Raw genomic sequence first — 106352 nt, 5'->3', positions numbered from 1 at the left:
TTTTCCATATCGATTTTTAAGTAATTGGCCAAAAAATGAAGGGGGTCAGAAAATAGATGCGTTATTCCATTTTATGGATATTAACTTTTTGTTCTATTTTGCCTCTTCACTCAGCTTCATTTTCTTCTTGGCTTGATCATTCCAACCGATGTGTTCATAATAGGCGGTTCCTTGTACATTTTTGTACTCCTTTGACGCCCTTTGTTGTTCTGGCTTTTACTCCTTCGATGAAGCTCGGATTCAAGTAGCAAATTAGGTTTCTCCCATAAAAGACGAAGTGATTGAAGCACTTCCCACAAACTCATTCGGGTTCCACTGATCACATGAATGAGCATGGCCATAGCATAAGCGATCAAAGCGATAAAGATCTGGTTCCATATCCCTTGAGGATCATAGCTATACAGCTTCACTAATCGCAAATGCTGCTTCATCCACTTGAAAAATAGCTCGATCAGCCAACGCTGCCGATAGATGTCCGCGATTTCCTCAGCACTTAGGTCAAAGCACGAAGTAGCCAGACGATACTTGCGCCCCTTTTCATCCAAAAACTCTACAAGGCGTAAAGAATTCTCTGTCTTGCGAAAGGCACTCCCTAATTGAACGATAGCATCTCGGATGATGTTTGAATCCGGATGAACCGGCAGCTCTTGCTCCACCTGCCAAACCCTATGTTTTTCGTTGATTCGAGTTACGAATTGAACTTTTTGCTCTAGCCAAGTATCGAACTGTTTATACTTCACATAACCGCGATCCATCACGTATATTGTGCCGTCATCTTCGACCAGAAAGTTCATGGTTTCGTAGTCACTCACATTCCCCGTAGTAGGGATGGCCTTCTCAGGAATGACCTCTTTCTCTTCATTTTTAGTCAAAACCAAGACTCGAACATGAATTTTGATTTGAGTGTGGTCACGGGTTACGTACGCCCAGTTGGCCAGTGTCGCCGGAAGTCTTAGACAAGTCGAGTCGATAATCCGAATCTGTGTGCCCTTGATTTCCGATGGAGCTTTCTGCTTGACCTTGCCGATGAGTTCAAGGAATAGACCTTCGAGTATCTCGGTAGGAATCATCTTTAGACGCCTGGAGATTTGAGAACTACTGATGCTGGATAGTTCCAGACTTTCCTGCAGCGTTGTGCTTGTTCGAAGTGGCTTGAGAAATGTGTTCATAAGAATCCCACTTAGCGAGTTGGGAGGCTAAAATTAACTTGATACTTTTTAAGGTAGTAAGCTTGCGAACACGATGATCGGAAATTGGAAAGCTAAAATTTTCTTCAGAAATATAAGAAAAGCATTGACGAATCACAGATAAATTGTGTATGTTACCCATGGTTGGCTCCTTTTGTTGAGATGAGTTATGGGTAACGCATCTAACTCAACAATAGGAGCTTTTTTTATTTTATTCCATGAAAATAACATATAAATTAACATATTTAGTAAATACTGTTCCGTTAATTTCTTGTGTCAGGTTTAATGCAATGCTAGTGCCTAAAAATCCGCTATATCACACCGCCCAGCCAAATTCGACAAAATAGCGCCGCATCGAGCCCTTATCTACCTACCGGCTTCAGTCAGGTATTCAAAAAAATCATACGTAGGCCTAGTTATGCAAATGAATTAAACTTGTTTGCGATCCAATAGCTTCAAGCGGCACTAGTGGGAATAACAACAACCGTTGCATCAAATCTGGAAAAACGAAAATTACGCTAACGGCTGCCACAGCCGTTAATTGCCCTGAAAACACCGATTTCCAATTCTAATGGTCGCTACAGCGCTTATTTCGCATAAACGGGGCTGTTAGGGCAGTAATCCTGGAAAATAACGGCGCTCAAGACCGTTAGAATTTCGAATGGGCTACTTTTCGCAAAATAGCGGCTGCTACAGCCGTTAGACTTCCCCCGGCGTTAGTACCAGCCACGAAAGCCTGACTTTCTTTCGCAGGAATTCATTCTCGATAGCAGCAACAATGCAACAGGGTCTGTCGCAGGTCGTGTGCGGGTTAATGCAGCACCAGTGCTAATTACGGGAGGTTTTCCCGATCATGGCGGGGCAACAACAAGGCCGCCAAGCCAGGAAGATGGCGCGAACAGCTTATTCCGCCGGATAGACCGCGGCTCCGCTGCTTTTGTGGGCGATCCGGGCGGATGCGGCCGCGGCGAGACCCGCGACCAAATCATCCAGAAACACGTGGATGCGGCCCTCATCATTGTTGAGCCCGCCGATAATTTCCGGCTTCATCTTGTCCAAATACCCGAAGCTCGTCAACCCGATCATGCCGAAGACGCTCGTGATGCCGAGGGCCATCGTCTCGTCCACCCCGTACAGCGGCTCATCCGCTTCGAGAATCGCCTGCAGCGGCTCCGGCAACAGCTTGCGCTCCGCCAGTTCATCGAGGGCAATCCCGGTGAACAACGTATACTGCACCTCGCGCTTGTTCAGCACCGCCCTCACGCTGTCCAAGCATTCCTCCGCTTTCAGGTCCGCATGATACGGAGCCTGAAGAGCGTACACGATCCCGGCGATTTCCTCCAGCGCCACTCCCCGGCGCTTAAGCCACGCCTCCGCTACCTCATAGGACAAATCCGATCCCTCCCGAATCTAATGGACACTTCCCTCTCGTGTTCCTATGTGTATGCGGGGCAAACTTGAAATGTTCATGAAAAAAAGAAGCTGAGGGTACCCGATCATACGCCCCCAGCTTTACAGCTTATTTGACTTTCACGGTATCCGGGCCCAGCAGCCGCTCCATCTGCCGGAGCAGTTCCGGGGACGGCTTGACGCCGTACCGTTCGTTCAAGGCGAGCAGCTTGCCGGTGCTCTCGTAGAACAGCACGGTCCCCACGGGACCGGCATGCTCCACGAGCAGCGCCTTCAGCTGCTCCAGCAGGCCGGCGTTCTCCGCCGCCGCCGTGATCTTGATGAAGACGCGCTGCTGCGCCGGCGTCTTCCGCTCCTGCGCCGCGGCCTGCGCCCCCGCAGGCGCGGCGGGGGCGCGGCCGCCCCGGGCGAGGCCGCGCTTTAGCTGCGCGAGGCTCTGCGCGCTGAGCGGCGCCACCTCGTCGGCCAGCAGCTTGAAGCCTTCGTCCTGCTGCTGGACGGTGGCGCGAAGCGCCAGCAGAGCCCCTTTGGCGACGTGCCCGGAGCACCGCCGCCACACCTCGGGGAACAGCACGACCTCGCAGCGTTCGATCTGATCCTCCAGCTCCATAAAGGCCATCGCCTTCCCCTGTTTCGTGGTGATCGACTTCACCGAAACGACCATCCCGGCGGCGACAATTTTGCTGCCGTCGGCCGCATCGGCCAGCTCCATCAGGCGTTCCGCGGCCTCCTGCTCCAGCACGTCCTCGTAATCGTCCAGCGGATGCCCGGACAGGTAAAGACCGAGCAGTTCGCGCTCCAGCTCCAACTGCTGGGTCGCCGTAAACCGCGGAATCTCCGGATACTCGATATCCCAATTCGGTGTCAATTCGAAGTCGAACAGCTGGATCTGCAGATCCTCCCGCTCCTTGCGCCATTTCAGCGCCGCCTCCACCGTCTCGTCCAGCATGGCGAGCAGTTGGGCCCGGTGGCCCGGTAGCGCGTCAAATGCGCCGCCCTGGATCAAGGACTCGATCACCCGCTTGTTGCAGACCCGGAGATCGACCCGCCGGCAAAAATCGAGCAAACTGTCGAACGGGCGCTCTTTACGCTCCTGCAATATGCTCTCCATCGCCTGCGTACCGACGTTCTTGATGGCGGCCAGCCCAAAGCGGATAATGCCGAGAGAAGGCGCGGAGTTCTCGTCTCCGCTTTGCTTCTCACGGTCCGCTCCCTCACGTTGCGCCCCTGCTTGGGGCGTGAAAAGAATCCCGCTCTCGTTCACATCGGGCGGCAGCACGGTAATGCCCATCCGCCGGCATTCGACAATATATTCCGCCACCTTGCGGTGGCTTCCCATGACGGCCGTCAGCATGGCGGCCATAAAATGCACGGGATAATGGGCCTTCAAATAGGCCGTTTGAAAGGCCAGCACGCCGTAAGCGGCGGCATGGGCGCGGGGGAAGCCGTAATCCGCAAAGCGGACGATCATATCGTATACCGCGTTCGCTTCCTCCTCGCGATATCCCTGCGCCTTGCTTCCGGCGACGAAGTGGCCCCGCTGCTCGTCCAGCACCTCGCGCTTTTTCTTCGATACAGCCCGACGCAGCAAATCCGCTTCTCCGAGCGAAAAACCGGCCATCCGGGAAGCGATCTGCATAATCTGCTCCTGATACACGATGATGCCGTACGTATCCTTGAGGATCGGCTCCAGATCCCCGTGCGGGTAATCCACCGCCGTCTGCCCGTGCTTGCCCGAAATAAACTTCGGGATAAATTCCATCGGACCCGGCCGGTACAAGGCCAAAACCGAGATGATATCTTCGAAGTCCGTGGGTTTCAGCTCACGGAGCACCCGCCGCATCCCCGCCGATTCCAGCTGGAACACGCCGGTCGTTTCCCCGTTTCCGAGCATTTCATAAGTGAGCCGGTCGTCGTCGGGAACCAGCCGGAAATCCGGCGCATTTCCCGTTTGCTCTCCGATCCAGCGCATGGAGCGCTCGATGATGGAAAGCGTGCGCAGGCCAAGGAAGTCCATCTTCAGCAGTCCGACAGACTCCAGATTCTCCATGGAATACTGGGTCAAAGCGGTTCCTTCGCTGCCGGCCTGCAGCGGTACCGCATCCGTCAGCGGGTCGCGCGAAATGACCACGCCGGCGGCATGGGTGGAGGCGTGCCGGGGCATGCCCTCCACTTTCCGGGCCGTATCCAGCAATTTGCGGATCCGGGGCTGCGCGTCGTACAGCTGCTTCAGATCCGGGCTCTCCTTCATGGCCCGTTCAATCGTCATCCCCAAGTTCCCGGGAATCAATTTGGCGACCTTATCGACCTCCCCGAACGGCACGTTCAGCGCCCGGCCCACATCGCGGACGGCAGCCCGGGCGGCCATGGTTCCGAACGTGATGATCTGCGCGACATGCTCGGCGCCGTATTTGTCCGCCACATAGGCGATCACTTCGTCGCGCCGCTCATCGCTGAAATCGATATCGATATCCGGCATCGTCACGCGCTCGGGATTCAGAAAGCGTTCAAACAGGAGCTGGTATTTGATCGGATCGACGTTGGTAATATGCAGCACATAGGCAACCAGGCTTCCGGCCGACGAGCCCCGTCCGGGGCCCGTGGCGATGCCGTGGCGGTGCGCATAAGCGATAAAATCCCAAACGATGAGAAAATAATCGGAGAAGCCCATGCTGCCAATGACCCCGAGCTCATAATGTAGCCGCTCCTTCAGCTTAGCCCGCTCCGCTTCATCCCGCCACAGTTCCTGGTGTCCATACCGCTCTTCAAGTCCCCGCTCGCATAACGAGGCCAGGTAAGACGCCGACGTCAACCCTTCCGGAACAGGCCGATATTCGGGCAAAATATGGCGCCCGAACGTAAGCTCCAGCTCGCATTTGTCCGCGATCTTCGCCGTATTGTCCAGCGCTTCGGAAATATGGGGGAACAAGGCGGCCATTTGCGGACCGCTCTTCATATATAGCTGGCTGGTCCCGATCTTGAACCGCTCCTCATCGTCCACCGTCTTGCCCGTTCCGATGCAGATCAGCACGTCCTGGACCTCGGCATCGCCTTCCCCGAGATAATGGACATCATTGGTGGCCACCAGGCTGATCCCGGTTTCGCGCGCCAGGTCGACGAGCAGCGGGTTGACCTTCTTCTGCTCGGGCATCCCGTGATCCTGGAGCTCGAGGTAGAAGTCCTCCCCGAACGCGGCCTGGTAACGAAGCGCGGCCCGTTTTGCCTCCTCCAGCCGGCCGTGCAGCAGATGGTGCGGCACCTCGCCGCCAAGGCAGGCGCTTAGGCAGATCAGCCCCTCCTTATGGCGCTCCAGCACCTCCCAATCGATCCGCGGTTTGTAATGAAAGCCTTCCAGATGGCCGATCGAGCAAAGCTTCATTAAATTCCGGTACCCGGTCTCATTCTTGGCCAGCAAAATCAGATGGTGGATCGGCTGGTCCTTCCGGCTCCCCCGCTCCTTCCGGGATCCCGCCGTAAAATACATCTCGCAGCCGATGATCGGCTTGATGCCGTGCGAGCGGCACAATTTATAAAAAGGAACCGCGCCGTACATCACGCCGTGATCGGTCAGCGCCAACGCTTTCATGCCGAAAGCGGCCGCTTGGGCAACCAGCTCTTCCAGCCGGGCCGCACCGTCGAGAAGGCTGTATTCACTATGTACGTGGAGATGAACGAAGCTGTCCATGCGTTTCCTTCCTTTCCAAGTTGAACCGAAAATTTAGTTGGGTTAGGACTTAAATCAAAACGTTTGTTCCCTTTTTAAATATTTTATCATAGATTGCCTGCTTGCGCCCATAGAATGGTATAGAACCGGAATGGACAAGCGAAAACGGACGGAACGCAAAAAAGGGAGGCCAGCGGATGAGTACGTTTCTGACCAAGGCGGTCATGGATTTTTTCGTAGCGTTCGGCATCGTTGTAGGGGGAGCCATGGTAGGCGGGCTGGGTGCCATCGTGTCCATGCAGCCGCCGACGCAGACGATGCTGGATATCGCGGGAAGGATTAAGATATGGGCGCTCGCCGCCGCGGTCGGCGGTACGATTGACCCGATGCGGGTCATCGAAAGCAATTTCTTCGACGGAAATTTGTCCCCGGCGATCAAGCAAATTTTATATTTACTATTCGCATTTCTTGGAGCGCATATGGGTTCGGAGCTCGTGAGGTGGATGTGCGGAGGCAGCCGGGGATGAACGAACGGAGGGTCACAACGCGGGAGGCCCTAAGGGGATTTAAGCGGTTCATGCAAATTGCCGCCGTTTTTATTCTCGGCATGGTCGCCGGCAGCATAGGGTTCAACGTCGTCTATCAGGCCAGCTTCAACAAACTCTGGCTCGAAAATAAAGATTTGCAGATTCAACTCTATCAGGCCGAGGAAGACAACAAGACACTGAAAAAGTATCACAAACGCTCCACCGTCATCAAGGAAATCCAGGTCCGGGTCGAAGAGCGGGACCCTCCCCTGGACGCGCTGGCCGTCAAAGAGGTCGTACAGCAATTGCACGAGGAACTGGAGGTGCTGCGCGGCCGCAGCATCTTCGAAATCGACTCCGACGGCAAAATGGCCCGGACGCTGCTGAACCGGAAAATTTACGCGGTGCGGGACAAAGAGTACGCAATTCAGGTGAAAACGATGCTGGTAAGCGAGGGCGTGCTTCAGATCTGGGTCGATATCCGGCCCTATGTGCGAAGCTGAGGAATCATGCTACAATGAGAAATATCACAATCTATTATTCCAAAAGGAGCCGTGACCTTTTCCCATGATTGAAGTTTTAACTTATATCCTGTACGCCGGCCTGATTGTTTCCAGCGTCTGCTCCATCTTCTTCAGCATCAAATCCCGGCGTTCGCTGGATGCGCGCACCCGGGGGATCGCCCAGGCCAAATCGAATATCAGTATGGGCACCATGCTGATCGTGCTGGCCCTGATCCAAATGCTAATTTTTAGCGGCTCGACGGTCCGCGTCGTCGTCGGCGCTCTGTTCATGGTGCTCGGGGCTTTCAATATATTCGCCGGCATCCGCAACCATGGCTTCTTCTCCCGCCAGAACCCGGAATAAACCGGCCGCCTGATCGCCGCATTAGGCGTGGTCGATGGACTGCAGCGTCATGACGGCCTTGGACACCAGGAAATCCTGGTAGGTCATGACGATTTCCAGCTTGCACGCCCGTCGGCTCATCTCCAGGACGACCGGGGTAATCACGACCGGATTCTCGATCTGCACCGGACGCACGAAGTAAGTCGTCAGGTTGTCCACCACGTAGTCCGCCCCGCTCGCATCCTTCGCCGCGTTCAAGCCGGCCTGGGTCATCAGCGAAGTCAGCACCCCATGGGAAATCGTCCCGAGGTCGGTAGCCATTTGCGGCGTAATCATGCCGTGAAAAAACAACCGGCCGTTCTCGTCCCGCTCCTCCGCGAATCCGTTCCACATGAGATGCTCAAACGTTTCACCGAGCTGCGGCTGATTCCGGGCGTCCCGCATCGCCTGCAGCACTTCCCGCCGCGTCACCGAAGAAATCAGCTTCCGGTTGCGGTCGACGACGGGCAGAAAGTCGATCCCTTCCCACACCATGATCTGGGCCGCCGAAGCGAGCGACGTTTGCAGCCCGACCGTAATCGGATGCCGTGTCAGACACTTTTCAATGCTCTGATCCCCGCTGAGATCTTCCACATCCTTGCGGCTGACGATGCCGATCACCCGGTTCCATTCGTCCACCACCGGAAAATGCTGCGCCCCGGTCTCGATCGACAGCTGATCGAAATCGGAGATGTTGCTGGTCACCTTCAACATGTTGACTCTCGGCTTGCGCACGACGATATCTTCCACAAGCATAATCTTCTTCTTGATCAAGCGGTCGAAGATCGCCCGGTTGATCATCGAGGCTACCGTAAACGTATCGTGCCGCGAGGAAATGATCGGCAGCGATAAGCGGTCGGCCAGACTTTTGACTTCCCGGCTCGTTCCGAAGCCGCCGGTAATCAGCACGCCCGCCCCTTGCTCCAAAGCGAGCGAATGGGCATCCTCCCGGTTCCCCACGATCAAAAGGCTTCCCGCATCGATATAGCGGGCCATGGCATCGATCTTCATCGCGCCGATCACGTATTTATGCAGGTTTTTATCCAGACCGTCGGCTCCGCCAAGCACATGTCCCTCGACGATATCGACGACGTCCCCGAACGTCAGTTGATCGGTAATATTCCGCGGCTTCTTCTCCACGCGAACGGTCCCGATCCGCTCCTTCGTAATAACGATTCCGAGATTTTCCGCTTCCTTTACCGCACGGTAGGCGGTTCCTTCGCTGACTCCCATTCCTTTCGCCAGCTTGCGCACCGATATTTTGGTTCCGATTTTGAGACTCTCGATATGCTGTAGCAGCTGCTCGTGCTTCGTTACACTTTCTTCATGCCCCTGCAACTGTTACACCCCCAATCTCAATCTGTACTATTCTGTATCTATTATACACCATATCAACGCAAAAAAAAGCGGACATTCCGTGAGCAAATTTCGCCGGAAGATCCGCTAAACACTCGATCGCTTCATTTCGCCATTTCCTGAAATTTTGCCCTGTTCCGGAATGAACGTGAGGCGAATCACTCGGACTTTGACGGAATACCGAAGCCTTATGCAGAAACATTTTGCGTTGCGCCAATATGTGATTTGTATCACAATGCCATGATGACCGGTTGATATAATGATCGCAAATGCTTCAATATTTAAATAAACAGGAGGACCAAACTTATGAGCCAAACCTTTAAAACCACCGTCAACGCTACGGAGTACCCGCCGCAATTAAAGCATAAAACGATTTTTGCCGCCTTCAACAGCCTGGAGCCTGGAGAAGCGATGCTGCTTATCAATGATCACGATCCCGTGCCGCTGCGCTTTCAATTCGAAGCGATGCATCCCGGACGCTTTACCTGGGACTATCTGGAGCAAGGCCCGGACACTTTTCGTGTAAAAATCGGGAAAACGGAATAACCGAGGAGGAGATCCCATTGGCCACGATTGAGGTCCTCGATGAGAAGACCCTAAAAATCAAGGTAGGCCTTGAAGACGCACTCGCCATGATTGCCGAGGCCGAAAACGATCCGGAGCGTTATGCCGCTGAAATCTTGATGATTGCCGAGAAAATGCCGGAGTTTGAATACACCTACTTCTGTTTCTACGCCTACGACACGGCGGCTTTATTCGAAAAAATGCTCGGCATCGATCCGAAGCAGTATCTCTCCTTCTCGCTGGATGCCCCCGATTCATTCTTCTATACCCTCTATGGAGGTATGAAGGGGCTCAGCGGAATGGCACGCCTGTCCAGCGCTTTGGCTGCCGAGGCGTAAGCAAGCCCGAATTCCAAATCGGCCGGACCCTTCAACGCACCTTCAAGGTGAGCGAGGGTCCGGCCGATTTTTAGTTATCAGCGACCGAGAATGCGGAACCGCTTATTGTCACATCGACTTGCGCCTTTCCATTACCGCTCGTGTACGTGTAACTTGAAGCCCCATGCTTATATCCGGGCAATGAATCCGGGATGGTTAACGCGCTTTCTTTGATCCCCATAGAGAGCTTGTAATTGCTTGCGCCTTGATCGATGTGGAGACTTCCGGCACCGTTTTTCAACTCAAATTTGATTGTTTTGTTAAATCCTTTCGGCAGGATGGCCGACATACTCCCCTCATTGCTCGTAAGATTCAGATCCGCGTTCACGGCCGGCAAAGAGATGCCGGCTTTGTTGCCATTGACCGTAATCGTCCGGAATTTTTGGCTGGGTATGTTCAAAGTCACCATATCAATATCCTCCGTCGAAACACCTTGCTTCGGTCGGATTGAGATTTGCGTCGCCGAGTTCTTGGCGTTTTGTACCACGTTCATTACTTTGGCATTGTAGTCAACGGAGAGCTGTTCGCCCCGACTGATCTGCACTAGAACATTGCAATTCTCCGCGGCGAGTTCAAGTGTTTCGGCCCTGGCGGGAGAAGCCTGCCGATTGGCGGCTCCAGCTTCCGGAGAGTTCCAAACGGCTGTCATCAGCAGCAATCCCGTCAATAAAGAGGCGAGGATGACAATGCCGTTCTTTTTGGGCCGTATATCCATAATAAAATTGATGCGACTACGCAAGTTACGTTTCCCCCCATACAGATTGGTGAATACAGCGGTCCGGGCTTTTGACCCGTTTCGAACGACTTTAATCAAGGTTTCACCGTAGTTTTTTCGCTGCTGAAAACTCATACCTCGGAGAACCCGTTCATCGCACGAGAGCTCGCATTGCAAGGAAACCGCCCGGTCCATAAAATAAACCAAGGGATTGAACCAGTGGACCGCCTTCACCCCCAAAATAATCACCTTGTGCCATAGATCGAACCGTTTAAAATGAATCAGTTCATGCTTAAGAATGTGCGGATAGTCCTCTTCCTTCAAAATATCCCGGGGAAGCAAAATCACCGGATGAATCAGACCTGTTAACATCGGCGATGAAATGCTGTGGCAAAATTTTATCCTGACACCGGTTTTAATATTTAACTCCGAGGCCATGTTCTCAAAAGCTCCCAAAATCTCCGGATCCGTCACCGGCTCGCTCCAGCGTCTAGTCAGGTTCATAAACCGGATATGCCGATACACTTGGCAGAATAACGCAATTAAGGCGCCGGTCAACCAAACCACCGCCAAGATCCGCCAAACCGGATAAGGGGCGAAGGCCGCTTGATTGGCTTCATGAACTGTGGAGATCGGAAATCCGGCAAGCCCTTTCCCTTGCCCGGACATAGCGGGGAGCGGATCGGTAGTCGGCGCGTAACGGACCGGAGCAAAAGGCAACACAATATGAGGATGTACGGGGACCAGCCAGCCGATCGTGATCACCCACCAAATGATATACAACCATTTTGCGGCATATTTTTTGGCCAAGAAGGGGACCATCGCCATATACACCAATGTTACCAGCGACATGGAAAGCGAGCATCGAATAAACACAGATAAAGTTTCCTCCAACTCACTCCCTCTTTTCCTTCAGCCACTTCTCAAGCTCGTCCAGATCGTCTTCCTTAAAACGCTGGCTGCCGTGCAACGCTGCGATCAGACTGGAGAAGGAATTCCCGTGAAATCGCTGGATAAAGTCGCCGGTTTCAAATTTCAAATACTCCTCTTTACTGATCAGCGAAAAATACCCTCGTTCTTTGCTCTTTTTCTCACTCCGTAAAAAACCGCGTTCCACCAGCCTCTTCATCAAAGTAATAATCGTCTGCGCCTTCCATGCCCGTTCCTTTCCTAGCTGCTCCATCACCATCCCCGTTGTAATCGGCGGTTCATTCGCCCAAACCACCTTCATGATCTCAAATTCGGCATCCGGGAGCTTCTTCATCAAATTCATCGCGAACCTCCTTTTTCTACAGCTGTCTATAATGTATATTCTACACCTGTCTACAATAATGTCAACCAGTTTTTTCCTGAAAAATAGCCCGCCCTCTTCATTAAATGTGATGTGCGGTTCACGGGCGAGTTAGTTGGTTAGTTGGTTGGTTGGTTGGAGTAAGTTTACAGAAATATGGGGATTTGGAGGTTTAATGCGGAGGTTGGGTTGTTGTGGCATGGCTGCCTACATAAGGCCCCAAAAGCACTGGCGTTGCATGAAGCAATTTGAATGCCGTGGAGAAATAAGGGCCTGATGCGCACTGAAGTTGCATCAAACCTGACTTGGTGCTGCCTATTTTGAAACTTGTCGCCTCGGTGTGGCGAGTTGGATCCGGCGCGCCCCATCTCCCTAACCGCCGTCGCATGAGCAGCCTTGCAAGAAAGACGAAAATTAACGCTAACGGTTGCCACAGCCGTTATTTGCCCTGAAAACGCCGACTTCCCATTCTAACGGTCGCCACGGCGCTTATTTTGCAAAAACAGGCTGTTAGGGCGAGAATCCAGGTGAAATAACGGCGCTCACGACCGCTAGAATTTCGAAAGGGTTACTTTTCGTTAAATAGCGACTGCCACAACCGTTAGACTTCCCAAGTCTCACCATAGTCGCACGATGTCAGGCTGGATGCAACGCCAGGGCCTGATGCGGCGCTATTTTGTCTAATTCAGCTCATGGGTAGGGAATAGCGGACTTTTGAGGCCTTATTATTTGAAAAAGCAGGCCAACCCCCTATTTCGGGGCCCATAACAGGGCAATAAGGCCTTTTTTGACCGCTATCATTCCCCCGAAGCCGAATCGGGACGAAATAGCGCCCAAACGGCCGCTAGTGCGAGGGGCGGCTAGGGAAATGGGGGCCCCTGCCGAATTCAACTCGCCGCACCAAGGCGAAAAGTTTCAAAAAAGCGTTAATTTGAACAAAAGCATGGTCCCCCCATTATGGGAGGACCACTTATTCCTTAATCCTTAGGCGGACGGGCTCTACCTCGCCGAATAGTTCCGCGGCACGTAAGCGCAATAAGGATCGCTCTCCAGGTAGTCGCCGGTTACCGCATAGGCCCGCGCCCGGGAGCCGCCGCAAACCGTTTTGAATTCGCAGGCTCCGCATTTTCCTTTGAGCAGCGATTTATCCCGCAGCTGCCGGAATACGGGAGAGTTCCGGTAGATGTCCGCCAGGGATTGCTCCCTGACACTGCCGCAGTTTATCGGCAAAAAGCCGCTCGGGTACACCTCGCCGACATGGCTGATAAACACAAAGCCATCCCCGTCATTCACTCCTTTCGGGGAACGGCCCAACACATCCTTTCGTTTCGACGGCGACGCCCCGCCAGATCCCTGGCCAAAACCGCCGTCTTTTGAGTCCACGTTTCGTGCGGCGCTTAATGAGGCATTCACCACGCCGCCACCCGTGCCGTTCAAAGCTTCATCCCTACCAACGCCCGCTTCGGAATGCTTCTTCTGCAAAATGACCCGGCGGAAGTGAGGCGCCTCCGTCGCTTTCACACCGTATGGCATCTCCCGCTGCAGCCGAACAAGCCATTCCATGACGCGCTCGTGCTCCTCCGGCGTAATCATGTCGCGGACCATTCCTCTTCCCGTAGGGACGAGAAAAAAGACGCTCCATAATACGGCGCCGAATTCCCGTACTTTCTCCGCGATCTTGGGCAGGTCTTCCAAATTGTAGCGGGAAACGGTCGTATTGATCTGGATCGGAATGTCCAGCTCCCGCAAATATTCGATGCCTTTCATCGTCATTTGGTAGGAGCCCGGGGTGCCGCGAAAATGATCATGGATGGCCGCATCCGAGCCGTCGAGGCTAAACGCCCATCGGGATAACCCTACCTGCTTCGCCCGTTCCACGGCGGAGAACGTTACCCGCGGCGTCGCGCTCGGGGTCATCGAGACAGGCAAGCCTTTTTCATGAATCGCGTATCTGGCCAAGTCGTAAAGATCGGGCCGCATCAAGGGATCGCCTCCGGTGAACACAAAGAGCGGACGGTCCATTTCGGCGATATCGTCGATCAGCTTCTTCCCTTCTTCGAACGTGAGCTGGCGGGGATCGGGACGGTATTGGGCCTCGGCCCGGCAGTGCAAACACTTTAAGGCACAGGCTCGTGTAACCTCCCAGATCACAATGAACGGATTGACGCGGTAATCCCTTTCCTGAACGATATTAGGTGTAAACTCCACTTGCTTCATCTCCCGAATAATTGATGTAACACCTTTTCAGCGGACTGCTTTCCCTGACGGATACAATCCGGCACGCCTACTCCTTCGTATGCGGCGCCGCAAAGCTCCACGCCCGGCAGATTGGTCCCAAGCTTGGCGCGCAATGCCGCCAGGCGTTCGACATGGCCAACCGGATACTGGGGCATGGATTGCGGGAGCCGGATGATTTCGCAAAACAACGGTTTTGCGGTAATGCCCATCAACGCGCGAAGCTCGCCGGTCAGTTCTTCCTTTATCGCTTCGTCCGGCTTATCGGTCCACTGTTCATCCCCCAGCCGACCCAAAAAGGTACGGAGCAGGACGACTCCCCGCGGGGCGGTATGCAGCCATTTCGACGAACTCCAGGTACATGCCGTCATTTTCCTGCCTTCCCCCCGCGGGACGAGAAAACCCGACCCGCCCAGTTCGGCTGGTATATCTTCCGCGCGAAACGCAAAGGTGGCGTTCGCTACGGATACGTAATGAATTTGCTCCAGGTAAGCCACGTCCGAAAACTCACCCAGCAGTCGAGCTGCCTCAAAGGCGGGCGCCGCAATGATCACGGCGTCCGCCGTCAACCGCTCCCCGCTCTCCAGGCTTAACTCGTAGCATGGTGTTCCGGGCGGATTCCCCGGCGCGGCGCCAAACCCGGGCCCGTGTCCCTTCCCGACCAAAGCCAGCGACGAGACGCCGTTCCCGTGGATCAGCCTCTCGCTCTCCAGGGAAGCCACAAGCGCCTCCACCAGCCCGTTCAGCCCAGTCTTGAGCGTTAAGAACATGCTTCCGGCCTCCGGGGCCGGGGTGCTTCCCGCCGTCTTCAATGGCTTGGGGGGTTGTTTTTTTCTCGCCAGCAGTCCAAGAATAAGGCTCCGATGCTTACGCTCCATTTCCATAAACTGGGGAAAAGTCGCCCGAAGGCTCAGCTGCTCCGTGTCCCCCGCATAAATTCCCGCAAGCAGCGGCTCGGTCAAATGCTCTAGGACTTCCCTGCCCAAACGCCGGCGGATGAAGCCTCCCAGCGACTCGTCCTCCCGGTCCCGCCTGGCGGGCAGGAGCAGATCCAGTGCGGCCCTGGCCTTGCCTGCAGGAGACAGCAGCCCGGTCTTCACCATCGGCCATATCCGGGTGGGAATGCCCAGCATCAATCCGGGCGGCATCGGATGAAACCGGCCGCGGTGCAGAATAAAGTTCCGTTTGGCCGCCGGATTCGTCCCTGTCAGCAGATCTTGGAGGCCCAGGTCCTTCGCCAGCTCCAGTGCGGCCACTTTGCGGGCGAGAAAGGAATCCGGCCCTTGTTCGACAATGCATCCATCTTTATGCAGCGACCTGATTTTCCCTCCGAATCTCGCGCTATGTTCTATCAGAGTAACATTCACGCGCATTCCGTTCTCCCGGGCATACTTCCGAACATAATAAGCCGCGCTTAATCCGGAAATACCGCCGCCGATAACCGCTACCGATTTGACCACTAAGGCCAGCCTCCTCTTCCTCTTCTGGTATCGCTGTTCTATTTCGTTATCATATCCCGAAAAATATGCCCGCTTTATGACTGGAGTCACTCCGGTCCATCTTCCTTTCCGCTAGAATGGGTCAAAAAAACACGGGAGGGAAATAGATGACAAATCATACTGCAAATCACACTGAGCGATCCGCCAAAACGGTCACCGGAGCCGAGCTGCTAATCCGCTGCCTGCGGGAGGAAGGGGTCGACACCCTCTTCGGCTATCCCGGCGGGGCCGTGATCCCGATTTATGACGCTTTGTACGATTGTCCGGATATCCGCCACATTCTCACCCGTCACGAACAAGCCGCCGTTCATGCGGCTGACGGTTACGCGCGAATTACCGGCCGCCCCGGCGTGGCGCTGGTCACCAGCGGCCCGGGAGCGACGAACGCCGTGACCGGCATCGCCAATGCCTTCATGGACTCCGTCCCGCTCGTCGTGCTGACCGGACAGGTTTCGACCGATCTGATCGGACGGGACAGCTTCCAGGAAGTGAATATCTTCGGCATGACGATGGATGTGACCAAGCATAATTATGTCGTCATGGAGGTGGACCAGCTTCCCCGCATCCTCAAAGAGGCGTTTCACATCGCGACTTCCGGCAGACCCGGTCCCGTGCTGGTGGACCTGCCGAAGAACATCATGAACGCCAAAACGGAGCAAGGCCCTTTACGTCACGTTTCCCTGCGCGGGTACGCCCCCGTGCCGTCCATTCCGCAGGAAACGATCAACCTGATCGCGAATCGCGTCTCCGCCGCCGAGCGCCCCGTCCTGCTTGCCGGCGGCGGTGTGGTCTCTTCGGGAGCTTCCGAAGCGCTCCGCAAGCTGGCCGAAAACGCCGATATCCCGGTCGTGAGCACGCTGATGGGCATCGGCGCTTTTCCATCCGGCCATCCGCTCTATCTCGGCATGGTGGGGATGCACGGCACTTATGCGGCGAACCGGGCCGTCCATCAGGCGGACCTCCTGCTCGCGCTCGGGGTGCGCTTCAACGACCGGTTATCGGGAAAGATCCAGGCCTTTTCGCCGAACTCCTGGAAGGTCCAGGTCGACATCGATGACGCCGAGCTGGGCAAAAATATCCCCGTTCACCTGGGAGTGCACGGCAACTTGTCCGAACTGATGGACGGGCTTGCGGCCCTGACCTCCCCCGCTCCGCGCGGCGGCCGGCCCTGGACGGCGGAAGCGGCCGGCTGGCGCCGGAGCGTGCCCCATTTCACCGCCAAGCCGGGGACATTGAATCCCCAGGAGGTGATCTCGCTGCTCCATAAGTTAACGGACGGCGAAGCGATCGTGGCCACCGATGTCGGCCAGCATCAAATCTGGACGGCCCATCATTATAAGTTCAAGCGGGCCCGGTCGTTCCTGACCTCCGGAGGCCTCGGCACGATGGGGTTCGGGCTGCCTGCCGCGATCGGCGCCGCCATCGGCGCGGAAGCCGCCGGACGCCGTGAGCCCGTCATCTGCGTCACTGGAGACGGAAGCTTCCAGATGAATCTGCAGGAGCTGATGACCGCGGTGGACTACGGGCTGCCGGTCAAAATCGCCATTTTGAACAACGGTTATCTCGGCATGGTGCGGCAATGGCAGCAGTTGTTCCACCAGCGCCGCTACTCTTCCGTCCAAATTTCTTCACCGGATTATGTCGCATTTGCGGCGGCCTATGGCGTTACCGGCCTGCGCGCTTCCACCTTGTCCGAAGCCGAAGCGGTCATCCGCCAGGGCCTTGAATTGCCCGGCCCTGTCCTGATGGAATTCCGCGTAGAGGAAGAGCAGAACGTGTACCCGATCGTCCCTCCGGGGGAGAGCCACGACCGCATGATTCTCGAATGAAGAGAAGGGAGTGTCCCTGCCCGGAACGAAAAAACTGTCGAAAAAGCCGTCATCCCGGCTTTTCCGACAGTTTTTTTACATCTCTACATGCTCTGGCCATGTTTGCCTTCCTCCGACCACTTGCTCTGCCATTCCCGCAGCTTCGCCCGGCGGACCGCGTCGAGCGCCCGCTGCTTCTCCTCGTTTACGCCGAGAATGAAATGCAGATGGGCACCGATCACGAGAAACGCAAAGGCGGCCCAAACCGCTCCAAATATGGATACCCAGCCCGCGCCAGGCTTAAAGGATATCATGGGCAGGGCGTAAACGAGCATCGCCAACGCAAGGATCAAATACACGACATGCTTGATTTTACTTTTCTTTTTTACCGTCTTCATTTAAGGCCGCAGCTCCTTCGTCTTCAAATCTATATTTCTATTCTATGAAGACGCCGGAGAAATATGAGACAAGATTTACATCTGCGGTCCGTATAAATGCTGAAGACTGTCCGTAATGATTTTATTCACATCCTGGATAATCACGCTGAGCCGCCGCTCGGCATCGAACAGCCGGCGGATATTCAGGTTCATGCTGAGCACCTCGAACAGCTTCTCCATCTTTTCCATCTCCTCGGGAGAGGGCATTTCACCGGTCATCATTTGCTGCTGCAGCTCATTTTGCCGGTTGCGGAAATCGTCCAGCATCCGCTTGCTCTCGGGATCGGCATCGACCAGCTTCATGGCGGAGGTAATCTCCGCCACCTCCGGGCTCTCCTTAAGCGCTTTGGCCAATTCATTCGCCTTATCGTAAATATTCACAGTTCCATCCTCCAATTTGTTTTTTGTTCTACCCCATCCACAGCATCAAAAGCGACTGAAACAAGCCGATGATGCCCCCAAGCAGCACCCCGAGCCAGGTAATGGCCCTGAACTCCTTGCCTGACACGCTCAAGATGACTTCTTCCAGCCGTTCCACCGGAAATTTCTGTACCTGCTCCTGAACCAACTTCGGCAGCTGAATCGTCCTCATCGCGGCGGGGATTCCTTTGACGATCCAGGAAATCAGCCGCTCCGTCACGGACGGCAGCGCCGCTTCGGCCCGGGAAAGCCAGGGGGCGACCAGGGAAGCGACTTGTACCTGCTCGGCGGAAGCGATCCACTGCTCAAAAGGGAGGTTTTGGAGCCGATCGGCCAGCCATTCCCCCGCATCCCGGCCGGACAGCATTTCCAGCAGTTCCGCGGCGGTTTTCTCGCCAAGGAGCTCCATTCTGCCCTGGATCGCCAAGGCGACTCTGCGCCCAGCCTCCTCTCCTTGAAGCGCCTGAACCAGCGTCGGCGTCAGCTTGCGGACCAGCTTATCCTCGTCCACAAAGATCGCCGCCATCGTTCCGAGGAAGCCGCCCGCCCGGTCGACCATGTTCGCCGCCATTTTGGTCAGCATCCGCTGGCCTTCGGCCGAGAGAAGCTCCTCTTCAACGGCGCGAAGCACCGCGTCCGCCGCGGCCGCGCTCCACCGCTCCCGGTTCTCCCCCGTCCAACCCGGAACAAGCTCGCTCAGTTTCCGTTCGCTTAGGCCGAGGCGCTCCCAAAGATACCGGCCTCCCTGCTCGGCCAGCGTCCCTCCCGCTTCGGCCAGGCGTGCCTTGACCGCTTCCCACTGCTCGGGCTCCCAAATGCTAAGCGCCGCTTCCTTCAACGTGTCCGGACTTGCCGCCAGACGGTGAAGCGCCGTAAGCAAGTACTTCTCCGCCTGATGTCGGAACGCCGGCCGAAGCATCAATTCCTGCAAGCCTTCCGCCGTGACGAGATATTCCGCGACCACGTTGCCCAGCGACTCCGCAATGTCGTCCCTCCGCTTGGGGATCAGACCGGGCGTGAACGGAACGTGATATTTTCCGATATAGAGCGGATTTCGGGGATGAAACAACATTTTAATCGCAAAATGGTTCGTGACCCCGCCGACAAAGGCGGCGACTGCCACGCTGACGACCACATAAAGCCAATCGTCCACCGCAAAAACCTCCTTCAACCGCTTGCCTGGGTTAATCACCAAGGATTCTATGTCCTCATATGATGCATTACATGCGCTTATGCAGATGACCATTCAACATCCAAGATATCAAGCCTAAGCTTGGAAGGAGATCCGCTTCATGCCCTCCAAAAAACTGAAAATCCAGATTATGAGTCCGAATTTGCTGGAGAACGATTACCTTGTTCTAGGGGAACAGCTGGTCAGACAATGGAAGATCCCCGTTCATCATCAGATGCAAATCGTCTTCGGTTCCTTCCGGCAGACCGTTCGGGTCGTCCCGCTGGCCAGATATGACGGAATGCGCATCAGTCAAGAGCTGGCCGACAGGATGGGCCTGATGCCGCGGTCCTCGCTGCGGCTGACCTACCGGTCCCACTCGACAACCCTGCAACTGGGGCCGCTGGTCGGCGTACTGATCAGCAAAGACTACCCGGAGTCCGTCGAACGACCGTTCGGACCGATCACCCTGTTCTGTAAAGAGCTCGTTAACGCCTGTCAGCGTCAAGGGGTGTATGTTTATTTTTTCACACCGAATCATATCGGTTCCAGTTCCAGCCGACTATCGGCCTGGGTGTACGGCGACGGATGGAAAAAAGCCCAGGTTCCTGCGGCGGATGTGTTCTACAATCGGCTAACTTCACGAAAGCTTGAGAACAAACCTAGCGTACAGCATTTCTTGAAAGAAGTAAAATCCCGCTACAGCAGTCATTTTTTCAATGAGAAGTTTTTAGACAAAACCGAAGTTTTCGACGCGCTGCAGCGTGACGCCTCGCTCTCGAGGTACTTGCCGGAATCCCATCTCTTTCGTAACTTTCTTACACTGAAAAACATGTGCGCCAAACATCCCGTCGTCTTTCTCAAGCCGATCAGGGGAAGTCTCGGGAAAGGCATCATCCGGATTTCCAAGCTGGACGGCGGCTCATATCAAACGCTCACCGCCCAGGTCGGAGGAACGCGGCGGCAGGTGTATCCCAGCCTCGCCAAGCTGTTCTCCTCCCTCGCCGGCAAGATGAAAGCGACGCGCTATCAAATTCAGCAGGGGCTGACCTTGATCGAGGCGGATCGCAGGCCGATCGATTTTCGCGCCTTGGTGCAGAAGAACCAGACGGGAAAATGGAGCGTTACCTCCATCGTGGCCCGGACCGCCGGAAGCCAGCACTTCGTATCCAATCTGGCCCGGGGAGGATCGCTCAGCACAGTCAAGGAAGCCGTCGCCCGGAGCACGCTGCCGGCCGGCATCAAAAACAAGGTCCCGATCCGGCTGCGCAAAGCCGCTTTGGACATCGCTGAGGGCGTCGATCATCAGATTCCCGCCCATTTCGGGGAACTCGGCATCGATCTCGCCCTGGATACCTCGGGTCGGATCTGGTTAATCGAAGTGAATTCCAAGCCTTCCAAAAACGACAACACTCCGCTCGGAGGCGGCAAGATCCGTCCCTCCGTCAAGCAGGTGGTTGAATACGCACGCTATTTGTCCGGCTTCTGAGGAGGAAAAAGATAGATGTTCAGCAAACGATCCAAAGGCGTCATCGGCATTTTGGTCGCCGAAGGCCGGAATCCCGTTCCTTTCGCGGAACCGGGATACTGCCGCAAGCTGTGTCAAATCGGCTCCAGTCGGGGCATGGTCGTATATGTATTTTGTCCGTCGTTCCTCCGTACGGGAGGCGAGTCCATCCCCGGCTACAGCTATGAGAACGGAGGATGGCACCACAAGCTTTTCCCCCCTCCGGACGTTTTGTACGACCGGTGCTTCACTCATGACCGGAGGCAGCAGCAACGCAAAAGACAGGCGCTGGCCCGGCTATCGGAGCAGCATCCCTTCGTTTATCTGACGCGGGGATTAACCGGGAAATGGCAGGTATATCAGGCTCTCCGGAAATTTTCGGAGATCGAACCTTATCTGCCGGAAACCGCCCGCTATGAAGGCCCGGAGCATTTGGCCGGCTGGCTCCAGCAGCATGGCGGCGAAGTTTTCTTAAAGCCCGAGCACGGGACCCACGGCAAACGAACACTCCATGTGAAGAATTCGGAGCTGCACGGCGGGCTTAAAATTACCGGAAGAGACCCGCGGAACGGCATACTCCAGAAGCAATTTTCCTCCCGGGAAGAGGGGCTCGATTGGGTTCACCGCTTCACGGCGGGCCGGTCTTTTCTGATCCAGCCCTACCTGGAGCTAAACACCGCCAGAAGAGAGCCGTTCGATATCCGGGTTCTGGTGCAGAAAAACGACACCGGGTCCTGGGAAATCACCGGGATGGCGGGGCGGGTCGGCGTAAGAAACGCGCTCACCTCGAACCTGCACGGAGGTGGAACCGCCCACCGGGCGCTTCCGCTGCTAATCCGGCAATTGGGAATGACGGAGGCCAAAGCCGCGATCTCCTTGATCCGTGAGCTGGCGTTAAAGATTCCAGCGGCGCTTGAATCGCATTTCGGCCGCCTGGCGGAGCTCGGGATCGACTTCGGCATCGATCGAAAGCATGGCCGCGTATGGGTGCTGGAGGTGAACTCCAAGCCCGGCCGCTCCTCCTTCTTCCGGATTGGAGACCGCAGGAGTGCCAGAAAGTCGGTGGAGAATCCGATTCTGTACGCCCGTTATTTGCTGATGAGCAAACCTTGAATGAGGCACGGAAGACTTTGTTAGGAGGAAAAATTCATGAGTTTGACTTTTTGCAACGTACATTTTACGCAGCAACCCCAGAGGGTCGTCTACGTGTCCGGCTCTTTGATGAAGAACCTGAAGCTATCGGGAAAAAAGTCGGTTCACCTCAGATTCGGCGGCGAGCGGATCCCCGCGGCCGTCAAACCGATCAAAAAACCGGGGAAGCATCTTTATATCGCTTCCGGCATCCGTAAAGGCATTAAAATTCCCAAAGCGGGCGGCGTGTTTTTACGCAGTTTGCAAGAGGGGGAAGTCCAGATCGGGCCGCTGATCGGCGTGCTTTCGGACGGTCCGGCTTCTTCCGCCACCAACCCTTTCGGTTCCCGGACCGGATTCATCAAGCAGTTGCTGAGACAAGGAAGCAAATTATCCTATATCTTTGCCTTTACGCCGCGGGATATTCAGTGGGACAGCGAGACGATCAACGGCTATTTCCTTAACGAAGCCGGCCATTTCATCAGGAAGAAGGTTCCCCTGCCGGATGTCGTCTACAATCGTCTCCCGAGCAGGCGGGCCGAAACCACCACCGCCATCACCCAGCTTCGCGAGCGTTTTATCCGGCGCAGAATTCCATTCTTTAACTGGAGTTTTTTTAACAAGTCCGATATTTACCGCATGCTTGAGAAAGATTCCCTGGTCGGCCGTTATGTGCCCGAATCGATCATGAGCCCGAGCCCGGAACAGGTTAAGGAACTGCTGGACCGCCATTCCTTGGTTTATTACAAGCCAAACAGCGGGAGTCTAGGCAACGGCATTTATCGGCTGTCCAAAATCCAGAAGAGCGGTTATTACGCCAGATACCGGAATAACGGGAGAAACGCGCTGCTCCGCTTCGGCTCCTTCGCCAGTTTGATGCGCACCCTTCAGGCCCGGCACGGCCGCTCCTTGCGCGGTTATGTCGCGCAGCAGGGCATTCGGCTGATCGAAATCGACGGCTGCCCGATCGACTTTCGCTTTCACATGCATAAGAATGGGAGAAACCAGTGGGCGGTTGTCGGCATCGGAGCCAAAAAAGCCGGGAAAGGCAGCGTAACCACCCACCTCAAAAACGGCGGCTCCCTGCTGACCCCCGATCAGGCGCTGGCCCGCACCTTCGGTCCCCGCTCGGATGAGGTGCTGAGAAACGCCAAGAGCGTAGCCATTACGCTCGCGGAAGCGATCGAGAGCCACCACCAGCACCTGATCGGTGAAATCGGCTTTGACATCGGGATCGACCGCGACGAGAAGATCTGGATGTTCGAAGCGAACGCCAAGCCGGGACGCTCGATCTTTAAGCATCCGTCACTGCGGGCGGAGGGCCGCGCTTCAGTGGATCACATTCTGGAGCATTGTCTGTACTTGAGCAAGTTCCGGAGGAGGGAAAACGGATGAGTCAGCTTGCAGGCGAAGCCAAGCCCGTTGTGGCCATACTCACGGTTGAGGACGACCTGACGCAATTCCGCGGCAACCGGGCGAATTTTCGGGATCTCGTCAAAACCGGCAAAGAACTGGATTTCCCGGTCTATGTCGTGACAACCCGGGATCTGAAGTTGACCGCGAAAAAAGTCCAGGGTTATTTGTACCATACGGAAGAAAAGCAGTGGAAAAGGCAGTGGCTTCCGCTGCCTCAAGTCATCTACAACCGGATTCCGCGGCGTGAGGATGAGCGCAGACCTTCCGTCCGGCGGAAAGTCGAAGACTGCCTCCGGCATGGCAGCATCCAGCTGTTCAACCCGTTCTTTTTCAATAAATGGACGCTGTTTGATTGGCTGAAAAAGAACCGGGCCACCCGGGCGCTCGTCCCCAACACGAAGCGGCTGCGCTCTTCGGCCAGCCTTCTGCCGATGCTGGAGGAGTATGGAAGCCTGTACTTGAAACCGGAGAGCGGGAAGGCCGGGAAAGGCATCATGCTGCTCCAGTACGACGCAGAGGAAAATAAGCCTTATCGGCTCACGATTCAGGGGGTAAGGCACAAAAATGTTGTGTATAAAACCGGAAAGCCCCAGCTGTTATGGAGACGCATAAAAGCCGAAACCGGGAACACCCGTTATATCATTCAGGAGGGAATTGAACTGGCCTCCTACAGAGGCAGGCATTTCGATTTGCGGGTGCTCGTGCAAAAGTCAGGGAAAGGCATCTGGACCGTTACCGGAGTTGGGGCCCGGCTTGCCGGCTTACGGCGGATCACGACGCATGTTCCGCAAGGCGGCAGCGTAGAGGACCCCGAAAAAATGCTCCTGTCGGTTTTCGGCCAGGAAATGACGAATTACCTGATGAGCCGCCTGAAATCAAACGCTCTCTTAATCGCCAAACAAATCGAAAAAGGCGCCGGATATACGCTCGGGGAAATGTCGATGGATCTCGGGATCGACAGTGAAGGGAAAATCTGGTTTTTCGAGGCCAACGCCAAGCCGATGAAGTTTGACGAGCCCCATATCCGCAAAAAATCGTTGGAGCGTATTTTCCAGTTCAGCCATTATTTATACCGGCAGGGCAAGGAATAAGAGCGCATAAAGAGGTGAGCAATCCGATGTTGGTGAAGGCCTGGCAGCTCAATGACAGAATCCCTTGGGAACTCCAGCAGGCCGAATTGATCGCATTTACGCAAAAATACGGACGAAAAGCCTTGCCCGCAAATACGATCCTGAAACTGATGAAGCTGTCTTCGCGCGATTTGCTTCAGCCTGGCGCCCTTCTTCTGCTCGCCGAAATCGAGGCGGAGGACGGCCCGAGGCTGGCCGGCTTTTCCTGTGTGACCCATTATGGACGCGGGCTGAGCCTGGTCGTCGTTCATCCGCTTTATCGCGGAAGAGGGCTTGGATCCAGACTGCTGAGCCGGCAAATTTCCGCGCTGGGGCGGCTCAGTTGCCGCGTCCCCTTAAGCAGCGTCTCCGGCCTGCAGATGTGTTTTCGCGCCGGGCTGTACGCCGGCGGCATGGTCAAAACCCCGGGCGGGCCGGCCGAGCTTATCCTAGAAAGAAGGTGATGTTCCGTGGCGCAACCCGTCCTCGGTATTTTGACTTTATATATGAACGATAAGAAGCAATTGGAGGAACGGCATATTTACCAAAGAATGATTACAGAGGGCCAGAAACTCGGTCTTGATATTTTTGTATTCACCCCCATGGATGTGTATGACAAAAAGAACTTGATACATGCCATGGTCTACGATCCGAAATCGAAAAAATGGTCGCGAAAATGGCGGAGCTTTCCCCATCTGATTTTCGACCGCTGCCGGATTCAGCGGAGCAAGCGTTTCGAGCAGCTGCTGAAATTCAGGGCCAGATACGGGAATTTGAAGTATTTAAATCGGCCGCTGCGCAACAAATGGACGATTTACCAGTTGCTGTCGCGCAAATCCTCCTTCCGCAAACACTTGCCCGAGACGGCCCTGTTTCAAAACAGCGGCGATGTCTTCCGGCTGCTCCGCACCTATCCGTCCGTTTACGTCAAGCCGATTAACGGCACCGGCGGCCGGGGGATCGTGCGGGTGGATCGGCTGGGCGGCGACCTGTTCCTCATCCAGGGCCGGCGGCAAAACCGCAAGATTATCCCCGCGCAAAAGATGCATAAATCCCGGCTCGGCGCTTTCTTGCTGAACTGGAAAAGCGGGGGCAGGTTCCTTGCCCAGCAGGGCATCCAGATCAAACTGCCGGACGGCCGGGTACACGATTACCGGATGCTGGTGCAGAAGAACGGGCATGGCCAATGGGAGGTAACCGGCTGCGCCGGCCGGATCGGACCGCCCCGCAGCGTGACCTCCAACCTGCACGGCGGCGGGAAAGCCGCATCGATGAACACCCTGCTCCGGCAAATTTCGAACAGCGAAGAAAAGCGTGCCGAAATCCGCAAGACGGCCGAAAAGCTGAGCCTGGAGATCGCCGCCTACCTGGAATCGACCATCGGCGCCTTATGCGAACTGGCGCTGGATCTGGCGATCGACCGCAGCGGCCGGGTCTACCTGCTTGAGGTCAACCCCAAGCCGGCGCGCGAGGTGTTCATCCAAACGGGAGATACCGAGGCCTATCGCCGCGCCATCATCAAACCTTTGGAGTACGCGCTTTGGATGTACAAACGCGAAGCCGCCCCTTCCTCATCGTGAGGAGGAGCGGCTTCATCGTTTCGCAGGCTACTGTTCTTCGCCTTTCAAGTAAAGCGGCGCCGATTTGTTCCCGGCGTAGTCTTCCATGATGATGTACACGTTTTTCGCCGCAGAGGTAAAGCGGAGGCTGGCCTTCGTCGTCCGCCCGCGAATGATCCGGTCCTTGTCCCCGACATTATAAGTCGTCGGGAAAGAGCGGAGCTTGCCGTCTTCATATACATACATGTAGCGCCAGTCCCGGGTATTCGGCATCGGGAGGTTTAAGGTATTGCCTTCCCAGGACCATGCTTCGGCATAAGGCTCGGATACCGTGTCGATGAACCGGCCGCCAACGGCAACCGCATTCTTGTCGCCCAGGGCGACCGTTACGAGATAATCGTCACCGTTCACCGGCATATTCTTGAACGCCGCGGTTGTCGAGCCGGCCGGAACGGTCGTCTGCTCGGACACCGGCTTCCCCGTCGTAATCCAGTTCAGGGACTTCACGCTGACCGTGACGTCGCCGCCGGCCTTGGCCGGCAGATCCCAGTTGACCGTGAAGGTGCCGTCGGGCCGGGAGTCGACCCGCAAATTCGATGGAGACGCGGTCAAGTCGAATTTCAGCTCCGCGGCCTTTCCTTCCAGCCCATCCGCTCCCACGGCGGCCACTTTAATCTTGCCGGAGCGGGCAGGGAGTTTTTTGATGTAGAATACTTCATCGTATTTCCCGCCTACAAATACGTCATTCACGTAGACATTATACTGCTTGACCTTGGTGTAATCCGGGTCGCGGTTCCACTTCAGTTCCAGCTCCCCGCTGTCGGTATAGGCCGCCTGAATGGCCAGTCCGGTAGGTGCGGACGGCTCTACGGCGGAGCCGTCAAAAATGCGGATCTCCCCGATGTTCATCTGGTAATCCGCCACGGCTTTTTTGCCCGGCTCAAATACCAGGCCGAACGCGGCGATCGATTTGCCGGCGTAGGCGCCTAAATCCAGCTCGGCGGTCTCCCATCCCTTCGTTCGCTTTCCGCTCTTCGGAACCTCCACCTTGACGACCTTATCCGGTGCATCCGCGAAGATCAGGCCGACACCCATGGTGGAATTGTCGTTCTTGGAGCTTTTGTTAAACGTAAGGGAGAGCTTGGAGTTCGCATTCACGGCGAGGTCGGTTTTATACAGCCGCAGGAAGTTTTCCGCGTTCAAATCCCCGCTGACAACCAGCGAGCTGCCGCCCTGATAAGCGCCGACTCGCTCATAGTCGAAGCGCTTCGCGCTGCCGATGTTATATTTCGGACCATAGTCGAAATCCACGGTGAGCCGGTTCCCTTTGGTATCCTGCCACCACTGCCAGGTGACGGGGATATCCTGGAGGCTCATGTTCGACCATTCGTCCGGATTGGATACTTGGCCGCCCACATAATAGGACAGGCCGTGTCCCGTATTGAACCGGGTATAGAAATGATTATCCCCGATTACCGAACGCTCGGCGATCACCGAGGCGATGCCCGGCCAATACCGGTTGTCCGCATAAACGTCGGAAACCGTGTTTTCCGCGGAGACTCCGGTACTCTTCGGATCCGCGTTCGGTCCGGACCACCAGAGCCGTTCACGCAGATGGGTCATCCATTGGTAATCGTTCTCGGCGCGATGGCGGACGGGCCAAGATTGATTCATGTCCTCATCCAGCCTGGCATGGACAAAGTCCGCGCCCAAGGTAGAAATGCTGAGACGGGGAATGCCGCCTTCCAGCTTATCCTTCAGGGCCTTGCCGTTGATATCCTTGAACCGGTCCCGGCCCGCTTCCAGTCCGGCGAAACCGGCTTCATACAAATCCAAATCCGTTCCGTGCGCATGATTTAGCTGCTTCAGATAGTTTTCGGCTGCATCGATCTGGCTGTCCCCCATGCCGTAGTCAAAGAAAAAGGATTGGGGAAACCCGCTCGCCGGCATGCTTATCGTAGAGGAACGAAATGTTGTTGTCGTTAAAGGTGCGGGCAAATTTATTCGCCCCGTCCCTCGTATCCAGGGAATCATACCATTGGACGTAAAGGCCGTCCTCCTGAAGCGCTTTCATAAATGCGATATAGTCGGGAATATCCCGGGTCGCCACATTGGGACTCTGTTCCTCCTGGTTGACGAAATAACCGTCATAGCCGAAATAGCGCGCCATTTCGATCAGCTTTTTGGCCACCGGGAATTCTCCGTTCTCATCCTTCACAAGCATTTGCTTATAGGTCTGCTGTCCGCGGTCATTGTTCGAGAAGAAGATTCCCGCCAGGGAAAGCACGCCATTTTTATGCGCGGCATCGGTATAGGTCGGGTTCGGGATGTTCAGGATGCCGAATTCGAACCATTTTTGCTGCCAGTCTTTCTGCGCCAGTTCGTCGTAATATTCCGGCGGGGTATAGGCGGTCGCGGTACCGTGCCAGTAGGAGTAGTAATCGACATATTGCCAGAAGTTAAAATGATACTGGGCGAATTTGTTCGTGTAAGGCGCATTCTCGATAAACGCGTTGCCGTAATCTCCCGCTACGTTCATCATCCGAACCTCGGGATTCAATGCGGGGTTGGCCTGTGTGGCGGCCAACGGCTCAATTCTTTTTTGCAGCGGTACATGAGATCTCAACCATTCGGCATCGGGATCCCGCTCGGGGCTCCAGTCGAGAATATGTCCGCTGGTGTATCCATGGACGCTCGGCTGATTTTTTCCGTGCGCGCTATCGCCTTGAAACGGCCAGGTATCCCCCGCCTGCGCGGAAAACGGGAATGCCGTGAGCAGCAGCGCAGCCGTCAATACTATCGACGTTACTTTGGGAAACGCCCTTTTCCTGGATCGTACTTTCATACAATATCCTCCTCTTCGTTTGTCGTGATGATTCCAATTTATCTTATGAAAGCCCTTGCAAAAAGGGTTGAAATTAAAGATACACTGGACAAATTAAAGAAATAGGGCAGAGGCGTAGTACCGTTGTAAGCACTAACGTTGCATTAAGTTAGTTTGATCCTATAGAGATTGGATAGCGGCCAGCCTCGTCTAACGCCGTGCAGGTGAATAAGTACCTTTTGCGGCGCTATTTGTCGAATTTGGCTCATTGATATGAAATAGCGGATTTTTTGGCCCCTTTATAGGTTGAACTAAATAATTGGTGCTGAGCAAGGATGTGATAGGATTTTGGAGATACGTTGCCAACATCCACAATTGTAGATATAAAGTCCCACCGTCGGAATCTACATCATTAACGGGAAAATTTCCCGTTAATGTACCGCTCTTGGCTCCTTGATCGGATTTAGCTGGAAAAGCTCCATCTATTTCGCGGCCCTATGGCCAATATACACAATTTCAGGCGAATTAGCGGGAGGTTTTCCAGCTAATTCGCCTCTGCAGTCGCATATGTACCAAATTAACGGGAAGAATTCCCTTTAATTCGAATCAAACCATATAGTTGCAGGTCAAGAGTGTGAAGAGAACTATTTACACCGCTGTCTAATATGCAAATCAATAGTTCAACAAATATATTTTGGGATAAAGCGGAGCAATTCTCCTTTTTTGGGCCCACAACAGAGAATAAGGTCCCTTTTGACACTAGCGATGCACTAACCCTAACATGAAAGAAGAGTATGGTTAAAAATGGGGGTCCTATCTTACGCATGGCGTAGTCTTCCTTTTTTTTCGGGGAATTTTCTTTTGCCTGCCAAGACTTACCTGCATTGATGTAATCGAGTATGAATACCTGCAAAAGGTCAGGCTTTCCGGCTGGTACTAACGCCTGAGAGGACTCTAACGGCTGTAGCAGCCACTATTTAGCGAAAAGTAGCCCTTTCGAAATTCTAACGGTCGTGAGCGCCGTTATTCCCCCGGATTCTCGCCTTAACAGCCTGTTTTTGCAAAATAAGCGCCGTGGCGGCCGTTAGAATGGGAAATTGGCGTTATCAGGACAAATAACGGCTGTGGCAACCGTTAGCGTTAATTTTCGTCTTTCTTGCAAGGCTGCTCATGCGACGGCGGTTAGGAAAATGGGGCACGCCGGATCCAACTCGCCACACCGAGGCGACAAGTTTCAAAATAAGCAGCACCATGTCAGGTTTGATGCAACTTCAGTGCCCTTTTGACCGCTATTATTCCCCCGGAGCCGAAACAGGCCAAATTAACGCCCCAAAAGGCCGCTAATCCGGACGGCTTGGGAATCCGTAAATCAGGGTTGGCTCGCTTTTTCCCAAAGATAAAACCCATAAAAACCGCCCCTCAAGTCATTTAGCACCTGAGGGGCAGCCCTTTAACTTTATATTTCTTTACTTCATCGCTTGCGCAGCAGCCGTCCGAATACGCCCAAAATCGGGAGCAGCAATATCGCAGCCGCCAGCAAGGAGGCCCGGATGGAGAACCGGCTTCCGATCCATCCCACACCCGGCCCGCCCGCGGTTTGGCCAAGAGCGTCGGATTGGCTGACCATCGACAGGACTGTAGCCCGGGTGTCGCTGCGCAGATTCATGTTCAGCCACGTCGCATAGATCGGCTCGCTTACGGTAACAACTACGCTTACAGCCAGCACGGACGCCAGAGCCCAGACGAAGTCCGTTGCCAGGAAAAGCGAAAGTATGCCGGCAATACGAATGAAAGTGAGCAAAAAGATAGCCGCGGACACGGCCCGCTCATTGCTCATGTTCAGCTTTTTCTCGGTATAGCCTACCGCCAGCATTCCCAAAATGGTGGATGCCGCGCTGATCAGGCCAAACCATACGGCCATCGAAAACGACCGGTCCGGAAAGCCGATTTCCCGGATCAGATGAATTTCCCAAAGTCGGTCATAGCCCTCCGAGGCCGCACCGCTAAACAGCGTAACGAACACAAGCATCAACAGCAGCGGGCTGCGGGCAATCACCCTTGCCCCGCTTTTCCAGGTCCGGCGCATCTCCTTAAAGTGGGAGGTTCTGCCGCTCCGCGGCGGCCGGACAAAGCGCGTCTCCTTCATATGTCGGATCAGGAGCAGGCCGAGAGCAGCATACATCAGTCCTCCCGCCAAATACGGCAGATTCGGCGCAAGCACCGAAAGGCCTACGCTAAGACCGATACCCAGCAGCGTTGCTGTCAGGGACACTCTTTTGGCGCGCATAAAAATAACGCCGGCCGAGTCCTCCCCCACCTCATCGACGATCCAGGCGCTGTCGGCGCCGCTGATAAAGGTGTGGCCGATGCCGAACAGCACTTGGGCCAGCAATACCCAGACGACGAGCGGGATCATCGGCCCGAAGCCCTGCAGCCAAATGATGCTGCCTTCAAACGCAAACCCCGCGCCCAAAATGAACATGCCGATAATGATCGACAGCTTGCGGCTGTACGTATCGGCAATCACGCCGGTAATCCCTTCGAAGATCAGCACCGTTAACTCCAGCACGGTTCCGACCATAACTAGCTCAAAGGGATTCAGGCCAAGCTGTGTAACATAATAAATGCTGTATGTCGTAAATATGGTACTGCCCGCAAGCGAGGTGATAAAATTCATTAAAAAAAATACTTTTGCCGCATGGACATTATACAAAACGGATTCCGCCTTTCGGGTAGGCGGCGCGTCATAGGTCCAGAAGGTTATATTCGCTATTTCGCTATGTTGCTATTTCGCTATTCACAATCCATACCGCACCTGCGGCCGCTTACCGTTTTCTTTTTTGATTCTGATTAGTTTCGGTTTGTTTGTTGGTTGGATTGGAATGAACTTGTCGCATATAAAACACCTCCAAAATATTTAAAAACCCGGTACTACATTTCCTCTGCCCGATCCGAGAGAGAAATCAGCTCGCCGAAGGAACGGATAATCACATCGGAACCGGCCAGCTCGGCGCCGTCTCCGAACTCGGCATAAGCGCATCCGACGACGGTCTGCCCGTTCTTCTTGCCCGCCTCAACGTCCGAGGAACGGTCCCCGACCATCCAGACGCTCGTCAGGCCGTGATGGTCCATAAGCAGCCGGACGAGATCGACTTTGGAAGGAGTCAGGTACTCGCCCGCGCTGTAAATCCCTTCAAACAACGAAGAAATTCCGTGCACTTCGGCCACTCCCTTTACATAATGCTCCAGCCCGTTGCTGGCCACAAACAGCCGGATTCCGCGGGCCTTGAGCGCCTCAAGCGTCTCCTTCACTCCGGGATAGAGCTCGGAGGAGTTCTCTTTGAGACCCGAAAGCTCCAGCTCCAGGAGCAATTCGTCCGCCCGCCGGTGCACGGCCTCATTGCAGTCCGGGATCACCTTCCTCCAAATATCCTCCAGCAGCATCCCCAAACAGCTCAGCATCAGTTCATCGGGCGGCGTCTCTCCCTCGTACAGCTTCTCTTCTCTGAGCCGGTCGAACAACTGGTGATAAGCGGGAATCAGCAATGTCTCGGTCTTGAACAGCGTTCCGTCCATGTCGAATATCATCGCTTCAGGTTTCTTAAGTTTCGCCTCGGTCCTCTCCATCTCCACATTCCTTCCTGTCTATATTGGTATAGCCCCATAATATGCCAACCTGTACTCCTTGTAAAGTTTGCGCTTTGCCGCCGGGTCCTTTACAATTACGGTAAATTCAACGCATCGTATGCCGGGGAGAAATATATTCGCATGAGTAAAAAAATTATAGCCGTCGACATGGACGACACGATCTGCCATCTCATACCGAAAGCTATCCATTACCATAATATGATGTATCCCGATCTGCCGCTGACCCTGGAACAAATCGTCAGCTTCGATTTAAGCGGCATCTGGCATCCCGCCTGTACGGACGATCTGTTCTTCGGCCGGCCCGGCCTTTATGAGGAACTGGAGATTTTTGATGAATACACGGTGGAAGAAATCCGCAGGATGACCGCCGACTATGACGTTATTATCGTCACCGCCGCCCGGCCGTCCTCGGTCGCCGAGAAATGGCGGTGGCTGCAAAGGCACCTGCCGTTTATCCCGTTCGAGAATTTCTTCGTGGCCAAGCGCAAGTACTTGCTCGGTTTTGATCTGCTTATTGACGACGGGCCGCACAATATTCTCGCCGCCAGGGACGCCGGAAAGCGGACGATTCTGATTCCGAGGCCGTGGAATGCGGGAATTCAACAGGACTTCGTACTGAAGGATTCCTGGAAGGGCATGAACGAACTGGTGCGAAGCATGCTGAGCTGAAGGGCTCCGGGCCGGGTGGCACGGAGCCGGGCTTCAGTCGTGTTCGAATTATTTTTTCAAATGATACGGAACGGTCGCAACGATTAAATCCCGGCGATAGAGCAGGAATGCGCGAATCAATAAGCTCGATTGATTATGAAGCGCGTTGTGCCACCGTTTCTTCGGAATAAACTGCGGAATCAGCACGGTCACCCCGTAATTCAACTCCTTGGCCTTATGCTCGACCGTGTCGATAAATTTGGTCAGCGGCTGGATGATGCTCCGGTACTGCGAATAGATGGTCACCAGGCGGATATCGGGCTGCCACAGCTTCCACTTCTCTTCAAACTGCTTCTCCGCTTCCTTATCGAAAGCCACATATACCGCGATAATTTGATCGGGCTTTAAGGATTTGGCATAGTTCAGCGTATTCTCCACCACATGCGTAATTCCGGCGACCGGAATAACGAACACATTGCCATTAACGCGAGCCGCAGGCTCGCAAGTGGTGATGCGAAGCTGATCGCCGACGGCCTCATAGTGCTTATGAATTTTGTGAAAGACCATGACGATCGCCGGTAAAAAAATGAGTGCGGGCCAAACCTGCGTAAACTTCGTAATGAAAAACATCATCATGACCGTAAAGCTGATCACCGCGCCTACCGCGTTAATGGTGAGCTTTACTCTCCACCCTTCGGGTTTCTCCCGGATCCACTTCACCAGCATCCCGGCCTGCGCCAGTGTGAACGGGATAAAAACCCCGACCGCATAAAGCGGAATCAAATGCTCGGTCTGCCCTTTAAACACGATAATCAGTAAAATCGAAGCCGCCGCCAGAAACACAATTCCGTTCGAATAGCCAAGGCGATCTCCGCGAACGGTGAACATCCGGGCGATATATTTATCCTTCGCCAGGTTGACCGCCAGCAGCGGAAATGCCGAATACCCCGTGTTCGCGGCAAGGACGAGAATCATTGCGGTGATTCCCTGAATCGCGAAATACATCCCGCCTCTGCCGAAGGTTGCCGAGGCGATTTGCGAAACGACCGTTTCCTCGCCTTTTGGCGAGATGCCGTAGTAATACGCGAGCCAGACGATTCCGGTAAACAGCAAAGCCAGCAGAATGCCCATCGCCGCCAGGGTTTTGGAGGCATTCCTCGGGGCGGGGTCCTTAAAATTCGGGATCGCATTGGAGATTGCCTCCACCCCGGTCAAGGCCGAACTCCCGGACGCAAAAGCCTTCAACAGCAAAAACAAGGTCAGCCCGGCGACAGGTGTACCGATCGGGGCGTGCAGATCGCTCGGGACCTGGCCGGTCATAATCCGATACAATCCCGCACCGATCGTTATGAAGATGATCAGGACGAACAAGTACACAGGATAAGCCAGAATGGAAGCCGACTCGGTAATGCCGCGCAGGTTGAGAACGGTAATCAGCACAACCAGCAGGCAAGCGATCAGCACATTATAAGGATGCAGCGACGGAAAGGCGGAAGTAATGGCGTCCGTCCCCGCCGAAATGCTGACCGCCACCGTCAAAATATAATCGACCAACAGGGCTCCGCCCGCCAGCAGGCCCGCATTGACACCAAGGTTCTCCTTCGACACCACATAGGCGCCGCCGCCGTGCGGATAAGCGAAAATCACTTGTCTGTAGGACAGGACGAGAGCCGTCAGCAGCACGAGAATTCCTACGGCAATCGGGATGGAATACCAAAAGGCCGCCGCCCCGATGGCCATCAGCACAATCAGGATCTGTTCGGGACCATAGGCGATGGAGGACAGGGCATCCGAAGACAGAATCGCCAGCGCTTTCGTTTTACTGAGCCTTTGTTCCCCCAGTTCCGTAGACTTCAGCGGCTGACCGATGAGCACTCTTTTTAGCATGGTAAACATAACTGCAACACCTCATAGTTGGTTTAAGATAGAATACCCATTTTCTTCGGAAAAAAAGCATAGGGGAGCACAGCAAAAAACCACAGAGGTCAGAACCCCTGTGGTCCATGTCATGTCTGCATGGTCACAGTATCATCCTCTCCCGAACTACGCTTACGAGGTTAGCTGTCGGATTAGGGTGGCGAGAATCACCCCTCCGCGAAAGCCCTGACTGAAAGCTGCCGCGGATTCACCCCCTGCCGCTTTGATTTGGCCGATACTCTCCCGGCCAAACGTTGACGACAAATCGGTTCCCCCGTTTTCCCTTACTGGAAATTCAGCGAATTTTGATATGAAATCCATGAGTGAATATACTCCTTTCACTTATCCGTGTAAAACCCTGGATGTGCCCGATTTCACGAAACATTGACCCAAAAGGGTTCGTTTAAGCGCTTACTTCCCTTGTTTTCATTTCCTTTCATGATTTATCAGCCCCCGTCAAATGTAAAAAAAGGTCCCGCTCTCCGCACAGGAGAACAAGACCTTTAAATGAAGAATCCTGGTTTTATTGCTCGCCGTTCAAGCGATACCCCGCGTGAAAAACGGGACCTACAAATTCGTTAAATGCGTATCCGGAGCGGATCGCGGCCGTCACGAATTTTTTCGCTTTCTCCACCGCCTCCTTGACCGGCATGCCGCAGGCCAGCCCGCCGGTTACCGCGGCGGCAAACGTACAGCCCGCGCCGTGGTTGTGGGCCGGTTCGATTTTATCGCTCTCCAGGATCGTAAATTCGGAGCCGTCGTAGAATATGTCAAGCGCTTTTTCGCCCTCGAGAGCCTTCCCGCCTTTGATAACGACGTTCCGGGCCCCCCGTTCCCGAATTCGTTTCGCCGCTTCCTTCATATCCGCCACCGAGGTCAGACGCCCCATTCCGGACAATACGCCGGCTTCGAACAGGTTCGGCGTGGTCACGGTTGCCAGCGGCAACAGAGAATCGCGGATCGCATCCGCGCTTTCGGGATTCAGCACTTCGTCCTCGCCCTTGCAGACCATCACCGGGTCGATGACGACATTTTGCTGCCGATTCCGCTTAATGCAGGCTTCCACGACTTCGATGATCGCCACGCTGCCCAGCATTCCCGTTTTCATGGCCGCAACGGGCCCGCCGGCAAATACGGTCTTCAGCTGTTCGGCAACGAGGGCCGCATCCACCGGATATACGCTGTGATGCCAGCCGCGGTCCGGATCCATCGTCACGATGGTGGTCAACGCGCTCAATCCATAGGTCCCGTATTCCTCAAAGGTCTTCAAATCCGCCTGGATTCCCGCCCCGCCGCTGGAATCGCTGCCGGCTATCGTCAATGTTTTCAGTATGGTTGTCATGTCCATTACCCCTTTGCGAAAAACTTTACTGTTTCGGCCTTTATTGTAGCATTATTTTCAGAAAGTCAGTGGAGTTATTTTCAGCTTTGGTTCTGTACCGGTCTTACAGAGAGAATCCTTTTTCCAGATGGCTTAGCGCTTCCTCCAAAAGCTCGGCAAAATCGGTCTCCGGATTTTTCGCATAATGAAGTATCACCGAAATATTCACACCCACCACAGCTCCGGCTAAAGTGCGGATCGCCAGATCCTCCGGGTGGCCGCCGACCCGCCCCGCGACGATATCCGCGATCAGATGCATCATCTGCGTCATGTTGTTCACCAACGCCGCCCAGAGCTCCGGAATCGAAATCACCAGCTGATTCCGCTCGCGCATCGTGGACAACTCCTCGGCGGACATATTAGAAATCTCCGAGATCATGGCGTTTTTCAACGCATGAATAGGACTTAAACCGGGAGGCTGCTCCTCAAAAGCGCGAATAAGCAGGGAATCATAATTATCACGGGTCAGCACATCTTCCTTACTGGAAAAGTACCGAAAAAAAGTGCTGTAGGATATCTCCGCCGCCTCGGCAATCTGCTCCACCGTAGTGGCCCTATAGCCCTGTTCGCGAAACAACCGCATCGCGTGCTTCTGGACTTCAGCCATAGCTTTTGCCTTTTTGCGCTCGCGTAGGCCTCCGCCCTGGTTTCTTTTCTCTGATATAGCCCCCACCCCAATTCAATTTTTGTTCCACCCACTGTAGTTTACAGATTATCACTCCGAAAGTATTTGGACAATGCCCTGCCCCCCATCGACAATGACCCGGTCTCCCGTTTTCAACAGAGAAGTGGCGTTTCCGCATCCAACCACCGCGGGAATCCCCAGTTCTCTCGCTACGATGGCGGCATGGGACAGCGGAGCTCCGATATCGGTTATAATGGCGGATACTTTGGGGAACAAAAGCGTCCATCCGATGTTGATCGTGGAAGCCACCAATATTTCACCCGGCAATAGCTGGTTCCCTTCTTCGGGGTGTCCGAGAACGCGTACTACGCCTTTAATCCTGCCCGCCGCTCCCGCGACTCCTCTCAGACTGTCGGTTTCCACATTGGTCAGCGGAAGAGAAGCATCGAAAACATCGGTTCTGCGGACCGGTTCCTCGGCCCAAGCAAAGGGGTCAAATCTTCCCCGAATCATTGACGGAAACGCCGGCAGCGTCTGATATCTCAGGTAGGTTTGTTTACGCGCAGGCAGATGTCCCGCAGCGGAGGTTTCCTCACCGGACAACCAGGCCAAAAGTTCATGCATATATAAAAAGAAAACATTGTCTTCTATTCCGAGAAACTCGCCGGCTTTTAGGGCGAAAGCACGGTTTACCCGATAAGTTCTTGTCCATTCCGAACGGACTGCCTCCCGTAATCTCGGGCCTTCCGAGACGAGCGGCAATTTCCTGATTGTCTTTTTTGCCGCTTGAGGATCGATTCGCCGAAACCTGTCCCATGCCGCCTCATTCTGAACTTGCCGATGCCTCAAAAGATCATTCACATTTGTGGAGCCCGCCGAGTATTCGGACATTTGCCGCTCCAACCACACAGGGTCTTCACCAGGTCCGGGGATCGACAGTTCAAATTCGTGCGGACCCCGGTGCCCGTATTTCTCAATATATTTTTCCTCAGTCAGTTCCCCTCTCATCACCTTCGATATCCCCAGGAGCGGGCCGAGACTTTCCAGTTCCGCAGCGTCGCCAAAGGACAAAAGCTGATTTGCCTCTTCCGCTCCAACCCGCTTGCTTAACTTAAAGTGTAGCTTTTCGAATTTCTGCATGGCCTGCGAAGGCGCTTCAAGGGCGTGCCACATTGCGGAAACATTATGGGGCCATATTTCCCGCTTCCACAAATCCAGCAATTGTTCCCTGGTTTCTGTCTGCCTGATCCGCTCCGTTATAGTTCTGCACCACTCCGGCGTCTCTTCCAAAAACCGCGGGGCATTTTTAACGGCCTTTTGGGTTTGTTTCACATTATAAAAAAATTTGGCCCGGATTTTCCCGAGCAGTTCCCTTCTTGAGAACGGAATCAAAGGGACCTCTATTCCCTCGGGAATCTGTCCGAATACCCGGCTCATCTTGCGGAGAATGGTACTTGGGTTTACCCCAAATGCCGCAAACATCGAGAGGGGATAGCTGATGTTGGAATAGACTCTTCCGCAAATGTTCCCCGATATCATATATTCTCCGGGAATCAGACTGTGTTCTTCGTCCAACAAACGAAGGATGGACCAGCTTAATGGGGTCATGACATTGGACATGGATTCGCCCACATTGGTGTTTGTCCATAAAAAATCACCCGTCAATGAATCATTAATCTCATACGTATCCCGATTCCCGGCACTCAATGTAGTAATCGGCCTGCTTTGCAGAATGTTAAGCTTCCCGTCTGCAACCGCCCATTCGATATCCTGGGGACTACCGAATTCCTTCTCAAGCCTGGCTGCGTAGTTGTATAATCGGCCGGCATACCTTTTGAACGCGGCAGGGCCGGAATACTTCCCCTTCGGTCGGATGAAGGAAAATGCTTCAGCATTGCTCTCGCCGGACACAAGCTGCTCCCCCAGCCCATACACTAAATTTCCCTGCATCAATTTACCGCCCGTAATGGGATCTACAGTGAATAAGACACCGGAAATCTCCGATTCAATCATGATCTGGACAACTATGGCTATTTGACGGGTGAAATCCACGCCCTTGGCGGAACTGTACATGCGAACCCGCTCCTCCTCCATGGAGTGATGTACCTCGTATATCGCTTCCAGAATCTCCTCATCCGATTTCCTGTTCAAAACCGTCCCGAATTCTCCGGCAAAAGACGCCTCCTCCGAATCTTCCGCCAACGCCGAAGACCTGACGGCGAATGAACGGTTTTTATGCGTTTTCCTGAGATGGTTTAGCCGGGACCGGATTTTGGACCAAGCCTCCTCGGTCAGACGCCCTTGTTCAAATGCCGAAGGCATCACGATGAAACCTTCCGGTACAGGATATCCGGCACAAAACATGCGGGATAGCATCGCTCCTTTTCCGCCCGCGACTGGCCAAAGTTCTGGGTTCATTTCAGCAAAACCGATGATCATTGCAATCGTCCTCTCTTCATTAAAATTCACCATTTTATTAAATAAGATATATTATATCTTTTGATACTAAGTTTCAAAAGATATAATATTCCCGTTAAACTATTCCGTCAAGTCTTATCTCGTCTGAAAACATAAAAAGGTCCGGTTCCGTTATTTCTATAAACCAAAAAAAGGAAACCCGGATGGTTATTCCGGGTTTCCCGTCAGGCAATGAAGCGGCCTATCGACCTACTTCTTTACCCTTTTCGCAAGATCTGTAATTTTTGTATCTCTGAGATGCCGCTCCATCTTCTCCTCCGCTTCCACCATCACTTGTTGGATCAGGCATTCCGACCCATGGTCAAAATTGCAGTCAAAGAGAGAGGCGGTTCCTTCGATGGCCTGGATAATATCTAGGAACGTCATTTCATCTTTTTTTCTCGTCAGACGGTAGCCTCCGTTCGCCCCCGATACGGACTCGATCATTCCCGCCTTCACCAGTTTGGTCAAAATCTTCGATAAATAGGTCGGAGAAACGTCCTGGGCATCGGCCAACTGCTGGACCCCGACAGGCTTCACCGGATCTTCGGTCACGAGCGCCAGCATCGTGTGCAGGGCGTAATTCGTCGCCTTGGAAAATTTCATATGCTCACCCCGAAATATGGACTCATGGTGCCTATAATATCCGTGAAGCCAAAAGGTGTCAAGCCAACCGGTTCCAGGCTTCGGTGATCAGTTCCAAATTAATGCCCGCCGCCGCCGCGGATCCCATAGACGCCGCCCAAATCGCCTGGTGCATCTCCGTTGCCGCGTCTCCGGCACTATAAACGCCCGGAACGCTGGTTTTCCCAAATTCATCCCGCACGATCACCGTTCCCGCGTCCGACATCTCGCATCCGATATATCCCGGCAGGTCCGAACCGGCCGCCAGTCTCGGCGCAAAAAATATACCTTCACACGGGATGCGTGTTCCGTCCTCCAGCAGCACCTGTTCCACCTGACCATCGCTGGATTCGATGTGCCGAATCGGGGCTTCCGTCACAGGAATGTTATGCCGTTCAAGCTCCAAGCGTTCCTCGGCACTCCATCCGCTCGGGCCATTCGTGCAGAGGACCGTTTGATCGGTCCACCCCGTAAGCATTTTGGCCATATGCATTGCCCGGTCGCCCGAGGCGATCAGGACCAGCGGCTTGTCACTAAGCTCCCAACCATCGCAATAGGGGCAGACGAACGCGGATCTGCCGTAAACCTCTTGCAGGCCGCTGATTTCGAGCGGCAGATCCCTTTTCCCGGTTGTGAAGAGCAGTTTCTTCACACGGTAAACATCCCCTCGGGCGGATGTAATTTCAAATTGCCCGTCCGCACCCGATATCCCTTCGGCCCGCTCCTCCACCAGTTGGATCGATGGATACCTCCGCAGTTGTTCCGCGGCAATCCGGCGAAATTCCGCCGGGGCGATGCCGTCCCTCGTCAAAAAACCGTGCGCCTCACGGGTCACCCGGTTCCGCGGCCTGCCTTCGTCCAGAACGACCGCGCTTCTTCTCGCCCTTCCCAGCACAAGCGCGGCGCTCAATCCCGCCGGCCCTCCGCCGATAATCCCGACATCCCAACCATTTATCATTTACACAACCTCGCTTTTTTCTGAATGTGTCACATAAAAACACCATTCACGGAGTTTGTGTATCCATAATAACTCCGATAAATTTAATCCGTCAAGTTATTAAGGTTCTTGACTTGATAATTTTAGCACTTATACATATTGCCCAACTCGGACATAATTTTGGAGAAAATCAGAACTACAATATCGTAACTGTTAAGAAAAAAGGACGGTGCTCATAGCTTTATGTATTTGACTCCTCGGTTGTATCACTCCTTCGTACGCCCAAGATGGTTTACCGAAAGATACATTCATCATCATATTAGGAACCATTTCTCACTGGAGCATAAAACAGTTCTTGATTTTGGCTGCGGCACGGGGGCAAACTGCCGCATAAGCCAAGCCGAGCATTACACCGGCATTGACCTGGATGTGAAAAGAATCCAATTTGCCAAACAGCTATTTCCGCATCATACATTTATGGTTTTTGACGGAAACCAAATTCCACTCCCCAACCAAAGGGTTGATTTCATATTAATCGTGGCTGTTCTTCACCATATCCCGAACGAACTGATTAACAAGTATTTACAGGAGTTCCGGAGAATTCTGAAACCGGATGGAAATCTGGTGATTATTGAGCCTTACTACTGCCAGAAACATAAATTCAGCAACTGGTTTATGAACCGATATGACGACGGAAATTACATTCGGAACGAGGAAGATTACCTCCGCTTATTTATCAACCAAGGATTTGATTGTCGTGTGTTGAAAAAGTTCAGAAAGTGCTTCCTTTATAACGAAATATTTTTTACGGCTAAAAACGGATGAATGATGTACGGAAGCTGGCTGCCGGGACACCTCCCTTAACTCCTCTGCCCCCACCGCTTGATCCAGCAGCATCTGACCTTTTTCGGAGATACGCTCAAGCGCTTCCTTTAAATCCGATTCTCTCCGCACGACCTTGCCCATCTCATTACTCAGCAGATCCTTGAATTTTTCCTTAAACGAATCCGGAAGTTTCGCTTCACGGCTATAATCGACCTTTAATGGCCGCAATCGGCAAAAAGCCTCCACACGGTTTTCGTTATAATGATGATTTCGCGTCAACAAGCTGCTGCCGACTACACGCGCTTTTATTGCGGCAAACTCCTCGCTGTTCACGTATTTCACGAAATCCCAAGCCGCCTCCGGATTGGGCGTGCCCGAGCGAATGGCGAAGATTTGTCCGACCTCAACATCCCTTGAAGCGGACCGATCCGCGGGATCGACAGGCCCCGTGACGGTATCGAATGAAAAGGCTTTGTACTTCGGCATCGTATTAGTCAGGCTCCCCAGAGTTTCCAGCAAACTCGCATCATCCAGCTTCATCGCTACCCGGCCCTGCAGAAATAAATCATTGTCCAGATAGTCCTGCAACGAGCCGCCGTAAAACGGGGTGTCCGGCAAATAGATCGCACTAGATCGAACCCCCGTTATCGCCATTTCCCAGACGTTTCTCCACGAGTCCGTATTTAAGGTCACCTGCATGGTTTCCGGGTTTACCGCGGTCAATCCATCTGTTCCGGCAATCCTCTCCGCCAAAGAATCAACCGTTTGAACGAATGGTACGCTTAACCCATAAACGCGTTGTTGTTTCCCCCCATCCACAGGAAACCGCCCAGCCAAATCCAATATTTCCTGCCAAGTCATATTATCGTGCGGAGGATCGATTCCATACTGCTTGAACAGGTCCGCATTATAATAAAGAGCCGTGCTGTAAAAAGTCGGACTAAGACCATAGATCTGCCCCCCTCCCAATTCTCTTAAAAAATCGATGATCGTATCTTGCATCCCGGAAAGCTCGTAATGATCCGCCTTGATGTGAGGCTCCAGGCTTGCCAGCAGCCCTTTCCGGACAAAACGTTCATATTCCTGCGACGATAAATAAAATACATCCGGGTTCTCGCGTTGAATAAATTCGCGCAAGGCCTCACTATAATTTTTCGTCGGGTCAAACGTGCTTGAATCCAGGACGGCGACCTCCAGATCAACATCCCCGTACTTGCTTAAAAATAAATCGCCGTAGTCTTCATAAAAACTGTTCTCTCCAAAATACATCACTTTCAAGAAACGATGCGGCCTTGTTTTTTCAGGTGTCGGGTAGCATCCTGCAACAAGCAGACACAGAACGATGAAGCCTATGACCAACCGCGTCATTTTTCGTCGGAACATTCCCCGGTCCCTCCTTAAAGGTTACTCAATTCTACCGTCACCAGATCGGCGGGCAATTTCAGGTGGTCCGCCAACGTTTGAACGATCTCGTCCCGAATGGCGTCAGGGTCGCTGACGTGGTTGTTCAAAGACTCGATTACCCAAGCGTCAATTCGCGATTGTTGCTTATCCAGTTGCGCGTAATTCGCATAATCCAACACCTTGCTGGAAGCATACACTTTAGCTACAAAAGGACTTTTCTCGCTCCCGCAACTGCTGCTCAGCGGAATCTTGTCGGCCCCGGGGAACGTAATCGTACCGTCCGCCAATTCAAAATCGGTCGGATCGGAGTATGGAATCCCCTCTTGTTTATAAATGTCATAGATTTCCGCATCGGTTAGCTCGTTTATTTGACGATCGAGTTTTACGAAATGTCGTTCCTCTTTCCGTTCGTCCTCCGTTATCGAGGATTCGCTGCCGGTCGGAGCCTCGTAAATCATGTCACCTTCATCCGTTCCGGACTGGGACGCGGTTGCGGGTTCGAAAATAAATGTGGCAGGACTCACCTTCGCATCCACCACCGTAGCGACCCCGACTCCGGCAAAAGCGACAACAACTGCCGATATCCCCGATAGAATAGCCGAACGCCTGTTTTTTTTCGTTGCGCTCAAAATATGTACCAGCCTGTCTTGAATCCATGCGGTGTTTTCGCTAAAGCCGGTAAATACCCCTGCCGGCCGGGAGGGTGTCGAGCGTTCGAGCACATTGAGGATCGTCTCCCCGTAGAAACGTCTTTCATTTTCGGGAATTCCGCCAACAACTCTTTCATCGCAGGACATTTCCATGTACCGGTCAAGGTTTTTACGCCAAATATAGACCGCGGGATTGAACCAATGAATCGAATTAGCCAGCAGAGCCAGCGCCTTGATCCACAGATCCTTCCTTTTGTAATGAATCAATTCATGGCGAAAAATCAGCCGCAGTTCCCGTTCATCCAGCTCGACTTCCGGTAAAATCAAGGCCGCTCGCCAAATTCCGATCAGCATCGGCGTGCGGACGGCATCGTTGGATTGCAGCGAGACGCTGCTGTGGATGCCCATCTCCTGTTTAAGGGAGGCAAATAACTCCAGGGCCGCCCCTTCCATGGGGAGATTGGTGCGCCGAAGTCTGGCGCGGAACCGCCGATAGGCCGACAATGATCGAAAACCGGTGAACACCAAGCCGGCCAGCCACACGAACGGCAGCCAAAACCCGATTTGCTGCAGCAAAACTTGTAACTCCGTCGACACTCCTTGATTGATCCAAGTTGCTGCGAAGCCGGATGCATTTGTCCAGCTCCGGCTGGTCGCCACCCCCTGATCCGCAAGGTATACCGCAGTTTGCTGCAGCATAGGGCCAGATGCGGCCGGCACACCTACTCCATCAAAGCGCATATATAACAATCCGCCAATAATCCCGACCGGCAGGAGCAAAAACAGCAGCACGATCTTCTGTGTGCGGTAATGCCACTGGGCGTCGAATAATTTGTACGTGAGCGGCTTCGCAAGCCGCAGCGCGCCAAACAAGACCGTTCCCGTAATCGATAGGACGACTACCGTTAACGTCAACATAATTCCCATTTGTTCAACCTACCTTTCGGAAAACCATTTCTTCAATTCCTTGATTTCCTCCGGACTAATATCATCGGCATCATATAAAGCCGCTAGTAAATTTTTGACCGAACCTTCATGAACCGTTTCAAGAAATGCCCTCGTTTCCAGATGTTTATATTCTTCCTCGGTAACCACGGGGGTATAGAAGTTGACCTTCTTCTGCTTCTCCACCCGCAGCAATCCTTTTTCCGCCAAGCGGGTCAAAAAGGTCAGAACGGTGGTCGGCTTCCAATCCTTCCGCTTGTTAAGCTCCGCCAGGACCGCCTGGGACGTGACCGGCCCGTCAGCCGCCCATACCACACGCATCACATCCGTTTCCGCATCCGACATCTTTTGCACGGGTTTCATAAAAACACTCCTTTGTCGTTCCTTGCTTATTTTCTACGCACTGTAGTTTACATTGATTCTACATCTCGTAGAATAAAAAGTCAAATAGGGGAAACAGCTTACAAGTCGGCACGCTTTGCTTATACAAACTAAAATCGCCCGCTGTGACCAGCGGACGATTCCGGGTTATGAAACCTTATTGTCATCCTTTCGTCGCTCCCGCCGCAATCCCTTTGACGAAATATTTTTGCAGGAAGACGAACACGATCAGGATCGGAACAACGGACATCGTCGTCCCGGCGAAGATCATATCCCAACGCGACGAGAACTCACCGATATACCGGTAAATTTCCACGACCATCGTCTTGGGCTCACCGGAAGGAAGCACCAGCATCGGCATCAGGAAATCGTTCCAGATTCCGAGGCCGTTCAGCACGACCATGCTGGCCGTAACCGGTCCGAGGAGCGGGAACACGATGTTCCAGAAAGTTCGGGCTCTGGTGCAGCCGTCGATTTCCGCCGCCTCCTCAATTTCCGTCGGAATGCCCTTAACAAAGCTCGAATACAGCAAGCTGCCGAATCCGACCGAACCGGCGACATAAATCATGATGGGACCCGCCAGGCTGCCGTACAAACCGAACATCTTCAGCTCTTTGAACAGCGGAATCATATAAGCCTGAAACGGAATCATCATCCCGGCGAGGAAATACAGGAAGACGAATCTCGTCCATCTGGCGTTTCTCCGCTGGATGGCATAACCGGCCATCGGGATGAAAAGAACCTGGAACACGATGGATACCACCGTTAAGATCAGGCTGTTTTGAATCGCTTTCGGGTAGTCCGTTTCCGTCAAGAGATACTTGAAGCTTTCCAAATACACCGTGGTCGGGAAGGACAGCGCATCCCTCATAATTTCCGCGTTGCTCTTGAACGCGGACATGATATTGAAGAAGATCGGAAAAAAGAAGACGACCGCAATCAGCAGCGTAAACGCAAATATCAGGATATCCAGCGAAAGTCTGCGTGTCTTTAATTTCATTACAGCTCGACCTCCCTCTTCTGGAGGAACTTCACCTGAATGACGGTAATGACCATAATGATGAGGAACAACACGATCGCCAGCGCCGTACCGAATCCTTGCCGCAGTTCGCCGAATCCGACCTTGTAAATCAGATAGGTCAGCGTTTCGGTGTCAAATCCCGGACCGCCGTCCGTCATGACCGCAATCTGATCGAAAATTTTGAGCGCGCTGATCATGGAAAGAACCAAACAGACGGTGACCGATCCGGCGAGCAGCGGGAACGTGATATGGCGGAACTGCTGCCACCCGTTGGCTCCGTCGATGCTGGCCGCTTCGTTCAACTCTTGGGGGATGCCCTGTAATCCGGCGAGATAAATAATCATATAATAGCCGGCGCCTTTCCATACCGTGGACAAAATGATCGCCAGCATCGCGTATTTCGGATCGCCCAGCCAGTCCACCGCGAACGCGCCCAGGCCCATTTTGTCCAACATCTGATTAACGACGCCAAAATTGTAATTGAGCAGCATGGCCCACACAAATCCCATCACAATGCCGCTAAGCAGCGTAGGGAAATAAAAAATGCTTCTGAACAATTTGCTCAGCCACCGTACTTTATCCACCAGCAGGGCGAGCAGTATGGCGATCGCGTTCTCAAGCAGCACGAGGCTGATCGTCATGACCAAGGTGTTTTTTAGAGCGTTATGGACCCGCGGGCTGTTCCAGATCTCCACGAAGTTGGCGAGGCCGATAAAGCGAACGTCGGGACTGATGCCATCCCATGATGTAAAGCTGTAATACACGCTGCCGAGCGTCGGAACAATGACGAACAGGGTATACAAAATAAAGGATGGCAGAATGAAATACAGCGCATAGGACCGCCACTTTCTTTTCTTTGTCACGGGAGCTTGCGGCTTGTCGATAGCCGCTATGGGTGTAGACATGGTACTCTCCCTCCTTTTCTCTTTAGAGAGGGAACCTTCCGTGAACGAAGGTCCCCTCGCCTCATCCGGCTTGGTTACATGGAGTTGGCTTTTACCTGATTGTCGTATTCCGTATCCGCCTGCTTCATATACTCCAGTACATCCCCATCTTTGACCACAAGTTCCTGAAGCAGCTTGTAATACCAGTTGCGGAATTGCGGAGGAATCAGGTTTTCGCCCCACCAGTTGTTGATCGCCAGCGACTTGGTCACATTCGGATCGCCCATGATGTCGAGAACCGTCTGCATCTGCTCGGTCGCATTATACGTGATATTTTCCTTTGTCGAAGGGATTCCGTTGATCGTTTCCAAATATTTCGCATAGTTTTCGGCCTTGAAGAAGAAGCGGATGAATTCTTTTATCGCCTCCACCTTGTCCGGATCCTTGGAAGCCTCCGTCGAGAGAGACCAACCGCCCGGAGTCGGCAGCCCTACGACATTTACTTTGCCTCCCCGGTCAGGAATGGCGTAGAAACCGAATTCAAAATTCGGGTCGGCTTCGGCGATTTGCGTAAACATCCACGGTCCGGAGAAGAGTTGGGCCGCCTTGCCGGTAACCAGGAAGGAAGCCGTCTGATTGTCGCCGGTGCTCATCCAGCCCTTGTCGACATACTTCCGGAACAATTCCTTGTAGTCCGTGATCGCCTGAACCACGTTGGCATCGGTGAAGCTGACCTCCTTCGCCGTACGCTTGGAGTTCCAGTCCGGGTCCTTCACGTAAACCTGGTCGATCAGGAACTTGTTGACCCAGAAGCCCATGTGGAAAATATCTTTACCTCCGACCACGAGCGGCGAAATCCCGCTGGCTTTCAGCTTTTCCTGTAACGCGATGAATTCGTCCCAGTTTTTGGGCAGCTCCGTGACCCCGGCTTTTTCGTACGCCTTTTTGCTGTAGATGATTCCTTGCGGGGAAGTCAGCGTGAGAGGGGCATTGTATACCTTCCCGCCGTCCACCTCCGGAAGCGTACTGAACAGGTCCCGCAAATCGGCAGGCAGCTCCACGATTTTCCCGGCGTCCGCAAACACTTCCGTATCCCGCATTTCCACAAGATCAGGGAACTCGCCGACCGCATCCTTCGTTTTTAACCAATCCAGGTATGCGGATGAAGTCGTTTCGCTCAAGTCCTTGATTTTGATGTTCGGATGTTCTTCCATAAATTTTTTAATCGCGTCGGCAATCGCTTTTTTACCGGCCGGGTCGCCGGACGCGTAACCGATCGTGAAGCTGATTTCTTTGGGTTTGTCCCCTTGCGCGACTCCGCCGCCGCCCGATTCCGGGTTATTCCCCGCATTTCCGCCGGAGTTGCCTCCCCCGCATGCGGTTAGTACCAAGGACGTCGCCAACACCAGCGCGGATAATTTCAGCCATGTTTTTCTAAACATTTATATTAACCTCCCTTTTGTCCTTCGAACTGGAACCGATATGAACGATGTGCGCATCACCGCTCCGAAAACGCTTCCTCGGTTCAAGCATAGCATTTGCCTCATACGAACTGAATGAACTTTTTTAAGCTCCGCCTGCGCAGTTTTAAGAATATAAACCGTGGGGATCTGCGCAAAAAAAAACGAACGGAATGTTCAGATTTCCGTTCGTTCCGCCCCCGTCTCACCGGCTAGCGGAAAAGTGAGTACGATGGATGTGCCGATGTGTTCGCGGCTGTTGATGACGATGCCGTAAGGCTCGCCGAATACCGATTTGATGCGTTCGTGCACGTTTTTGAGGCCGACGTTTTTCCCCGGAGCTTCGGGGTCGCTTAACACGAGATTCAACCGCTCCAGCGTTTCGCCACTCATGCCGATGCCGTCATCGTAGACGGTGATCACGAGGTCATGGTCACGCTTTTCGATGGTGACCCCGACCGTTCCCTTTCCTTTTTGCTTGAGACCGTGCTGAATGGCGTTCTCGACGATCGGCTGCAGGGAGAGCTTTAATATTTGCCAGTTCAAGTCCACTTCCGGAGCGATTTCGCACATTAGCTCGAAACGCTGATCGTAACGTACCGAAATGATATAAAAGTAATCCTTCAGGTTGTCCAGTTCGCTCCGGATACTGACCTTCTCCTCGCCGTAATCGATGACGTATTTAAGCTGATTGGACAGGGCAAGAATCAGGTCGGCCACTTCATGGTCGTCCTTATCGACCGCGCTCATCCGGATCACTTCGAGGGTATTGTACAAAAAATGCGGCCGAATTTGACTCTTGAGCGCGTTCAATTCCGTCTGCTTCTGTTTAATCTGCGCCACGTAAGCCTCGTCGATGTACTCTTTCAGGCGGTCGACCATCCGGTTGAAGCTGTGGCTCAGCCTGCCGAGCTCGTCGTTGCTGCGCACCTCGACACTCGTATTCAAGTTCCCGGATTCAACCTTGGCCATCTGCCTCATCAGCGTCAGGATCGGCGCCGACAGCCGTTTGGAGAACCAGGCGCCCATCACGACCAGCGCGGCGGAAGACAGCCCGATGGCGACAAAAACGGTCATTCTCACGGAGAGAAGCTGCTGAAACAAGGAATCGCGGTGAACCCGGACCGTCAGAGCCCCGTTCAAAAACGGAATCGGCTCCGACATGACCATCATCCCTTGATCCGATTTGATCTTCTCCCGGCCCCCCGCCGAAGGAGCGCCCTCCCGATTGCTGAAATAAACATTGCCGCTTCCGTCAAGCAGGTATAGTTCATCCTTCTCCCCCAAGTTGAGCTCCTGAAAAAACTGACCGAATATCGTGGCGTCCACGTCCATAAATAACGTCCCGACGATCTTTGGCTCGGCCGTCACTTTGCCGGAAATGTCGATCAGGCTTCGGCCGATGGTAAACACCTTTCGTTGGGAAGTAAAAAAATAGTCGTCGGCATGCGTGGGGAATATCGCCACTTTTGAAGGATTGTCGCGCATTTGCCGCAGCCATGCCTTGTAAGGCAGCAGCTCCGCGTCCATCCCTCGGTTTTCTTTTTCCTGATAATAAAGCTTCCCGTCCCGTTCCCGGACAAAATAGACGCTGCTAATGTAATTATCGCTGTACAGCACCGTTTTCAAAAACGAATCGATCGGGATATTGTTGATCTGCTCCAATTCATTTACATTGTAAGTTTGATTTTGACTGGAGCTATCGACGAAGCCTTCGTATTTCCCGGTATACATCAGCTTCGACACTTCATTATATTGATTGAACGAGGTGTTTAAATTGTAGCTCATATACATGATCATCTGTTGCAAATTTCCGGTGGTATACCGCTGTACATACCCCGTAAACGTGTTCACCGAAAAAAGGCTTAGCGCAAACAGTGGAATCAGCCCGACCAAAATGAACGCCCCCGCAAATTTCACAAAGATCCCGGTGAATTTTTTGCCCCGTATCCCCATAAGCCGCGTCCCCTATTCCACGCTGGCGGATTGCCGGTATTCCTGCGGCAGTTTGCCGTACATTTTTTTGAACATATCGCTGAAATGACGGGCGTTGTTGTAACCGACGCATTCGGCAATTTCGTAAATCATCAAATCCGTGTCCAGCAGCAAACGAAGCGCGTGCTTCATTCGCTCCTCGGTTAAATATTGTTTGAAGTTTTTTCCGGTATGCTTCTTAAAGAAGCTGCTGAAATAATACGGGTTCATATATATAATGGCGGCCATGGATTCCAATGTGATGTTCTCGGCGTAATGCTCCGCCATATGGGCTTTGACCTGACGCAGTTGGGCGACCTCTTTGTTCGACAGCTTGCGGGCGAACCGCTCGAAGGCTTGCCTCACAACAGCCGACAATTCTTCCGCCACGCCTGCAAAGGTGGCATGACCCGACAAACTTTCCAGGAGTGAATTTTGACCGTGACCGCCCTGAAAAGACCCGATAGGCACCCCGATGCTCGCCATTTCCTGCTCCAGCAGCAAAATCGTATTGTAGACGTTCGTAATGGCCAACTGTTTGCTGCCTCCGGCAAGATGCTTGACGATAGCCAGCAGCAGATCGGTCATTTCCGTAAGCATCTCCTCGTTCTGGGAGGTCACGGCTTTGAAAATTCCCGCCTGCGGCTCCGATATACTGCGCATTTCTCCGGCAGGAGGCGCGTCTTCCTTTCCCGCTTCGACAATCCGGTTCACCCCGGTAAAATACCTCGTTTTAAGCGCTTCCAAAGCGGAGCGGTAAGACTCGTCCGCCGCTTCGATCCCGGAGACCGGAACGCCGATGCCTAACGACACCTTCAATTTCAAAAAAGCGTTTACTTTACTGTGCAGATCTTCAGCCAGCTTGAGCGGCTCGCCCGGCTGCTCATACGGAATCAAAATGCCGAACCTTCCGTCTTTATGGAACATCAGACCATTGCCGCGGCTTTCCAGCGTTTCTTTGATGATATTATTCAGGGCGAACTGAACGAGCTTGCGCTCCCGTTCTTCCCAGCGGGAATCCCCGCCCATTTCTTCGTCCGGTTCAAGTACGCAAACACCCGTATACCTGCTTAACGCGATGGCCCCCATGCGAATCAGTTCCCCGGCCGCGCGCTTGTCTCCATCCATCAAGCTGTCCAGCAATTCCTCAATCGTCACGGTCCGGTTTTTCCGCTCGTAATGATCCAGCATCTCCTTGGCCCGTTCCCCTTCGCTCTCCTCGCGGATTAACGAAGCGGCCTTGCTCACCACGTCCTCCAGATGCTTCTTGCTCACCGGCTTGACCAGATAATCGAGCGCCCCGTACTGAATGGCTTGACGGGCAAAGGCGAATTCCTGATAAGCGCTGATGAACACCACTTTAATCTGGCGGGCCTGCTCATAAAGCTCCCTAACAATATCAATCCCGCTGCCCCCCGGCATATTGATATCGCTAATAATCAGGTCCGGGCGGGCTTCACGGATCAGCTGCCTCAGTTCGTTCCCGTCATTGGCTTCGCCAACGATGGCGAACCCCATTTCCTCCCACGGAATCAACTTCTTCAAACCCCGCAATATTACCGGCTCGTCATCCGCCAACAACACCCTGATCTGCATGTCTCTTATCCTCCCAACGGTACGGATGTAATCGCGAGTATGTGAACTCAACCTGTCAGGTCCTTTCTCTCATTATACAGCCTTGCTTCCTTTACTGTAACATGCGGCTTTTCACAGCATAACGAAAGTTTTTTAAGGCGGGTGTCTGCTTTTTTAAGATGGTGTCGGAAAACAAGAAGCGCCTCGCATGACGGGAGCCAAGGAGCCATGTCCTTCAACCCTTCAAGGAGGCGCATAACAAGCGAATATTCAGCTAAAGTTCTTTGCTTCGTCCGCAGTACCTCCAGCGGCGTTACCCATTTGCTCTCAGCTCTCCGCTCTCCGTCCTTCTAAACGCGCTGCGCGATCGACTCCGCATTCAGTCCCAAATGCTCGCGCAGCGTTTTCCCGGTGTACTCCGTGCGGTAAATGCCGCGATTTTGCAATTCGGGTATAACCTTGCTGACAAAATCCTCGAGCCCCGACGGCAGCAGCGGCGGCATCAGATTAAATCCGTCGGCGGCATCTTCCTCAAGCCAACGCTGCATCGTATCGGCAATCTGCACCGGTGTTCCGGCCAGCGTGAAATGGCCGCGGCCGCCCGCAGTGCGAATGATGAGCTCGCGAATCGACAGCTTCTCCTTGCGGGCCAGATCGGTATATAGCCGAAACCGGGCCTGCTGGCCCTGAACCAGCTCCGGCGCAGGCAATCGCTCGTAAGGCAGCGGGCCGTCCAGCGGACAGTCGGACAGGTCCGTTTGAAGCAGCGCCGACAAATTGTACAGTCCGTATTCGGATACGCTCAGCTCGTTCAACTCGCGTTCCTTCTCCTCCGCCTCCGCTTTGGAATCGCCGATGAACGGAATCAGCCCGGGCAGTATTTTCATTTGTTCCCTTCCGCGTCCCCAAACCTTCAACCTGCCTTTTAAATCGGCGTAAAACGCAGCCGCCTCGCCGATGCCGGGCTGGGCCGTGAACACCATCTCCGCCCACCGTGCGGCGAACGCCTTGCCGTCCTCCGAAGAGCCGGCCTGTACAAGCACCGGCACGGTCTGCGGCGAGCGCGGCAAATTGAGCGGACCCGCGACAGATACATGCTTGCCCCCGTAATCGGCCGCCTTGATCCGGTCCATATCGGCATAGAGGCCGGCTGCTCGATCGAGAAGCAGCGCGTCTTCCGCCCAGCCGGTCCACAGCCGGAGCGCCGCCTCGACGAACTCGTGCGCCCGCTCGTAACGAAGCGAGTGGCTCAAATGCCGCTCTTTGCCGAAGTTGCGGGCGGTCGCATCTCCGGTCGAGGTCACAATGTTCCAAGCCGCACGCCCGCCGCTGATATGATCGAGCGAAGCGAATTTGCGGGCGATATGGTAAGGTTCGTTGTAGGTGGTTGAAGCGGTCGCCGTCAAACCGATGTTTTCCGTCACCGCCGCGAGCGCCCCCAGCATCGTAAACGCCTCAAGCTGCGGAATGACGCGGTATTTCGTCATTTGGTTCAACCGGTATTTTTCCGCAAGAAAAACCGAATCCATCTTCGCCTGCTCGGCCAACTTCGCCATCCGTTCGTAATAACGGAAGTCGGTCGCCAGTTCAGGGCTGGCGGACTGGTGGCGCCAACTGGCCTCGTGATGGCCGGTGCTCATCAAAAACAAATTTAGGTGCAATTTCTTTTCTTGCCGGGTCGGTCTCATCTTCCTTCCCCTCCTTTTCCGATATGGCCGTATCCGAGTTTGTCGCGGCTGCGCCGCTCCCTTTGCTGTTTTTCCAGCGCGGCCCGACCGAGTTCCTCCGCCCGGAGCGGGTCGATCGCAAACAGACCGTCCTCGTCGCCGATGATCAAATCGCCCGGTCGCATCGCCACGCCGCCGACGCTGACAGCGGTGTTGACTTCGCCTTCCAATTCGAGCGAGCGTGTCGTCAACGCGCTGATACCGCGCGAAAACACCGGGAAACCAAGCTGCCGAAGCGCCGCGGCATCGGAGACGCAGCCGGATACAACCGCTCCGGCGACCCCTTTGGCCATTGCCTTGTAGGCACGGAATTCGCCCCAGCAGGCCCGCTCCTCGTCGCCCGACATGTCGATGACGAGCACATCGCCCGGCCGCGCCAGTTCAAGCGCCTCGCGCAGCGCGGAGGAATCGGTATGGGGAAGACGCACCGTGAGCGCGCTGCCGAGCAGGCGAATCGGACAAAACAGCGGCCGGATTCCGCGGACATAGCCGAAATCGGTCAAATGCCCGATCGTGGACGCTTGTATGCCGCGGTATAGTTCCAGCAGCTCCGGTTGAAGCGACGCGGCGTGAGGTTCAATACGCAGCATGCGGCACCTCCTGCGGCTCGGCGGCGCGCAGCGGATTCGGCATTTCGCCTTTGCCGTACGGCATGCTGCCCGGAACCTTCGCCGACTGGGCAAGCAGCGGCCGCACCACCTGCTTCCACGGCCAACACTCGGCGCGGAACAGACCGGCGTGAATAACCTCTTCCTGCCGCTGTGGCAATGCGGCACGATCAAGCGCTATCTGCAGCACTTCCTTCAATTCGGTCCACAATCGTTCCTCGGAAATACCGTAAACATTGGACAGACTGTCCATAATGGCGAACAGATTGACCTGGATGCCGAGCATCTGGAAAAACGCCAGCAACTGCTGCGGCGAATCGTGATACAGCGAGTTCGGCACGCCGGGGCGCAGCAGATAGCCGGGGTCATCGAGACCGGCCTCGCGCAGCCAAGGCACATGGACGCGCAGGGCGTCGTGGTCGCGAAGCAGCAGGCCGCATACCCGCCCCGCCTTCAAAACGAGCACCGCATTTTGTCCATGCACCTCCGGCACAAGGCCGAAACGCAACAGCCGCAGCGACAGCTCGCCGAACATCAACGCAATTTCGCGGAACAGTTCCAGCGTTCCCTGCGCCGCGCTCGGCAGGCCGCGCTGCCGCAGCCATTCGCCAAAGAGCTGCGATTCGGCACCGTGTACCGCCAGCGCCGACATCGGCACAAGCCGGTATCCGACATCCCCGGCAAGCTCCCGTGGATAGCTGCGAATCATCGCCGACAAATGGCGCGGATCATCCGCAAACAAGTCGTTATCATGCGGAGCCAGCGCCCACCAGCTACCTTCCTCGCATAAATACAGCTTCTTGCCCAGCACCGGATCAAGCCGCCGCGCCTGCCGCAGCAGCGATTCGGCGCGCACACCGTTCATCAGCTTGATCGCCGACAAATAGCGAAGACCGCCAAGCGAGCGGATGCCGAGCGGCAGTTTTACATGCCTCGGCGAGCTGCCCAGGCTCATCAGCGATCGGACCGACGATGTGGCATAGAAGGTGCCCGCCGCCGTGTCCAGCGGCACACACACGCCGCTTGCCAGCTCCGAGCGAAGCCGCTGCGGCAGCATCTCCTCCATCTGCCACGGATGCACGGGCAGGGCGATATGCGTACCGTGCAGTCCGCGCGACATCAACTCGCGGTCCAGTTCCGCCTGCTCGCCCGCCGGAAGCAGCAGCGACTGCGGCAGCGCGTCCCCCGCACCGTCGCCGGTCAGCAGCCGGTCGCGTCGCACAGCCATCCAACGCAGCCGGATCGGCTGCTCCGCTTCGGCCGTATAGCGGCCGCATTCGCCGCGGCCCCAGCCGAGCTTGGCTTTCGCGACCGGGTGAAACGGCCGGTCGCGAAACGCGGCGCAGCGCTCCAGCGCAAGCAGCGACCGGTCCGGCGGCAGCGCCAGCAGGTCCGGCGGGACCGGCACGCGCCTTTCCAGGGACCAGCCGATTTGCTCGGCCGTCTGCCGCAGCATATCAATGAACGCCTCCGTCCCTTCCGGGCGCACATCTCCCGCCTCGGCGCGGCTGTCCGCAACGCGGCGCATCAATTCCGGCGGCGATAGCAGCCTCGCCTCGCCGGCAACGTTGCTTGCCGCGACGAGCGCCGCCGGCTCGCAGCGCAGCCGCTGCACCGGTGAGCGGCGCAGCCCGAACACGATAGCGTCATCGCCACCCGGCCGCCACAGGCCGATTAATCCGCCTCTCTCATCGAATGGCGTTTGGCCGGCCTCTCCTGCCGCTTCTATCCGATGCGCCGTGGAACGCGTCTTGCCCTTACCGTTTTTCCCGTCTGCACAGACCCTGCCGTTTATGCCGCCGGAGGGGGAACCGCCTTCAACTCCGATTTCCTCCGTGGAGCTAAGCAGCAGTTTCCGGGCCGCGGCGAACGCCTTGTCGGAACCGGTGAGCGCATTAGCGTCCTCCGTTGCGATTATCCGCAATCCGTCCATCAGTTCCTCGGCCAACAGCGCGTTGAGCAAGTCCTCCATGACGCGCCGCGCCGCTTCTTCTCTTATCAGCTTATCCGGCATAAAAGCTCTCTCCTTTCGCCGCGCGAAACGCGTGCAGCGGATTCGGCACCCATTTCGGCTCGACCTCCGAATCGGGCCAGAGCCGCCTGCGCGCCAACTGCTCGATGCGGATCGTTTCCGAGAATAAATCGTAAAGCGCATATTGCCGCGCAAATTCGGGATGACGGTTTTGATACCCGAGGATAACCTCAGCGATGCGCTCCCAGAATGATTCCTCAGCCAAGCCGAATCGTTCGTTTAAGCAGAGGCCCAGATCGCCCAGGCAGACGAAAAAGAAAGCGCTGTGCAAAAAGTCCCGGACAGCCTCGGGATCCTCCGTTTGCATGTGCGAGTGACGGTTAAGCGCCAGATGGGAAGCCGGTTCGGGATGGAGCTGCGGGCATAGCTGCGGCTCCGGCAGCAAGCGGCGGCAAAAACGCACGCCATCATGGAAATCGCGCAGCGCGATGCGGACGGGACGTCCGTCCCGATGCAGGAGCAGGATGTTCTGCGCGTGTGATTCCAGCGCCACGCCATGGGCGTACAGCATATGGATCAGCGGCGTCACCGCCGCCTCCAGCAGCTCGCCGAGCCATGCGTGCAGACCGTAGCGGGAGATCCATGTCTCGACATGGGCCGCCGCTTCGCCTTCGGCATACGACAGCGCGGCAAACGGCAGCGCCTGCTCACCGTCCTGCAGCACGGCTTCCTGCCCGCGCCTCATGATGGCCCCCAGCGCGCCGTAGGCGCGATCGCGTACCGAGGGGGACAGCTCCCGCGTTTCAAAGGCGATGCCGGCATATTCGTCAAGCAGCGCGAATTCCGGCTTGTCCGGCGTACGGTCGTAGGCGATCAGATCGTGCAGCCAATCCGACACAAGGGCCGCGTTCAGCACCGTATGAAGCGCCAGCATGCGCCGGGTCGACGTATTGACGATGCCCAGCGACAGCTTCAAGGTTGCCTTGCGGCGGTCGGTGACATTTTCCAGGCTGCGGATCGATTGCTGTGCGCGGTAGACATCATCAGCCCACCCGAGCGGAATCAGGAGCCCGTCGGCTATTTCCCGGTGCAGCGCCGGAACGACGACATGCTCCCACTGCCACGGATGGACGGGCATGAACCGGTAGTCGCCCGGGCGGTGACCCCGCCGCTCCAGCTCGAAGCGGAAGCGTTCCAATGCGGCCGGGCCCAGTTCCTCACGCAGCCAGGTCTCCTCGTCCAGTCCGCGCCGCAGCGACAAAAGGGCGTACGAGCGGGAGACGGCGACCCACAGCGGCCGCAAAGATTCGCCGAACTCCGGCCCGTACAGCCGGTTGTCGGCGGCGTCAAAGCCGATGCGGGATTTGTAGCAGGGATGGTACGGATGGCCGTCCAGTTCCCCCTCCTCGTGATCGCGCGGCCGCCGGGCCCCTTCGAGCTTGCGCCAAGCGCGCGACTCCGCATCGTGCAGCAGCGTGCGGGCCAGCTCCTCCTGCAGGCGGAGCAGCAGTTCTCCCTGCTGCCGCTGCCCGAGCACCTCATCGACGAAAAGCGCCAGCCGCGCAGGGCCCGTCTCCCCGTCCGGCGCAATGCGCCGCAGCGAGCCGCGATCCAACCGGATCCGGCCGAAGCTGAAACTGCGTCGGCAGACGAAACGGTAACGGACCGCCTCGCCTGTTGCCGAGCGTCCCGCCAACTCCACGGCGCGGGTTTCGCCCGGTTGCGGCAGCCCTTCGTCCGGCGCGACGATTTCCTCGTACAGCGACGCTTCGATCAATTGCCCAAGCACTCGCCGCTCAGCCGTCTCATAGGAGTCCGAGCGGATCGCGGCAGCGCGTTTGTCGATTTCGTTCCAACTTTTCATTTTCGCCTCACCTCGTATATTTTTGATTCGCATCCTTTCGTTCGTGACCATGAGTAGTTTCTGTCTTCGGTGTCTTCGGGTATTATCTCAAGCGTTGCGGCCGGCATCCGGTTGTTCAGACCTCATCCGCCCCTCCTTCTCTCGCGGCCTGCCGCGCCGTCGCCTTCATCCACAACAGGTTTAACGCAAAAAGAACGGCCGAGCCCGCAAAAATATAGCGCAGACCAAAGGTTGCGGCAATCCATCCCATGCCGACGGAGCCGAGCAAGCCGCCGGCCATCTGGGCGCAATTGAGATAGCTGTAGGCGCGGCTTTCCATGCCCGGCGGAGCGTGCCGCCGCACGAGCGCGTTCAGCGACGGGCCGAGCCCGCCAAGGCAGGCGCCGTTGCAAAACCTCAGCGCGATCAACTGCCAGAGCTGCTGCACGAACGTTTGCGGAATCGACAGCAGCATCGCTCCCAGCAGCGAAGCCGTCAGTACGCGGCGCTGGCCGCGGCGGTCGCCCAGTTTGCCCAGCTGCGGCGCCGCCAGCATATTCGCCGCCCCCATCGCGGCGGAGGCGATACCGGCGAGCAGCGCCACACTGCCGCTGCCGGGCGCGAGCATCTGCACGTACAGCGGAATAAGCGGCAGGGTGCCGACCGTCGCCGCTCGCTGCAGCGAAGCGGAAACAAACAGGGCCGGCAGCGGACGCCGCGACATAATTTCCCGCATGTCGCCCCGCAGTCCGGCCGTTGGCGCTATCGGCGGATGCTCTTCGCGCCGCTCGCGGACCCCGAAGAGAACGACCAGCGAAGCGGCAAAAATGCCGGTCCCAATATAGAGAAACACCTCCGCAAAGCCGAAGCGATCCGCCAGCAAACCGCCCAGCAGGGGTCCGCAAATCGTGCCGCCAACCGAGCTGGCGTGCAGCAGCCCGAGGGCGTAACCGCCTCGCTCTTTCGGCGAGCTTTTGGCCGTCAAAGCCACCGCGGCGGGGCTGAAGCCGGACATCATGCCGTTGAGCAGACGCAGCAGCAACAACTCAAACGGTCCCCGCACCACGGCCATCAGCGTAATCGTCATAGCCATGCCGAAGCCCGAGCGCAGCAGCATCGGCTTACGCCCGTGCCGATCGGCCACTCTTCCCCATACCGGCGCCATGACAAAGGCGCTGAGAAGATTCGCGCCATAGATCGCCCCCGACCAGAGCGTCACTTCGGCATGCCCGCGCACGCCGAGCTCCTGCAGATACAACGGCAAAAACGGGGTAACGCAGCTGACGGAGGCCATCGCCAGAAACTGCCCGGCGCACAGGATATACAAACTGCGCTTCCAACTTTCCATCTCCGTCAGGCTTCCTTTCGTTGTCGGTCGCCAGCACCGCAATCTTCAAGCGGGACCGGGCGGCTCACGGCCGCCCGCCCCGGATTGGATTAGCGATCGGTACATACATTGGCGTATCTCCTTTGTCCGCTAGGCAACTGGCGAAATTGGCTTTCGCCGGAAGCGTTTTTTGATTTAGCAGCCCATCCACGTATGGACGCAGCCGTTCACCCGCCCGCCGCCGTTCCTCCAGCAGCAAACTGCGGACGACATCCCAGCCTTCTCGCTCCGGCCGGCCTTGCCAGAGCGCCAGCGCGTGAATGAGCGCCCCAAGATGATTGACGAAAAAATAGTATTGCGTGCGGTGCCAAGCCTTCGCCGCATCGTACAGCAACGGGCTGTCCTCGGGCAGCAATCCGCCGATCCAGCCGGCCGCCTCGGCAACCCGGCGGTCGACGCTCATTCCCTCCAAATCGCGCGTATAAAAGCGGCTCGGCCAGCCATTCTCAAGCGAAAGCAGCGAATTTTGCGCATGCGCCTCAAAGCTGATGCCAAAGCGGTCCCAGACGCGCAGCAGCGGCAGCATGGACAGGTGCAGATAACGCTCCAGCCACTCCCGCATATCCGGCAGTTGCAGCGCTCCGCAGGTTCGCGCGTTTTCGGCGATCGCCTGCGCGATTTTCGGCGTCCGCTCGTCCGGCCAACTCTCCAGCAGCGAGGCCAGCACAAACGTTGCGGACGGATCAAACGCCATCGGTCTGAACAGAACCGTAAACGCCGGGTTAGGCTGCGTCCGATCGGGCGCGGCGATTCCGGCATACCCCGTTTCCGGCAGCAGGCCGGGCAATTCCCGCTTCAGTTCGGCCCCCAGATGCATTGCCAGACGCGCGGCGTGCATCGTGCGGGCCGTCTGCTCCGCAGTGTTAACGCGGATCAGGTTTGTGATCCGCACATCCAGCGGCAGCTTCCAGCCGCACCCGCTTTGCGGCTCCCATACGGTGCGTACCGACGACGTCGGGTAAACTCGCGGTCCGAGCGGCCCCAGCGGTACCAGGTCACCCCGCGCAAGAGCCCGGCCCGCCCACGGTTGTTTCGGCAGGCGTTCCGCTTGCCACGGATGCATCGGCAGCGGCTCATACACGGTCTCCGCCCGCGGTCCGAGCCGCTCCGTCAGCGCCCGCAGATACGGCTCCCTTACCGTCGGCGGAAGCGTTTGCATCCGCTCGCCCGGCAGCCACTCCCCCAGTTGCTCGGAGACGCGCACGGCGAAATAATGCAGCGGAAAACCCGCGCCCCGTTCGGGACTGAACCGATTCAGATCCGGTTCGTTCATGCCTTCCACGCTTTTTGGATACGGGTGGAACGGATGGCCGGCAAACACGCTTTGCTCGGAGGCGATGTAATCAAGCTTGCGGACATTCATGCCGGCCTTCCCATCGGCCGCCCGCCGCTCGAGATGTCCGCGCAAATTCCGCACGCTGCATTGTATGCGTTTCAGCGTCGCATCGGCGGCCGGAGCCCCCTCCGGGGCGAACCGCAGCGCCAATTCGCGGACAAGCGTCTCGGCAAGCTCGTTGAACGGCAGCGGCCTTGTGCAATCGCCCCGCTCCAAAATCCATCCGTCCTCGAACAGATGCTGACCAGTGAGCGAAGCGTAAGCAATCGTCCCTTGGATCTGTGCCCCGTCCCGAAGCCGAATCGCGATCGGGACGGACGCCCCCGTCTCCGCCGCTTCCGCCAAACGGCATGGGCTCTCTGCCGCTTCGTCGTTTTCCCGCAGAAAAGCATTGATCAGCGACCTGGCCGCCAAACACTCCGCCAGCCTATCCGTCGAACTCACCGCCGGATTCCCCGCCAGACTCGCTGCGCGGGGCGCGGCTTCCGTGGTAGTAACCGTCCGCCGGTTCGTCAGCATGGCAGCGCCTCGCGGGCGGCCCGTACCGACTCGCCGAAGCGGGCGGCGATTTCGTCCAATTGCTCCTCGGTTACGATGAGCGGCGGCAGGAAGCGCATGACCGAGGAATTTCGCCCGCCGACCTCCAGGATCAGCCCGCGCCGGAGGCATTCCCGCTGGATTTGCGCGGCGAGTCGCGGAGCGGCCGGAATATGGCCAAGCCGGTCGGGCTCGCCGTTCTCGTCGATGATTTCAACGCCGATCATTAATCCCAGCCCGCGCACGTCGCCGATGCAGCGCTCCCGCTCCGCCAGCGAACCAAGCCGTTCCAACAGCCGCTCGCCGAGCAAGCGCGCCCGCTCGTGAAGCTCCCGCTCCTTGATATAGCGCAGCGACGCCAGCCCGGCGGCCATCGCCAACTGGTTGCCGCGGAAGGTGCCGATATGCGCGCCAGGCTTCCAGACGTCGTAGCGCTCGTGATAGACAACGACCGACAGCGGCAGACTGCCGCCAATCGCCTTCGACAGCACGACCGCATCCGGCTCGATTCCGGCATGCTCAAAGGCGAACAGTTTGCCGGTACGGCCAAAACCGGTCTGTACCTCGTCTACGATCAGCGGAATATCCCGCTCTTTCGTGATGCGCCGCAATTCCGTCAGCCACCCGGGCGGCGCGGGGATGGAACCGCCCTCTCCCTGAACGGGCTCGACGATCATCGCGGCCGGTGGTACGATACCGCTTTCCGGATCGCGCAGCACGTTTTCGATATAACGGAGGCTCAAGCGTTGAGTCTCGTCGCCGCCCACCCCAAATGGACAACGGTAAGCGTACGGATAGGGCAGAAAATGAACGTCCGGCATCAGCCCGGCCACCCGCTCCTTTTGCCCGAGCGTGCCGCTGAGGCTCATCGCCGCGTGCGTCGAGCCGTGATATCCGCCATGAAATGACATCACGCTGCGTCTGCCGGTGGCTGTCTTCATCAGCTTGATCGAAGCCTCGACGGCGTCCCCTCCGGTCGGACCGCAGAACTGGATACGGGCGTTGCGCGCAAACGACGACGGGAGGCTGGCGAAGAGTTCATCGACGAAGCGTTCCTTAAGAGGGGTCGTCAAATCAAGCGTGTGCAGGGGAGCCTTCTGATCGAACAACTCCCTCATCGCCCCGATGACGACGGGATGGTTATGCCCAAGCGCCAAGGTCCCGGCGCCGGCCAAACAATCATAATACACCTTTCCGTCCATATCCCGGACATAAATACCCTCCGCTTCGGCAATGACGATCGGAATTCGCCGGGGATAGGAACGGGCTGAAGATTCGCGCTCCTGCTGGCTCTGCAAATAACGGCTGTTGGCGGTTGCTTCAGTTTCTTTTGTCGCTCGATACATGACGGGATTCACTCCTTTGGCAAGATATTCAAACCCACCAATAATGATAATCATTATCAATAAGATAGGAAAATCATACCATTTCCTTGTCCGATTGGATATCATCCCAACGGATTAACTGAATACTCCGACTGGATAAATTAACCATACTTTTTAGCGCCCTTCCAGCTTCTCCGCCAGCAAAAAGACGAAATCATCCCCGGCATGTTCGAGACAAAGGGCTTTTTTGATATTTTGCACATGCTTTTTAACCGTATTGACACTGATATACAATTCCTCGGCAATTCGTCTGATGCTGTAATGGCGGCACAACCGTTCGGCAATTTCAAGCTGCCTTCCGCTGAGCGCGGACGGCTTCGGGCGCTCCCGCGTCTGTGAACCGGATGCCTCCGGCGCCGCGGGAGGAATTTCCGATGCGACCGCCACATACTCCAGCGTCACCTGAACAGAGTCGCATATATTCATTTGTACAACCCGGTTCATAATCAGACTGTGCAATTCGGCCAACGCCTCGCGCTCCCGATCGTTTTCCGCGCTGGAGGCGACCGTAAGCCGTAGCTTTGTAACAGACATTTGTCTCTCACCGTCCAGATTGGAATGGTTTTTCGATGATAAAGCCAAAGGCATGAGGGCGACAACAACGCTCGGCAATTTCGTCGACGACCCTGTTCATGGCGAGCGGTCCGTAATAGCCGATCCAAAGTGCCGTATGAAAATGGCGGACCCGGCCGGTACGCACGGCGTTCGAATCTTTCCAAACCGGGCATATCGGCGACTCTTCGCTGCGGAATGTCACACCCTTGCCGACATGAACGACCGGAACTCCCTTCGAGCTCCGACTGACGTCCCCCGCCCCGATTCGTGCGACCGGCTGCCGAAACGGGAAAGAGCAGTTTTGTTTAGACACTATTATAAATTCAGTGAGAATCATTATCAATATTTTTGAAAGCGTTGTTGAAATGTTTCACCGATTAACGCTTCCGCATTGGAATTTTTGTCTTATGCTCCAACAACAAAAAACACCTGTTGGATGTCATAGTCATAGCATCCTAAATCCAGGTGTTCGTTGTTTACGATGAATATGGAGCGTCAAACTTGATGATATTCCGGTCGGGATCAAGCAGAAAGATTTGGGCAAAACCTGCAACACTGTCAGGCCGGCCTCCCTAAGTGATCCCCTGCCGTTCCGGCCATTTGATCCTATCTTTATAGCTCCTAATTTCAATTGTCCGGATGTTCATCTATTCGGAGACTCCACTTGCGTTGCATTAACCCTGACACATGATTACAACGGAGCTTGATGCCTTAATCGCTTTTAAAGAACTTCGCAAAAAAGTACAGGCCTTTAAACAAGGTTCTGCAGTTAGGAAGTCTAACGGCCGTGAGAGCCGTTATGTTGCGATTGAATCACGTATTGGGATTCTAACGGTCGTGTGGACCGTTATTTACCTTCATTTCGACCAAAACAGCCATACTTATATGAAATAAGGGCCATGGCGGCCGTTAGAATTTGGAGTCAGCGCAAACAGGGCAAATAACGGCTGTGGCGACCGTTAGCATGGTTTAGAGGGTGAGATGACGATCTAAGTTCGACATGTTGCTTGCCGAAGCGGCGGATCGGCCCCAAATGGGCAGCATCAAGGAAGGTTTGATGCAACGTCATTGCGGAGACTCGACATATTCGAAATAATCGAAATCGGCATGCTTTCTAAAGCCGGTCAGATCCTGACAGCACAGGCCGACGAAGGCTCCGGTAAACCAGCCCTCATCGCAGGCTTCGTCCGATAACGTGCTGGCGTCCAAAACCGGACCGAGGTTCTTGAACGCATGCTCGCCGTCCGTGGAATACGAAAACTGCAGCTTATCGTGATCCACCTCGACACGGAGCCATATCCGGTTCGCGTCAACCGGTAAAGGAACGTATCCGGCCGGCGATGCGTACACATTGTTGACGGCGGACAGGATGCTGATGCAGCGCCCCAGATCTTCATCGTGCGTCACGTGCAAATAATAGTAATTATGCGTGTCGTATAAGCAGATCAGGCCGGCCAAATGCTTATAGCTTGCCGGCTCGAATTCAAGGCAGGTACCGGCCGTAAACGTAAACTCCTGCCAGCGCCGTGCGATCAGGCTTTGTCTGTACTTCGAGCCGAGCCCTTCCCTTCCGTACAGGCGAAGATACCCTCTCCGCTCCGTCAGCGAATAAAAGGTGTGATCAAGCGGGATGCGCAGGGACTGGAAGTGGATATCCAACGTATCGCCGTCAAAATCGTCCCGCGGCGGCCGGCCGGGAAACGGATGCGGCCGAAGGTCGGGGGCTTCCACCTCCGTATCCGGCAGTGCGGTTCCATTCGCCAGCCGAAGCCAGCCGTCCTCGGTCCATTCCACCTTTTGAATCGCCGTTTCGCGGCCCAACGTGTACTTGCGGTCCCCCTTTTCCGTCCGGTTCTCCAGCGCCCTCCCGCAGAGGTGAACCATATACCACTCGCCGCTTTGCGTTTCGACAAGATCGCCGTGCCCCGCTTTTTGCAGCAGCAGGTCGGGGTGATTTCTTGCCGTCATTAGTGAGTTGCCCGGATAGGCTTCGTAAGGACCGAACAAATTTTTCGATCTCAGCATGGACTGCCCGTGCCCTTCGCCCGTGCCCGTATCCGCCGCGAACAAATAATAATAGCCGTTTCGCTTGTAAATGTGTGGTCCTTCCAGAAAAATATCGTTGCTCGCATAAATGGTCACGGCCTCGCCAACCATGCGCCGCTCCCGCTCGGAATATTCCTGAATGACCAAATGCCCTTTGTACCGCTTGGTTACCCGATGATCCGTAACCATGCTGACGATATATTTGCGGCCGTCGTCGTCATGGAACAGCGAAGGATCAAATCCGTAGCTGTTCAGAAAAACCGGCTCCGACCATTCCCCGCGGATATCCGTCGCCGTCACCAGGTAGTTGGGCGTATCGTACATTTTGACGTAGAAGGAATTGACGACGGTATAAACCAAATAATAAACGCCGTCGTGGTAAGTCAAGCAAGGCGCCCAAATCCCTTGCGAAGCGCCAACTCCCCGAAGGTCCAATTGCGATACGCGATTCAGCGGACGGGTAATCAGTTCCCAATGCACCAGATCCCGGGAATGATGAATTTGCACGCCGGGAAACCATTCAAAGGTGGAAGTGGCGATATAATAATCGTCATTCACCCGGATGACGGACGGATCGGGATTAAATCCTCGCAGAATCGGATTTTTAATCGTTTTCATAATCTTGCCCCCTTTAGCTCGCATGCCTACGCCCTTGAGGCTACCACAAATAAAGATCGTTGCCTTTTAGCTTAAAGAGCGCTTCCATAAAATAATAATCGCCATAAATAATCGCGTGATGATGCGTTTTGCTGTGGTATGCCCCCGTGCCGTACAGCAAGATGTGGTCGGTTTCCGGCGACCAATCGATACGCGATTCGTCCAGCGCTCTAAGCAGCTTCAACGCCGCCGCTGCATACGAGCGGCTTTCGTAACCGCCGACGGCCTTGGCGATTTCGATGAGCCCGCAGGCCGCGATGGCCGCAGCCGTATCGTCCGCAAATTTAGGCTCCTCCGGCTGCCTGAAATCGACCGGGATGATGCCGTCCTCCGGAATATTGGCCATAAAATAATGCGCAACCCGCTTCGCCGTCTGCAAATACTGGTCCTTTCCGGTATGAATGTAGCTCATCATATACCCGTAGAGCGCCCAGGTCTGCCCGCGCGTCCAGGAAGATCCCTCCCCGTAGCCCTGTCCTCCGTGCGTCCGCACCACTCCTCCGTTAAAAGGATCGAATTCGACGATATGGTTGACGGAGCCGTCGGGGCGGACAAAGGCCGACATGGACGTATCCGCGTGCTTCATGGCGATTTGCTTGAAACGCGGATCCCCCGTTTCTTCCGTCGCCCAGTAGAGGAGCGGGATGTTGAGCATGCAGTCGATGATCGCCCAGCCGCGTGTATCGCCCTCTTCCAGATCATTCCATGCGCGAATGAAGCCCCCCGCCAAATTGAAGCGGCCCGCCAGAAGGTTTGCGGCATGGAGCGCCCGCTTCCGGGATTCCGGATTACCGGTCACTTTGTAATTCGCGACGCTGGTGGGCAGCCACATAAACCCGACATCATGATGCAGGCCGTAAAATTCTTCAAAACACCGGTCCAGCTTGGCTTCGGAAATTTGGGCGATTCCCTTGTATTTTTCGCTGCCGGTTTCATGGTACATAAGCCATAACATGCCTGCCCAGAAGCCGTTGGTCCACCAGTTGATCCCGTCAGCCTCATTACCCGAAGGATTATCGATAGCCCGGTCGTCGTGCGTCCCGTTCACGGTCGTATAAGGTATTTTGTTCCGGGAGCGCTCGCTGACCGCGTTCATCTTGGCCGTCACCTTGGCGATGACGCCATCCAGCCATTGTTGTTCCATAGCGTGTAACAAAGGAGGTTCCTGCCCTTCTATACGTAAATTTTTCATCCACACGGTATCCGACTTTCCGCTTAGTGAAAGCGTATCATTGCGGCGATGCGAAGGAAATGAAGTTTTTTAAGCCGTAGATGCGGTGATTTTAGAAGTTAACCAAGATCATAGCAGCCCGGCGCAGACACGGCTAAATGAAGCCGGTTGGCCAATAAAAGGGCCCTGATGGAGGATATACGTTGAGATTCCCCCCGGAAGGATGAACAAGAAAGCGCAAATCACCCGAATGAAAGGCGATTTGCGCTTTACTCCAGTCCGTCCCGATACGGCCGGATGATGCCGCCGTTTAACGTCAGCCTGCCGGAGATGTCGTCCTCGGAGGCAATGCCGCGCCTTAGCCGTAATAATCCGCCAAAAAACAGTCGATTCGATAGTGCTTGCATAGGATTAAAAACGCACTTAATATGGGATGTACAGTTAAGCAAGGCATTCATGCAAAATAGGGTTGGACTGTTCGACCAAAGGGGCTTGATATATGAATTTCTATGAACAGCGAATATTACCTGCGTCGCGGCAGATGAAAGATTTGGAGAAGGCCGTGGCGTCATCGTATGAGTATCTGGTGCTGCTGGATGTCCATATCGCCCAGCTCAAGCACGCCTGCGGCATGGTGCATCAAGCGAACAAGAAGTTGTTTTTGCATATGGACCTGATTCAAGGCCTGCAGAGCGACGGACACGCGACCGAGTATCTTTGCCAGGAGTACCGGCCGTACGGGATATTGTCCACCAAGTCCAGCGTCATTCAAAAGGCAAAGCAAAAAGGCGTCGTCGCCGTGCAGCGCATCTTTTTGATCGACAACAGCGCCTTGGAGAAGAGCTGCAAGCTGCTGGAGAGCACGCAGCCGGATGTCATCGAAGTTTTGCCCGGCGGCATGCCGAGCGTGATCCGCAAAGTGAAAGACAGAACGAACCTGCCGATTCTGGCGGGCGGATTCATCTCTTCAAGAGAGGATGTGGAACTGGCTCTGCAAGCGGGCGCCGAAGCGGTGACCACCTCGAACAAGAATTTATGGCGAGATTTTGAAAAAAAGTGATTGACAACGTTTACAAATTTAAATAAAATTTGATTCAAGTTAATAATGTTATGGAGACTTGGAGATCTACATGGAACGTGCCCTCACCTTGCAGCATGGGTGGTTTAGGCGCATACTTTATGTAGGTCTTTTTGTGTTCTCTGAACATTCATAATCATTGGGAGGGGTTTTCATGTCAGCGTTTTGGGGAGAGTTGATTGGAACCATGATACTGATTGCACTGGGCGGAGGCGTATGTGCAGGCGTATCGCTGAAAAAATCTTTTGCGGCGAATTCAGGGTGGATCGTCATTACGATGGGATGGGGATTGGCGGTCGCGATGGGGGCCTATGCGGTAGGTTCGATCAGCGGCGCCCATCTCAACCCGGCGCTCACCTTGGGCCTGGCGCTGATCGGGAATACCCCCTGGGCCGACGTCCCCTCATACATCGCGGCGCAAATGCTTGGGGCTATCCTCGGGGCCGTGATCGTGTATCTGCATTATTTGCCGCATTGGAAGGTAACGGAAGATCCGGGCACCAAGCTGGGCGTGTTCGCAACAGGTCCGGCCGTGTACCATCCTTTCTCCAACTTGATGAGCGAAATGATCGGAACATTCATCCTGGTGCTCGGGATTTTGGCGATCGGCGCCAACAAGTTTACGGATGGGCTAAACCCGCTGATCGTCGGCTTTCTCATCGTCAGTATCGGCTTGTCGCTGGGCGGAACGACCGGGTATGCGATCAATCCGGCGCGCGACTTGGGGCCGAGAATTGCGCATGCGCTGCTGCCGATCGCGGGCAAAGGCGGCTCCAACTGGAAGTACGCCTGGATCCCTGTCGTAGGGCCGCTGCTGGGCGGGTCGCTGGGGGCGTTATTTTACAAGAACGTATTTTTGGGCCAATCGGACCCGGCCATTTGGGTCGTTGTGGGCATCGCGGTCGTTATCTTCGGTATCGCGCTTATTTTCTCCGGCAAAAGCGTCAAGCACAGCGTATCAATGTAAGCGTCATCATATAATTGATCATACACAAATCTATAAATGGGGGAACTTCACATGGAAAAATACATTTTGTCGATTGATCAAGGTACAACGAGCTCCAGAGCCATTTTATTCAATAAAGCGGGCCAAATCGTCCACGTCGCTCAGAAGGAGTTCAAGCAAATTTTTCCCCAACCGGGTTGGGTGGAGCATAATGCTCTGGAAATCTGGGGAACGGTGCTTGCCGTCATCGCGACTTGCCTGATTGAGTCCGGCGTGAAGCCGGGCCAAATCGCCGGCATCGGGATTACGAACCAACGCGAGACGGCGGTCGTATGGGATAAGGAATCCGGCCGCCCGGTCTACAATGCGATCGTGTGGCAATCCAGACAGACGAAATCGATTTGCGACGAATTGCAAGCCGCCGGCCACAGCGAATTGTTCCGCTCCAAAACGGGGCTGCTGATCGACTCTTATTTTTCGGGCACAAAGGTCAAATGGATTCTCGATCATGTCCCGGGTGCCCGGGAAAGAGCGGAGAACGGCGAGCTGCTGTTCGGCACGATCGATACGTGGCTGATCTGGAAGCTGACCGGAGGCGAGGTCCACGTTACCGACTACAGCAACGCTTCGCGCACACTCATGTACAATATTCATGAATTGAAATGGGATGATGAACTGCTGGAGCTGTTGACGATCCCGAAGCAGATGCTCCCCGAGGTGCGCTCCTCCTCCGAAATTTACGGCAAGACGGTCAACTATCATTTCTTCGGCGAGGAGATTCCGATTGCCGGCGCCGCCGGCGACCAGCAGGCCGCCTTGTTCGGGCAAGCGTGCTTCAAAGAAGGCATGGCCAAGAACACCTACGGCACCGGGTGCTTCATGTTGATGAACACCGGCGAACAGCCCGTTCAATCTTCGCACGGTCTGCTGACAACGATCGCCTGGGGCATCGACGGCAAAGTGGAATATGCGCTTGAGGGCAGCGTATTCGTGGCGGGCTCCGCCATCCAATGGCTCCGCGACGGCCTGCGCATGATCAAGGAGTCGAAGGACAGCGAACTGTACGCAAGCAAAGTGGATACAACCGACGGCGTATATGTCGTTCCGGCGTTTGTCGGGCTGGGGACGCCCTATTGGGACAGCGAAGTGAAGGGAGCCATCTTCGGCCTGACGCGCGGCACATCCAAAGAACATTTTATCCGCGCCACCCTGGAATCGCTCGCTTACCAGTCCAAAGACGTGCTCAGCGCCATGGAAGCCGACTCTTCGATGGAGCTTACCAAACTGCGCGTGGACGGCGGAGCGGTGCAGAACAATTTCCTGATGCAGTTCCAGAGCGAAATGCTCGGCGTTCCGGTGGAATGCCCGCAAGTCTATGAGACGACAGCGCTCGGTGCCGCTTATCTGGCCGGTCTGGCCGTCGGATACTGGGAGAGCCGGGATGAGATAGCGGCGCAGTGGAGCATCGACCGCGTCTTTACGCCGACGATGTCGGAAGCGCGGCGCAGTGAATTGTACGCTGGCTGGAGCAAAGCGATTAAGGCCACAATGGTATTCAAATAAGGCCGGAAATATGCTACAATTTTTAATAAGTTAATATTTAAATTCGGTTGGAGAAGCTTGAAACCGCAATTGCACTTTAGCCCGGGGCTGAGGTGTTATTGCGGTTTTTTTGTTCACTCCTAATAGAGGTTGTTGAACACGTACTATTATGCCGTCTTTACGACGAGGGAGGTTATTGGGATGACAGTGACATTTTCCGCTGCGAACCGCAAAGCGATGGTAGAAGCTATGAGGCAACAGCCGCTTGATCTTATTGTGATCGGCGGAGGGATTACAGGGGCCGGCATCGCCCTGGATGCGACGACGAGGGGGCTGCGCACGGCGCTGTTCGAAATGCAGGACTTTGCCGCAGGCACCTCCAGCCGCTCAACGAAGCTGGTGCACGGCGGTCTTCGCTACCTGAAGCAGTTTGATGTCAAAACGGTGTCCGAGGTGGGCAAAGAACGCGCCATCGTTTACGAGAACGGCCCGCATGTGACAACGCCGGAATGGATGCTGCTGCCCCTCTATCGCGGCGGTACGTTCGGCAAATTCAGCACGGGCATCGGCCTGCGCGTCTACGACTTCCTGGCCGGAGTCAAGCGCAGCGAACGGCGCCGGATGCTGCCGCGGCAGGAGACGCTGGCCCGCGAGCCGCTGCTGAAGCAGGAGGGGCTCGTGGGCGGCGGTTATTATGTGGAATATCGGACGGACGACGCCCGCTTGACGATTGAAGTCATGAAAGAAGCCGTTCGTGGGGGCGCAAAGGCTATGAATTACATGAAGGTCGAATCTTTTTTATATGAAAACAACAAGGTTGCCGGCGTGCGCGTGGTTGATCAATTGGACGGCTCGGCGTACGAATTCCGGGCGAAGAAAATCATCAACGCCTCGGGGCCCTGGGTCGACGAGCTTCGCGACAAAGACGGATCCAAGACCGGGAAGCACCTTCAATTGTCCAAAGGGGTCCATCTGGTCATCGATCAGTCGAAGTTTCCCTTGAAGCAGGCGATTTACTTCGATACGCCGGACGGGCGGATGGTCTTCGCCATCCCGCGCGACGGCAAGACGTACGTAGGCACGACGGATACGTTCTACAAGGCCGATCCTGTTCGGCCGGTCATGACGAAGGAAGACCGTGATTATATTATGGCGGCGATTCGTTACATGTTTCCGACGGTTCAGCTTGCCGAGTCGGATATCGAATCCAGTTGGGCCGGCGTGCGGCCGCTCATTTATGAGGAAGGGAAAAGCGCTTCCGAAATTTCCCGCCGGGATGAAATCTGGCAATCTCCGTCGGGATTGATTACGATCGCGGGCGGCAAGCTTACCGGCTACCGCAAAATGGCCGAAACGATCGTCGATCTGGTCATGCGGCTATTAAGCCGGGAGGAAGGATTGGCGTTCGTGGCGGCGAAGACGAAACACATGCCGATCTCCGGCGGCCATGTAGGCGGCTCCGACGCCTTTCCGCAGTTTGTTCGGCAGAAAAGCGAGGAAGGTGTTCGCCGCGGTTTGGATGCCGCGCTTGCCGAGCGCTGGGCGCGTCTGTACGGCTCCAACGTCGACCGGATCTTCGAACTGGCGGAGCGCCGCCGGGAAGACGCGGAACGGAGCGGACTGCCGCCGGAAATTCTCGTCCCGCTCCTGTATGCCTTAGACGAAGAAATGACCGTCAAACCGGTGGACTTCTTCATTCGCCGCACGGGCGCGCTGTTCTTCAACATCCGGTGGGTGCGCGAATGGAAGCAGCCTGTGATCGAATTTATGGCCTCCGCCCTCGGCTGGACCCTTAAGCAGCGCGATGAATATACGCAAGAGTTGGACATCGCCCTTCATCAAGCGGTCACTCCGCAGACGGAGCAGTGATCCAGGGCCCCCGTCCGCAGATGAACCATATTATATCCGGATCATTCTATTAGTATATGCTAGGCAATTATTGGATCCCAACGAAAATCGCGGCTGGGTAAATCTCCTTCCTTTCGATAGAATAGAGACAATAGATCGAAACGGTAAAGGAAGCCGCTACTGGTTGAATCCCAAGATCAAAGACCCCGAGCAGAAAAATAGGCCCCGCAGTTTACTTGCGGGGCCATCTTTTCGTACATCACCTCAAAAAATCTTCTTCTTATCCCGGTCGTCCTTCAAAATCTCCACGGATTCGCGGAACCGCAAACTGTGCACAATCTCCCGCTCGCGCAGGAACTTGAGGCCGTCCTGCAGGTCGACGTCGTCGGTCATGTCGATCAGCCACTGGTATGTAGCCCGCGCTTTTTCCTCGGCGGCGATATCCTCGTACAGATCGGCAATCGGATCACCTTTGGCCTGGATGTAGGCAGCGGTAAAAGGAACTCCCGAAGCGTTCTCATAAAAGAGCGCCCGGTCATGGGCCACATAATGGCTGTCCAGGCCGGCGGCTTTGAGTTCCTCCACGGTGGCGTCTTTAGTCAATTTATAGACCATGGTGGCGATCATTTCGAGGTGCGCCAGTTCTTCGGTGGCGATATCGTTAAGGACCCCGATCACTTTATCCGGGATCGTGTACCGCTGATTCATATAACGCAGAGCAGCCGCCAATTCGCCGTCCGCGCCGCCGTACTGCTCCATTAACAGCTTCGCCATATGGATATCGCATTTGCCGACCCGAACCGGGTATTGCAGCTTTTTCTCATAGATCCACATTGCTTCGTAGTTACCTCCTTTAGCTCTTTAAGTGCGGGCGGCAGGTTGTTATACCTGCCATGGCCACGGGGCCTGCGACCATTCCCACGGATACTTGGAAAATGCGCGTCCAAAATTTTGCAGTGGCCCGTAGAGTTGCTGAAAATGGTTTGCCAATTGCGTCCGCTCCTGGGTTAACTGGTTGAACTGCTGGATCGCAGCCAAATCGTCCGGATGGGTATCGAGATAAAGGTTCAGCTCGACAAGCACGAAATCCAGCGCCTGAAGCTTCTCTAATAACGCGTAGTACTCCGGATCGCAATGCGGTTTGGATGTGGAACTCATTTCATCACCGTCCTTTTCCCCATCTGGATTCATAGGGACTGTACAATGCGGGCCACAACGTGCCATGTCTCAAAGCTTCCTGCGGAGTGAACTGGGGCCAATTAGGCGGCTGAAAGCAAATATACAACTGCGGAGGCGTGCTGTATGTTTTGCATGTTATGGGTGGGCATGGATCGCATGGGCCGATAAATGGGGCATAAGATTGCTCATTCGGAAAACTCAATCTTGGTTCCTCCTTCTAAGGGATTCCATTTCTGCACGGGACAACTAAGCCCCCGGCATCCTCATCATTAACATATGACGTTCGCCCAGTTTCTGAACCCTATTTCCCGGGAAAAGACAAAAAAACGTCAGATCTTGTCCGTAAGATCTGACGTTTGCTCACGCTCAACTACTTATGCTTTTGTGTATGCTCACATCCTATACTTAGTAATCGATGCCATCTCTTTGCAAATTTCAAATGGAGCGCAGGTAAAGATATTTTTGTCTTTATCCATTGCCAGTCCAAACACGTCGGACTTTCCTAAAGTATAAAAGGTTAAATCAATTTCCCCTTTGGGCAACCTCCCCAAAAATGTGACGATCTCGCTTATATCAAAAAAACCATCCTTTGTTTTGACTAAGACAACACCGGATACTTCTTTTATAGTTTGATTTTGTTCTTTTACCGAAGGAATTGAAAAAAATAATCTAATTTATTTACTATAAACGGGGCTGTAAAAAGAAAAAGAACAAATACAAAAATACTTACAGATACTAAAAACTCACTTTTAGTTTTCTTTAATTGATATTGCAGTATTAAAATAAAGAAAAGTACAACGATGAGTTGTAAGATGATTAAACTTACTAAATAGCTTTTGGAGCTATAGCTTGAAAAAATTATACCGCCAATAATATAAGTACTACTTCCTCCTAATAATCCGCATAATATCACCAATAATGAGTTTATGATTCTATACCTATTCATTCAACCAGAGACTTCCTCTCAATCATTGAATTCCTGCATATCTGCAAGTTTTTTTCCTGTTCGGAACAAAAAATTCAAGATTCCTGCAATTCTGCAGGAATTTTCGACGACATAAGCTCATTTCTCTAAAATCGCTAGAAATATCTGCAGATTTGCATCTTTTTTCGCATACCCTCGTGGATCGGCCGAAATTCCTGCAGATTTGCAGCTTTTGGAGTTGGAAGTGCGCCCGGCACCTTGATAGCCGTGGACTTTTGATCACTTTGATATATTTTTTTGTCGTAAACATCCTTCCTATTTGATTTCATCCTCATTATTTATTTCGGAGTATAAACTTAATACCTTATAGCAAATTTTGTTGATATTTTCAGCACCTGAATCACATTCCCCAAGGGAAAAGACAAAAAAACGTCAGATCTTGTCCATTCAAGATCTGACGCCAATATTTCGCTCTCTACCGCCCCGGCTCAAACTCCTGCTGTCCCTTGCCGGCGGGCTTTTCCTTCGTAATTTTCACCCGGGTAATCCGCAGTCGTCCCGCTTCCGCCACCTCAAAGGTGACGTTTCCGACCGCCTTTTTCTTTCCTTTAGCCGGCATCCCGTCCAGCTCCTTGAACAGCCAGCCGCCGACGGAATCCACCTCGTCGTCTTCGATGTCGATGCCGATCAAATCATTGACGTCCTCCAACAGCATCCGCCCATCGACGGAGTAAACGCCCTCGGCCGGCATTTCCACCTCCGGCCGCTCATCCTCAAATTCGTCGTGAAGGTCGCCGACAATCTCCTCGAGAATAACCTCGACGGTCAACAGCCCGGCGGTTCCGCCATACTCATCCACGACCAGTGTCAATTGGGAATGCTTTTTCTGCATTAACCGAAGCACATGGCTGACCTCCATCGACTCCGGCACGTTCAGAATCGGCCGTGCCAGGTCTTCCAAATGGAGCGGTCTGCCCGGTTCGGGAAGAAGCAGGTCCGTAATATGCACGAACCCGATAATCTGGTCCTTATCCTCCACCGCCACCGGATAGCGGGAATGCTTGGTTTCCGCGACAATCCGCATGTTTTCCTCCCACGTCAGATTCGTGTAGAGGCAGTCCATGTCCGTGCGGGGCAGCATGACCTCGCGGGCCAGCATGTCGGAGAAATCGAAGATGTTGTCCATCAGCTTCATTTCATCCTTGTCGATGACCCCGCTCTTGGCGCTCTGGTTCATCAGGATGCGGATCTCCTCCTCGGAGTGGGCCGCTTCCCCTTCCCCCGCCGGCTCAATGCCGATGGCCCGGAGCATGCCGTTGGCCGCCGAATTCAACAGCCAAATGACCGGCAGGAACAGCTTGTAAAAAAACAGCAGCGGAGCCGACAGCCACAGGGAAGTCGCTTCGGATTTTTGAATCGCCAGCGACTTCGGCGCAAGCTCACCGATGACGATATGTAAAAATGTGATGATGGCGAAGCCGACCGCAACCGAGACGGTGGAGATCAAGGTCGGATCGGAGACGCCAAGCTGATGCATCAACGGCTCAATAAGCAGCTCCGACACCGCCGGCTCCCCAACCCAACCGAGCCCCAGCGAGGCAAGGGTAATTCCGAGCTGGGTAGCCGACAGGTAAGCGTCGAGCTTCTTATTGACCCTCAAAGCGTAGACTGCGCGGCGGTTCCCTTCGCTCACCAGCTGCGTCAACCTGGATTGACGCACCTTGACGAGCGAAAACTCCGCAGCTACGAAGAAACCGTTCAAAAACACGAGAATAAAAACGATCAAGAGATTAATAATGAGCTTGCCCCAATGAAATTCGGTATGTCCGTCAATGATGGCATAGTGCATGTAAATTGCCCTCTTTTCTATAGTGTGATCGCTTTACGGGATTTGAAGTCGATGTCCTTGTAATACATGTCGGCGACAAGCAAATTCGGCCCGCAGCAACCCGCTGCATCGCAGTGGCAGTTTACTTTTCGATTCAAGGGATGGTTGTTCAGCCAGTCGTCAAAGATCGCATCCAGCCCCGAGTCCGTTACGTTTCCAAACGCGGGAATGGCCGCGAAATCCGTCACGTACACGTCCCCCGTGAACATATTGACGTTCACCCGGTTGCGGCCGTCCGGGTCGTTGCGCACCGTGACGTTCGGCTCCCGGCGCAGCCGCCGCAGCAGTTCGGCGTCCTCCGGATTACCGTTGCAGGCGAAGAACGGAAGCGTGCCGAACAGCATCCACACCTCGGGGTCCCGCGCGTCGAGCAGGGAATGAATCGCCCGGCGCATATCGGCGAGCGGAAGAACCGGCAAGCCTTCGGCGAAATCGGCCGCATACATCGGGTGCACCTCGTGGCGGCGGCAGCCCATCTCCAGAATAAGCCGGTGGATTTCCGGAAGCTTGGCATGCGTTCGGTAGTTGATCATCGATTCGGCCGAAATGAACATCCCCGCCTCGCTTAATCTTGCCGCGTTCTCGATCATTTTATGATACATGCGGTAAGCGACGTCCGGATTCACGGCATGCCCGCTGCGCGCAAATCCCACTTCGTGAAAATCGCGCTCGCTCGTGTAGTTGAACGAGATATGCATCACGTCCAAATAGGGGAGCAGCTTCTCGTAACGCGCATAATCGAGCGTCAGGTTGGAGTTGATCTGTGAGCGGATTCCCCTCGCCTTCGCATACTGAAGCAGCGGCACGATCACCTCATCCACGGTTTGCTTACGGAAGGTCGGCTCCCCGCCCGTGATGCTGATCGTGCGAAGATGCTCCACCCGGTCCAGGGCGTCCAGCATGACCTTTAAAGGAATCATCTCCGGCTCACTCATCACCAGACTGTCCCCTACGGCACAGTGCTCGCAGCGCATATTGCACAGATTGGTCACCGTCATTTCCACGCTCGTCAGCACATGGCGTCCGAACTCCCGGAGCGAGACGATCGGGTCCCACGGGTCGTTGCCCGGGCTGATCTCCAACTGCCTGTTTCTATTATGGTTCTCCAAATTCAACATTTACTCACCTTATTTCTTTTATTAACCTAAAAAAGAAGAAAATGCACCCTAAGCGGTGCAGAATCTTCCTGGAAAGGATTCACCTAAGAGGCCGGTCTTAGACCGTCTTCTCCGTTTTATTCTCCATTCCGTCCACCTTGGTAATCATGATGGACAACTGACTCAACAAATCCAAATCGTAAGGCGATTTCAACTCCGCGCCGTAGGGATCCGTGATAACCCGGATCACCGGGCGGTGCGGGATTTCCTTATGGATTCTGACCACCACGCCCTGCTCTCCCGTGCTTAGCTTCACGGTCATGCCAAGCGGGTAGATGGCCACATGATCGCGGAACAATTCCAGTTTGGGCTTCTCGTACCATTCCCCGCAGCCGGTGTACAATACTTCCAGCGCTTGATCGGGGAGCATCGCCGGGCGGTAAACCCGGTGGGTCGTCATCGCGTCGTAAGCGTCCGTAATCGCAATCCAGCGAGCAAACTCGGAAATATTCTCCCCCTTCAAGCCGCGGGGATAACCCGTTCCATTAATCCGCTCATGGTGCTGGTAAGCGCAGTGAGCCGACTTTAACGGGATTCCCGGCTCATCCTTCAACATTTGAAAACCGATAACCGGATGCTGCTTGATCTGTTCGAATTCCTCATCCGTCAACCGTGAAGGTTTATTCAACAGCTCGAGCGGCAGCCTCGTTTTACCGATATCGTGGAGCATCGCCCCCAAGCCGAGCAGCGTCAATTCCTCCTTGCTGTACCCGTAAATCTGGCCGAGCAAAAGCGTATAGACGCATACGTTGAGCGAATGCCGATATAAGTAGTGATCCATGCTGTTAATGTTCATCATCATGATCATGGCATCTTCCCGGGAACTCAGGTCGTCCATTATGGATTCCACAAGACCGGTAAAAGCTTTGCCCATATAAGGATAAACAAGTCCTTTCATCGTCGGCTCCGTCAGCTTCCGAAAGCTGGTGCGGATTTCCTGCAGCGCCTTCCGGCGGGTTTCGTCTTCAATCAAGTCCTGAATGACCACATCCTCCGTCCGCATATCGGCCACGTAAACGTAATCCAATCCGTGTGCCCGCAAACGGCGAATAATCGTATCGCTTAACTCAGCATTCTCTGACAGCAGAATAATTCCATCTTCGTTGTATATCTTTTTTCCGAGCTTCATTCCGGGCTGTAAGGAGCTCACTGGGATAAGGCGCACAAAAAACCACTTCCGTCTCTCATTGTTTGCTGTTTCTCTGGTAGTAAGGTGAGGATGAAAAAACTTCTATCTATTATAAAATAGATTGACGTATTAGGAAATGCTCAAAGCGTTTAAACCGCACATTTTTTCCACCTCGGCAGGAAGCAGGTTTCCACCGCCCCCGCCGTCTGCAGTTCCATCCGCAACAGATCCCGCAAAAAATCCGGCAGCATGTACTGAGTTCCGGTTCCGTTTTTCAACCGTTCATAACCGATGCCGAACGTAAACATATCCAGAGTGCCGACCAGATAGTGTTGATCCGGGTCGACCGGAATCCCCTGCACACGGGCCTCGATAATCTTATGAAAAGGCCGGGCTTCCGCATCATACATGATCTCCATCCCGTCCACGCAAATGCCGCCGAGCACCTTCCCGCGGAAACCGTAACCGTAAATGGACTTGTGCGCATTTTCATCCAGGAGTGATTGCTCTAAACTGTAGAGGATGTCCTCCCCCCTCAAATGCATCCGGCAAGGGTTGATCGGAGAAGGGCAGCTCTCATGCAGCATGCCTTCGCTGATTTCCCCTGCAGGCAGATCCATCAGCAATTGGCCGCTGTTCACGAGTGACAGATCCGCTCCGGTATATCTTCGCACCGCCTGCGCCAGCAAATTGCCGAACGGGGATTCGGCGGTATAGCCGATAGGCAGCGCCCGATCATTGACCGCAACGGTCCGGTCCAAACGCCGTTTGGCGCCCTGCCTGTGAATGAAGATCGCTTTCTCGATACTCTCATTGACCCGCCCCTCTTGGATCGGAAGACAATGTCCCTCCACGATCACCGGTTTGCCTGGAGCCGCGGGATTTTTGCGGAACACGATCCGACCCAGGTAGTGTCCGAATTTCCCCGCCGCCGTAATCGCGGTGTTCCCGATCCGCAGCGGCTCCTCTAACAGGTGATGAGTGTGGCCGCCGATAATCAAATCGATGCCGGAAATCGTTTCCGCCAGCTCTTTGTCCACCGTCAGTCCGAGATGAGACATCACGATCAAGAGATCGACCTGGGGACGCAGCCGTTTCACCGACGCCGCGATCGTAACGCGCGGATCCAATGCTTCCAGTCCCAGCAGCTTGTAAAAATCCGGGTAAGAAGCGGTCGCTCCCACCAGCCCTACGGTAAAGCCGCCGCGGCGGAGAACAAGATGCTCCTTCGCCCATTTGGGCAGTTCTCCGGTGGCGAGATCGCGCAGGTTGCCGCACACCACGGGACAGGCAAGCCCGGCATAAGCCTGCTCCAGCAAATCCGGCGTAAAGGTCAAACCTTCATTGTTCCCGACCGTTATCGCATCGTAACCGGTCAGGTTCAAGATATCCACATTAGCCTGCCCCAGGGTTCCTTCCGTTTCCGGTGCGGCCCGATCCATATGATCTCCAATATCCAGCAGCAGCAGGGAAGTATCCGGAATGCCGCGCTGTTCGTCAATCATACCGGCGATCCGTCCCATCGCCCCGAAATGACTGTGCAAATCATTGGTATATATCACGGTTAGCGTTTCCTGGTCCGTCTCCGGCAGCATGTTGGGCCTCCTTGGTGTCATAAAATTGACGCAATACTGACACTTAATTATAAGGAATATTATATACCTTTCGTTTACGTATTGTCTTCCTTATATGATATATTATAAGGGCTAAAAATCCATTCCGAGGTGAAGTAACATGGAGCTTCAAATTTCATTATTTGCGGGCCTGGCCGACCGGATCGGCACGTCAAGCCTTCGATTTGCCTGCGAGGAACCCAACCTTACCGCCGGAAGGCTTAAACATCTGTTGGCCGAAGCGTACCCTTCCGCCGCCTCCTTGATCGACGTCTCATTTGTCGCCGTCAACCAGGAATACGCCGCCGCGGACAGCCCCATCGCCGAAAATGATGAAGTGGCGCTGATCCCTCCCGTTTCCGGAGGAGAAGACACGAAAGAACGATTCGGCTGCGAGTCCGAAGACGGCATGTTCGCCATTACCGACAGCCCGTTATCCATTGACTCCATTTCCAATAAAGTCATTACCGCCAATCATGGGGCCACTTTAACATTTATCGGCACAACGCGCGAAATGACGGAGGGCCGCCGGACGATTCATTTGGAATACGAAGCTTACGTTCCTATGGCCCTATCCAAATTACGGCAGATTGGCGCTGAAATCGGCGAGAAGTGGCCTGGAACCCGCTGCGCCATCAGTCACCGGGTCGGGGTCGTCGCTATCGCCGAAGCCAGCGTGGTCATCGCCGTCTCTTCGCCGCACCGCGCGGCCTGCTACGAGGCAAGCCGTTACGCGATCGAGCGGTTAAAGCAGGTCGTACCGATCTGGAAGAAGGAAGCCTGGGAGGACGGCAGCGAGTGGAAAGGTCACGGACTCGGCCCTTGGGACCCTTCGGCTCCGGGGACATTTTCCTAATTCCGGGACCTTTTGTCTCATCAAGAGCATTGTCATCCCAATTATTCCCTGCTATGATTAAGAAAAACTGCAGATTAACGAGGTGTCAATGTCCTTGAAAGTACATATTATGGATCTCAGTCCCGGTGATCGACTTGAAGCCGACGTCTTTAATAACTTTGGTGTTCTTGTTCTTCAAAAGGATAAAGAACTGACCAATGACGCGATTGTCAAACTTATGCAGCATGGCATCGATTTTGTCGACGTCGTCCCCCAAACCTCCAAGGTTCAAATTGCAGCCGCAAGCCAGCAGATTCCGGAGCATGTGCTTAAAGTTAAGCCTTATTTCAATGAGGCCGTGGACGGGTTTGAATCCATTTTTCTGGAAGCCTTGTCCGGGGGCACCTTTGACGAGGGGAAAATCAATCATTTGCTTACGCCGATGATGAATGAACTGGTTACCCAAAAAGACGTGGTATCCCTGCTTCTGCTGCTAAATGACAGCGACAATTATACATATAACCATTCCTTGCAGGTGGGAATGCTTTCTTATTATATCGCTTCCTGGCTGGGCTATCCGAAGGAGGAAGCTTTCGCAGCGGGAAAAGCCGGTTATTTGATCGATATCGGCAAGAGCCTTGTCCCCCAAGAGATTCTACATAAACCGGACAAATTGACCCCGGAGGAATTTGAAGAAATCAAGCGACATACGACTTACGGCCATGATATTATTTTAAAATCAACCGGAGACCCCCTGACCGCCCTCGTTGCTTTACAGCACCATGAACGGGAAGACGGAAGCGGATATCCGAAAGGAATATACAGTTCGGAAATTCATCCTTACGCCAAAATAGCCGCTGTCGCCGATGTATACAGTGCGATGACCTCCAACCGCGTTTATCAATCCAAACAAGAGTTCCTGTACGTATTGCGAGAGCTTAACAGCCTGAGTTTCGGAAAGCTGAGCCCGGAGCCGACCCAGGCGCTGATCCGCCACTTGCTTCCGAATTTTATCGGCAAACGGGTGCTGCTAAGCTCCGGCGAGATCGGTTCGATCGTCATGACGAATCAGACGGATTTTTTCCGGCCCCTCGTACAAACCGATACCCGCTTTGTCGATCTGTCCAAAGAAAAAGAAACTTCGATTTCAGAAGTCTATATGTGAGACAAACCTCATAACATGATAAAAAAAACAGCCCGTTCATCCGATATAGATAGAAGTAAGATCAGGAAGGTGGCTGAAATGAACAACATGCATGAATTAAAAATGGCGGTTACATTGGAACACCAAGTCGTCCTGACATTGGAGAACGGAGATTCGATCGTCGGATTACCCAAATGGTCCTCTCATCCCGAGAAAGTACAAGTCCGCACGGTTGAGGGAGCGGTATGGCTGATGCTGGATGAAATCAAACACGTCACGAGAATTATTCCGTTCCAGTGAGTATAGTACATAATTTTTCAGGCACAACAAACACGTGTCCATCTGCGACTCAACCTCGCAAACGGACGCGTGTTTTATTTTGCCCAACTGGAAATCATTTTGTGCGCTCATGGGGATGGTAAACTGATAGAAACAAATTATACAATTGAAGAAGACGAACTCAAAGAGTTCGCCTCCTATATGAAAAGATGAAAATTTGGATCGGCACAAAATCGGCACAGCCTCTATTGTCCCCGTTTCGACAAACACAAAGACCCTTGTTGCGGCAAGGATTTTAGGATATTACCCGATACTGCCTTCCATCTCGAACTTGATTAACCGGTTCATTTCCACCGCGTATTCCATCGGCAGTTCCTTGGTGAACGGTTCGATAAAGCCCATCACGATCATTTGCGTCGCTTCGGCTTCGGACAAACCGCGGCTCATCAGGTAGAAGAGCTGCTCCTCGGAAACCTTCGATACGGTAGCCTCATGCTCCAGAACGATGTTATCGTTCATGATTTCGTTGTATGGAATTGTATCGGAAGTCGATTCATTGTCCAGAATCAAAGTATCGCACTTGATGTTGGATTTCGCCCCTTCCGCTTGGCGTCCGAAGGAAGCCAGACCGCGGTAGGTCACTTTGCCCCCATGCTTACTGATCGACTTGGAGACGATCGTCGACGTCGTATCCGGCGCCAGGTGGATCATTTTCGCACCCGCGTCTTGATGCTGGCCTTTGCCCGCCACCGCGATCGACAGCACGCTGCCTTTCGCACCACGGCCCTTCAGCACAACCGCCGGATATTTCATCGTCAGCTTGGAGCCGATATTTCCGTCAACCCATTCCATCGTCGCGTTCTCTTCCGCAACCGCACGCTTGGTCACGAGGTTGTAGATGTTCGGCGCCCAGTTCTGGATCGTCGTATAACGAACACGGGCGTTCTTCTTACAGATGATCTCCACCACCGCGCTGTGCAGGGAGTTCGTGCTGTAGATCGGCGCGGTGCAGCCTTCCACGTAGTGTACGAAGCTGTCCTCGTCGGCGATGATCAGCGTACGTTCGAACTGCCCCATGTTCTCCGAGTTAATCCGGAAGTAAGCCTGCAGCGGGACTTCGCATTTCACGCCCTTCGGCACATAAATGAAGCTGCCGCCGGACCATACGGCACTGTTCAGCGCGGCAAACTTGTTGTCCGCCGGCGGAATGACCGTACCGAAATATTCACGGAAGATTTCCGGATGCTCTTTCAGCGCCGTATCGGTGTCCATGAAAATAACGCCTTGATCTTCAAGGTCCTTCTGCATGCTGTGGTATACGACCTCGGATTCATATTGCGCGGATACCCCGGCCAAAAATTTCTGCTCGGCTTCGGGAATTCCCAGCTTGTCAAAAGTTTCCTTGATTTCGGAAGGAACCTCTTCCCAAGTCTTCCCTTGCTTCTCCGACGGCCGAACATAATATTGAATATCGTTAAAATCCAGTTCGTCCAGATCCCCGCCCCAACGCGGCAGCGGCATCTTTTCGAACTGCTCCAGGGATTTCAGCCGGAAATTCAGCATCCATTCCGGTTCTTCCTTGATGCGGGAAATTTCCGTGACGATTTCGCGGGTCAAGCCTTTACCCGTTTGGAAAACCGCCTTGTGCTCATCCCGGAAGCCATATTTATACTCTTCCAACTCAGGCGCCTTCTTAGCCATGCTGCATTACCTCCTTAAGTTATGATTCTTCGTTGATCCCCTTCTTCAGGGCGTTCCACGCCAACGTCGCACACTTAATGCGGGCGGGAAATTTATTGACGCCGGACAAGGCCTCGATATCCTCGTAATCGTCGAATTCCGCGGGCTCCCCCTTCATCAGGGAAGAAAAACGCTCCGCGAGTTCCATCGCCTCGTTAAAGGTTCGCCCCTTGACCGCCTCCGTCATCATCGAGGCGGAAGACATACTGATTGAGCAGCCTTCCCCCGTAAAGCGAGCATCCTTGACGATGCCGTCTTCCACTTTCAGTTGCAGCGAAATGCGGTCTCCGCAGGTCGGGTTATTCAGGTCGACCGTCAGGCCGCCATCTTCAAACTTTCCGCGGTTGCGCGGGTTTTTATAATGATCCATAATGACACGGCGGTATAAATCGTCCAATTGCATTACGCGAAGTACTCCTTTGTTTGGATTAAAGCTTCCGCCAAACGATCGATGTCCTGTTCCGTATTATACAAGTACAGACTCGCTCTTGCCGTAGCACTCGCTTCCAGCCAGCGCATCAACGGCTGACAGCAGTGATGGCCCGCCCGGATCGCGATCCCCTGCGCGTCAAGCACAGTAGCCACGTCATGGGGATGCACATCGAGCAAATTGAACGTCAGCAGCCCGACCTCGCGTTTGCGCGGCCCGTACAGCGTGACGCCTTCAATCTCCGACAACCGCTCGATGGCATAAGCCGCCAGCCTGGTTTCATGCCGGTGGATTTCATCCAGACCGATGCCTTCCAGGAAGTCGATCGCTGCCGCCAGCCCAACCGCCCCGGCGATGATCGGCGTCCCGCCCTCGAATTTCCACGGAAGCTCCTTCCAGGTGGATTCATACAGGCCGACATCGTCGATCATTTCGCCGCCGAACTCAATCGGTTCCATCGATTCCAGCAGATGCTTCTTACCATATAGTACCCCAATCCCGGTCGGAGCGCACATCTTATGTCCGGAGAAAGCGTAAAAATCGCAATCCAAATCCCGGACATTGACCTTCATGTGCGGCGTGCTTTGCGCACCGTCGACCACCATGACCGCGCCGTACCGATGGGCGATTTCCGCCATCTCCTTAACCGGGTTGACCACGCCGAGCACGTTGGATACGTAGTTCGTGGCGACGATTTTCGTTTTGTCCGTCACCGTCTTCTCCACGTCCTCAATGGCGATATGGCCGTCCGGTTGGAGCGGAATGAATTTCAGCGTCGCCCCTGTCTTCAGCGCGAGCTGCTGCCACGGAATCAGGTTGCTGTGGTGCTCCATCTGCGTAATGACGATTTCGTCCCCGGCCCCTACGGCCGAAGGGCCATAGGAGGAGGCCACCAGGTTCAGCGCGGTCGTCGTACCGCGGGTAAAAATAATCTCCTCGGTGCGCGCCGCCCCGATAAACCGGGCCACCTTCTCCCGAGCGCCTTCATAGGCATCCGTCGCGCGGCTTCCCAGCGTATGGACACCGCGGTGAACGTTGGCGTTATCGTATTCGTAATAGCGCTGGAGCGCCTCCAGTACGACCCACGGCTTCTGGGAAGAAGCCGCGCTGTCGAGATAAACGAGCGGGTGGCCGTTGATCTCCTGGTTCAGGATCGGAAATTGCTCCTTAATCAGCTGCGCGTTCATTGACCCAACTTCCTTTCCACCAAGCCTTGCAATTGCTGCTGCAGCTGCTCCAGTGGAATGTCGGAAACGACCGGAGCGAGGAAGCCATAGATGATCAGACGCTCAGCCTGCTCGCGGGAAATCCCCCGAGACATCAAATAGTAGATTTGCTCCTGGTTCACCTGGCCGACGGAAGCGGCGTGACCCGCCTTAACATCATCCTCGTCGATCAAAAGAATCGGATTCGCGTCCCCCCGCGCTTTTGGGCTCAGCATCAGCACTTTTTCCGTCTGCTCGCCGTTCGCTTTCGTGGCGCCTTTTTCGATCTTCGTAATCCCGTTGATAATCGCGGTCGCCTGCTCGCGCATTACCGCACGGGTAATCATTTGGCTTTCCGAACTTTTGCCGAAATGAACCGCTTTGGTCGTGTAGTTCAGCTTCTGGGAGCCGGAACCGACCGCAATCACCTTCGCATCGGACAACGAGCCGTTGCCTTTAAGAATCGACAGCGTTTCGCTCGCGGAATCCCCGGCGTTCATTTCGCCGACGATCCATTCGATGCTGCCGTCATTGTCGATCACGGCGCGGCGGTTGATCAGGTCCGTCGTCTGTTCGTTCAGATGGTGCACCGTGGCAAATTGAACCTTCGCCCCGGCCTTAACGAACACTTCCGCCGCTCCGTTGTGAACAATTTTCCCTTCATAGGAACCGGAAATGTAATTGTCGACATAGGTGACGCGGCTGTTGCTGTCGGCCACGATCAAGACGTGCGGCGTAAATGAAGCCGATGGGTCGTCGATCAGGAAGATACTTTGCAGCGGAATCTCCACCTCGACATTTTTCGGCACGTACAGGAAAACACCGCCGTTCCAAAGCGCGGCATGCAGCGCGGTCAGCCGGTTTTCCTCCGGGTTGACCGCCGTATGGAGATAAGTTTTAACCAGATCGCCATGCTCGCGCACGGCGGTTTCCAGGTCGGTGAAAATAACGCCCTTGGCCGCCAAATCGGCGGACAACCGGGTGTAAACGACCGAGCTGTTATGTTGAACAAGCAGGTTGCTGTCCTCTTTCAAGTCCACCAGGGAAGCTACCGCGGCAGGCAGCTCCTGCGACAGGGCGGGACGGCCGGAACGCAGCGTTCCGAAGTTGCCCAGATCCCAGCGCTCGAGCTTCGTTTTTTCCAGCTTCGGCAATTCCAATTCCGCAGCGAGCCGGAGGCCGTTAACGCGGCTTTCGGTCAACCAAGCCGGTTCCCCATTGCCCGCGGAAGTGCTTTGCAGTGTATTCGGTTCTACCGGAAGAACGGTTTGAGTGGTCATCTTTGGTTCTCCTCCTTCCGCCTAGGCTTCTTGTCCTACAGTTTCGTCCACGATGCCAAGTTCTTCTTTAATCCAATCGTAACCGTCGCGCTCCAGACGTTCCGCAAGCTCCGGTCCGCCGGATTTGACGATGCGGCCTTGCATCATGACATGGACATAATCCGGAGTGATATAGTTCAGCAAACGCTGATAGTGGGTAATGATCAGGAACCCTCGCTCTTCGCTGCGCATCGAGTTAACGCCGTTCGCTACGATCCGCAGGGCGTCGATGTCGAGACCGGAGTCGATCTCGTCAAGAATGACGAGTTTCGGGTCCAGCAGCAGCATCTGCAGAATTTCGTTCCGTTTCTTCTCCCCGCCGGAGAAACCTTCATTTAAATAACGGTGGGCAAACTCCGGATTCATTTCAAGCTCCTTCATCTTCCCTTCCATTTGACGGATAAATTTGATCAGCGAAACCTCGTTGCCCTCCCCGCGGCGGGCGTTGATCGCGCTGCGGAGAAAATCGGAGTTCGTTACGCCGGCAATTTCACTCGGATATTGCATCGCCAGGAACAGCCCGGCACGCGCGCGTTCGTCAACCTCCATTTCAAGCACGTCTTCGCCGTCCAAAGTCACCTTTCCGTCCGTAACTTCATACTTGGGATGACCCATCAGCGCGGAAGCCAAAGTACTTTTACCCGTACCGTTCGGACCCATGATCGCGTGGATTTCCCCGCCTTTTATTTCAATATCGATCCCTTTCAGAATCTCCTTGCCTTCGATTGTCGCTTTAAGTCCTTCAACAACGAAATGTGTAGCCATTTTGATTGCTCCCTCCATTAGTCGTTAATTTCTAACGTTTTTCTGAATTGAAATCATTATATCATAACAATTATCTGCTTAGAATGATTCTAAACAATAATTATTAGACTAGCGTGTCCTAATGATTCTCAATGATTCTCATTTCATTCTAACCTACTTCTTTAGCTTAATCAACGTACAAGGGCTTATCCCTTTCGCATACCATCAGCTATATAAATTGAACTATCGATTTACATGTACGGCCACGGCCGCCGGTATTAGGCCCTTATTCACTTTCTGCCTTCAGGGAGGATCTAAACGCTGACAAATTTCTACGTAAGTGAATGGCTTGCTGCAACGCTATATAGGTTGCAGTATCGATTTGCCTATTAGATAGCGGGATAAGGGGGGCTTCTCACACTCTGGGCCTACAGCATATGGTTTGGTTCAAATAAAGGGAATTCTTCCCGTTAATTCGGTGCCTATGCGGCTGCAGAGACGATTCAGCCGGAAAACCTCCCGCTAATCCCCTGAAATTGTGGATATCGGCTATTGGGCCACGAAATAGATGGAGCTTTTCCAGTTAAATCCGGCTCAAGGTCCAAGAGCGGTGCATTAGCGGGAGGTTTTCCCGTTAGTGTGGAGACACCGACCGTGACGCTATTGGTCCAACAACCCCCATCATAAAAAAGGACTTGGCAACATCGGCCAAGCCCTTTCAAGCAATCGTCCGTTTCCTGACTAGTTTAGCCCAGGTAAGAGCGGAGCATCCACATGTGTTTCTCGAGTTCGCCTTTGTATCCGGTCAGCAGGTCACTGGTGGCTTCGTCGCCTTCCTTGTCCGCCAGCTCAATCCCCTCTTGGAACGATTCGGACAAGGTGGCGAAATCCTCGATGAGGTTCTGAACCATTGTGTTCGGATCTTCCTTCCCGGTAGCCTCCTGGATAGTGGCCAGCTCCAGATATTCCTTAAGCGTCGCCGCCGGGCTGCCTTTGATCGTCAACAGGCGCTCCGCGATCGCATCCATTTTTTCACTGACTTCATTATATAGCTTCTCAAATTTAGTATGGAGGGTGAAGAAGTTGTCCCCCTTCACATACCAGTGATAATTGTGGATTTTCACGTAAAGTACATTCAGGTTGGCAACCTGTTCGTTAAGAACCTGCTCCAAACCGGATTTCTTCGTTTTGCCGGAAGCCTTTGAGTCCGTTTTAGCCATGATAAACCCTCGCTTTCGAATAAAGGTATAATACACCAATCATTGTTGATTTACCCGTACCGCCACAGTTCGAAACAACCAAGTATCCCCGCTTCATTATACCCAATTCTAGAAAAAACAAAAAAGAGATACAAAATCAATTACTTTTCCGATATACTAACTAAAAATAAAATTTTAATTGTTTTTATGGACCTTATTCCACCCTGTCCCCCACTCATCAATCCCATCGAATTCAATCATTATATGGAGGTGTCTTTATTGGCGGCGTATACCCCGTTAACTGTAGAAGATGCAATAGAATTTGCCCGCAAGGTCCCCGGCTTTTTCTCACCCGAAACCGGGCTGGAATGCGAGGAAATCGGAGACGGCAACCTGAACCTGGTGTTCAGGATCAGCAGCTCCGCCGAGCATAAAAGCCTGATCATCAAGCAGGCGCTGCCCTATGCCAAAGTCGTGGGCGAGTCCTGGCCGCTAAGCCTGGACCGGGCCCGTATTGAACGCGAGGCGCTGATCATCCAGCATACACTGTGCCCGGATCTCGTCCCCGCCGTCTATGGAGGGGATCCCGATCTGGCCATCACGGTCATGGAGGACCTGTCCGATCACGTCATTATGCGAAAAGGCCTGATCGAAGGCCAAACCTACCCCAAGTTTGCCGAGCATATCGGACGGTTCATCGCCACGACGCTGTTTTTCACCTCGGATCTCGGGATGAATCAGCAGCGCAAAAAAGAATTGGCCGCATCCTTCACCAATCCGGATCTGTGCAAAATCACCGAGGACCTCATCTTTTCCGATCCTTACCGGAATGCCGAAAACAACGACATCTCCGCGGATATCCGGACGGAAGCGGAGAAGCTGTGGACGGACGAGCAACTGCATCTGGAGGTTGCGCTGTTAAGGGAGAAGTTTCTGACACACGGGGAAGCGTTGATCCACGGGGACCTGCACACCGGAAGCATCTTCGTGACCGAAACATCCACCAAAGTGATCGATCCCGAATTTGCTTACTATGGACCGATCGGCTTCGACCTCGGCGCGGTGATCGCCAATCTGGTCTTGAACTTCGCCGCCCAGCCGGGCTGGAAAAGAGACCGGACGGCGCAGGACAAACAACGCGCCTGGCTGCTGGATACCATCCGGGAAGTGTGGGTGCATTTCGAGCGGCATTTCTCCCGGCTTTGGGAAGAGCGTGGAGAAGACCCGATCTTCCGGTTGCCGGCTTACCGGGAGCACTATGTCCGTAAAGTGCTGCAAGACGCCATCGGCTTTGCCGGCTGCAAGGTCGTTCGCCGCATCGTCGGGTTGTCCCATGTGGCCGACATCGAGACGATAGCGGAAGATCACCTTCGCCATCAGGCCAAGGTCACCGCGCTGGCCATCGGGAAGGCGCTGATCAAGAACGGGCGGCAGGCGACATCGATCGAGGACGCGCTGACGATCGCCAAAAACGCGGCCGAAGCGGAAGGAGCGATCGTATGACCTCGTCACCGAAGCCCAATTCTGCCGCAAGCATCAGCGCCGGCACCAGCGGGCCGCTGCTGAGCCTCCGCTGGGCGGAGGACAAGCTGCTCCTCCTCGATCAGCGGCTGCTGCCCGGAGAGATCGTCTTCCTCGAGCTTACGACGCCCGAGGAGGTCTGGGACGCCATTCACGGGATGAAGGTGCGCGGCGCCCCCGCCATCGGCATCGCTGCCGCTTATGGCGTCGTCCTTGGCGCCCTCCGCTACGCGGGCGACCCCGCGGGCTGGCTGCCTGCGGTCCACCAGGCGGCCGCTTATTTGGCGACGTCGCGTCCGACCGCCGTCAACCTGTTTTGGGCGCTGGACAGGATGAAAGCCCGCGCCGGGGCGCTTTCCGCCGGGCCGGACACGGACGGCATGGCGGCCTGGACGCAAGGCCTCCTGGAAGAAGCGAAGCGAATCCACCAGGAGGATGAAGAAGTGTGCCGCCGGATCGGCGAGTCGGCCCTTCCCCTGCTCAAGGACGGAATGGGCGTGCTGACGCACTGCAACGCCGGCGGCCTCGCCACGGCCAGATACGGAACTGCACTCGCGCCGATCTACCTGGCCCATGAGCAGGGAATGAAGCTTCGGGTTTACGCCGACGAGACCCGCCCGGTTCTGCAAGGAGCCCGGCTCACCGCTTTTGAACTGCAGCAAGCCGGCGTGGACGTTACGCTCCTGTGCGACAACATGGCCGGAATGGTGATGCAGAAAGGCTGGGTCGAGGCCATTATCGTAGGCACCGACCGCGTGGCCGCGAACGGGGATGTCGCGAACAAAATCGGGACCTATTCCCTGGCCGTGCTCGCCAAAGCCCACGGGATTCCCTTCTACGTAGCTTCGCCGCTTTCCACCATCGACCTCGGCACCGAGAGCGGCAAAGATATTCCGATCGAGGAGCGGCCGAACACCGAAGTGACGGAAGCTTTCGGAAAAAGAACAGCTCCGGAGGGCATTAAAGTGTTCAATCCGTCGTTCGACGTAACGCCGCATGAACTGGTGACGGCGATCATCACCGAAAAGGGCATCGTCCGCGCCCCTTTCCGGGAGAATTTGGCCAATCTCTTTAAAGATTAAAAAGAATGAAAATATTTCCTGCATGAAAATATGCAGGTTAGGGACTATCCTTGTCCCCCCTGGAGTGCTATGATGTTTAATGCTAGCGATATTTAATGATGTTTTGGGGGCTATATGGACAAGCAGAGCGAAGGCAAGAACAAAGAGGAGTTAGGCTATCTTTTTAACGTGGAAATTCTGGTGAGAAACAACACCAATGCCAAAGCGCTGCAGTCTCTACTGCAAGTGCTGAATCAAGGGAAAGACATTATCGATTACAGAATCAATTCGGGGATCGAGCTGGGCGAAATTATCGAATCCTTGCTGACCGCGAAAAAACAGTCCATCATCTCCAAATCCTATAAACGGCTTACAAATGTTGAATCGGATAAAAAGACGCCGGAAGCAAAGAAAAATACGAGTCAATTCGAGCAGTTTGCCGGCAGCGAGGAATTTCAGCAATGGATTAAACGGCACATCGCCGATAACCGTCTCGTTCGCCTCCTCGTCAGCCGGAACGGGGAACGCGTCAGCATTCCTTGCCGGATCCTGAATTATCTGGCCGAGACATCAACGATCAATGTCTATCATGTGGACGAAAAACAGGTATACACCTTCAACCTTAACGAGATTATCGAGTTCAGCGAAAAATAACAAAGCCCCTCGGCTGCATAAACCAAAACGGCTGGAAGCTTCATGACGAAGTCCTTCCAGCCGTTTTTTTGCTATATAACCCGCCTCGGCTTTATGTTATGAACGTCCCTTCCCCATCACGGCCAGGGCGAACATCAACCAGCCGGCGATAAAGGAAACGCCGCCCAAAGGCGTAATCGGGCCGAGCCAGCGCCATCCCGTAACCGCCATCAGATACAGACTTCCCGAGAATAACACAATCCCGATCAGGAATAGGCGGTTCGCCCATACCAGCCGCCGGGCCTCCCCGCCGAAGCCGGCCGCCAGCGAAGCCAGAAGGATTCCCAGGCCGTGAATCATATGGTAGTGAACACCTGTCTCATAAGTTCCAATCGCTCTTTCCCCGATATGCGGCTCCAGAACATGGGCTCCGAACGCCCCCAGCGCTACGGCCAGCAGCATCAGGATGGCCCCGGTCCCCGCAAATTTGCGCTGCATGCTTTCCCCTCCTTTTATACTTCGATGCAAATAAGATACCATTCCTCTTATCATACTCCAGTCCTCCGCGGGTTTCCAGTTCTAAGGAAAGCCGTAATCCCAAGCGTAGGGGGACGGGAATCGGGACTTGGATATTGATTTTTCCCGGAAACTGTGAAAAATTAAATGGGAGAATGATAAAATTTTCCCAAAGGAGACCGACTTCATCATGGAAAATCAAGAGACAAACCATTTGAGCGATTTCTCGCCGTACCCAGATTTGCCTGAGACGCCTAAGGCCGTGCCTCCACACAAGCATTCCGGACCGGGGATCGCTTCCTTCATCCTGGTGCTGCTTGCGATCATTGGCTACATCGTGTCCCTGACCCTGGTTACCGTTGCCGTCCTCAGCATCGCGGACCAGCCGATGGAGGTCATCGCCGAAAGTATGATGAATCAGATGGGAGCCTTGCTCGGCGTTCTGTTAATGATGGTCTCGGCCGTACTTCATCTCGCATCGCTCATACTGGGCGTAATCGGCCTGGTGATCAAAAACCGGAAAAAGCTGTTCGCGATTCTCGGCGTTTCGTTCTCGGGAGGTTCGCTGCTGCTGCTCATTTTCTTGTTTACCGTCGGGTCCCTTGTAAACGTTTAGATTACTTAAATATCCTAAACCATCCCAAGATCCCCAATTGCATCCGGAGGCCCGGTATATTTGGGGATCTTTTGCGTCCGTCTACCAATCCTGCCTCAAAAGATGTTAAACGGCGAAGCTTTTTGATAGAATATAAGCTGGACTAACTGAATCTAAGGAGATATTTATGTCAAAGGTCAAAATTTTCGCCGACAGCACTTCCGATTTGCCCGCAGCTTGGCTTACCGAATATCAGATCGGCATCATTCCGCTCTACGTCGTCTTTGGGGACGAAACCTTCAAGGATGGCGTGGACATTACCCCGACCGAGCTCTACCGTAAAGTGTCGGCCGGTGGCAGTCTGCCGAAAACGACGGCGCCTTCGCCGAAAGATTTTATGGACGCCTTTGCTCCTTTTATTGATAACGGCGATGAAATTATATATATCAGCTTGTCATCCAAGCTCTCTTCCACCTATCAGAACGCACTGATCGCCGCGGACGAATTTCCGGAAGGCCGGGTGCACGTCGTCGATTCGCTCAATCTGTGCAGCGGTATCGGCCTCCTCGTCATGAAGGCGGTGAGAGCGGCGCAGCAAGGAATGACCGCCAAGGAAATCGTCCTCCTGCTCGAGAAATGCTGGCCCCGGGTGGAGACCGAATTTGTCATCGATACGCTGGAATACCTGTATAAAGGCGGACGCTGCTCCGGCATGCAGAATTTCATCGGCAGCCTGCTCCAAATCCGGCCGGTACTCAAGCTTGTGGAGGGGAATATCATCCCCGCCTACAAGGTGCGCGGCAGAAAAGAGAAGGCCGTTCAGCAGATGCTCGACAACGCCCTGGCCGACATCGCAAATATGGACGGGGATCTCATCATCGTCGCCCAAACGCATGCCGAAGACGACGCGCGCCGCCTGGCGGCGATCCTGAGGGAACGGACCGGCGCGGAAGTCGCGATTTCCGAGGCGGGCTGCGTGATTTCCAGTCATTGCGGACCGGGTACCGTGGCCATTATGTACACCCGAAACATTCCCGAATAAATCTTTCGTTTAGCGAAAACCGAAGGAGGATTCCTCATGGGAGCCATTAAAATTTTTGCGGACAGCACCTGTGACCTGCCGCCATCGTGGATCAACGACTATGAAATCGGGATCGTCCCGCTCTATGTCACATTTGAGGATGCGAATTACCGGGACGGCGTCGACCTGAAAACCGATCAACTCTACGAAAAAGTAGACGCCACCGGAAAGCTGCCGAAGACGGCGGCGCCTTCGCCTGCTGATTTCATCGCGGCGTTTGCCCCTTATGTGGGCGAAGGCAGACAGATCCTTTACATAAGCCTTTCCTCGGAGCTGTCTTCGACGTACCAGAACGCCTTGATCGCTGCCGGCGAATTCCCCGAGGGCCAGGTCACGGTTTTTGATTCGCTGAATTTGTCCACCGGGATCGGCCTGCAGGTCATGAAGGCGGTCAGAGCCGCCGCCGCGGGGAAATCGCTTGCCGAAATCGTCTCTCTTCTGGAGAAGGTTCGGCCCGAGGTGGAAACCGAGTTCGTCATTGATTCGCTCGACTATTTATATAAAGGCGGACGCTGCTCCGGCATGCAAAACCTCGTCGGCAGCCTGCTTCGCATCCGTCCGGTGATCAAGGTCATCGACGGGAAAATGACGCCGGCCTACAAAATCCGCGGCAGCCGGGAGAAAGCGCTTGACCAGTTGCTGAACAACGCCCTCAGCCGGGCCGGCGAAATGGATAACGACCTCATCTTCGTCACGCATTCCTTGGCGGATAAAGACGCGCTACTGCTGCAAAAGGAACTCCAGGCCAGGACCGGGGCAAGAGAAGTCGCCATCTCCGGCGCCGGCTGCGTCATCTCCAGCCACTGCGGCGCCAAAACGATCGGCATTCTGTATACCAAAGCCGTTTAACCGGTTAACAAAGAGCCTCGCCGCAAGGGCGAGGCTCTTTCTTATTAGTGGCTTTAGCTTGCATGACGGTGTCGTGCAAAAGGCCAAGCGAACTGTCACTGTTGCCGGTTGCAAACTATCATAATAACGTTTTCAAAGATCTTCAAATACCCATGGTTAAACTGTTTACCAACTTATGATCAGAATGTACATTTTGGAAAAAACCACATTTCTCTAGTACCTGCTCCACTCGCTTTGCATATTATTATTCTATAACCTCTCACTGATAGGAAGGTAGATGAATAGATGACAATTCCTCTTTATATTGTTGCAGGAACTAGCGGTGCTGGAAAATCGACAGCTTCCAAGGAAGTACGCAAAATAATGGGTTCCGGCTTCAATGTATATGATATGGACGCTATCGTTGTCGATAAAAATTTCCAGACGGCTTGCCAACTCTGGCTCAGGATTGCATATGCAAACGCATTAAGTGGGAATACCACAATTTTATTTGGAGCAGTTCCTTCTGCGTACAATGTAAATATATGTGATCATTTTCATTACTTTCATCCCATCCACTATTTACTCCTACATTGCAATAGCGCCTGCAGAACTGAACGTTTGCAGAAGCGCGGCAGCTGGACGGAACAGGGGATACAGGGCACGAATATTTACGCAAAAAAACTGTATAAAAATTATATTTCCGCAAGCTTACCGATAATAGACACTACGAATACACCACCTGCACAGGTTGGGAATCAAATCAAAGAATGGATATTGTTGAAGCGGAAGCCACACACATAGTCAGAGCGGATAAGTCCAAAAGTACGTTAATGTCCTTTGGCAAACTAACAGGCTGCTTCTTGGGCAGCCTGTTGACATGTTAATTTCCCTGACGGGTGGTTATGATTGGTTGCCGGAGGGATTTTCGGAGAGGGATTCATTGTTCATGGGGCTTCTCCCCTTTTGGCCCAGTTCCCCGCTCCACGTCGCGAGCAGCTTGCGAATTTCCTCCTCGTTGACGGGTTTGCTCAAGATGGCGGACATCCCGCTGGCCAGGCAGCGCTCCCGCTTCTCCGTACCACCGCAGGAGCTCAGTCCGATCATCAGGGGGAGCTTGTCTACCGGCAGCAGCCGACGAACAAGCCGGGCCGTCTTGATGCCGTCCATGACAGGCATTTCGATGTTCAGAAAGATCAGATCGTAAGGCTTCTCCGTGACCGCCTGAATGACTTCCATGCCATTATGCACGATATCCGGCTCATAGCCCAAACGATCGAACAGCTGGGCAAAGGCCTGGCAAGTAACCGGGTGGTCCTCCGCCACCAGGATCAAGAGGCCTTCCTTTCCGTCCGCTTCCTCCGCTGCGGAAAGACCGTCTTCCCCCCGCTCAGCCGCACCGCTCAGGACTCCCGCAGCGACTTCTTCGCCGCCGCCAAACGGCCTTTCTTCCGGCACCTCCCGCTGCATACGGTCGGCAAACAGGGTAAAGGTAAAAGTGGATCCGGCCCCGTCGATGCTTTCCACGGTAATCGTGCCGCCCAGCATCTCCACGATTTTTTTACAGATGGCCAGCCCCAGTCCGGTTCCGCCATATTTCCGGTTCATGAGCGGATGGAGCTGAGAGAAGGATTGGAACAAACGGTGCAGCTTGCCCGCCGGAATGCCGATGCCCGTATCGGAAATACGGAATTCCAGCAGATCGGCCGCTTCATGCCCGGAAGACCGTTTCACTTCCACGCGAATCTCACCCCGCTCCGTAAATTTCACGGCATTTCCGATCAGATTGACCAAAACCTGGCGAAGACGGGAAGGATCGCTGTATATTAGCGAAGGGACATCGGGCCCGATAGTATAACTCAGCTCGATTTCCTTTTTGGCCGCTTCCGGCAAGAACAATTCCACCGCACCGGTCACACAGCTTTCAAGATGGAACGTCTCGTATTCCAGCGCCATTTTGCCGGCTTCGATCTTGCTGAAATCCAGCACATCGTTAAGGATGGTCAATAGCGCCCGGCTGCTGCTGGAAATGACCTCGGCATAGTAACGCTGATCCTCATCCAGTTCGGTCTCCAGCAGCAAGTCCGTCATGCTGATGACCCCGTTCATCGGCGTTCTGATCTCATGGCTCATCATCGCCAGAAATTCCGACTTCGCCTGGGTGGCCTTCTCCGCCGATTCCTTGGCCCTCATAATCTCCCGCTCTCCGGTAATATCGTTGAAGACGACGACGGCACCGATCAGTTGCCCCCGTTCGATCATCGGATTCACCCGATATTCCACGAGAAAGCTGGAACCGTCCCTTCTCCAGAACACATCCTCCTTGATCACCCGCGGCTTCCCATCCTTCAGAGTCCAAATAATCGGGCATTCTTCCCAAGGATAAGAGGCCCCGTCGATTCTCGTGTGGTGAATGAACTGATGGTTCAATTGACCGATAAATTCGGAAACTTCATACCCGAGCATTTCGGCGGCGGCCGCATTGACGAATACGGTTTTTCCGTTCTCGTCCAACCCGTAGATGCCTTCGGAAACCGAGCCCAGAATCAGGGAATGCAGATAGCTGAGTTTTTCGATTTGCTCGACATACCGCGTTCTTTCGGTAATATCGGTCGCAATGCCATAAACGCCAACCACCCGCTCGTCCACGACGATCGGCACGTTGGTCACCGCAATCTCCATCGGGCTTCCGTCCTTTCGGATGACGGTCGTCTCGTAGTTTTGCGGGTTACCCTTTTTGGCCTGTTCGAAGTGAAACAAAGTATGGGACAGGTCTTCGCGGTCAATGATCTGCTGAAAGCTCATGCCCAACAATTCTTCACGGTTATACCCGAGCAAGGCCTCCAAATTGGAATTCAACGAAGTGTATCTGCCGTTCAGATCCAAGGAATACACACTGGAAGGACTGTACTCGAACAGGGAGCGATAGCGCTGCTGACTCTCCTGGAGACGGCGTTCGCTTTGCTTCCGCTCGGTTACATCCCGGGAGATGGCGATGATCTCCCCGATTTCGCCGGAATCCAGATAGCGGTACCTTCCCGTGCTTTCAAACCAGATATAGCGCCCGTCTTTATGGCGGACCCGATAGGTGATCGTATAAACACTCCGGGAATTCATGCTCGTTCTCATATACTCTCTGACCGGCCTCACATCCTCGGGATGCAGATAATCATAGGCGCTCGTGCCGATAATCTCTTCGGGCTCGTATCCGAGCAGCGCATATGAGGAAGGAGAAGCATACAGGTAAGTGTTCTTTTCATCCGCCGAATGTCTGGAAATCAAATCCATCGAATATTCCGAAATCAACCGGTATTGCCCTTCGCTTTCGCGCAGCGCTTCCTCCATCCGGTGTCTCTCGGTCATCCCTTTAGCCTGGTTGATTTTCTCGGCCGTAATGTCCCGGGTGATAGAGAACACGCCGACGACTTCAGCTTCATATAGGATCGGGATATAGGTCGTATAACCGTCCCGGATTTCTCCGTCCTTGCGTTTGAAAGAGATTTCGAAGGTGACGGTTTCCCCGTTTAACGCTTTCATAAAATATTCTTCTTTTTTCTTTATCCCCAGTTCACAAAACAGCTGGTCCAGCGACAAGTTCACAAAATGGGAGGCCGGATATCCGGTCATCTTTTCGGTCGCGGGGTTCACTTCCACATAATTTCCGTTAGCATCGATAATACAAATCGCGTCAGGGAGATTATCGTACAGTAACTTGTAAGTGCTATCCTCGGAAATGAGCTGCTTTAAAAGTCCGCATTTATCCTTTGGCACGGTGGTTTACGGCTCCTTTTCTTCTAGAATAGATTTAAACAAGTTAGTTTTACATCACCCTTCATTCTACCCGATTCCCGAAAAAGATGGGTAGGGTCCATATGCCTAATGCCCTCAGCCCGAGGTACGTTGTCAGCATCCATATTTGTAGATATAAAGCGCCACCTTCCGAGTCCACACACTAACGGGAAAACCTCCCGTTAATGTGCCGCTTCTGGCCCTTGGAGCGGTTTTAGCTGGAAAAGCTCCATCTATTTTGCGGCCCAATGGCCGATATCCGCTAATTTCAGGCGGATTAACGGGAGGTTTTCCAGTTAAATCGCCTCCACAGCCGCACAGGTACCAAATCAACGGGAAGAATTCCCTTTAATCTGTGCCAAACCATTAGCCGGAGGCCGAGAGTATGAAGAGAACCTATCAAACCGCCGTTTCCCCCTAAATATCCCCCAACAAAAAATGTGAGGCGCTAAGGGATTTCACCCTTGCACCTCACATGGACAGCCGAGCTTGGTCATTTCAGGTCCGCTCCCGACGCCGATAACCGTTCCTTGATCGGTATTGCTGCGGAGCTCTCGCCGGATACCGCACTGGCAGCGAAAACATGTGAACCAAATGCGTAAACGGAATGGAGGCGAACAGAAGAAACGCCAGAACGATATGGAGCTGGAACACGAACGGAACGGTATCCATCAACCAATATTGGGGCTGGAACGTGAACAGACTGCGAAACCACGGGCCGATCGTGGTCCGGTACTCGTACGCCACCGAAAGGATACCGCCGACCGGACGAAGAAAGGTGGCCAGCGCGATAAAGCCCGCCGTCCGGAGTCCGGCATCGACCTTGCTCAGCTCGAAATAACTGGCGAGGAACCCGGGGAGATAGATCGTAAAAGCCACAAAGGAGCCAAAGGTAATGAAGTAAAAAATACTGAAAAACCACAGCTTTTCATTGCCGTAAACCTGTTTAAGCAAGTAGACGGGGGCAAGCAGGATCAGGAAGCTGATCGTATTCATCCACCTTGCCCCGAAACGTTGGGTCAGAAATCCAGCCGGAATACGCAACAGGGAACCCAAAATGACCGGAATCGCGGTCGACCAAGCTCTTTGCCCCGCCGTCAGCGGAATATCCTGGCTTATGTAGGAGATTAGGGAGGAGATCAGGACCCAGGCCATAAAGGAAACAACCAGACTTAAGGTTTGCAATGGCAGCTGAACTTTTTTGACCATTCGTACCTCCATTGGGAGAATATTCTTTCCATTACCATACCCGCTCCCGTTTTTTTAAACCGGAAATCGCGAAAAAAAGGAAAACAGACATGGGTTACAGTACCCATTTTTGGCAATCTCCTATTGAATATACTCCCGATGTACGGCCATTCGGACAAAAGCCCGCTCACATATCGCGGCTGCGCGTGAATATACTTTATTTACAACTGATCACCGTTCAAGCATGCGATTTGGGGAGGTGTGCACCATGTCATCGTTTCAACCGGACAAAACCAATTTTGTCGTTTCCAAAGAGGATTGGTCGCTGCACCGCAAAGGCTACCAGGATCAGCAGCGCCACCAGGAGAAGGTCAGGGAGGTCATCAAGCAGAACCTGCCCGATCTGGTTACGGAAGAGAACATTATCATGTCGGACGGAAAACAAATTATCAAGGTTCCCCTCCGCAATCTGGAGGAATACCGCTTTATTCATAATTTTCAGAAACAGAAGCATGTCGGCCAAGGGGACGGAGACAGCGAAGTGGGGGACGTTTTGGCCCAGGATTCTCCCAAGGAGGCCGGGAAGGGAGGAAAAGCCGGCGACCAGCCCGGGACCGATGTTGTGGAAGCCGAGATCAGTCTGGAAGATTTGGAGGACTTGATTTTCGACGAACTGGAGCTTCCTTTTATCGAGGATAAAAATAAAGAAGAGATGGAGTCGGTCTCCTTCCGCTTCAACGATATCCGCAAAAAAGGCTTAATGTCCAATATCGACAAAAAGCGCACCATACTGGAGAACCTCCGCCGCAACGCGATATCGGGGGTTCGGGGGATTCACGGAATTTCCCCGGACGATCTCCGGTTCAAAACCTGGGAGGATGTGCGTCTTCCGAAATCCAACGCCGTCATCATCGCGATGATGGACACCTCGGGCTCGATGGGGGCGTTCGAAAAATACTGCGCCCGCAGCTTTTTCTTCTGGATGACCCGCTTTCTGCGCCGCCAGTACGAAAAAGTGGAAATCGTCTTTCTCGCTCATCATACCGAGGCCAAGGAAGTCAGCGAGCAGGACTTTTTCACCCGCGGAGAAAGCGGAGGTACGATCTGCTCCTCGGTCTATCAAAAAGCGCTGGACATCATCGACGGGCGCTATCCTCCTTCCAGCTACAATATTTACCCTTTTCACTTCTCCGACGGCGACAACCTGACGTCCGACAACGACCGCTGCATCCGGCTGATCGGCGAATTATTGGAACGAAGCAATATGTTCGGGTACGGAGAGGTCAACCAATACAACCGCGGAAGCACATTGATGTCCGCCTACCGGAATTTGAAGCAGGACCGGTTTATGTACTACGTGATCAAGGAAAAAGGGGAAGTCTACCGCGCCTTGAAGCACTTTTTTCATAAGCGGGAAAAGGAGGCACGTTCATGACCAACGAACTCGCCCAGCTGGAGTACGCCATTGCGGAAATCATGGAAATCGCCGACGGGTTCGGGCTGGATTATTATCCGATGCGTTACGAGATCTGTCCGGCCGACATCATTTATACGTTCGGGGCCTATGGCATGCCCACCCGTTTCTCGCATTGGAGCTTCGGGAAAACGTTCAACAAGATGAAGATGCAGTACGATTTCGGGCTCAGCAAAATCTATGAGCTCGTCATCAATTCCAATCCCTGCTACGCCTTTCTGCTTGAAGGCAACTCGCTGACTCAGAACAAGCTCATCGTCGCGCATGTGCTGGCGCACTGTGACTTCTTCAAGAACAACCTGCGCTTTAGCAACACCAACCGCGATATGGTGGAGAGCATGGCGGCGACGGCGGAGCGGATCGGCAGGTACGAACTGCTCTATGGGGCCGAAACCGTCGAGTCCTTTATCGACGCGGTGCTGGGCATCCAGGAGCATGTCGATCCGCAGTTAATCAAGCCGCTGCGGTACGACAAGCGCAGGCAGACGGAGGAGAAGCTGCGCCGCGTGAAGGAGGCGCAGTCGAAGCCGCAGCGCAGCGGGGCCTACGACGATCTATGGGAGCTCGACGGTCCCGGGACAGCCGGGGCTTCGGGGGCGGCGGCGGGAACCGCCGCGAAGCCGGAAGCCCCCCTTCCCTTTCCGCCGGAGCCGGAGAAGGATGTCGTATGGTTTATCCAGGAGTACTCCGAATCCCTGGATGACTGGCAGCGCGACATCATGAGCATGCTGCGGGAGGAAATGCTGTATTTTTGGCCGCAAATGGAGACCAAGATTATGAATGAAGGCTGGGCCTCCTACTGGCATCAGCGGATCCTCCGCGAGCTGGATCTCACCAGCGAGGAGACGATCGAGTTCGCGAAGCTGAACGCCTCCGTCGTGCAGCCTTCCCGGCAGAGCCTGAATCCCTACTATCTCGGCTTGAAAATCTTCGAGGACATCGAGCGGCGCTGGGACCATCCGACGGAAGAGGAAGTCCGCCGCTTTGGGCGGGAGCCGGGCAAAGGCCGGGAGAAAATGTTCGAGGTCCGCGAGCTGGACTCGGATCTCTCTTTTATCCGCAGCTATTTGACCAAAGATCTGGTCCGCGACCTGGACCTCTATATCTTCGAGAAACAGGGGCCGGAATGGAAGATCACCGATAAAACCTGGGAGCATATCCGCGACCAGTTGGTCGCTTCCCGCGTGAATGGCGGCGCCCCGTATATCGTCGTCCAGGACGGCGATTACCTCCGCAGCGGGGAGCTGTTGCTGAAGCACCAATACGAGGGAATCGAGCTCGACCTGAAATACCTGGAGCGCACGCTCCCTTATGTATACCGGCTTTGGGGAAGACCGGTTCATCTGCAAACCGTGGTGGAAGAGAAGCCGGCCTTGTTCAGTTATGACGGGGAGAAGCATTTTCGGAAAATGATGTAGTGGGGATAGGCTTTAGCCTATCCCCTTTCCTGATGCAAAGGAAGTATCCGGCTCGACGTACCCATGCGAATGAACTCCGGCTACAGTATGAATTTTAAATAATTCCAATTCAGGTATTGACTTACATAAAGCGGAAATGTTATTTTTTTGGTGAGGAAACCGGTTTCTTCATTTTTGATTACCATCCGCGGAAATTCATTTGTATTGTGATTTTATTAAAATTGGAAGCGTTTCATATATTATTCCCTTCCAGTCTCCACGTTATGGCGCATCCGATTCAAGTCAGGCCAGATTCGAAGAAACTCAATCTTGCATGTCTGAAAGGAGAAGTCGGACAAATGAACAAGCGATCCAAACTATTGACATCACTCTCGCTATCCCTGAGCATGGCGCTGGGGACCGCATTACCTGCATGGGCTTCATCGGATACAAGCGTTGAGAACAAGCTGAATTACAGCACCGACGTGGTTTACCAAATCGTGACCGACCGGTTTATGGACGGCAATCCCACCAACAATCCGGCGGGAGGAGCCTACAGCGGCGATAAATCCAATTTGAAACTGTATTTTGGAGGGGACTGGCAGGGAATTATCGACAAAATCAATGACGGCTATTTGACTGGAATGGGGATCACCGCTCTATGGATTTCCCAGCCTGTGGAGAACATTACCGCGGTCATCGATTACTCCGGCACAAAAAATACATCCTACCACGGTTATTGGCCGCGCGACTTCAAGCGCACCAATGAGGCTTTCGGCAATTTTACCGATTTTGAAAATCTGATTCGGACGGCGCACGAGAATAACATCAAGGTCATTATTGACTTTGCCCCCAATCACACCAGCCCGGCCTCTTCGACCGACGCCAACTTTGCCGAGAACGGCGCCTTGTATGATAACGGAAAATTGCTTGGCACCTACATGAAGGATACCAACCAGCTTTTTCATCATAATGGCGGCACGGATTTTTCCACGATTGAAGACGGCATTTATCGCAACCTTTATGACCTTGCGGACATTAATCACAACAATAATCTGATCGACACCTATTTCAAAGACGCGATCCAGCTCTGGCTGGACATGGGGGTTGACGGCATCCGCTTCGACGCCGTGAAACATATGCCGTTTGGCTGGCAAAAAAGCTATGTCTCCTCCATTTACAGCAGCAAACACCCCGTGTTCACCTTCGGCGAGTGGTTCCTGGGCGCCGACGAGACCAACACGGACAACATCCGCTTTGCCAATGAAAGCGGCATGCATCTGCTGGATTTCGCTTATTCGCAGCAAGTGCGTGAAGTGTTGCGGGATAAGTCCGAAACGATGAAGGACCTCAACGCGGTCATCGAGGATACAGCGGCGGTTTATCAATTTGACAATAACCTCGTCACCTTTATCGACAACCACGATATGGACCGTTTCCAGGTTTCCGGCGCCAGCAAGCGTCCTACCGAACAAGCATTGACGCTGACGCTGACCTCCCGCGGCGTTCCGGCCATCTACTACGGAACGGAGCAGTATGCGACAGGAAATGGCGATCCGAATAACCGGGGCATGATGCCTTCGTTCGACACTTCCACGACGGCCTACAAGCTCATTCAGACATTGGCGCCGCTGCGCAAATCCAACCCGGCCATCGCCTACGGAATGACTCAGGAACGCTGGGTGAATGAGGATGTCTATATTTATGAGCGAAAGTTCGGGAACAACACCGCTGTCGTTGCCATCAATCGCAGCGAATCCAAATCCTATCCGATCTCGAAATTGCTGACCTCGCTGCCTGCCGGTACTTACTCGGATGAATTGAACGGCCTGCTTGACGGCAATTCGATCACCGTGGACGGCAGCGGTACCGTATCCCCCTTCACGCTGGCGGCCGGCGGAACCGCAGTTTGGCAGCATACCGCGGCGGAAACCGCGCCGATCATCGGCAATGTCGGTCCGACCATGGGCAAGGCGGGAAATACGGTAACGATTGACGGCCGGGGTTTCGGGAACGACAAAGGTGAGGTTAACTTTGGCACCGTGGCGGCCACCGGCTCTGATATTTTGAGCTGGGAGGATACCCAAATCCGAGCGATCATCCCCGCTACCGCAACCCCCGGCGAGACCGACGTGATCGTGAACACCGCTTCCGGTGCGGCAAGTGATCCGTTTCACAATTTCAATATACTGACGGCGGAGCAAGTCACGGTACGCTTCCTGGTCAACAATGCGACAACCAGCCTGGGAGAGAACGTCTACCTCGTTGGAAATGTGGCCGAGCTTGGGGCCTGGGACGAAAAACAGGTAATCGGTCCGATGTATAACCAGGTCATAGCCAAATACCCGACATGGTACTACGATGTCAGCGTACCGGCCGGAGCGAAGCTGGAATTTA

The 106352-nt window shown here is 54.3% G+C and carries 89 protein-coding genes and 1 riboswitch (1 of these 90 running past the window's edge); of the genes, 32 read left to right on the top strand and 57 right to left on the bottom strand.

Features of this window, described 5'->3' with window-relative positions; translation table 11 throughout:
• Positions 1 to 116: 116 nt before the first annotated feature.
• The 3 genes from V4U88_RS14500 to V4U88_RS14490 form a co-directional block, all read right to left on the bottom strand.
• Positions 117 to 1169, bottom strand: coding sequence for an IS4 family transposase (locus V4U88_RS14500; protein WP_334073952.1), 1053 nt, complete (start codon positions 1167 to 1169; stop codon positions 117 to 119).
• 921 nt (positions 1170 to 2090) lie between these two features.
• Entirely contained in the window at positions 2091 to 2579 is a 489-nt protein-coding gene (locus V4U88_RS14495) for a phosphatidylglycerophosphatase A family protein (RefSeq protein ID WP_334073951.1), read from the bottom strand.
• A gap of 127 nt (positions 2580 to 2706) precedes the next feature.
• A complete protein-coding gene (locus V4U88_RS14490; protein WP_334073950.1) occupies positions 2707 to 6282 on the bottom strand; it encodes a DNA polymerase III subunit alpha in 3576 nt (1191 codons plus the stop codon).
• Positions 6283 to 6458: 176 nt separating this feature from the next.
• Between V4U88_RS14490 and V4U88_RS14485 the strand changes: the two genes are divergently transcribed.
• The 3 genes from V4U88_RS14485 (at position 6459) to V4U88_RS14475 (ending at position 7655) form a co-directional block, all read left to right on the top strand.
• The gene (locus tag V4U88_RS14485) at positions 6459 to 6788 is read left to right on the top strand and encodes a YtrH family sporulation protein (RefSeq protein WP_148450524.1); all 330 of its coding nucleotides are present in this window, start codon (positions 6459 to 6461) and stop codon (positions 6786 to 6788) included.
• Positions 6785 to 7291, top strand: coding sequence for a hypothetical protein (locus tag V4U88_RS14480; protein WP_334073949.1), 507 nt, complete (start codon positions 6785 to 6787; stop codon positions 7289 to 7291). The genes V4U88_RS14485 and V4U88_RS14480 overlap by 4 nt, the downstream gene beginning before the upstream one ends.
• 64 nt (positions 7292 to 7355) lie before the next feature.
• Positions 7356 to 7655 (top strand): YtpI family protein, encoded by a 300-nt coding sequence (locus V4U88_RS14475; protein WP_334073948.1) that lies wholly within the window; start codon positions 7356 to 7358, stop codon positions 7653 to 7655.
• A 21-nt stretch (positions 7656 to 7676) separates the two neighbouring features.
• Here V4U88_RS14475 and V4U88_RS14470 read toward each other — a convergent pair whose 3' ends face one another.
• Positions 7677 to 9011 carry a DRTGG domain-containing protein gene (locus V4U88_RS14470; protein ID WP_334073947.1) on the bottom strand — a complete coding sequence of 445 codons (1335 nt, stop codon included), beginning with the start codon at positions 9009 to 9011 and terminating at the stop codon, positions 7677 to 7679.
• Positions 9012 to 9335: 324 nt separating this feature from the next.
• Here V4U88_RS14470 and V4U88_RS14465 point away from each other — a divergent pair, with 324 nt between their 5' ends.
• Together V4U88_RS14465 and V4U88_RS14460 are read left to right on the top strand one after the other, a co-directional pair.
• Positions 9336 to 9575 (top strand): DUF2249 domain-containing protein, encoded by a 240-nt coding sequence (locus tag V4U88_RS14465; protein ID WP_334073946.1) that lies wholly within the window; start codon positions 9336 to 9338, stop codon positions 9573 to 9575.
• Positions 9576 to 9592: 17 nt separating this feature from the next.
• Positions 9593 to 9931, top strand: a complete 339-nt coding sequence (locus V4U88_RS14460) for a hypothetical protein (protein WP_334073945.1) — start codon at positions 9593 to 9595, stop codon at positions 9929 to 9931.
• Between the two features lie 70 nt (positions 9932 to 10001).
• On the opposite strand, the gene V4U88_RS14455 is transcribed toward V4U88_RS14460, so the two are convergent.
• From V4U88_RS14455 to hemG, 4 genes are all read right to left on the bottom strand, one after another.
• Positions 10002 to 11561, bottom strand: coding sequence for a M56 family metallopeptidase (locus V4U88_RS14455; RefSeq protein WP_334073944.1), 1560 nt, complete (start codon positions 11559 to 11561; stop codon positions 10002 to 10004).
• A gap of 19 nt (positions 11562 to 11580) precedes the next feature.
• A complete protein-coding gene (locus V4U88_RS14450; RefSeq protein WP_334073943.1) occupies positions 11581 to 11958 on the bottom strand; it encodes a BlaI/MecI/CopY family transcriptional regulator in 378 nt (125 codons plus the stop codon).
• Positions 11959 to 12975: 1017 nt separating this feature from the next.
• Positions 12976 to 14184 carry a TIGR04053 family radical SAM/SPASM domain-containing protein gene (locus V4U88_RS14445; RefSeq protein WP_334073942.1) on the bottom strand — a complete coding sequence of 403 codons (1209 nt, stop codon included), beginning with the start codon at positions 14182 to 14184 and terminating at the stop codon, positions 12976 to 12978.
• Positions 14185 to 14189: 5 nt separating this feature from the next.
• Positions 14190 to 15671 (bottom strand): protoporphyrinogen oxidase, encoded by a 1482-nt coding sequence (hemG, locus tag V4U88_RS14440; protein WP_334073941.1) that lies wholly within the window; start codon positions 15669 to 15671, stop codon positions 14190 to 14192.
• A gap of 146 nt (positions 15672 to 15817) precedes the next feature.
• Between hemG and ilvB the strand changes: the two genes are divergently transcribed.
• A complete protein-coding gene (gene ilvB / locus V4U88_RS14435) occupies positions 15818 to 17539 on the top strand; it encodes a biosynthetic-type acetolactate synthase large subunit (protein WP_334073940.1) in 1722 nt (573 codons plus the stop codon).
• Between the two features lie 83 nt (positions 17540 to 17622).
• Here the strand turns inward: ilvB and V4U88_RS14430 are convergent, their stop codons facing one another.
• The 3 genes from V4U88_RS14430 to V4U88_RS14420 all read right to left on the bottom strand — a co-directional run bounded on the left by V4U88_RS14430 (position 17623) and on the right by V4U88_RS14420 (position 19528).
• The gene (locus V4U88_RS14430) at positions 17623 to 17916 is read right to left on the bottom strand and encodes a hypothetical protein (RefSeq protein ID WP_334073939.1); all 294 of its coding nucleotides are present in this window, start codon (positions 17914 to 17916) and stop codon (positions 17623 to 17625) included.
• Positions 17917 to 17991: 75 nt separating this feature from the next.
• Complete coding sequence (locus V4U88_RS14425) at positions 17992 to 18336, bottom strand: YlbF family regulator (protein WP_148450534.1); 345 nt, start codon at positions 18334 to 18336, stop codon at positions 17992 to 17994.
• Positions 18337 to 18364: 28 nt separating this feature from the next.
• Complete coding sequence (locus tag V4U88_RS14420; protein ID WP_334073938.1) at positions 18365 to 19528, bottom strand: DUF445 family protein; 1164 nt, start codon at positions 19526 to 19528, stop codon at positions 18365 to 18367.
• 139 nt (positions 19529 to 19667) lie between these two features.
• On the opposite strand from V4U88_RS14420, the gene V4U88_RS14415 reads away from it, so the two are divergent.
• From V4U88_RS14415 to V4U88_RS14390, 6 genes are read left to right on the top strand one after another with little or no spacing between them, the layout of a single operon-like run.
• Positions 19668 to 21035, top strand: coding sequence for a YheC/YheD family endospore coat-associated protein (locus tag V4U88_RS14415; protein WP_334073937.1), 1368 nt, complete (start codon positions 19668 to 19670; stop codon positions 21033 to 21035).
• A gap of 15 nt (positions 21036 to 21050) precedes the next feature.
• A complete protein-coding gene (locus V4U88_RS14410; RefSeq protein WP_334073936.1) occupies positions 21051 to 22166 on the top strand; it encodes a YheC/YheD family endospore coat-associated protein in 1116 nt (371 codons plus the stop codon).
• A 36-nt stretch (positions 22167 to 22202) separates the two neighbouring features.
• On the top strand, positions 22203 to 23579 hold the full coding sequence (locus V4U88_RS14405; protein WP_334073935.1) for a YheC/YheD family endospore coat-associated protein: 1377 nt from the start codon (positions 22203 to 22205) through the stop codon (positions 23577 to 23579).
• Positions 23576 to 24691: a YheC/YheD family endospore coat-associated protein gene (locus tag V4U88_RS14400; protein ID WP_334073934.1), complete on the top strand. Its 1116-nt coding sequence runs from the start codon at positions 23576 to 23578 to the stop codon at positions 24689 to 24691. Before V4U88_RS14405 ends, V4U88_RS14400 begins: the two co-directional genes overlap by 4 nt.
• A gap of 14 nt (positions 24692 to 24705) precedes the next feature.
• Positions 24706 to 25173, top strand: coding sequence for a GNAT family N-acetyltransferase (locus tag V4U88_RS14395; protein WP_334073933.1), 468 nt, complete (start codon positions 24706 to 24708; stop codon positions 25171 to 25173).
• A gap of 6 nt (positions 25174 to 25179) precedes the next feature.
• Positions 25180 to 26289, top strand: a complete 1110-nt coding sequence (locus V4U88_RS14390) for a YheC/YheD family endospore coat-associated protein (RefSeq protein ID WP_334073932.1) — start codon at positions 25180 to 25182, stop codon at positions 26287 to 26289.
• A 27-nt stretch (positions 26290 to 26316) separates the two neighbouring features.
• Here V4U88_RS14390 and V4U88_RS14385 read toward each other — a convergent pair whose 3' ends face one another.
• The 4 genes from V4U88_RS14385 to V4U88_RS14370 all read right to left on the bottom strand — a co-directional run bounded on the left by V4U88_RS14385 (position 26317) and on the right by V4U88_RS14370 (position 32719).
• Positions 26317 to 28218, bottom strand: a complete 1902-nt coding sequence (locus tag V4U88_RS14385; RefSeq protein WP_334073931.1) for an endo-beta-N-acetylglucosaminidase — start codon at positions 28216 to 28218, stop codon at positions 26317 to 26319.
• Positions 28181 to 29113 (bottom strand): endo-beta-N-acetylglucosaminidase, encoded by a 933-nt coding sequence (locus V4U88_RS14380; protein WP_334073930.1) that lies wholly within the window; start codon positions 29111 to 29113, stop codon positions 28181 to 28183. The genes V4U88_RS14385 and V4U88_RS14380 overlap by 38 nt, the downstream gene beginning before the upstream one ends.
• A 1450-nt stretch (positions 29114 to 30563) precedes the next feature.
• Entirely contained in the window at positions 30564 to 31769 is a 1206-nt protein-coding gene (locus V4U88_RS14375; RefSeq protein ID WP_334073929.1) for an MFS transporter, read from the bottom strand.
• Positions 31770 to 32023: 254 nt separating this feature from the next.
• Positions 32024 to 32719, bottom strand: coding sequence for an HAD family hydrolase (locus V4U88_RS14370; RefSeq protein WP_334073928.1), 696 nt, complete (start codon positions 32717 to 32719; stop codon positions 32024 to 32026).
• Positions 32720 to 32860: 141 nt separating this feature from the next.
• Here V4U88_RS14370 and V4U88_RS14365 point away from each other — a divergent pair, with 141 nt between their 5' ends.
• Entirely contained in the window at positions 32861 to 33409 is a 549-nt protein-coding gene (locus V4U88_RS14365; protein ID WP_334073927.1) for a 5' nucleotidase, NT5C type, read from the top strand.
• Between the two features lie 48 nt (positions 33410 to 33457).
• Here the strand turns inward: V4U88_RS14365 and V4U88_RS14360 are convergent, their stop codons facing one another.
• From V4U88_RS14360 to V4U88_RS14335, 6 genes are all read right to left on the bottom strand, one after another.
• Entirely contained in the window at positions 33458 to 35284 is a 1827-nt protein-coding gene (locus V4U88_RS14360; RefSeq protein ID WP_334073926.1) for an APC family permease, read from the bottom strand.
• A gap of 135 nt (positions 35285 to 35419) precedes the next feature.
• Positions 35420 to 35616: riboswitch (cyclic di-AMP (ydaO/yuaA leader) on the bottom strand.
• Between the two features lie 212 nt (positions 35617 to 35828).
• On the bottom strand, positions 35829 to 36647 hold the full coding sequence (gene thiD, locus V4U88_RS14355; RefSeq protein ID WP_334073925.1) for a bifunctional hydroxymethylpyrimidine kinase/phosphomethylpyrimidine kinase: 819 nt from the start codon (positions 36645 to 36647) through the stop codon (positions 35829 to 35831).
• Between the two features lie 103 nt (positions 36648 to 36750).
• The gene (locus tag V4U88_RS14350; RefSeq protein ID WP_334073924.1) at positions 36751 to 37293 is read right to left on the bottom strand and encodes an acyl-CoA-like ligand-binding transcription factor; all 543 of its coding nucleotides are present in this window, start codon (positions 37291 to 37293) and stop codon (positions 36751 to 36753) included.
• Between the two features lie 108 nt (positions 37294 to 37401).
• Positions 37402 to 39750 (bottom strand): PEP/pyruvate-binding domain-containing protein, encoded by a 2349-nt coding sequence (locus V4U88_RS14345; RefSeq protein WP_334073923.1) that lies wholly within the window; start codon positions 39748 to 39750, stop codon positions 37402 to 37404.
• Positions 39751 to 39978: 228 nt separating this feature from the next.
• Entirely contained in the window at positions 39979 to 40374 is a 396-nt protein-coding gene (locus V4U88_RS14340) for an Rrf2 family transcriptional regulator (RefSeq protein WP_334073922.1), read from the bottom strand.
• 58 nt (positions 40375 to 40432) lie between these two features.
• Positions 40433 to 41350 carry an NAD(P)/FAD-dependent oxidoreductase gene (locus tag V4U88_RS14335; RefSeq protein WP_334073921.1) on the bottom strand — a complete coding sequence of 306 codons (918 nt, stop codon included), beginning with the start codon at positions 41348 to 41350 and terminating at the stop codon, positions 40433 to 40435.
• A gap of 222 nt (positions 41351 to 41572) precedes the next feature.
• On the opposite strand from V4U88_RS14335, the gene V4U88_RS27000 reads away from it, so the two are divergent.
• Complete coding sequence (locus tag V4U88_RS27000) at positions 41573 to 42154, top strand: class I SAM-dependent methyltransferase (protein WP_442951886.1); 582 nt, start codon at positions 41573 to 41575, stop codon at positions 42152 to 42154.
• Here the strand turns inward: V4U88_RS27000 and V4U88_RS14330 are convergent.
• The 17 genes from V4U88_RS14330 to V4U88_RS14250 form a co-directional block, all read right to left on the bottom strand.
• Positions 42059 to 43537 (bottom strand): ABC transporter substrate-binding protein, encoded by a 1479-nt coding sequence (locus tag V4U88_RS14330; RefSeq protein ID WP_334073920.1) that lies wholly within the window; start codon positions 43535 to 43537, stop codon positions 42059 to 42061. The genes V4U88_RS27000 and V4U88_RS14330 overlap by 96 nt on opposite strands.
• A 14-nt stretch (positions 43538 to 43551) precedes the next feature.
• Positions 43552 to 45135, bottom strand: coding sequence for a M56 family metallopeptidase (locus tag V4U88_RS14325; protein WP_334073919.1), 1584 nt, complete (start codon positions 45133 to 45135; stop codon positions 43552 to 43554).
• A gap of 9 nt (positions 45136 to 45144) precedes the next feature.
• Complete coding sequence (locus V4U88_RS14320; protein ID WP_334073918.1) at positions 45145 to 45516, bottom strand: BlaI/MecI/CopY family transcriptional regulator; 372 nt, start codon at positions 45514 to 45516, stop codon at positions 45145 to 45147.
• Between the two features lie 181 nt (positions 45517 to 45697).
• Positions 45698 to 46534 carry a carbohydrate ABC transporter permease gene (locus V4U88_RS14315; protein ID WP_334073917.1) on the bottom strand — a complete coding sequence of 279 codons (837 nt, stop codon included), beginning with the start codon at positions 46532 to 46534 and terminating at the stop codon, positions 45698 to 45700.
• Positions 46534 to 47460 carry a carbohydrate ABC transporter permease gene (locus V4U88_RS14310; protein ID WP_334073916.1) on the bottom strand — a complete coding sequence of 309 codons (927 nt, stop codon included), beginning with the start codon at positions 47458 to 47460 and terminating at the stop codon, positions 46534 to 46536. The genes V4U88_RS14315 and V4U88_RS14310 overlap by 1 nt, the downstream gene beginning before the upstream one ends.
• A 74-nt stretch (positions 47461 to 47534) precedes the next feature.
• A complete protein-coding gene (locus V4U88_RS14305; RefSeq protein WP_334073915.1) occupies positions 47535 to 48881 on the bottom strand; it encodes an ABC transporter substrate-binding protein in 1347 nt (448 codons plus the stop codon).
• 195 nt (positions 48882 to 49076) lie between these two features.
• The gene (locus V4U88_RS14300; protein ID WP_334073914.1) at positions 49077 to 50855 is read right to left on the bottom strand and encodes a cache domain-containing sensor histidine kinase; all 1779 of its coding nucleotides are present in this window, start codon (positions 50853 to 50855) and stop codon (positions 49077 to 49079) included.
• A gap of 12 nt (positions 50856 to 50867) precedes the next feature.
• The gene (locus V4U88_RS14295) at positions 50868 to 52469 is read right to left on the bottom strand and encodes a response regulator (protein ID WP_334073913.1); all 1602 of its coding nucleotides are present in this window, start codon (positions 52467 to 52469) and stop codon (positions 50868 to 50870) included.
• Positions 52470 to 52798: 329 nt separating this feature from the next.
• A complete protein-coding gene (locus V4U88_RS14290) occupies positions 52799 to 54136 on the bottom strand; it encodes an LLM class flavin-dependent oxidoreductase (protein ID WP_334073912.1) in 1338 nt (445 codons plus the stop codon).
• Positions 54133 to 54765: an RraA family protein gene (locus V4U88_RS14285; protein WP_334073911.1), complete on the bottom strand. Its 633-nt coding sequence runs from the start codon at positions 54763 to 54765 to the stop codon at positions 54133 to 54135. Before V4U88_RS14285 ends, V4U88_RS14290 begins: the two co-directional genes overlap by 4 nt.
• The gene (locus V4U88_RS14280) at positions 54752 to 56797 is read right to left on the bottom strand and encodes an IucA/IucC family protein (protein ID WP_334073910.1); all 2046 of its coding nucleotides are present in this window, start codon (positions 56795 to 56797) and stop codon (positions 54752 to 54754) included. The genes V4U88_RS14285 and V4U88_RS14280 overlap by 14 nt, the downstream gene beginning before the upstream one ends.
• Positions 56787 to 58619, bottom strand: coding sequence for an IucA/IucC family protein (locus V4U88_RS14275; protein WP_334073909.1), 1833 nt, complete (start codon positions 58617 to 58619; stop codon positions 56787 to 56789). The genes V4U88_RS14280 and V4U88_RS14275 overlap by 11 nt, the downstream gene beginning before the upstream one ends.
• Positions 58620 to 58734: 115 nt before the next feature.
• The gene (locus V4U88_RS14270; RefSeq protein ID WP_334073908.1) at positions 58735 to 59988 is read right to left on the bottom strand and encodes an MFS transporter; all 1254 of its coding nucleotides are present in this window, start codon (positions 59986 to 59988) and stop codon (positions 58735 to 58737) included.
• Positions 59989 to 60010: 22 nt separating this feature from the next.
• Positions 60011 to 61840, bottom strand: a complete 1830-nt coding sequence (locus V4U88_RS14265; RefSeq protein WP_334073907.1) for an IucA/IucC family protein — start codon at positions 61838 to 61840, stop codon at positions 60011 to 60013.
• Complete coding sequence (locus V4U88_RS14260) at positions 61834 to 63204, bottom strand: diaminobutyrate--2-oxoglutarate transaminase (protein ID WP_334073906.1); 1371 nt, start codon at positions 63202 to 63204, stop codon at positions 61834 to 61836. The genes V4U88_RS14265 and V4U88_RS14260 overlap by 7 nt, the downstream gene beginning before the upstream one ends.
• A 153-nt stretch (positions 63205 to 63357) precedes the next feature.
• On the bottom strand, positions 63358 to 63777 hold the full coding sequence (locus V4U88_RS14255; RefSeq protein WP_334073905.1) for a response regulator transcription factor: 420 nt from the start codon (positions 63775 to 63777) through the stop codon (positions 63358 to 63360).
• Positions 63778 to 63784: 7 nt separating this feature from the next.
• Complete coding sequence (locus V4U88_RS14250) at positions 63785 to 64111, bottom strand: hypothetical protein (RefSeq protein ID WP_334073904.1); 327 nt, start codon at positions 64109 to 64111, stop codon at positions 63785 to 63787.
• Positions 64112 to 64485: 374 nt separating this feature from the next.
• Between V4U88_RS14250 and V4U88_RS14245 the strand changes: the two genes are divergently transcribed.
• A complete protein-coding gene (locus V4U88_RS14245) occupies positions 64486 to 64692 on the top strand; it encodes a hypothetical protein (RefSeq protein WP_334073903.1) in 207 nt (68 codons plus the stop codon).
• Positions 64693 to 64863: 171 nt separating this feature from the next.
• Here V4U88_RS14245 and V4U88_RS14240 read toward each other — a convergent pair whose 3' ends face one another.
• The 3 genes from V4U88_RS14240 to V4U88_RS14230 all read right to left on the bottom strand — a co-directional run bounded on the left by V4U88_RS14240 (position 64864) and on the right by V4U88_RS14230 (position 68079).
• On the bottom strand, positions 64864 to 66462 hold the full coding sequence (locus tag V4U88_RS14240) for a glycoside hydrolase family 43 protein (RefSeq protein WP_334073902.1): 1599 nt from the start codon (positions 66460 to 66462) through the stop codon (positions 64864 to 64866).
• A 40-nt stretch (positions 66463 to 66502) separates the two neighbouring features.
• Positions 66503 to 67645: a glycosyl hydrolase family 88 gene (locus V4U88_RS14235; RefSeq protein ID WP_334073901.1), complete on the bottom strand. Its 1143-nt coding sequence runs from the start codon at positions 67643 to 67645 to the stop codon at positions 66503 to 66505.
• A gap of 296 nt (positions 67646 to 67941) precedes the next feature.
• Positions 67942 to 68079: a hypothetical protein gene (locus V4U88_RS14230; RefSeq protein WP_334073900.1), complete on the bottom strand. Its 138-nt coding sequence runs from the start codon at positions 68077 to 68079 to the stop codon at positions 67942 to 67944.
• Positions 68080 to 68171: 92 nt separating this feature from the next.
• On the opposite strand from V4U88_RS14230, the gene V4U88_RS14225 reads away from it, so the two are divergent.
• The 4 genes from V4U88_RS14225 to V4U88_RS14210 all read left to right on the top strand — a co-directional run bounded on the left by V4U88_RS14225 (position 68172) and on the right by V4U88_RS14210 (position 73107).
• Positions 68172 to 68732: a glycerol-3-phosphate responsive antiterminator gene (locus tag V4U88_RS14225; RefSeq protein WP_334073899.1), complete on the top strand. Its 561-nt coding sequence runs from the start codon at positions 68172 to 68174 to the stop codon at positions 68730 to 68732.
• A 172-nt stretch (positions 68733 to 68904) separates the two neighbouring features.
• Complete coding sequence (locus tag V4U88_RS14220; protein WP_334073898.1) at positions 68905 to 69717, top strand: MIP/aquaporin family protein; 813 nt, start codon at positions 68905 to 68907, stop codon at positions 69715 to 69717.
• 51 nt (positions 69718 to 69768) lie between these two features.
• The gene (gene glpK / locus V4U88_RS14215) at positions 69769 to 71259 is read left to right on the top strand and encodes a glycerol kinase GlpK (RefSeq protein ID WP_334073897.1); all 1491 of its coding nucleotides are present in this window, start codon (positions 69769 to 69771) and stop codon (positions 71257 to 71259) included.
• Positions 71260 to 71445: 186 nt separating this feature from the next.
• The gene (locus V4U88_RS14210; protein ID WP_334073984.1) at positions 71446 to 73107 is read left to right on the top strand and encodes a glycerol-3-phosphate dehydrogenase/oxidase; all 1662 of its coding nucleotides are present in this window, start codon (positions 71446 to 71448) and stop codon (positions 73105 to 73107) included.
• 243 nt (positions 73108 to 73350) lie between these two features.
• Here the strand turns inward: V4U88_RS14210 and V4U88_RS14205 are convergent, their stop codons facing one another.
• From V4U88_RS14205 to V4U88_RS14175, 7 genes are all read right to left on the bottom strand, one after another.
• Positions 73351 to 73920, bottom strand: a complete 570-nt coding sequence (locus V4U88_RS14205) for a manganese catalase family protein (protein WP_148450561.1) — start codon at positions 73918 to 73920, stop codon at positions 73351 to 73353.
• A gap of 48 nt (positions 73921 to 73968) precedes the next feature.
• Positions 73969 to 74244, bottom strand: a complete 276-nt coding sequence (locus tag V4U88_RS14200; RefSeq protein WP_334073896.1) for a spore coat protein CotJB — start codon at positions 74242 to 74244, stop codon at positions 73969 to 73971.
• A 4-nt stretch (positions 74245 to 74248) separates the two neighbouring features.
• Positions 74249 to 74467 carry a spore coat associated protein CotJA gene (locus V4U88_RS14195; protein WP_334073895.1) on the bottom strand — a complete coding sequence of 73 codons (219 nt, stop codon included), beginning with the start codon at positions 74465 to 74467 and terminating at the stop codon, positions 74249 to 74251.
• Positions 74468 to 75665: 1198 nt separating this feature from the next.
• Positions 75666 to 77024, bottom strand: coding sequence for a hemolysin family protein (locus V4U88_RS14190; protein ID WP_334073983.1), 1359 nt, complete (start codon positions 77022 to 77024; stop codon positions 75666 to 75668).
• Positions 77025 to 77056: 32 nt separating this feature from the next.
• The gene (gene yfkAB / locus V4U88_RS14185) at positions 77057 to 78196 is read right to left on the bottom strand and encodes a radical SAM/CxCxxxxC motif protein YfkAB (RefSeq protein ID WP_334073894.1); all 1140 of its coding nucleotides are present in this window, start codon (positions 78194 to 78196) and stop codon (positions 77057 to 77059) included.
• Between the two features lie 97 nt (positions 78197 to 78293).
• Positions 78294 to 79400: an HD-GYP domain-containing protein gene (locus V4U88_RS14180; RefSeq protein WP_334073893.1), complete on the bottom strand. Its 1107-nt coding sequence runs from the start codon at positions 79398 to 79400 to the stop codon at positions 78294 to 78296.
• 113 nt (positions 79401 to 79513) lie between these two features.
• Positions 79514 to 80956 (bottom strand): bifunctional metallophosphatase/5'-nucleotidase, encoded by a 1443-nt coding sequence (locus tag V4U88_RS14175; protein WP_334073982.1) that lies wholly within the window; start codon positions 80954 to 80956, stop codon positions 79514 to 79516.
• Between the two features lie 142 nt (positions 80957 to 81098).
• On the opposite strand from V4U88_RS14175, the gene V4U88_RS14170 reads away from it, so the two are divergent.
• The 3 genes from V4U88_RS14170 to V4U88_RS14160 all read left to right on the top strand — a co-directional run bounded on the left by V4U88_RS14170 (position 81099) and on the right by V4U88_RS14160 (position 83256).
• On the top strand, positions 81099 to 81833 hold the full coding sequence (locus V4U88_RS14170; RefSeq protein WP_334073892.1) for a molybdenum cofactor biosynthesis protein: 735 nt from the start codon (positions 81099 to 81101) through the stop codon (positions 81831 to 81833).
• Between the two features lie 94 nt (positions 81834 to 81927).
• Entirely contained in the window at positions 81928 to 82977 is a 1050-nt protein-coding gene (locus V4U88_RS14165) for an HD-GYP domain-containing protein (protein ID WP_334073891.1), read from the top strand.
• A gap of 78 nt (positions 82978 to 83055) precedes the next feature.
• Complete coding sequence (locus V4U88_RS14160; protein WP_334073890.1) at positions 83056 to 83256, top strand: hypothetical protein; 201 nt, start codon at positions 83056 to 83058, stop codon at positions 83254 to 83256.
• A 282-nt stretch (positions 83257 to 83538) separates the two neighbouring features.
• Here V4U88_RS14160 and sufB read toward each other — a convergent pair whose 3' ends face one another.
• From sufB to V4U88_RS14130, 6 genes are all read right to left on the bottom strand, one after another.
• Complete coding sequence (sufB, locus tag V4U88_RS14155) at positions 83539 to 84936, bottom strand: Fe-S cluster assembly protein SufB (RefSeq protein ID WP_334073889.1); 1398 nt, start codon at positions 84934 to 84936, stop codon at positions 83539 to 83541.
• 19 nt (positions 84937 to 84955) lie between these two features.
• Entirely contained in the window at positions 84956 to 85378 is a 423-nt protein-coding gene (sufU, locus tag V4U88_RS14150; protein ID WP_334073888.1) for a Fe-S cluster assembly sulfur transfer protein SufU, read from the bottom strand.
• Entirely contained in the window at positions 85378 to 86592 is a 1215-nt protein-coding gene (locus V4U88_RS14145) for a cysteine desulfurase (RefSeq protein WP_334073887.1), read from the bottom strand. The genes sufU and V4U88_RS14145 overlap by 1 nt, the downstream gene beginning before the upstream one ends.
• Positions 86589 to 87890, bottom strand: coding sequence for a Fe-S cluster assembly protein SufD (gene sufD, locus V4U88_RS14140; RefSeq protein ID WP_334073886.1), 1302 nt, complete (start codon positions 87888 to 87890; stop codon positions 86589 to 86591). Before sufD ends, V4U88_RS14145 begins: the two co-directional genes overlap by 4 nt.
• A gap of 21 nt (positions 87891 to 87911) precedes the next feature.
• A complete protein-coding gene (gene sufC / locus V4U88_RS14135) occupies positions 87912 to 88694 on the bottom strand; it encodes a Fe-S cluster assembly ATPase SufC (RefSeq protein ID WP_334073885.1) in 783 nt (260 codons plus the stop codon).
• 725 nt (positions 88695 to 89419) lie between these two features.
• A complete protein-coding gene (locus V4U88_RS14130) occupies positions 89420 to 89893 on the bottom strand; it encodes a Dps family protein (RefSeq protein ID WP_334073884.1) in 474 nt (157 codons plus the stop codon).
• Positions 89894 to 90151: 258 nt separating this feature from the next.
• Here V4U88_RS14130 and mtnK point away from each other — a divergent pair, with 258 nt between their 5' ends.
• The 3 genes from mtnK (at position 90152) to V4U88_RS14115 (ending at position 93108) form a co-directional block, all read left to right on the top strand.
• The gene (mtnK, locus tag V4U88_RS14125; protein ID WP_334073883.1) at positions 90152 to 91375 is read left to right on the top strand and encodes an S-methyl-5-thioribose kinase; all 1224 of its coding nucleotides are present in this window, start codon (positions 90152 to 90154) and stop codon (positions 91373 to 91375) included.
• Positions 91372 to 92475, top strand: a complete 1104-nt coding sequence (gene mtnA, locus V4U88_RS14120) for an S-methyl-5-thioribose-1-phosphate isomerase (RefSeq protein ID WP_334073882.1) — start codon at positions 91372 to 91374, stop codon at positions 92473 to 92475. Before mtnK ends, mtnA begins: the two co-directional genes overlap by 4 nt.
• 114 nt (positions 92476 to 92589) lie before the next feature.
• Positions 92590 to 93108 (top strand): hypothetical protein, encoded by a 519-nt coding sequence (locus V4U88_RS14115; protein ID WP_334073881.1) that lies wholly within the window; start codon positions 92590 to 92592, stop codon positions 93106 to 93108.
• Positions 93109 to 93204: 96 nt separating this feature from the next.
• On the opposite strand, the gene V4U88_RS14110 is transcribed toward V4U88_RS14115, so the two are convergent.
• Positions 93205 to 93585 (bottom strand): DUF423 domain-containing protein, encoded by a 381-nt coding sequence (locus V4U88_RS14110; protein WP_334073880.1) that lies wholly within the window; start codon positions 93583 to 93585, stop codon positions 93205 to 93207.
• A 208-nt stretch (positions 93586 to 93793) separates the two neighbouring features.
• On the opposite strand from V4U88_RS14110, the gene V4U88_RS14105 reads away from it, so the two are divergent.
• The 4 genes from V4U88_RS14105 to V4U88_RS14090 all read left to right on the top strand — a co-directional run bounded on the left by V4U88_RS14105 (position 93794) and on the right by V4U88_RS14090 (position 96911).
• Positions 93794 to 94219 (top strand): hypothetical protein, encoded by a 426-nt coding sequence (locus V4U88_RS14105; protein ID WP_334073879.1) that lies wholly within the window; start codon positions 93794 to 93796, stop codon positions 94217 to 94219.
• Positions 94220 to 94385: 166 nt separating this feature from the next.
• Positions 94386 to 95240 carry a DegV family protein gene (locus V4U88_RS14100; RefSeq protein WP_334073878.1) on the top strand — a complete coding sequence of 285 codons (855 nt, stop codon included), beginning with the start codon at positions 94386 to 94388 and terminating at the stop codon, positions 95238 to 95240.
• 36 nt (positions 95241 to 95276) lie between these two features.
• Entirely contained in the window at positions 95277 to 96128 is an 852-nt protein-coding gene (locus V4U88_RS14095; protein WP_334073877.1) for a DegV family protein, read from the top strand.
• A gap of 285 nt (positions 96129 to 96413) precedes the next feature.
• A complete protein-coding gene (locus V4U88_RS14090) occupies positions 96414 to 96911 on the top strand; it encodes an AAA family ATPase (protein WP_334073876.1) in 498 nt (165 codons plus the stop codon).
• Positions 96912 to 97010: 99 nt separating this feature from the next.
• On the opposite strand, the gene V4U88_RS14085 is transcribed toward V4U88_RS14090, so the two are convergent.
• A complete protein-coding gene (locus V4U88_RS14085) occupies positions 97011 to 99878 on the bottom strand; it encodes a PAS domain S-box protein (protein ID WP_334073875.1) in 2868 nt (955 codons plus the stop codon).
• 516 nt (positions 99879 to 100394) lie between these two features.
• Complete coding sequence (locus tag V4U88_RS14080) at positions 100395 to 101105, bottom strand: respiratory nitrate reductase subunit gamma (RefSeq protein WP_334073874.1); 711 nt, start codon at positions 101103 to 101105, stop codon at positions 100395 to 100397.
• 247 nt (positions 101106 to 101352) lie between these two features.
• Between V4U88_RS14080 and yhbH the strand changes: the two genes are divergently transcribed.
• The 3 genes from yhbH to V4U88_RS14065 form a co-directional block, all read left to right on the top strand.
• Positions 101353 to 102519, top strand: a complete 1167-nt coding sequence (gene yhbH, locus V4U88_RS14075; protein ID WP_334073873.1) for a sporulation protein YhbH — start codon at positions 101353 to 101355, stop codon at positions 102517 to 102519.
• Positions 102516 to 103976 carry a SpoVR family protein gene (locus tag V4U88_RS14070; RefSeq protein WP_334073872.1) on the top strand — a complete coding sequence of 487 codons (1461 nt, stop codon included), beginning with the start codon at positions 102516 to 102518 and terminating at the stop codon, positions 103974 to 103976. The genes yhbH and V4U88_RS14070 overlap by 4 nt, the downstream gene beginning before the upstream one ends.
• Positions 103977 to 104314: 338 nt before the next feature.
• A protein-coding gene (locus V4U88_RS14065; RefSeq protein WP_334073871.1) for an alpha-amylase family glycosyl hydrolase crosses the window boundary here: on the top strand, positions 104315 to 106352 show its 5' portion. Its footprint extends 110 nt past the window's final position; the window shows 2038 of its 2148 coding nt (coding positions 1-2038); its start codon is at positions 104315 to 104317; its stop codon lies off the right edge, out of view.

This window comes from Paenibacillus sp. A14 (genome assembly GCF_036864815.1).
In the GTDB taxonomy this organism is placed as follows: domain Bacteria; phylum Bacillota; class Bacilli; order Paenibacillales; family Paenibacillaceae; genus Fontibacillus; species Fontibacillus sanfengchensis.
Note: the sequence above shows the minus strand (reverse complement) of the source record. Positions and strands in the feature narration are given on the sequence as shown.

Excerpts from the sequence above, each read along its gene's own strand:
- V4U88_RS14410 (WP_334073936.1), top strand. The coding sequence starts at position 21,051 with ATGTTCAGCAAACGATCCAAAGGCGTCATCGGCATTTTGGTCGCCGAA.
- V4U88_RS14400 (WP_334073934.1), top strand. The coding sequence starts at position 23,576 with ATGAGTCAGCTTGCAGGCGAAGCCAAGCCCGTTGTGGCCATACTCACG.
- V4U88_RS14385 (WP_334073931.1), bottom strand. The coding sequence starts at position 28,218 with ATGCCGGCGAGCGGGTTTCCCCAATCCTTTTTCTTTGACTACGGCATG.
- V4U88_RS14205 (WP_148450561.1), bottom strand. The coding sequence starts at position 73,920 with ATGTGGATCTATGAGAAAAAGCTGCAATACCCGGTTCGGGTCGGCAAA.
- sufD (WP_334073886.1), bottom strand. The coding sequence starts at position 87,890 with ATGACCACTCAAACCGTTCTTCCGGTAGAACCGAATACACTGCAAAGC.
- sufC (WP_334073885.1), bottom strand. The coding sequence starts at position 88,694 with ATGGCTACACATTTCGTTGTTGAAGGACTTAAAGCGACAATCGAAGGC.
- V4U88_RS27000 (WP_442951886.1), top strand. The coding sequence starts at position 41,573 with ATGTATTTGACTCCTCGGTTGTATCACTCCTTCGTACGCCCAAGATGG.
- V4U88_RS14255 (WP_334073905.1), bottom strand. The coding sequence starts at position 63,777 with ATGTCTGTTACAAAGCTACGGCTTACGGTCGCCTCCAGCGCGGAAAAC.
- V4U88_RS14330 (WP_334073920.1), bottom strand. The coding sequence starts at position 43,537 with ATGTTCCGACGAAAAATGACGCGGTTGGTCATAGGCTTCATCGTTCTG.
- yfkAB (WP_334073894.1), bottom strand. The coding sequence starts at position 78,196 with ATGTTGAATTTGGAGAACCATAATAGAAACAGGCAGTTGGAGATCAGC.
- V4U88_RS14245 (WP_334073903.1), top strand. The coding sequence starts at position 64,486 with ATGATTACAACGGAGCTTGATGCCTTAATCGCTTTTAAAGAACTTCGC.
- V4U88_RS14240 (WP_334073902.1), bottom strand. The coding sequence starts at position 66,462 with ATGAAAACGATTAAAAATCCGATTCTGCGAGGATTTAATCCCGATCCG.
- V4U88_RS14310 (WP_334073916.1), bottom strand. The coding sequence starts at position 47,460 with ATGTCTACACCCATAGCGGCTATCGACAAGCCGCAAGCTCCCGTGACA.
- V4U88_RS14230 (WP_334073900.1), bottom strand. The coding sequence starts at position 68,079 with ATGCAAGCACTATCGAATCGACTGTTTTTTGGCGGATTATTACGGCTA.
- V4U88_RS14090 (WP_334073876.1), top strand. The coding sequence starts at position 96,414 with ATGACAATTCCTCTTTATATTGTTGCAGGAACTAGCGGTGCTGGAAAA.
- V4U88_RS14260 (WP_334073906.1), bottom strand. The coding sequence starts at position 63,204 with ATGTATCGAGCGACAAAAGAAACTGAAGCAACCGCCAACAGCCGTTAT.
- V4U88_RS14335 (WP_334073921.1), bottom strand. The coding sequence starts at position 41,350 with ATGATAAATGGTTGGGATGTCGGGATTATCGGCGGAGGGCCGGCGGGA.
- V4U88_RS14360 (WP_334073926.1), bottom strand. The coding sequence starts at position 35,284 with ATGTTTACCATGCTAAAAAGAGTGCTCATCGGTCAGCCGCTGAAGTCT.
- sufB (WP_334073889.1), bottom strand. The coding sequence starts at position 84,936 with ATGGCTAAGAAGGCGCCTGAGTTGGAAGAGTATAAATATGGCTTCCGG.
- V4U88_RS14370 (WP_334073928.1), bottom strand. The coding sequence starts at position 32,719 with ATGGAGAGGACCGAGGCGAAACTTAAGAAACCTGAAGCGATGATATTC.
- V4U88_RS14320 (WP_334073918.1), bottom strand. The coding sequence starts at position 45,516 with ATGAAACCCGTGCAAAAGATGTCGGATGCGGAAACGGATGTGATGCGT.
- V4U88_RS14315 (WP_334073917.1), bottom strand. The coding sequence starts at position 46,534 with ATGAAATTAAAGACACGCAGACTTTCGCTGGATATCCTGATATTTGCG.
- V4U88_RS14265 (WP_334073907.1), bottom strand. The coding sequence starts at position 61,840 with ATGCTGACGAACCGGCGGACGGTTACTACCACGGAAGCCGCGCCCCGC.
- V4U88_RS14235 (WP_334073901.1), bottom strand. The coding sequence starts at position 67,645 with ATGGAACAACAATGGCTGGATGGCGTCATCGCCAAGGTGACGGCCAAG.
- V4U88_RS14275 (WP_334073909.1), bottom strand. The coding sequence starts at position 58,619 with ATGAAAAGTTGGAACGAAATCGACAAACGCGCTGCCGCGATCCGCTCG.
- V4U88_RS14170 (WP_334073892.1), top strand. The coding sequence starts at position 81,099 with ATGGAGCTTCAAATTTCATTATTTGCGGGCCTGGCCGACCGGATCGGC.
- V4U88_RS14345 (WP_334073923.1), bottom strand. The coding sequence starts at position 39,750 with ATGATCATCGGTTTTGCTGAAATGAACCCAGAACTTTGGCCAGTCGCG.
- V4U88_RS14305 (WP_334073915.1), bottom strand. The coding sequence starts at position 48,881 with ATGTTTAGAAAAACATGGCTGAAATTATCCGCGCTGGTGTTGGCGACG.
- V4U88_RS14295 (WP_334073913.1), bottom strand. The coding sequence starts at position 52,469 with ATGCAGATCAGGGTGTTGTTGGCGGATGACGAGCCGGTAATATTGCGG.
- V4U88_RS14450 (WP_334073943.1), bottom strand. The coding sequence starts at position 11,958 with ATGAATTTGATGAAGAAGCTCCCGGATGCCGAATTTGAGATCATGAAG.
- V4U88_RS14145 (WP_334073887.1), bottom strand. The coding sequence starts at position 86,592 with ATGAACGCGCAGCTGATTAAGGAGCAATTTCCGATCCTGAACCAGGAG.
- mtnA (WP_334073882.1), top strand. The coding sequence starts at position 91,372 with ATGACCTCGTCACCGAAGCCCAATTCTGCCGCAAGCATCAGCGCCGGC.
- sufU (WP_334073888.1), bottom strand. The coding sequence starts at position 85,378 with ATGCAATTGGACGATTTATACCGCCGTGTCATTATGGATCATTATAAA.
- V4U88_RS14225 (WP_334073899.1), top strand. The coding sequence starts at position 68,172 with ATGAATTTCTATGAACAGCGAATATTACCTGCGTCGCGGCAGATGAAA.
- V4U88_RS14200 (WP_334073896.1), bottom strand. The coding sequence starts at position 74,244 with ATGAGTTCCACATCCAAACCGCATTGCGATCCGGAGTACTACGCGTTA.
- V4U88_RS14300 (WP_334073914.1), bottom strand. The coding sequence starts at position 50,855 with ATGGGGATACGGGGCAAAAAATTCACCGGGATCTTTGTGAAATTTGCG.
- V4U88_RS14100 (WP_334073878.1), top strand. The coding sequence starts at position 94,386 with ATGTCAAAGGTCAAAATTTTCGCCGACAGCACTTCCGATTTGCCCGCA.
- V4U88_RS14415 (WP_334073937.1), top strand. The coding sequence starts at position 19,668 with ATGCCCTCCAAAAAACTGAAAATCCAGATTATGAGTCCGAATTTGCTG.
- thiD (WP_334073925.1), bottom strand. The coding sequence starts at position 36,647 with ATGACAACCATACTGAAAACATTGACGATAGCCGGCAGCGATTCCAGC.
- V4U88_RS14430 (WP_334073939.1), bottom strand. The coding sequence starts at position 17,916 with ATGAAGACGGTAAAAAAGAAAAGTAAAATCAAGCATGTCGTGTATTTG.
- V4U88_RS14340 (WP_334073922.1), bottom strand. The coding sequence starts at position 40,374 with ATGAAATTTTCCAAGGCGACGAATTACGCCCTGCACACGATGCTGGCG.
- V4U88_RS14285 (WP_334073911.1), bottom strand. The coding sequence starts at position 54,765 with ATGCTGCGTATTGAACCTCACGCCGCGTCGCTTCAACCGGAGCTGCTG.
- V4U88_RS14405 (WP_334073935.1), top strand. The coding sequence starts at position 22,203 with ATGAGTTTGACTTTTTGCAACGTACATTTTACGCAGCAACCCCAGAGG.
- V4U88_RS14095 (WP_334073877.1), top strand. The coding sequence starts at position 95,277 with ATGGGAGCCATTAAAATTTTTGCGGACAGCACCTGTGACCTGCCGCCA.
- V4U88_RS14485 (WP_148450524.1), top strand. The coding sequence starts at position 6,459 with ATGAGTACGTTTCTGACCAAGGCGGTCATGGATTTTTTCGTAGCGTTC.
- V4U88_RS14375 (WP_334073929.1), bottom strand. The coding sequence starts at position 31,769 with ATGAATTTTATCACCTCGCTTGCGGGCAGTACCATATTTACGACATAC.
- V4U88_RS14110 (WP_334073880.1), bottom strand. The coding sequence starts at position 93,585 with ATGCAGCGCAAATTTGCGGGGACCGGGGCCATCCTGATGCTGCTGGCC.
- V4U88_RS14490 (WP_334073950.1), bottom strand. The coding sequence starts at position 6,282 with ATGGACAGCTTCGTTCATCTCCACGTACATAGTGAATACAGCCTTCTC.
- V4U88_RS14500 (WP_334073952.1), bottom strand. The coding sequence starts at position 1,169 with ATGAACACATTTCTCAAGCCACTTCGAACAAGCACAACGCTGCAGGAA.
- glpK (WP_334073897.1), top strand. The coding sequence starts at position 69,769 with ATGGAAAAATACATTTTGTCGATTGATCAAGGTACAACGAGCTCCAGA.
- V4U88_RS14380 (WP_334073930.1), bottom strand. The coding sequence starts at position 29,113 with ATGAAAGTACGATCCAGGAAAAGGGCGTTTCCCAAAGTAACGTCGATA.
- V4U88_RS14280 (WP_334073910.1), bottom strand. The coding sequence starts at position 56,797 with ATGCCGGATAAGCTGATAAGAGAAGAAGCGGCGCGGCGCGTCATGGAG.
- V4U88_RS14475 (WP_334073948.1), top strand. The coding sequence starts at position 7,356 with ATGATTGAAGTTTTAACTTATATCCTGTACGCCGGCCTGATTGTTTCC.
- V4U88_RS14160 (WP_334073890.1), top strand. The coding sequence starts at position 83,056 with ATGAACAACATGCATGAATTAAAAATGGCGGTTACATTGGAACACCAA.
- V4U88_RS14070 (WP_334073872.1), top strand. The coding sequence starts at position 102,516 with ATGACCAACGAACTCGCCCAGCTGGAGTACGCCATTGCGGAAATCATG.
- V4U88_RS14480 (WP_334073949.1), top strand. The coding sequence starts at position 6,785 with ATGAACGAACGGAGGGTCACAACGCGGGAGGCCCTAAGGGGATTTAAG.
- V4U88_RS14350 (WP_334073924.1), bottom strand. The coding sequence starts at position 37,293 with ATGGCTGAAGTCCAGAAGCACGCGATGCGGTTGTTTCGCGAACAGGGC.
- V4U88_RS14365 (WP_334073927.1), top strand. The coding sequence starts at position 32,861 with ATGAGTAAAAAAATTATAGCCGTCGACATGGACGACACGATCTGCCAT.
- V4U88_RS14105 (WP_334073879.1), top strand. The coding sequence starts at position 93,794 with ATGGAAAATCAAGAGACAAACCATTTGAGCGATTTCTCGCCGTACCCA.
- V4U88_RS14130 (WP_334073884.1), bottom strand. The coding sequence starts at position 89,893 with ATGGCTAAAACGGACTCAAAGGCTTCCGGCAAAACGAAGAAATCCGGT.
- V4U88_RS14465 (WP_334073946.1), top strand. The coding sequence starts at position 9,336 with ATGAGCCAAACCTTTAAAACCACCGTCAACGCTACGGAGTACCCGCCG.
- V4U88_RS14080 (WP_334073874.1), bottom strand. The coding sequence starts at position 101,105 with ATGGTCAAAAAAGTTCAGCTGCCATTGCAAACCTTAAGTCTGGTTGTT.
- V4U88_RS14290 (WP_334073912.1), bottom strand. The coding sequence starts at position 54,136 with ATGAGACCGACCCGGCAAGAAAAGAAATTGCACCTAAATTTGTTTTTG.
- V4U88_RS14115 (WP_334073881.1), top strand. The coding sequence starts at position 92,590 with ATGGACAAGCAGAGCGAAGGCAAGAACAAAGAGGAGTTAGGCTATCTT.
- V4U88_RS14325 (WP_334073919.1), bottom strand. The coding sequence starts at position 45,135 with ATGGGAATTATGTTGACGTTAACGGTAGTCGTCCTATCGATTACGGGA.
- V4U88_RS14220 (WP_334073898.1), top strand. The coding sequence starts at position 68,905 with ATGTCAGCGTTTTGGGGAGAGTTGATTGGAACCATGATACTGATTGCA.
- ilvB (WP_334073940.1), top strand. The coding sequence starts at position 15,818 with ATGACAAATCATACTGCAAATCACACTGAGCGATCCGCCAAAACGGTC.
- yhbH (WP_334073873.1), top strand. The coding sequence starts at position 101,353 with ATGTCATCGTTTCAACCGGACAAAACCAATTTTGTCGTTTCCAAAGAG.